The organism is Qipengyuania psychrotolerans (genome assembly GCF_019711355.1).
GTDB lineage: Bacteria > Pseudomonadota > Alphaproteobacteria > Sphingomonadales > Sphingomonadaceae > Qipengyuania > Qipengyuania psychrotolerans.
The window spans coordinates 1644256-1756025 of the sequence record NZ_CP081297.1 but is presented as its reverse complement, the minus strand read 5'-3'; the positions used below and the strand labels follow the sequence as shown (position 1 = coordinate 1756025).

The following is a 111770-nucleotide window of genomic DNA, read 5'->3' as shown; positions in this document are numbered from 1 at the left end:
CCCATGGGCTACGCCGAATTGTAACAGTGATTGGTGTATAACGGCCTTGCGACCCGAAGGGCTCGGATATGTTCCAAGCTCTGCCTTTCAGACCCTGCCTTCGGGCGGGGTCTTTTTTGTTTTGGTTACAAAGCCCTGAGAGCCTGCGCCGGCTTTGCCCGCAACAGTGGCAGTGAGCCGCCCACTGCAAAAGTGAGAACCACGACCAGCCCAAGGCCGAGCACTGCAAAGATTTCGCCCCAGTCTGGAAGCCAGTCGAACTCGAAGAGTTGGGTGATCACCAGCCAGGCAGTCAAGCTGCCAAGCCCCAGCGCCACAATTGCCAGCGCACCTGCCAACAGAACATATTCGATCAGTTGCATGACCAATATCTGACGCCGATCGGCCCCCAACACTCGCAACACGACCGTATCATAGGTACGCGAGGCACGCGCCGCTGCGATTGCGCCGAGGAGCACGGCAAGGCCTGCAAGCACCGCCACGCTGGCCGCCGCCAGAGTGGCAAGCCCGACCTGTTCGAGGATCGTACGGGCCTGCTGCAGCACGCCGCCAACCTCGATCACCGAACTGGACGGGAAATTGCGCACCAATGCCTGAAGCAGCGGCCCGGTGGGTGTCCCTTCGGTAAGCTCCACTGTCGCCGCCAGATTGTGCGGGGTATCGCGCAGGGCATTGGGGCTGAGAACGAAGACATAGTTGAAACCCATGCTCTCCCAGTCGATTTGGCGTAGGTTGGCGATCCGCGCGGTCACTTCCACACCGAGCACGCCGAAGGTCAGCATATCGCCGACTTCCAGACCTGCGGCGGATGCGAATTCCTCGTCGACCGAAACTTGGGGCTCGCCTTCGTACATCGGGCCCCACCAGACGCCTTCGGTCAGGCTGTTTCCGGGCGGAAGCTGGGCTGCATAGGTAAGGCCGCGTTCGCCGCGCAGGGCCCATGCCCCGTCAGGAATTTCCTCGAGGCTGGAGGTCCGCGTCATGTCACCGTCGGGGCCGAAAGCCAGCACCGATCCGCGCAGCGCCGGGACTGTACGGATTTCGGCACCGGGATCGGTTTCGCGGATCAGAGCGTGAAAATCGCTTTCCTGTTCACGCGGAACGTCGAGGACGAAATAGTCGGGTGCGCGTTCCGGTACGCGCTTCTCGATATTGCCGTCGATAGCGCTTTGAACGGCTGCCAGCAGCACAAACGCCGCGAGGCCGAAACCGAGCGCTGTGACCAGCGCGCCCGTGCTCGAACCGGGACGGTAGATATTCGCCAAGGCAGCCCTGGCTATAGGGCTGGCTGGCCGGGGCAGCGACTTGGCAATGGCACGGATCGTCCATCCCAGTAGCGCAAGCAGGCCGAGGACAATGGCAGCGCCAGCCAGGAAACCGCCCGACAAAAGCGGTTGATCTGCGGTGACAAGCGCCAGGCCGACGATAGCGGCCAGACCGGCCAGAACGACCAGCAGCGCAGATTTGTCGCGCGCCAGCGGCGCAACGCGCGCCCGCATGAGCGCCATAGCCGGAAAGTTGCGTGCCCGCATGAGTGGGGGGGCAGCAAAAACGAGCGCGACGAGAAAACCATAGGCAGCGGCGAGCAGCAAAGCTCCGGGATCGAATACGAAGCCGGTATCGACCGGTAGCAAGCCTTCCAACGCTTTGCCCAGGATCGGGACAACTGCAACGCCCACAGCCAGTCCGGCGATGGTGCCAGCCGCAGCGGCAGCGAAGATCTGCATCGCATATATGCGCATGATATCGCGGCTTGTCGCTCCGAGGATCTTGAGCGTGGCGACGGACTGGCGGCGAGCGTCGAGATAGGAGGACACACCGCCGCCTATACCGATACCGGCGATGACCAGTGCGGCGAGGCCGACCAGCGTCAGAAACTCGCTCATACGGCCAACGAAACGATCAGTGCCGGGCGCTGCGCGGTCAGCTGTGTCGATGTCGAATCCCGATTCCGGGAAACGGCTTTTCAGGCTCTCTGCGGTGTCTTCAAGGTCGCGAGGCGTATCGAAAGCCACGCGCGTCTTGCTCTGGTACATGGAACCGGGCGCGAGCAAGCCTGCCCGGGCGGGGAGGTCTTCCGAGACGATGATCGTGGGGCCAAGCTGGAAGCCTTCGCCCAGGCGGTCGGGTTCATCCTCGATGACGCCCGCAACCTGCAGGGTTTCCGTCCCGATCAGGAAGCTGTCGCCTGCTTTTACGCCGAGCCTGTCGGCGGCGCCGGGAGCGATGTAGGCTTCATTACCGCTAGGTGCACCAGCTTCGCGGCCACCTGCGAGAACCAATGCCCCATACAGCGGGTATCGCTGGTCTACGGCCTTCAGTTCAACCGGTGCGGCTATGTCATCCTTGCGCGCCATGGCTTGCAAGCGGGTGCCTGAGGACACTGTCCCCAATTCTTCCAGCGCGGCACGCTCGTCATCGTTCAGAGAGCGCTGCCACAGTTCGATCTGGAGATCGCCGCCGAGGAATTGCTGGCCATTCGTGGCAAGTTCGCGCTCGATCGCTGCCGTCAAGGTGCCGATTGCGGCCAGCGCTGCGGTGCCCAGGAAAATGCATACCAGCAGCAGTCGCAGCCCCTTGAAGCGCGCATTCAGATCGCGCCGGGCGATCCGCCATGCCATGCCCCAAGTCATGCTTTCGTATCGCTCGCGATCTGGCCATCACCCAACGTCAGGACACGTTCGCAATGGTTGGCAAGTTCTGGATCGTGAGTGATGACAAGCAAGGTTGCGCCCGTCTCCGCGCGCCTTTCGAACAGTAATTCCACAATCTCGTGTCCGGTAGCGGCATCAAGATTACCCGTCGGTTCGTCTGCGAAAATCAGGTCGGGGCGCGGAGCGATGGCGCGCGCGATTGCGACACGCTGTTGTTCACCGCCAGAAAGCTGCTGCGGATAGTGATCGAGACGGTGACCCAGTCCGACCGCCTCCAGTTCGGCGCGTGCGCGCGGCTGCGCGTCTGTCGCCCCAGCCAGTTCCATGGGTGTCGCCACGTTTTCAAGCGCGGTCATCGTCGGCAAAAGGTGAAAGGCCTGAAGCACGATGCCGATCCGACCGCGCCGCGCACGGGCCAGTGAATCTTCATCCAATGCGGCGAAATCCTCGCCTGCGACACTTAAGGTTCCACTGGTTGCGCGTTCGAGACCGGACAGCACTGCCATGAGCGAGCTCTTCCCCGAACCCGAGGGTCCAAGCAGCGCGACAGTCTCGCCGCGAGCGATGGTCAGGTCCAGCCCCTTGAGAATTTCTACGGGTGCTTCGGTGGATCCGAGGGTGAGGCGCAGGTCACGGGCGCAAATCGCATCTTGAGAAGTGGTCACGCGGCTGCGATGGCAGAAGGCACACCAACTCACAAGGAAGTCCGCCGATGGTCCTGCGCAGTTTGTCGATGCTCGTTGCAATTGTTTCACTCTCCGCTTGCGGGAGCGAGGCGGAAACGCTGGATCGCACAGCCGAAAGCGAGGCTGCGACCTCTGCGGCTGAATCTATCGAAGTGGCCGGGCCGGAGCGGCATATCTTCGCATTCGGTGACAGCCTTTTCGCCGGCTACGGCGTGGGGCTCGAAAACAGCTATCCTGCCGATCTCGAGCGCGCTCTGCGTGAGCGGGGCATCAATGCGCAGATGGTCAATGCGGCGATATCTGGCGAAACCAGCGGAGCAGGGGCCAAGCGGCTCGCCTTCGCGCTGGATGCGCAGAAAACCAAGCCTGATCTGGTTCTACTCGAATTGGGAGGCAACGATATGCTGCGTGGTATCTCGCCTGACGAAACCCGCTCGAATTTCGAAGACATGCTGGTCGAGTTGCAGGGACGCGATATTCCCGTCGTCCTGATGGGGATGCGGTCGCCGCCCAATTACGGCCCTGAGTTCCAACAGCAGTTCGATGCGCTCTATCCTGAACTCGCGCAGAAATACGATGCGGCACTCATCCCGTTCTGGCTCGAGACGATCTACCAGGACCCGGCACTTTTTCAGGACGATCGCATCCATCCCACGGAAAAGGGCATAGACCGGCTTGTAGATGCGACGGTCGAACAGATTGAGAAAGCGCTGCCGCCTGCGGGTTAGAGCCTGAGGGCATTTCCGCCATCTACCCGCCAGACGGCGGCGTCGGAGGCAATCGTGCTGAAAGGGGCGAGTTCCGTCCCGGTCATCCAGACCTGCGCGCCGCTGGCGCTAAGCTGTTCAAACAGGGCAGCCCGGCGGATCGGATCGAGGTGAGCGGCCACCTCATCCAGCAATAACACGCCGCTGCGGCCCCGCACGGCCATCTGGGCATGAGCAAGGGTAATGGCGACCAGCATGGCCTTTTGTTCGCCGGTCGAGCTTTGCGCCGCAGGAACCCGTTTCGCTGCGTGGACGACTTCCAGTTCATCGCGGTGGGGACCTGAAAGCGTTCGCTGCGCGGCGCGGTCACGTGCGCGGCTTTCGAAAAGTGTTTGCGATAGAGCGTCAGCATTGTCCGCCCCGCCGGGCACGTAGGTAAGAGCAGGGCGCGCAAAAGGTTCGGCGGGCATATGCGCAATCTGCCCCATCAGCGTGTCGACCAGCAAGGCGCGGCCCGTAATGAGGCGGCCGCCATGCTCTACCATCTGCGCCTCAATCGCATCCAGCCATCCCGTTTCGGGGAAGCGATCGTCGGACAGCAGGCGATTTCGTTCACGCAATGCGGCCTCATATCTTGAAGCGTGCGCGGCATGGGCCGGATCAATCACCAGCGCCATGCGATCAATAAACCGGCGCCGGTCCGCGGAAGGGCCGGTGAACAGCCCGTCCATCGACGGTGTGAGCCAGGTCATGGCCAGCCATTCGCCCAGAGCAGTTGCTGTACTTTCCGCCCGGTTGATCCGCACCTTGCGGCGCCCGGGGTTGTCACTCTCGGTATAGGTGGCAAGCCGCACCGGTTCGCCGTCCTGATAGAGGTCCGCGCCAATCCCGAAACCGGTTCCGGCATGGTATTCGACCATATCGGCAAGCGCCGCGCGCCTTAATCCGCGTCCTGACGCCAATAGCGACAGCGCTTCCAGCACATTGGTTTTTCCAGCGCCGTTCTCTCCCACGAGCAGGTTGAACCCCGCAGTTCCAGCGAGTTCGGTGGCCGTATGGTTGCGGAAATGCGTGAGGGATATGCGCTCTAGCATGGGCCGGGATGCGTTAGCGTGCAGCTTCGATCATCGCCAGTGAAATGCCCAATTCTAACAATTGGGAAATTTTCCCAACCTTTCGGATTGATGAACGAAACCTTTCTGCCAGATGAAGTTAAGATTGGCTGAATTCTGCGACTTTTCGAGTTTGGCACGCCTGTTGCAAACACTCTGGTGTCCGCCGGATAGTCCGGGGGAAACAGAAACACTCAAGGGAGTATCCAAATGTCTGCTTTTGAATTCGACACCACCAAGGCTTTCGCTGCTGTCTTCGCAATCGGCATTTCCGCACTGAGCATGGCCTTCGCAATCATCCCCGCCACGCCCACCGGCCTGGTCGCCTGAACCAATCATTTTAATACAAGGATCAAATATAATGTTCGACCATGAAAACATCGGTAGCCGCGTTATGGCCGCTGTCGCTTCGCTCATGATCACTTCCGCTTTCTTCGCCACGGCGATCGTCAATGCTACTCCGGTTGGAGTGATGGCATGAGCGACCTCAAATTCCGCGAAGACCATCCCGTCCGCGAAAGCCGCAGCTTTTCGCTGGACCGCCGGAATGGCAAGTTGATGGGTGTTTGCGCCGGGATCGGCCGCTACTTCGGGATCGACACCACGCTGGTTCGCGTCGGGTTTGTCCTGGGCACGTTGCTCGGCTTCGGTAGCTTCATCCTCATCTACCTCGCGATTGGATTGATCGCAGACTAACAAAGGACGCGGGGGCAAGACCGCGTCCTCATTCGTTCACATGGCCGAGATACCGCCGTCGAGCTTCAGCTCCGCACCGGTCATGAAGCGGCTCTCGTCACTGGCGAGATAGACCACTGCGTTGGCGATATCGTTCGGTTCGCCAACAAACTTGAGCGGAATTTGCCGCGCGAGCTTATCCATCAGCACATCCTTATCCAGCCCCGCATGTTTCGCCGTCCCGTCAAGGATTGGCGTGTCCACGAAGGTCGGATGAACCGAATTGCAGCGGATTTGCATCTGCTTTTTCGCGCAATGAAGCGCGATGGACTTGGACAGCATCCACACCGCCGCTTTCGAAGCATTATATGCCGGCATGGAGTCGCTGGCGATCAGGCCCGCAATGGACGAGATATTTATGATCGAGCCCGGCGCATGTTCGCGCATGAGGGGCAGGGCCTTCTGGCAGCCGTGAAAGATTGAATCCACATTGACCGAAAAACAGCGCTTCCAATCCTCGAAATCGCAGGTTTCGATATTTCCGGCCACACCGATACCCGCGTTGTTCACCAGCACGTTCAGGCCGCCGATCTCCGCATCCGCCGCTTCGACCACACGCTCCCAGTCATCGGGCTTGGTAACGTCGTGCTGGATGCCGTAAGCATGGCCCGCGCCCATTTCCTCGATGATTTCGGCTGCAGTTGCTTCAGCACCGGCGCCATTGATGTCGGTACACAGGACCCGCGCACCTTCTTCGGCAAGGCGCTTGGCGTGAGCGCGTCCCAAACCCTGTGCTGCTCCTGTCACCAGCGCCAGCTTGCCTGCACACCGTCCACTGCCTGCCTTGGCCATCATCACTCTCCTGTCAGAAAATCCTCTGCCAACAGCAAGAGCATGCGCACGTCGATGCCGCAACCTTCACGGCGCTTGGCGGCGATGAATTCCCTGATCTGGGCCAACTTGACGCGGTGGACGGCGATGTCCTCTCCGCCGACGCCGCCTCCTTCGCCGACCTTGGTCAGGCCGGTGGCGCGGACGAGCGTGAAGCTTTCGCTGACCATGCCGGGCGAGGAGAAGAAATTGCCCAGGTCTTCGAGATGGTCGGCGCGGTAGCCGGTTTCTTCTTCGAGTTCGCGAGCAGCGGCGACGAGCGCGTCCTCGTCTTCCTCTCCATCATCATCGCCGATGAGGCCGGCCGGCAGTTCCAGCGACACGCTTCCGAGTGGGACGCGATATTGCTCGACCAGCAGGACTTCATCGGCGTCGGTCAGGGCGAGGATTGCGGCTGCCCGGATATTGCGGCTGCGCGAGACATATTCCCAGCGGCCACGCTGCTTTGCCGTGATATATTTGCCCTGCCAGCGGATTTCCTCGGCTGCATCATGGTCAGGTGCGTGCATGGATCAGACCTCTATCAGGCGATCAGGCAATTCGTTCACATCGTCGTCTGCGCGCGGAAAGTGCTCTGACAGCACAGCACCCACGTCGCGGACACCGGCCGCGAGCCCTTCGGCGATCTTGCCCTGCTTAATTTCCACCAGCATATCGGCCATCGCCTCGCCCCACACCTCGGCATTGACCTTCTCCGCGATGGGTTCGTCGGCCACGATTTCCGCCCGGTGCTCGCGCATCGAGAGGTAGAGCAAGACACCGGTGCGGCCATGCGTTCGGCGTTCCGCGCCAACCTTGAAATGTTTGACAGCCTGGGCGTGGACACGGGCCATTTTCACAGGTCGTGGGATGAGCGAAAATTTGAGCGGTTCCCACAATTGCACTGCCCAGGTGGCCACAAACGTGGCCAACCCCAAGGCAATCGTCATGCTGGCGAGTTCGCCTGTCGTCCACTCGTGCATCCATCCGCCGATGAGGGAATCCCACAAGTTCATGAATGGCAGCGGGAAGAGAGCAAAAAGGCTCATCACGGTGAATGACAGTGCCGCCGCCCAGAGAAGGACGACATCGGTGTAGCCGTCAGACCTATCGGCAAGGACGGTCACAATCTCACCTGCTGTCGCCTGCTCTGCCGAAGCAACCGCATCAGAGACCAGCTTGTGCTGATCTGCGTTCAAATACTTGGCCATTACCAACCTCCCGAAGCGCCGCCGCCACCAAAGCTACCGCCTCCGCCGGAGAAACCTCCGCCAAATCCGCCACCGAAGCCGCCGCCCGAACCGCCGCCCCAATCGTCACCGCCCGAAAGCGCGCCGCGTGCAATTGCCGAGCCGACTTCCCAGAGGACGATGTCACGCGCAGTATTACCCCACGGGCCACGCTTGTAACGGCGCTTGCGGCCCCGGCCGCTGAGCATTGGCAGAATGAAAAAGAAGAAAATGAAGCCGAACCAGATCAGCATGCCAAATGGGAAACCGCCTTCGCTTTCGCGCTTTTGGCCTGCCTCGGCAGCGATTTGCCGCGCCTCGTCTTCAGGCAATACGAGTTGTTGGATGATCGCATCGGTCCCGGCCTCAATCCCTGCAGGGAAATTGCCGTCGCGGAACTGCGGCAGGATCTGGGTTTGGACGATCACCGACGACAAGGCGTCCGTCATGATCCCTTCAAGGCCGTATCCGACTTCGATACGCACCTTTCGGTCATTGGGGGCCACGATCAGCAACGCGCCATCATTGCGTTCCGCATCACCGAGCCCCCATTCGCGGCCCAGTTGGTACCCATAGTCCGAAATGTCATACCCTTGCAGATCGGGCAGGGTGGCTATGACGAGTTGGCGCTGAGACTGGGTCTCAAGTGCCTCAAGCTTTTGCGTAAGCGCTGCTTCCTGCTCCGGCGTGAGCAGGTCTGCCTGATCGACGACCCGGCCGGTCAGTTCCGGGAATTCCTGCGCGGCCAGCGGGGACGCGAATAGCGCCCCCGCCAACGCGAGGATGGCAAGGAAGTGGCGCATTGCGGTCCTCAGTTCGACGTCATGTCGATTTCAGGTGCAATTTCTGCGCCTTCGGTGGCTGCTTCGTACGGAATCAGCGGTTCTGCACCGTGGATGATGTTGGCACCGATGATATCCGGGAAGGTGCGGATCGTGGTGTTATACACGCGGACCGCCTCGTTGTAGTCGCGGATGGCGACAGCAATGCGGTTCTCGGTTCCTTCCAGCTGGCTTTGCAGAGCCAGGAAGTTCTGGTTCGACTGGATCTGCGGATAAGCTTCGAAGCTTGCCAGCAGACGACCAAGGCCTTGGCCAAGCTCGCTTTGCGCAGCCTGAAATTCAGCCATCTTCTCGGCATCGCCAAGGTCGGCGGCATCGATGTTCACGCTGGTTGCGCGGGCGCGAGCGTTGGTCACCTCGGTGAGAATGGTCCGTTCGTTCTCCGCAGCACCCTGAGCCACCTCAACAAGGTTCGGGATCAGGTTTGCGCGGCGCTGAAATTGCGCTTCCACATCGGCCCATTTGGCCTTCGCATTTTCTTCGGCGGTGGGAACGGAATTGATGCCGCAGGCGGACAAGGCCATTGCGAACGCCGCCAGTAAGGTGACGCGGAGGCCGGCTAGACGTGTCATCTGAAATTTCCCCTTATGAAATACTGTTTTACATAAATAGCACGGTCTGTTGTGCATTCAAGGATTGCAGGGACTTGTGACGTAATGTCGTGAATGGCAGGAATATGCGCCTCAGGGACGCAGAAGAGGGACACAAGACAATGCTCAACGACTTCAAGGAATTCATCGCCAAGGGCAATGTGATGGAATTGGCCGTCGCAGTCATAATCGCCGGGGCTTTCGCGACGATCGTTGCATCGATGACCGCCGATCTGATCATGCCGATTGTCGGCGCGATTTTTGGCGAAGTCGATTTCAGCGACAAGTTCATCGTGCTCAGCGGCGAAGTCGAAGCTGGAATGTCGCTCGAGGCAGCCCGCGAAGCCGGTGCGAATGTGATCGCATGGGGTGCATTCGTGTCGACCGTGATCAACTTCCTGATCCTCGCCTTCGTCATCTTCATGCTGGTTCGCTATGCCAAGAAGGTGCAGGCCCGTTTCGAGAAGGAAGAAGAGACCGCGGCTGAAGAGCCAGCAGGTCCGACCGAGATCGAATTGCTCCAGGAAATCCGTGACGCGCTGAAAAGCGGCGCTCCGGGGGCACCGATGAACGGCCCCATGGGCTAAGGAAATGTAGGGCGGGGTGCCAGACAGCTCCCGCCCTTCTTGTCATTGCTCACTTCACATTAAGGCTTTCGTCGCTATATGGGAGCTGCCGGTTTCGACCGGACATGGCGATAAATGGCGCTGTGCAATAGGTACAACGGACCCGGGGGCAGTACCCGGCGGCTCCACCATAACCCGCAGTTTCTTGCGGTTTTTGACGGGGCCGAACTAGGATCGACGTGTGCTGAAAGACAGTGTTTTTGCCCGGGCTGAAAACCCCGTAAAACTGTTCACAACTCATAAGTGCAAACGATAACGAAGCACTCGCAATCGCAGCGTAATCTGACGGCCTAACGGCCTGATCTTACAAAGCTAAAGCGCGGTTGGACCCACCGGGCAACAGAAGCGGATTCCGGGGCTCCGGGGGTAGCTAGCAACAGAAACCCCCACCTCTGCTGATCATTTTCCACGGTAGCCAAGGTGCACGGTCCCGCCCCTGAACCCAATGAAGAGGGTGGAGCGCGGTCAGAACCCCTATGAATTCGTCAAGCATGAACGTCACGTCCGCATTCGCGCTGATGGCGGATCGGTCGCTTGTCCTTTTATCGGCTCAGCAGAATGTCAGAGGCAGAGCGAAAGCGGCACCGTAATGCTTGACAGTGACCGGTCACAAGGCCTTGTCCTCGGGCAGAGAGGTGTCGGCCACATCTCTATCCCTAAGCTTGGCAATGGCGCAGCCAGCCAAATTCCCGATCCAAAGGTACTGAGACATGACGGATAATTTGATCAAAAAGGGCTTCTGGCTCGCTGGTCTGAGCAATATTTTCGGGGTGCTAATTTGCTCCAAGGCCCTCACGAACGACGTGATGCTGGATGCGCAGCCAGCCGTCATGGGCTATTTTGGCCTGATCTCGATCATCCTGTGGGGATTGGCGTATATATCCGTCAGCAAGACCTACGACCAAGTGAAGTGGCTTGTGGGAGTTTTCGTCGTCGAGAAGCTGGCTTACGTGGCCGCTTGGCTGAGCTTCATCACATCGCAGTCGCTGGATTCCGTTTACCAGCAAGATTTCCTCGCCGGGGTGTTCTACACGATCTACGGAGCCAACGACTTCATCTTCATGCTGTTTTTTACCTTTGTTTTCCTGAAAGGCAGCCAGGCGAAAAGCTAGAAAACCGCGGGCAGGGCGCACCGCGAAATTGCCGGGAATGGTATTTGCACCGGAATGCTAGCGGTCAGCAGCAGCTTCTTCTGCTTCCGCCGCCAGCCTCGCTTCCTGCTCATACCGGATCGCGTCGAGGATTTTTGCGCCGCCGAGGAACACTGCACCTGCGGTTGCTGACATCAGCAGCCAGCCGCCGACTCCGGGGTATTCGATCGTGTAATTCGCGCCGCGGGTCATCGCGCCAAGTGCAAGGGCGTATATGATCAGGAACGCTTCAAAGCGTGTCTTGATCACGAACAGCCGTTTGATCTTGGTCCACATGGGGTGCTTACACTCTCTCGGTTCTTAACCCTTGTACCTGCAAAGAGCGTGCCATCAACGCGCGCCTGCCGATCTCAATGGTTAATTCGTAAATGAGTGTAAGCTCGCCCGACAAGCAGAGTCCAGCGCGTTAACTGTGTTGGTGAGCCTTAAACGAGTGTGTCCAAGGACAGGACACTTAACAGTGCTTCACGTGCCTCGATGACCGCCTTGGCGAGAGCGTCGCTGCCGATATCAGCCGGATCGATCTGCTCTGGCCAGTTTTCAGCAACGACAGCTTCGATCCGGTCGGCTTTGGCTTCGTCCAGCATGAAGCGCGGATCGACTGTGGCCGGGTCCGCGACCACGCGCAGGCGCAGGCATGCCGGACCTCCGCCATTGGCCATCGATTGCTTCACATCCACGGGAATGACCTTGCGGATTGGGCCGTTGGTGGCGAGCATATGTTCGCACCACGCCCAGACGCTGGCGCTTTCCTGGCATTCAGTAGGAACGACAAGCGCCATCTCGCCGGTGGGTAGGGTCAGCAATTGGGCGTTGAACAGATAGGTGCGGATCGCCTCTTCCAGACTGACCGCGCTTTCGGGGACTTCGACAATTTGCAGAGCCGGGAAAGCGGCGCCGATGGCATCATAGGCGCGCTGCTTGTCAGCAAAGGCGCGTTCATGCGTGAAGAGTACCCGTTCATTCGCCACGGAGACTACGTCGTTGTGGAATGCGCCAGCCTCGATTGCATCGGGGTTTTGTTCGATGAAAATGCAATTGTCCTCGCCGAGGCCGTGCAGGCGGGCGACTGCCCGGCTGGCCTGTTCATGCTGACGGGCGGGGAATTTTCCGCCCTGCCTGCCGTAGACGAAGACCTCGACCCCAGCAGAACCGTGACCTTCACAGAACCGCATGTGGTTCGCTGCACCTTCATCGCCGAAGGTGGGGAGGACCGCATCATGAACAGTGAAATGCTGCTTGTCGCCGAACGCGATATCGAGCTGGGCCTTGGTGTCGCGCCATTCCTGTGCGCGGTGGGCCATGGTGACCAGATTGGCCGGTGTCAGGTGGCAGCGGCCATCTGCGGTATCGGGAGCGGGGCTGACCGTCGCTGCGTTGGCGGTCCACATGCTGGACGCCGACCATGCGGCAGCGATTAATTGCCGCGGGGCCTGCGCGCCAAGGGCAAGATTGCGCATCAGGTCGAAGTTCGGGCGGGGTAGCGGCAACAGATAGCCCTGGGCGAGTCCCAACTCCATATTGGAGCGCATCTTTGCAATGCCCTGCAGCGCGGCTGCGCGCGGATAGCTGGTGTCACCGCCGTGGCTGGCGCTGGCGATATTGCCAAGACTGAGCCCTGCGTAATTGTGCGAAGGGCCGACGATACCGTCAAAATTGATCTCGACCAGATTCATCGGGCAACGCTCCAGACAATGTCGCCGACGCCTACTTCGAGGGCATCTGCGCAAACCTGATCAATGCAGATCGTCCCGTCATCTGCGAATTCGCGCATCCCATAGGCGGATTTGAAGGTGCCCAGTTCGCCTGTCGCCAAAAGAGCACGTTCACCGATGTCGAGGTCGGTCGAGGCGATCTTGGCCGGCCGGGCTTCCCGGACGCTTTTCACCTGATCGGTGCGGGCAGTCATACTGGGGCCGCCATCGAAAATATCGACGTAGCCCTGTGCTGCAAATCCTTCGTTTTCGAGCATCCGCATAGCAGCGCGTCCACTGGGATGCGGCACGCCGATAACCTTCTTGGCGTCCTCGTCGAGCATGGCGACATAGACGGGATGTTTCGGCATTAGATCGGCAATGAATTGGTTGCCGTTGATGGCGTTGAAATAGTCGGCTTCCTGAAAGGTCATTCCGAAGAAGCGTCCGGCCACGCCGTCCCAGAAAGGGGATCCGCCGCGGTCGTCGATCACGCCGCGCAGTTCTGCGAGAATGCGGTCCGCAAAGCGGCTGCGATGCATGGCAATGAACAGGTAGCGGCTGCGCGCCAGCAGCAGACCGAGGCCGCCGGCACGTTCGCCAGGGTGCAGGAACAGGCCGCCAACCTCGGATGAACCTTCAAGATCGGTCACTAGGCTAAGAAGTTCGGCTCGCACCGTGCGGTCCAGTTCCTGGCTGTGCTGGGTCAGCGTGGTGAGGCGATAGCTATAGAAGGGCCACTGCTGCCCGACCTGCGTGAACAGCTGGCAGGTGCCGCGCACCTGTCCCGTCTCAGTGTTTTCCAGCACCAGCGTGAACTGGTCGTCGCCAAGCTCGCCGTCGCGGCGGGCAAAGGCATCTTCTGCACGTTCGAGCTTCTTCGTCAGCGCCGCCCTGTCAGCCGGCAGGTTGGTAAAGCCCCCCCCGGTCAGCTTGGCCATTTCGTACAGATGCTCAAGATCGCTGATGTGCGCAGCGCGCAGGCGAAAAGTCACAGATGGTCTCCGGTCGAAAGCTTGCTCAGGACCAGCGCCGACAAGGCCGCGCGTTCCCGCAAGGATGGGACGATCATAAACTCGTCCGGTGAGTGAATAGCGCCGCCGCGCACGCCCATGGTGTCGACCACGGGCACGCCGGTCGCGGCAATGTTGTTACCGTCGCATACGCCGCCGGTAGATTTCCAGCCGATCTGCTGACCCAGTTCGGCTCCGCATGCCTTGACCAGATCGAACAGCGCCTGCGCTTTCGCGTCGACCGGTTTGGGCGGACGGGTCACCCCGCCGTGGCGATGGATGCCGACTTCATGCTCTGCGCCAATGGCCGAGAGGATGGTGTCCAGCTGACCGTCGAACCGGTTCATGGCGTCGGTGGACTTGGGGCGTATGTTGAAGCGCAGGATGGCGAGGTCAGGCACGACATTGTTAGCCGCGCCGCCTTCGATTTTGGCGGGATTGACCGTAATGTCGTCAGCTTCCAGCGCCTTGATCCGCAGCACCAGGTCGGCTGCCGCGACGATAGCATTGCGGCCTTCGTGCGGATTGCGGCCAGCATGGGCCGATTTTCCGGTGATGGTGATCGAGTAATTTCCGGTGCCGCCGCGTGCATGGGCCAGCGTGCCATCGGGCAGGGCGCTTGGCTCATAAGTTAGCGCCGCATATTTTCCGCGCGCGAGCTCTTCGATCAGGCCGCGGCTGGCAAGGCTGCCGGTTTCCTCGTCTGAATTGATCATCACATCGTAGCCGACGCGGCCCGATCCTTCGAGCGTCTCGAATGTCTTCAGCGTATGGAGGATCACGTTGAGGCCGCCCTTCATGTCGGCGGTGCCGGGGCCGTTAATCGTCTCGTCGTCCAGCCAGACGTTTTCCTGGAACGGGTGATCGACCGGAAAAACCGTATCCATATGGCCGGTCAGGACAAAGCGGCGTTCGGCATTCGGACGCACGCGAAGGACCATGTGTTTACCGTGCGGCTTCTCGAATTCGCGGCCTTCGGCGCTGATCGCCGTGACCTGCGCCGGTTCGACCAGTTCAACTTCGCCCGGCAACGCACTGAACGCATCTGCAAGCACGCCCGCCATTTTCGCCAGGCCGCTGATATTGGCGGTCCCGGTATTTATGGCTGCCCAATCCTGAACTTCACGCAGCATGGTATCCGCGTCGATCGCGTCGAGAAGGGCTTGTGGGGGGCTGTCCGGTTTCATTGGCAACTTCCTTAGTCGGGCTATGGCGAGTGTCCACCCCGCCGCTTGCAATCGTCAACCGCTGGCGGCATAGGTCGAACCACTCCTCCCCGGGTACACATCGCCATTCGAATACCCCAAGGGAGTTCCATGACAGATTACGTTACGCGCGCCGGTATCGAAGTTGACCCGGAGCTGGCCAGCTTTATCGAAAGCCAGGTAATTGCGCCGCTGGGCCGCGATGCCGCAGATTTCTGGCAGGGTTTTGCCGAACTGCTCGACCGGTTTGTCCCATTGAACCGCAATCTCTTGCAAATCCGGCAGGCACTCCAGAGCAAGATCGATGCATGGCATGAAGAACGGGCAGGTAAACCGCACGATGCGGCGGCATATCGCCAATTGCTCGAAGAGATTGAATATCTCGTACCCGAACCCGGCGATTTCACGATCGGGACCGAGAACGTCGATCCCGAGATTGCCGCGATGGCCGGGCCGCAGTTGGTCGTGCCGATCCTGAATGCCCGCTTCCTGCTCAATGCGGCGAATGCGCGCTGGGGCAGCCTCTACGATGCGTTCTACGGGACTGATACGCTCGATGCGCCGCCTGCCAAACCGGGCGGCTATGATGAGGCGCGGGGCGCTGCCGTCATCGCGGCTGCGAAAAGCTTCATGGACGAGGCGGTGCCGCTGGCAGACGGCAAGAAATGGGCTGATCTCACCGACGTCAAAGGGCACGGCATCCCGCTCGCCGATCCGGCGCAATGCGTTGGCTGGAACGACAAGGCGTGTTTGTTCAAGAGCCACGGCCTGCACATCGAAGTGGTGTTCGATGCGGATCATTCCATAGGAAAAACCGACCCTGCCAATATCGCCGATATCAACCTCGAAGCTGCGCTTACGACGATTGCCGATTGCGAAGATTCCGTCGCGGCTGTCGATGCGGAGGACAAGCTGCTGGCCTACCGCAACTGGCTAGGCGTGATACGGGGCGATCTGTCGGAAAGTTTCGACAAGGGCGGTCGTACGGTTACTCGCGCATTGTCGGATGATCGAAACTACACCTCGCCTGACAGCAAAGAATTCGCGCTGCCGGGCCGCAGCCTGATGTTCGTGCGCAATGTCGGGCATCTGATGACCAATCCCGCGATGCGCTGGCAGGGCGACGAAATCCCCGAAGGCATCATGGATGCCGTCATCACCTCGGCCATTGGCGCGCATGATGTCGCCGGTCTGGGCAAATACGGCAACTCGCGCTGCGGCAGCATCTACATCGTAAAGCCGAAGATGCATGGCCCTGACGAGTGCGCATTTACGAACGATTTGTTCGATGCGGCCGAAGACCTGCTCGGCCTGCCGCGCCACACCATCAAGGTCGGCGTCATGGACGAAGAGCGGCGCACCAGCGCCAACCTTGCCGCCTGTATCCATGCGGTGAAAGACCGCATCGTATTCATCAACACCGGCTTCCTCGACCGCACAGGTGACGAGATCCACACCTCAATGCGAGCGGGACCGATGATGCGAAAGGGCGAGATGAAGTCATCCGCCTGGCTCAAGGCGTATGAAGCGCGCAACGTGGGCATTGGCCTCGCGCACGGACTGTCCGGCCGCGCACAGATCGGCAAGGGCATGTGGGCCGCGCCCGACCTGATGGGGCAGATGATGATCGAGAAGATCGGCCATCTGCGCGCAGGCGCTAACACTGCATGGGTTCCAAGCCCGACTGCCGCGACTCTTCACGCAATCCACTATCACCGCGAGGACGTATTCGAGATCCAGAAGGGCCTGGAAGATGCTGCCGAGCTGGATGATCTGCTGACCATCCCGCTTGCTGACGGCACAAATTGGTCGGAAGACGAAATCGCCGAGGAACTGGACAATAATTGTCAGGGATTGCTTGGTTACGTTGTCCGCTGGATCGACCAGGGCGTTGGCTGTTCCAAGGTGCCTGACCTCAATGATGTCGGCCTGATGGAAGATCGCGCCACACTTCGCATTTCCAGTCAGCACATCGCCAACTGGCTATTGCACGGCGTCATCTCGCAAGAGCAGGTGATGCAAAGCCTGTTGCGAATGGCGGCGAAAGTCGACGAGCAGAACGCGGGCGATCCGGATTATGAGCCGCTTCTCGAAAACCAGGACGGCGCAGCCTTCAGTGCTGCTAAGGACCTGATCTTCAAGGGTATCGACCAGCCGAGCGGATACACCGAGCCGCTGCTCCATGCGTGGAGGCTCCGCAAGAAGTCGGGTGCTTGATGCTTCGCCGAAGCTGATGCAGACTGCTCACCCTTCAGCCGGGTAGAGGAGGCGCAGCAATGGAGGCCGCAGGGGAGACACCGATCGCTCCGGTGAAGGTCGCGGACGATCTTTCGTTCGCCGATCTCGGCAGGGCGCTGAAAGCCGGGTTCTCCGACTTTCTCGCTTGCCCGATTTACGGCCTCTTCTTCGCTGGGATCTACGTGGCCGCGGGGATTTTCCTGTATGTCGCTGCGGTGAAATGGGGCGAGCCGATGTGGCTCGTGCCAGCGGTCGCAGGGTTTCCTCTGGTGGCACCGTTCACCGCGGTCGGCCTTTATGAAGTCAGTCGCCGCCGAGAAGCAGGATTGCCCGTAAAATGGAGCGCCGTCCTGGGGGCAGTCCGCGGCAAGGGCGATGAGCAACTCATCATGATGGGCGGCATCGTCTTCGTGGCGTTCAGTTTCTGGATGATTATCGCCCACGGCATCTTCGCCATTTTCATGGCGGAATCCGGAGTGGGTTCGGAGTCGATTGCTGCCTTCATCACGCCCGCCGGCATGGCGATGCTTGCCGTGGGCACCCTGGTCGGGGCCATTCTCGCGCTGGCATTTTATGCTGTCACTGTCGTCAGCCTGCCGATGCTGGTCGACCGGGAGGTGGATTTCCTCACCGCAATCATAACCAGCCTCGCGGCATTCCGGTCAAACACGGCGATGATGTGCCTATGGGCGGCGATCATTGCGCTGTGCCTGCTGGCCGCGCTTGTCCCGGCGTTTCTCGGACTGATGGTGGTGTTGCCGCTATTCGGTCACGCGACCTGGCATTTGTACCGCCGAGTTGTTGAGCCTGCCGACTAGGCCGACAATATCCTCGCCAGTCGGACGAAATCGTCCACCTCAAGCGTCTCGGCGCGCCGCTGCGGATCGATGCCGATCTGCTCCAGCGCCTCGACTGCGCCCGGAACGCCCTTGAGGCTCTGGCGAAGCATTTTTCGGCGCTGGCCGAAGGCGGCTTCGGTGAGCTTCTCGAGGCGTTTGGCCGAAACACCCTCGGGCATTTCTGCAGGTTCTACATGGACGATGGCGCTCATCACCTTGGGCGGAGGAGTGAACGCACTGCGATGCACTTTCATCGCCAGCCGTGCGCTGCTGCGCCATTGGGCCAGGATTGCCAGCCGGCCATAGGCCGAACCGCCGGGCGCAGCGACGATGCGCTGCGCAACTTCTTGTTGGAACATCAGCGTCAGGCTGGTCCAGAGCGGCGGCCAGCTTTCGCCGCCCAGCCAGCGCGTGAACAGCGCCGTGCCGACATTATAGGGCAGGTTGGACAACACGGCGAAGGGCTCGCCGCCCATGATTTCCGCGTGGTCCAATTTCAGCGCGTCGCCCTGAATGACCTTGAGCTTGCCCGGGAAAGCATCGCCAAGTTCCGCGAGCGCAGGCAGACAGCGCGAATCCATTTCGATCGCGGTCACCTGCGCACCTGCACGGAGCAGGGCGCGGGTCAGGCCACCGGGGCCGGGGCCTACTTCCAGCACCTGCTTGCCGTTGAGATCACCGGGCAGGGCAGCGATACGATCAAGCAATTGCTCGTCGAACAGGAAGTTCTGCCCAAGCGCCTTGCTCGCGCTCAGTCCGTGCCGGGCAATGACTTCGCGAAGTGGGGGCAGATCAGTCATGGGATGCGCGCCGTGCTGCCACTTCGCCTGCCATGCGCAATGCGGCAATCATTGCGCTGGGGTCGGCCACGCCTTTGCCCGCAATGTCGAAGGCGGTGCCATGGTCCGGGCTGGTACGCACGATGGGCAAGCCGAGTGTCACGTTGACACCCTCGTCAAAGTCGAGTGCCTTCAAGGGAATCAGCGCCTGGTCGTGGTACATGGCCAGCGCCGCATCGTAGGTTTTCCGGGCGCGCGGTGTGAAGATCGCATCAGCGGGGTGGGGACCGGAAACTGCTATTCCTGCCTCGCGCAAACGATTGACGGCAGGCCCGATTATGTCACGCTCCTCGCTGCCGAACTTGCCGTCTTCACCGGCATGGGGGTTCAGCCCGCAAGCGGCGATGCGCGGCCCCTTGATCCCAAAGTCCTTTGTCAGGGCTGCGGCAAGGATGCGCGCTTTGCTGACAATTAATTCACTGGTCAGCAGCCCTGGAACCTCAGCCAGGCTGCAATGCACCGTCACCGGGACGGCGCGCAGGCTTGGACCAGCGAGCATCATTACGCTATCGTCGGTGGGTAGACCGCAGGCAGCAGCAAGAAATTCGGTTTGGCCAGGAAATTCGAAGCCGACCTTCGCCAGTTGCCCCTTGGCAACGGGAGCCGTTACCACGCCGCCTGCCTTGCCAAGCAGGGCCATCCGCGTCGCTTCGGCCAGCGATCCAAGCGCAAGGGCCGCGCCCTCGTCGCTCGGTTGGCCCGGACGATAGGCGCAATCTTCGAGGCCCAGGACCGGGAGGCCGTGTGCGAATGCGGCCCCGCACTCTGCAGGATCTTGGATACGGACAATGGGGCAAATGGTGCCACGCATATGCGCGGCGGCCTCAAGCAGTCCTGCCCCGCCAAGTACGATAAAGGGCGCGCCATCCCGCTCGGATTGGCGCGCCCAGCTTTCGGTTATGATTTCCGGTCCGATCCCCGCTGGATCACCGATGGATACGGCGAGAGGGGCCACGGCGGGTATCAATTATATTCGATATAGGCGTCGTTGCGCAGATCGCGCAGGTAACGCTGTGCAGCGCGGTTGATGCGTTCGTCTTCGATCTCTTGCATCAGCTGGTCGAAGTTGGGTCCAGCCTGCACTTCGGGATCGTCCCGGCCGCATAGCATCAGAACGCGAACGCCTTCTGCGACATCGCCAAACGGCGGCGTCATCTCGCCGACACTCAGGTTCAATACGACCTGCTGCAACTGTTCGGGCAGCGCGCGCGCGCGGATCTGATCGTTGTCGACCACCGAGGCGCCGATGCTATTGGCAATTTCATTCGCGCTGCCGCAGCCACGCATGTTCTGGATGCCCTGAAGGAAGCCTTGCAGCCTTGCCTCGTTGACGTCCTGTGCAGCTGCCGGATCGAACTGGATCTGGATTTGCTTCAGGCTGAGTATGGCGTCACGCGGATCGGCGGTAAGCACCTGGCGCTTTTCGATCAGGTACAGGATCGAGTAACCGCCCGGAATTGCGATCGGACCTACCAGCTGGCCGGGCTGCATTTCCTTGGCCACGGTTTCAAGCTGTGCGTTCTTGAGCTGCGGCAGACGAATCCAGCCAAGATCGCCGCCGACAGCCGCAGTCGAAGCTTCGGAAAACTGACGCGCATAGGCGACGAAGCTGCCGCCCTGGCGGAGCTGCTCGACGATCTTCATCGCGTTAGCTTCGACGGCCGCCTGGCTTTCCGGCGTGGAGGACAGGTAGATTTCGCCGAGGCGGAATTCCTCGGTGCCCTTGGACGCTTCGAGGCGCTGCATAAGCTCGTTCACTTCTTCAGCCGATACGTTGACGAAGAAAGCGACCTTCTGGCGCAGCAAACGCTGCCATGCGAGTTCGCCGTGGATCTGGCGCTTGAGCGATGCGGGAGCCGAACCGATCGAAAGGAGATAGCTTTCCATCTCCTCCATCTGGCGGTTATTCTGCGCTGCGAGGCGCGTGTACGTCTGGTCAATCTCTGCTTGCGAGATAGTGATATCTTCGGCCTCAGCGGCCTGTATCTGCAAAGTTTCGTCGATCAGGTTGCGAAGCACCTGCGAACGAACGCGCTGCATTTCCTCGGGACCAACCTCGGACTGGCTTGCATCCACGAGCAGCGCGACACGCTGGTCGAGATCAGTACCGGTGATGACATGACCGTTCACCACCGCCGTTGCCTTGCGTACGTTCGGGTCGGGATTAGTCAGCATCTCGAAGTTCTCGGGAAGGTCGAGACTGTTTCCGGACACGGCAGCCTGGGCCTGCACGCTCACAGGAGCGGCAGTGAGGGCGAAACCGGCTGCAATCGTTGCGGCAGAACCGCAGAATTTGGCGAGCATTTTTGCGTTCACGCGTATCATTTCCAATTACGGCACGCTTGGCGCACCCGAATAACTCGCGGTTTTGCCGGAGCCCGGCTTAACCGTTGCTGATTGGCCGGCGCGGATAGCGCGTTTGGCCTGCGCTGCCAACCATATGGACAGTGAGATCACCGTCTATCTGAAGCCAAGATTCTTGAGACTGAAGTAAAGCTGGAAGGTGTCGCCGCGCTCGGCGTCGCCTGCCGAAACGTAATCGCGCCGCCATGTGAGCCCCAGTTCGAGGCAGTCGTCCTGATACGCGACGCCAAGGCGCGTGCGGATTGGCTGGAAGCCGTCGCTGGAAAGGCTCATATCTTCATCGCGGTCGGTGAGGTTGAAAACCCCTGAACCGAATATCGACCAGTAATTGGCGAATGATACACGCGCGGCAGCCCGCAACTCTTCCCGGTCCTGCAAATCTTCGACTGTCGTGATGTCGCGGTTGAGACGCAGGTATCCGATTTCCGCATAGGTGCGGCTGGTGCCGATGGTCGCGTCAACTTCATTGCGGCGCGCGGCCAGATTGTCCTTGTCGAGGCGGAACCTGTGAGTGAACTTTATCCGGTTGCGGAACCTGACTTCTGTGCGGCCGACTATGTCGCTGACCTTTTCAGATAGGCCGGTGCCATCAGGGAATATGTCGCGATCGGCGTCCAGCCGGTATGACTGGCCAAGCGTGGTTTTGACCTCGAGTCCGGGCCGCCGAAGTTCCCAGTCGAACCCGTAGGTTACACGCGCTCCGTCTTCGATACGGTCGTAACCGGGGAAGCGGTTCAGCGCGAACAGGTTGGAATCTTCTAGATCAATTGCGCGGGCATCTTCGTTAGGGATAGCCAGGTTCCTGATCGGCGGGGTCGCCACAAATTGGACCCGCGGCGTAAACACCTGTGTGCCGCCCAGGAATTCTCCCGCAAAAGGCCACTCGACATCCACCGCGCCGAGCGCAATTCCCCGGGCCTGCCAGCCGGGGTTACCGCGATAAGAAGCGGTCTGGGTGAGATAGTTTTCGCGCGAGTGATAGATGTCGCCGCGCACCATGCCGGTGACCGTGACCACCTGGCCCAGACTGGTCACGCGGCGCAGGTCCCATTTGGCACGGGCGAAAGCGCGCTGCGTATCCTGCCCGATATCCCGAATGATCGCGAGACTGTTGGCCTGCAGTTCTACCTTGCCTCCAAGCACCGGATCATCCAGCCGAAGCCGGTAATCCATCGCTGGCAAAGCGATAGGAATCTGGCCCTGTTCCTGATTCAATCGCAGCGTTTGCGTGGCCCAGCCTGCCAGCGAGAAGTAGGAATTGCGGTCGATCCGTTCCAACTCGACCATGGAACGAAGGCGATCATCGCGGCTGATGTCATACCGGCGCAGGAATGTACGATCGCTCGCCAGGCGGATCGAGCTGGTCAGGCTCCATTCCGGCGTGAACTGGAACTTACCGTTGGCAAACAGGTAGCCGCGCGGTTCGCTCTCAAATGTTTCGGTCTTGCTCGAATCGGTAAAGCGGCGGCTGTGCGTCGCGTAACCGGTGATCTGGTACGCGCCGTTATCAGTCAGGTGACGCCACTGCGCCGAAATCATCGGCGGCGCTTCGGTAAAGGCGTAAGCCGAAACCGTCAGATCCTTATTGTCGGCAAAGCGTATGTAATAGCTGCCGGAAACCTCGACCCCATTACTTTCGGAAAAGCGCAGGTCGGGCACAAGAAACCCGCTGACCGCGCCGCCATCGGTGCGGATCGAGAGCCCGGGCAGCGGCAGGATGCGCGCGCCGAACAGTTCCAGATAAGCGCCTTCGAACTGCACCTTCGAATCGATCGGATCGTACACCACGCGTTCGGCGATGATACGCCAGCTTGGATCCTTGTCGCACCCTTCCGGCGTGACCACTGCGCACGCGCTGTAAGCCGCCTGTTCAAGCGCCACGGTGCCGTCGGCTTCCCGCATCCCGCGATTGGCCGCGAGCCGGCCACCTTGCCGCAGTGCCAGCAGCAGGTCTTCCATGGCGCCCGCTTCGAACTGGTCGGTCAACTCGACGCGGTCGGAGAAGATCTGGTTACCGTTTACATCCACGAAGCGGACATCGCCGCTCGCCAGGATGACGCCTGTGCGCCTGCTCCAGCTGACACTGTCGGCGCGCACCGAACGCTCGCCTGATCGCAGGACAACGTTGCCTTCGGCGGTGACGATATCCGCATCCGCATCATAGCTTAGGATATCCGAAGCAAACGCGATCTGGCGTTCGCCTGCTTCGTTGAATTCCGGGGTTTCAGGCGGCTCCAGCCCGTCTGCGGCAACTATGACCGCTTCGGGTGTTGCCGGCAGATCGCTGGGGCTTTCGCCCTGCGGCTCTTCCACTGTGCCCGTGCCGGTCGCTGCACCATCCTGGGCGGCGAGGGGCGAAGCCGCAAGCAAGGCGAGCGTACCCGCACCTGTCCCCAGGGCGTGCATCAAATCGTGGCGCAAAATCTGGGGGCGCTGGCGCATGGCTTGCCTATCGCACCGCCCACGCCTAATCGCAATCGCCATCCTTGGCGGCCCGGCCATTAATGCGTGGGCCGTGTCAGACAGTTTTCCGGGAGTTTCCATGCACATCCAGTTTAGCCAGACCTGTCCCCAAGCGGCGCGCCTCATCGCGCATGTCGTGAACAAGGGCAAGTTCCCTACGTCATTTAGTGCCGCGATGCGTGCCGGCGCTGAGGCTGCACGCTTCAAGGGGGCCACGGGCCAGACCTTTGACGCGTTTGTCGAAAGTGATGGCGGCGCGACGCGTCTGGCACTGGCGGGATCGGGCGAGGCATCGGATGATGCGCGTCTTGCTAATCTCGAGAAAGCTGGCGCTGCGCTGGCTGCGAAATACCAGTCGGTCGGCATCGAAGAACTGGTTCTCGACGTGTCTGAAAACCGCCTTTCCGCCGAAGAAGTCGGTCATGTCCTGCTTGGGATGCGACTGCGCAATTGGCGCTACGATGTCTATCGCACCAAGATGAAGGACGAACAGAAAATCACGCTCAAGACCGTCACGGTTGTGGGCGCACCGGAAGACACTGCGAAGGAATGGGAAGAGCTGGATGCGCTTGCGCAGGGCGTCGAATTCACGCGCGAACTGGTGACTGAACCAGCCAATATCATTTACCCGGAAAGTTTCGTGGCGCGCTGCCAGGAGCGGTTCGAGGGAACGGGCGCCGAACTCATCATCCTCGATGAAGCGCAAATGGAAAAGATGGGCATGGGCTCGCTGCTGGGCGTGGGTCAGGGTTCGGTCCGCGAATCGCGCATCCTCGCCATTCGCTGGAACGGCGGCGCAGAGGGCGAGAAGCCGATTGCTTTCGTGGGCAAGGGCGTGACCTTCGATACCGGCGGCATTTCCATCAAGCCGGGTCCGGGTATGGAAGACATGAAGTGGGACATGGGCGGCGCAGGCGCGGTTGCCGGCGGTATGCTGGCCCTGGTCAAGCGCAAGGCAAAGGCGAACATCGTCGGTGTCATGGGCCTCGTCGAGAATATGCCGGACGGCAATGCTCAACGCCCCGGTGACGTGGTCACTTCGATGAACGGTCAGACTATTGAAGTGCTCAATACCGATGCGGAAGGCCGCCTCGTCCTCGCCGATGCACTGCACTGGACGCAGGAAGAGTTCGAACCGACCCGCATCGTGGACTTCGCCACTCTGACAGGCGCAATCATCATTGCGCTTGGCAACGAACACGCAGGCTTGTTCTGCAACGACGATACCTTGGCAAAGGACCTGATCGAGGCAGGTGAAGTAACCGGCGATACCATGTGGCGGATGCCGCTGGGCAAGGCCTATGACAAGCTGATCGACAGCCCGATCGCCGACATGAAGAACATCGGCGGCAAGGGTGCCGGATCGATCACTGCTGCTCAATTCCTGCAGCGCTTCATCGCCGACGATGTTGCCTGGGCGCATATTGATATTGCTGGCAAGGCATGGTCGGACAAACCCGGGCGCACATGGGGCAAGGGCGCGACCGGCTACGGTGTGCGCCTGATAGACCGTCTCGTGTCAGATACGCTGGAAAGCTGAGCGGGAGTTTCGCCATTCCCAAGATGCGCCGGAAAGGGGATTTGCCGTCCAAGGTCTGCGAGACCTGCGGCCTCCCTTTTTCGTGGCGCAAGAAATGGGAGCGCGACTGGGATAACGTGCGCTATTGTTCGGAGCGTTGCCGGCGAAACAAGGGTAGTAGCGACGAATGACCAGGGTGGACTTCTATCAGCTTAGCCGCGACCCGGTCGATGTGACCGTGGTCAAGCTGGCCGGCAAGGTCATGCAGGCTGGCGAGCGGCTGGTCGTGGTAGCTTCCGATGCCGCAATGCGTGAGCGGCTGGGCGAGGCGCTGTGGGCGCGGCAGGGTGCGATTTTTCTGGCCAATGGTCCCGCTGACAGTCCCCACGCTGCGCGCCAGCCGATCTTGCTATCCGAGACTTGTGACGCCCCCAACGAAGCGTCGATGGCAATTCTTGCCGATGGCGTATGGCGGGAAGATGCGACCCGGTTCGGACGTGCCATGCTGCTGTTCGGCGAAACTGCGACTGATGCAGCACGTACACAGTGGAAGCTTCTGGCGGCCCGCGACGACATCGATAATCGCATCTTCAAGCAGACACCCGAGGGCGGCTGGCGCGAAGGCCGCTAATTCTTGAGGAACCGCAATGCCTTTCACCCGTCGGACGGGCATGGGGCAACAATCACTCAGCATTATCGCAGCCTGTCTGCTTTTGACCGCTTGCGGAGCAGCGAGCGAGAGGGCCGCAAGTGAGCCGGACGCCGCTGCTGAACCGATCGGTAGCTACTCCGTCGATCCTGAAACCGGAGAGGTAAGCGCCACGCTGACCGATGCTGCGGGTGCAACGACCACGATGCGGGCGGGTAGCTCGGTCGATCCCGTTTTGCCGCCGCCCTTTGTGCTGCCGCCGGATTCCAAAGTAACGAGTGTTACTCGGGTGGAGCGACAGGGAGGCCAACTGGTTGTGCTTCAATTCGAATGCTCGCTTGCCCCGGAAGCGGTCGCGGAGTTTTTCCGCGATCTCGCCAGCGCGCAAGATTTCCGCCTCACTGCCGATATCCCGGGCAAGCAGGGCATCGTAATCGCGGGCGAGCATACCGGCGGCGAAAATACGTTTTCGCTCAGGGTAGAACCTGCCGAAGTTGGCAGTGGCGGCGAACTGACGGTAACCGCCGGCCTTGGCTAGAAAGCTTGCCCGCGAGGCCCTCCGGCGCTAGGGGCGCGCGCGAGAACTTTCTCCCCAAATAATAAGCCATTTCGCAAGGAACTTTATCATGGCGGCTACCCGCACCTTTTCGATCATCAAGCCCGATGCCACGCGCCGCAACCTGACCGGCGCAGTTACCAAGATGCTTGAAGAAGCCGGCCTTCGCGTCGTCGCTTCCAAGCGCATCCACCTTACCCGCGAACAGGCTGAAGGCTTTTACGAAGTCCACAAGGAACGTCCGTTCTACGGCGAACTGTGTGACTTCATGACCAGCGGCCCGGTTGTTGTCCAGGTCCTCGAAGGCGAAGACGCTGTGAAGCGCAACCGCGACGTCATGGGTGCCACCAACCCGGCAGATGCCGAAGAAGGCACCATCCGCAAGACCTATGCCGAATCGATCGAAGCCAACTCGGTGCATGGTTCAGACAGCGAAGAAAATGCGGCCAACGAAATCGCGTTCTTCTTCAGCGAAGACGAGATCGTCGGATAAAACGTAACATTTGTTAAAGAAAAACGGGAATTTATCTCGATTTTCTAATAGATTAGGTGGCGGGCACGAATTCTGTTAGGTTCGTGCCCGTCATGTTTTCAGCGATTCTACCCTCCACCAGACATCGGCGCCGCCACATGCGCGCCGTTAGGGGTGTTGCCGACGCGCTGAACAGTAAGGATTGGACCGCGCTTGCCGCGCTTCTAACGCCTGACTTCACCATGGCTGACCAAGGCGGCAGTGAAATTTCAGGCCGGGATAATATGCTGGCTGAACTCAAGGCATTCTACGCTGCAGCCGGCGATCCGCATTTGACCCTCGAATCCATTGATCCAAATCGCGACGAGGTTCTCGTGCGCGGTTCGTTCTCTGCGACGAATTCGCAGATCCAGTCGCCAACCATGTGGCGCTTCCTGTTCGACGGGCTGCACATCTGCCGGATCGAAGTAACCCGTGCGAATGGTGAAATGACTTTACCGCGTTTCGCCGCGACAAGGCGCGCTCACGCCGCCTAATCGTCTTCCTGTCGGTTTTCCAGCACACGGATCATGATGTGGCGCAGCGCATGGGCGCCGATAAACACGCCTCCGATCACCAAAATTGCCTGAAGCGGATCGACTTCATCCTCGAAGCCTGCGTCACCCTGGATCGCGACCATGAGCAGGCCGGCTGCGGCAAGCAGGAAGAACAAATAGGGCGTCAGCCGCCTCATCAAAATTCTTCCGCCGCACTGGCAAGCTGTGTCAGCCGTTTCGGAGCAACCGAGCGCCAGCTTCTTTCCAGCCATTCTGCCACATTGTCCCAGTCCAGACCGGGCCGGTTGAGGATCAAGCCGATCCATCCGCTGGCCCCGTAATAGGCGGGTTTGAAATAGACTTCCGGTTGGGTCTCCACCAGTCCAAGCAATTCATCCATGCTGCTTGTCTTGACCAGCACGGCGACATGTTCCGATCCGTGGTGCTGATCGTTGAAATGGGCGAAATATTTGCCGGATTTCTCGCTTCCCACCCGCCAACCCGGCGAACCGTGACTTTCTCGCTCATGCGTTTCGGGAAGGGCGAGGGCCAGATTGCGAACCTTGCCAAGCAGGAAATCCGCGTCACCGTCGCGCGATACATAGTCTGCCAATATCTTTGGATAGAGCTGGTGTTCAGCAAACCTTACGCGTTCAGCAAGGCTGTCAGCAGTTTCGCCGGGCCTAATGGCGACAGGCAGTGCGCCCAGGACTTCGCCCGCATCCAGTTCCGCAGTCACGAGATGGACAGAAGCGCCGCCATGGCTGTCTCCAGCCTCGATTGCCCGTGCGTGAGTGTCGAGGCCCGGATATTTCGGCAATAGCGATGGATGGATGTTCAACATCCGGCCTTCCCAACTGGACACGAAGCCTTCGGTCAGGATGCGCATGTAACCGGCAAGCACAATATATTCGGCACCCGCTTCGCGCGCTGCGGTTTCCATCGCCGCATCATGGTCCGACCGGGCCATGCCCTTGTGAGAAAGCGCGTACGTTGCAATGCCTTCCGCTTCTGCGAGCTTCAGGCCCTCGGCATCCGTATCGTTCGAAGCGACCAGGCACAGCTCATAAGGGCTGTCTGCATGAAAGCTGGCATAGAGAAGCGCGGCCATATTGCTGCCACGCCCGGAAATAAAAACCGCGACCTTCGCTTTGTCAGCCAAGATGCACAGCCTCCCAATCCTGCCTCGCCGACCACGTGCCGGCAGAACCGCGGACTGTGCAGCCCTTTTCGCCTTCTTCGATGCGTCCCACTGCGACGACCTGCTCGCCAGCTTCTTCGAGCCGAGTGCGCACGATTTCTGCGTTTGCGGGATCAACTGCGAGGACCATGCCGACGCCGCAGTTGAATGTGCGCGCCATTTCGCCAGGTTCGATATTCCCCTGCGCTTGCAGGAAAGCCATTAGCCCCGGCTGCTTCCAGCCATCGGCATCGACATTGGCATGAGCGCCATCCGGCAAGACGCGCGGGATATTTTCCAACAATCCGCCCCCAGTAATATGGGCGAGGGCATCGATGAGGCCATCGCGCACCAGCGGGAGCAGCGACTTTACATAGATGCGCGTCGGTTCGAGCAAAGCCTCGATCAGGAGCCGGTCCTGATCGAACAGGGCGGGGCGATTCAGCTTCCAACCTTTGTCCGCCGCCAGGCGCCGCACCAGCGAGAAGCCGTTAGAATGCACGCCCGAGCTCGCCAGGCCCAGCAGGATGTGTCCGGGCGCAACGCGCTCACCAGTAATCTGCTCGCCGCGCTCCACTGCGCCGACGCAGAAACCCGCCAGATCATAATCGCCTTGGGCGTACATGCCCGGCATTTCGGCAGTTTCGCCGCCAATCAGCGCGCAGCCAGCCTGCAAGCACCCGTCGGCGATGCCAGCGATCACGCGTTCTGCTACGCCGTTTTCCAGTTTGCCGGTGGCGAAGTAGTCGAGGAAGAACAGCGGCTCTGCGCCCTGGACGATCAAATCGTTCACGCACATGGCGACAAGATCAATGCCGACTGTGTCATGGCGATCCGTATCGATCGCGAGCTTCAGTTTCGTACCGACGCCGTCGTTTCCAGCGACAAGCAGCGGATCTTTGTAGCCCGCCGCCTTGGGATCGAAGAACCCGCCGAATCCGCCGATCTCGCCATCGGTGCCAGGACGCATGGTTGCCTTGACCAACGGGCCAATTGCCTTGACTAGGGCATTGCCCGCGTCGATCGAAACACCGGCCTGTTCGTAGGTGTAAGACTGCTTGTCACTGCTCATATGTAGCCCCTTGCGCATTCGCGCTTGGATTTCCAGAAGCGATTGGGCAAAAGGCCCGCTGTTTTCCCCATGCGACATCATATTCACCCTCCTCGCCTCAGGCGTATCGCGCTGATTGCTTCCGGCCTCGCTCTTGCGGGCTCTGCCGGCTGGCTGGCCTATGCCCAGGTTGGCGGAGAGCGCGGAATCGCGCCGATTACGGCGTCTACGGACATCGAAGTCCTTGATGTTGAAGTGGATGTACGCGCCGATACCGGTCTTGAAGCCCGCGACAAAGCCTGGATCGAGGCGCAGGTGAAAGCCTGGGAAAAGATCGACGGCCCAGAACTATCCGAATCGCAGATCACCGGACTCGTCTCTGCGATTATCGTCCAGAGCGAGCGGTTGGGTCCCAAGCGTTACATCGCAAAGCTGGGTGTTGTCTTCGACCGCGCACGCGCATCGCGTTACCTCGGCTCCGAAGGACGTGCCGAGCGCAGTGCGCCGATGCTTCTCTTGCCGGTTACCATGTCGGGCGGGACCGCCATGGTCTATGAGCAGCGGAACCCGTGGCAGCGCGCATGGGCGCAGTACCAGTCGGGTTCGAGCAGGATCAATTACACGCGGCCAAGCGGTGCAGGTGGCGAATCGCTGCTGCTGACATACGGCCAGACTGGCCGCCGGAGCCGTGTCTGGTGGCGCGATATTCTGGATGATTTCGGTGCAGCAGATGTGCTCGTGCCGATTGCAGAACTGCATTACACTTTTCCGGGCGGGCCAGTGGAAGGGCGCTTTATTGCCCGGCACGGGCCTGACAGCCAGTATCTCGATTCGTTCGAGCTCACCGCGGAGACGCCTGAGCAATTACCGCAAATGCTCGATCGCGCGGTCCTCAGATTCGATGAGATTTTCACGCAGGCGCTGGCGAATGGCACCTTGCGCCCGGACCCGACGCTCAACATCGGCATGGGCGATCTCAACCCTGCCGTCGCGCGATTGGTGGAGCTTGGGCGCAGGCTGAAAGCGCAGGATGCCGCTGAAGCTGAGCGTTCTATTCTGCCAACGCCAGAAAGCGGCGGCACGATCACATCAGCACCCATCGACAATCCTCCGCCGGAAGGTTCGGTCGCGCTTTATACCGTCCAGGTTGCGACTCCCGATGCACCTTCGTTTGACGATGCAATGGCCGGAATTCGCGGCGCTGCGGGCGTACGCGCAATCGGCGTACGCAGCACGGCTATCGGGGGAACGACCGTGCTGACGATCAGCTACGCCGGTTCGATCGACGATCTTGCGAAGGCGCTGCGCGAACGCCGATTCAACGTCCAACGCGGAAGCAACGCGCTGATAATCAGTCGCTGATCGGGCGAGGTTTCGCATGACCGAGTCGCAAATTGCGCTTCCATTGTCGCAAACCGGATCAAGCGAACCTGAGCGCATTGTGATCGGTTCCGGCAACCAGTCGGTTGCCGATGCCCTGTCATCTGCCAAAAGCTGGCCGTTTCGGACCGCTGTCCTGACTGGCCCCCCGCGTTCTGGCAAATCGCTCGTGGCCAAATGGTTCGCCTCGCATACCGATGGCGGAGCAATCGACAATGCGGACAAGCGTGAGGAAACCGAGATATTCCACGCATGGAACAGGGCGCAGGAAGACGGCTATCCGCTTCTTCTGACGGTGAGCGAAGGCGGATGGGATATCGAATTGCCAGACCTGCGCAGCCGCATGGGTTCCGCCCTCCAGCTGAAGATCGGCCCGCCTGATGACGCAATGGCAGCTGAGTTGATGCTAAGCCATGCCGTGCAGCGCGGGCTTTCGCTGGGTGAAGGGGCCCCGGCCTATCTCGTCCCGCGGATGGAAAGGTCTTATGCTGCCATTGAACGAATTGTGGCAGAGATTGACCGTCTAAGTCTTGAACGAATGGTACCTGCCACCATGTCAATTTGGCGCGATGCGCTGGAAGCGGTCGATGGTCCTGAACAGGGCCGCTTGCTTTAAATTGCCCTTGGTGGGAGAATTACACCGATGTTCGAACGGCTCATCGCCTATCTCGATAGCGTGAAAGCACGCGATCCTGCCCCGCGCAGCCGCTGGGAGATATTGCTTTACCCCGGCGTCTGGGCGCTGGCTTACCACCGCATGGCCCACTGGCTGTTCGAAGCCGAACTCTTTTTCCTTGCTCGGCTAGTGAATCACTGGAGCCGGATGGTAACCGCGATCGACATCCACCCCGGCGCAAAAATCGGCCGCAATTTCTTCATCGATCACGGTTTCTCGGTCATTGGCGAGACGGCTCACATCGGTGATAACGTCACTATTTATCAGTGCGTTACGTTAGGGGGCACTAATCCGACCAATGGCAAGGCAGGAAAACGCCATCCGACCATCGGTGATAACGTCATCATCGGATCCGGTGCCCAGGTCATCGGTCCCATCACAGTCGGTAATCGCGCTCGGATCGGTGCCAACGCGGTGGTCACCGACGAAGTGCCCGAAGGCGCCACGATGATTGGTCTCAAGGCCCGCAGTACGCTGGTTCCGGCGGAAGACTGGATCAAGGAATTTCTTCCCTACGGAACGCCATGCGACGACCCGTGCGAACCAAGCCGCGACTGCATCGAGAAGCTGGAAAACGAACTTGCCACACTCCGTGCGGAAATCGCCGAGATGCGCGCGGATCAGGTAGTCGCTGCCAAACGTAGCGGGACGGACGACTGATGACGGGTAGCCTTGGCGGCACCGTCGTTGCGTTTCCGGGCCGCAAGCCGCTGCAAATCGGCTTCAGCCGCGAAGAACTCACCCAGATATTGGACCTGTACGGCCGAATGGTCGCTGCCGGGCAATGGCGCGATTATGCGATGGACTTCACCCGCGATGCAGCAAGTTTCGCCGCGTTTCGGCGCGCTGCAGAGCGGCCGCAAGTGCGGGTGGAAAAGCGCCCATCTTTGCGCGGGAAGCAGGGGATGTGGACACTGTTCGGTGAACATGGGCAGGTGATGAAGCGCGGTCACGAACTGGTCGGTGTCATGGCCCCGATCGAGCGCAGATTGCTCAAGGCCGTCGACGACTAGGCACAAAAAAGGCCCGCATCGAAATGCGGGCCTTTTGTTGTCACTTGACGCTGAGGTCATGCGGTTGCCGGAAGCCTCGTTTTAAGGTCGCTCGGTAGACCTTGCACCACAGCGCGGCGGATTGGCGTCCACAGGGCCGACAGCGTCAGCAGAGCCGAACCGATCACCAGCGCTGTCAGGGCGAAGTTGAGCTCTACCGCTCCAAATTCGCGGAACAGGAAGGTGAGGGCGATCAGCACATAGGCCAATGCCGATACCAGCAGCGCGCGGCGGTCGATGGCCAGCGCAAGGACGCCGAAAGCGATATAGACCGCCAGCACCGACACTGCTGCCATTGCACCGATATTCTCGCCTTCCGTGACGCCGATCAGGGCGAAGATCGGGTGGGCGATCATGGGCGCTGCCAGAAGATGCAGCCAGAAAGCCACATCGCTGCGCCGGGTTTCGCGCTGCGGATCGCTCATGTCCCAGCGCATGGCGAAGGCGAAGATCGCCAGACCGGCCACGAAGACCAGGCTGAGCAGTAACGTCTCCATGCTGCCGGCATTGTCACCGATAGCCGCAAGTAACAGGGCAATGGCAGTTCCTGCCAGCGCCGCAGTACCTGCCGCAATGGTGATCGGAACCATGAACCGGCGCCAGTGCAGCCACGCAAAACCAGCGGTAATCAGCAAGGCGGCCGCCGCCCAGAGGAAGCCGATAGTTTCGCTGCGGTCAGCACCGCTTTCCATCCAGGCCATGATCCCGCCCAATTGGGTTGCGAATACTCCGCCGACAAACGCCAGGAGCAAAATGATGCTCGGCAGTGCCATACGGCGTTTGCGAGTGAAAAATTCGGCGAGGAGCCAAGCTGTGCCTGCAACCATGGCGGCACCAAACGTCAACATCATGCCTTGGGATATGGCTCTGATGCTGCGGTTTTCTGCCCACCAGGCATCGCCGGACGCCTCGGACCATTGCGGCATCGGCCAGATACCGCTCGCGATAGCCTGCCCAATCGCGCCAACGGCGAGCAGCATGATGATCACGCCAATGGTTACGAAAATGTCGTTGAATCCGGTGATCAGGCGAAAATGCTCGGCATCTGCAGGCACCGCATCGCGTGTGGAAGCGACATGTGCACGAAGGGCATCGGCCGCTTCATTGCTTATCGCCCCGGCCTGCACTGCAGAGTTCAGGTCTTCTTGGCTGTACATTTAGGGCTCCCCCCTGTTTGCTAAACCACGAGACTAGGTGAGGTGTATTGCTGTGTCAATACGCCTCGACGCTCAAGCTTTTCTTACGATCGTCACTGTCTGGCGCGGCGCTTCGGCCTCTTTCGTAAAATCTGGTTCAAGATCAGAGAGATATACTGCCTGAAAGTGAGTGATCTTCCGGGTGAGAGCTGCGAACAGCCAGGTCGACCCGAGGAGCAGGAACAACGCAAATCCGACGATTACAAACTCCATCCATAGCGGGGTGAAGAACGTCAGGGGTGTGTTGAAATTGATGAAATACTTCACCGCGAGCAATACGAAGATCATCAGCGCGACAGCTACGGCGGTCCACCATGCGGTGACATCGGACACGCTTGCATCGGCCAGTTCCTGCGGCTCTCCCTCGCTGCGATTGTAGAGCTCCCGCATTGCCTCGAACGGCAGGACAAGGTTCAGCATCGGTATGAGGTAGTTCACCACTGCGCGCGTCGGCGTGGTGGCCAGTCTTATGCCGTGCTGCATCATATTGCTGTGTGCACGCCACACCCACATAAGTGCAGCAACAAAGAACGCGAACAGCGCGATCACCATGACAATCAACGCAATGCCTTCTGGTTCGCCGATCAGGTCCAGCATCCGCTCACCGAGGGTTTTCTCCACCGGCTGGGCAATGCCCGTATCGGTAGTGCTGACATAGGCATCGTCGTAGTAATTGGTGCGATAGGGATCGGTCCGTTCGAGATAGGCGATCTCTTCATCGAGGTATTCTTCGTCGTAATATTCGTCGCCGTAATCCTCGGCCGCCTTAGCGTCGGCAGCGCTTACCTCGATGACCGGCGCAGTTGGGAAGAAGCTGTCTTTACCGAGCAGAACAAGTTGCAGCAGTCCTGCAAGGATTGCGACCGCAGCAAATAGGCTGACGACGCGCGAAAGCGTCTGCAGACGAGCAATACCGGTATCCATGAAAAACGACCCCCTCCGAAACCCGGCCAAACAAATGGCTCAGGTCGCGAAGGGGGGCAAGTATTCAAACGCATATTTCGTCAGGAAACATGCAGGTATTCAGTAAATCAGCCGCGAGCGGAACCAGGTCCGGTGCCGGTCACTTTCTGCATCGCGGTCAAAATCGCGCCGGACTGTTCGGAACCGCTCTGCGGAGCCTTGAGGTTCGAGAATTCGCTGATCTTGTCCCAATTAGCGGCAAAGCCTTCGACCGTACGCTCGCCATCGGGCAGCCATACGGCGTCGTTCATGACGGTCCAGGCCGAGTGATATCCGCCTGCACCGGCGCCGACGATGGCATTGGTGGGTGCATCTTCGCTGACCAGGAAGAGCGCGGCCGGAACCACGTTCACCGGATCGAACAGCTTGAAGGCTTCTTCGGGGAAGAGGTCTTCAGTCATGCGCGTACCGGCAACAGGCGACAGCGTATTGACCTTGATGTTGTACTTGGCGCCTTCCAGCGCCAGCGTCTTGGTAAGACCTGCAAGGCCCAGCTTCGCTGCACCGTAGTTTGCCTGGCCGAAGTTACCGAACAGGCCGGTCGAACTGGCAGTCATCATGATGCGGCCATAGGCCTGCTCGCGGAAGGTTTCCCAGCAAGCCTTGGTAACGAATGCCGAACCGGTCAGGTGAACCTTGACGACGAATTCGAAGTCTTCCGGGCTCATTTTTGCGAAGGTCTTGTCACGCAGCACGCCAGCATTGTTGAGGAGGATGTGTACGCCGCCCCATTTCTGCTTTGCGTCGGCAACCATCTTTTCCATCTGTTCGTATTCGGTGACGCTGCCACCGTTCGACATGGCTTCGCCGCCCATCTTCTCGATTTCTTCCACGACCTGCAGGGCCATGTCGGAGTGACCTGTGCCATCGCGCGATCCGCCCAGATCGTTGACGACGACCTTTGCGCCGCGGCGGGCCAGTTCGAGTGCGTATTCACGGCCCAATCCGCCGCCTGCACCGGTTACGATGGCTACCTTGTCCTTGAAGTCGATGCTCATGGGGCTGCTCCTGCTTTGTCGTTTACGTAAAGGTCAATTGCCGCGCGGATTGGCATTTTTGCCTGGTGCTTGCAACCGTATGCGCGGCGGTCCGCCATGCCGTAGGGGCAGGGCGAGGGGGATTTCTCCGCCTACAGGTTTTCGAGGGCGGAAATGAGGCCAGCCAGCGATTCGATCACGGCATCTGCGCCAAGCTCGTGCGGGGGTTTGTCGCAATAACCATATGCTGCCGCAACCACCGGCACCTTGGCAGCGCGGGCTGCGCGCACGTCATAGGAGCTGTCGCCCACGAAAGCGATCGGACCGCCGCCGCACCGCAACCGTGCTTCGATCACAGAATCCGGTTCGGGCTTGGCGCGGCCTTTGCCCATGGTGTCGCCCCCGATTATCGTTTCGAATCGGTGGGCCAGATCCAGCGTGGTCAGAATATCCCGGGCGAAACTCTCGAACTTGTTCGTGACCACCGCCATCTTCACACCCCGCTGTTCCAGCGCGTCGAGCACTTCGATGGCATGGGGGTAGGGGCGCGAGTGAACGGCGTTGTTCTGCGAGTAATAGCCGAGCATTTCCTTGTAGAGGCGCCTGAATTCGTCGTCGGGGAGCCCGCCTTGCTGGTCCACCGCACGTTTCAGCATGATCTTCGCTCCGCCGCCGATCAGGTCACTTGCGTGGTCAGCCGGCACGGGATCGAACCCGCCCAGCGCAAGTGCGTGGTTGACCGCTGCCCCCAGATCACGGTGGGTTTCGAGAAGCGTTCCGTCGAGATCGAAACCCACGGATTGGAAGGGAAATGCCGTCATGACACCATCCGGTGCAGGATGGTTCTTCAATCTGCAAGCATTTGGTGGCATTGCCGCTTCATGAGCCAAACCAGACACTTCGCCGCCGTCATCCTTGCTGCGGGCAAGGGCACCCGAATGAAGAGCAATTTGCACAAGGTCCTGCACCCGATAGCGGGCCGATCGATGCTTCATCACCTTATGGCGAGCGTCGACAGCCTCGAGCCTGATCACAAGGTTGTGGTGGTGGGCGCAGGGCGCGATCAGTTGGAAAAGGCGCTGGGTGACAGTGCCCGGACCTGCTTGCAGGAACCGCAGCTGGGCACGGGCCATGCCGTCCAGCAGGCCCACGGCGAACTTGGCGATTTTTCAGGCGACGTTCTGATCATGTACGGCGACGTGCCGTTTGTGCGTCCCGCAACCATGGAAGCAATGCTGGACCGGCTTCACGCGGAAGATGCGCCTGCCTGCGTCGTGCTTGCTTTCGAACCGGAAGATCCGCTGGCCTATGGCCGCGTCATCGCTGACGATGACGGCCGCATCTCCAAGATGGTGGAATTCAAGGACGCCGACGAAGGCGAGCGCGCCTGCCACATGTGCAATTCCGGCCTGATGGCCGCGAAGGCCGAGGATCTCTGGGCTTTGCTGGACCGGGTCGGCAACGAGAATTCCCAAGGCGAATACTACCTCCCCGACATCGTGAACATTGCGATTGCCGATGGCCGCGTGTGCGCCGCGGTTACGACCGATGACGCGAACGAAGTCGCGGGCATCAACTCACGCGGCGAACTGGCTGCGGCAGAGGCCCAGTGGCAGCGCGAGCAACGCGACCACTGGATGGCCGAAGGGGCAACCCTGCGCGCGCCGGAGACGGTATTCTTCAGTTATGACACCGAACTCGGCCCGGACGTGACCGTCGAGCCCAACGTGGTCTTCGGCCCAGGCGTGAAAGTCGCTAGCGGAGCGACCATTCGCGCATTTAGCCACCTGGAAGGCGCTACCGTCGGTGAAGGCTGTTCGGTTGGCCCATACGCCCGCCTGAGGCCCGGCGCGGTGATGGAGAAAGACAGCTTCGTCGGCAATTTCGTGGAGATGAAGAAGGCAGTCCTGGGCGAAGGTGCCAAGGCCAGCCATCTCACATATCTCGGCGATGCTGTTATTGGAGCTGGCGCAAACATCGGTGCAGGCACGATCACCTGCAATTATGACGGTTACTTCAAATACAAGACGGTCATCGGCCCGCGTGCGTTCATCGGATCGAACAGCGCGCTGGTCGCTCCGGTTGAAATTGGTGCGGACGCTATCGTTGCTGCTGGCAGCACGGTCAGCCGCGATGTGGCCGCGGGTGAAATGCGCATGGTGCGCGCGGAACAGCTCGTGAAACCGGGCTGGGCTGACCGCTTTCACGACACCATGAAAAAGAAGAAGGCTGCGAATCCGAAAAACTAAGGGCTTAGCCCGATTGAGGGTGGCGAAGTTCGCCGCCCAACCGGCTTGAGATCGTGCGGGGAACGGTCAGCTTCTTTGCCGCGTTGAAGGGGAAACCCACAGGAGCAATTCCCCCATGAAGTTCTGGAAAATTGCCGCTATTGGCGCTGCCGTAGTTTCGGTCGGTGCAGTTGGCGCATACGCACAATACCGCAACTCGGTTGATGAACCCGCCTACACGACGATAAGTGAGGATGGCGATTTCCAGCTTCGCGAATACGATCCGATGATCGTCGCCGAGGTCACCCATACCGGTGATCGCCGACCCGCTCTGAATGCCGGGTTCCGCCGCCTTGCGGCCTATATCTTTGCCCAGGATCGACCGGGCAAGGAAATCGCGATGACCAGCCCCGTCATGCAAGATCAGGAAGCAAAGATCGCCATGACATCGCCGGTGATGCAGGACCAAGGTGCCGAAATCGCCATGACTTCGCCGGTCATGCAGGATGGTGACAATACTGCAGGTTCATGGCGTACGCGCTTTGTCATGCCAGCGGAATATACAATGGAAACCCTTCCGACGCCGCCGGAAGATATTACGCTGACAGAAGTCCCGTCGCGCAAGGTCGCAGCGATCCGTTTTTCGGGCCGCGGGACAAGCGCTGATCTTTCCAATAAAGAAATCGAACTGCGCAACTGGATTGCCGAGCAGGGTCTGACCCCCGCAGGACCCGAGGAATTTGCATTCTATGATGCGCCTATGGTGCCGCCGCCATTGCGGCGAAACGAAGTGATCATCCCGGTCGAATAGGCGGGACACAAAGAAAAAGGGGCGACCGCGAGGCCGCCCCTTTTTCTTGTTTCAGAGACTGAAGGTCATTCGCTCTCGTTGTCGTCCATCAGGCGCTGCATGAGATAGACTATCTGCAGGGCCTGCAACTTGGCACGCTGGGTGTTGTCGACACCCCCCGAGTGGCCGCCGGTCATGTCTTCGTAATACCAGTAGTCCTGGCCCAATTCCTTGAGCTTGGCTGCTCCCTTGCGGGCATGGGCAGGATGCGTCCGGTCGTCGGCGGTCGAGGCCCAGAGGAACGGCGCGGGGTATTCCACCCCGTCGACGATCTTCTGATAGGGCGAATAGCCCTCGATCCATTCGCGCTGCTCGGGAATGCGCGGGTCGCCATATTCGCCCACCCAGGACGCACCGCGGCCGATCAAGTGAAAGCGAAGCATGTCGAACAGCGGGATTGCAACGATGGCTGCGTCGAACAGGTCGGGGCGCTGAGTGAAGGCCGTGCCAACCAGCAGGCCACCTTGGCTTCCTCCTTGGATGCCCAGCTGACCCGGATTGGTGATCCCGCGTTTCACTGCGTCCTCGCCGACAGCGATGAAGTCATCCCAAGTGCGCTGCTTGTTTTCGCGCATGGCAGTCTGGTGCCAACCGGGTCCGAATTCGCCTCCGCCGCGCAGGTTGGCGAGAATGAACGCGCCGCCTTTTTCAAGCCACATCTTGCCGGTGAGCGAGCGGTAGCTGGGAAGCTGCGAAATCTGGAAGCCTCCATAGCCATAGAGCAGGGCCGGAGTGGTACCGTCCATTTCCATGCCTTCCGGTTTGACCAGGAAGTATGGGACTTTCGTCCCGTCCTTGCTCGTCGCCTCGAATTGTTCGACTTCCATGCCAGTGGCATCGAAGTACTCCGGAGATGTCTTGAGAACCTGCGGATCGCCGCTGCCGTCACTGTACCAGAGCGTGCTGGGGGACAGGAAATCGGTCGAAGTGAACATGATCTGGTCGGTCTCGGACGATGCGGTCTGCACGCCCAATGTCGCGTTGTCGGGAAGAGCAACTTCGCTGGTCACCCACTGGCCGTCCTCAAAATCGATTTTAAGGACCTTGCCGACGACATTGTCGAGGATCGACATATACGCGCTATTCGCGGTCGCGCCGCCGCCCTGTTTGGTCTGGCGATCGCCGGGCGCCCACACCAGGGTTTTCTTCGCGCCATTCGGGTCGCGCTTCCATTCTTCCAGATCAACCGCGATTAGCGCGTCAGCCGGAAACACCTGATCGCCGACAGCCCAGTCGACATCGGTAGAAAAGGTAAGATGACCGTCGATTATGCCGCCAATGCTCGCCTTTTTGGGCATGTCCAGTTCCAGCCACTCGCCATTATGCCAGACGTAGTTCAGGCTTTCATGGAAGCTGATGCCTCGATTGGCGGTGCGAGCGTGGACCACGCCCTTGTTATCGCGCACCAAGCCAGCACCGGCCCAGACATCGCCTGGCTCGCCACGGAAGATTTCCTCAGCTGCTGCCAAGGGGGTGCCCCGCTTCCACAGGCGAGTGGTGAACGGATATTCGCTTTCAGTGATGGTATCGCCGCCGAAATCGCGGCCAACGAGCAACGTATTTTCATCGAGCCATTGGACGCCGCCCTGGCTCTTTTCCTCGATCACGAAGCCGCCTTCGACGAACTGCTTGGTCGCCATGTCGAATTCGCGCAGGATCGTTGCGTCTTCGCCGCCATCCGACAGCGCGATCATGCATAGACGCTGGTCGGGCGGAAGACAGGTGCTGCCCTTATAGACCCATTCCTTGCCTTCTGCCGCAGCCAGCGCATCTACATCGAGAATGGTTTCCCATTCGATATCGTCACCCTGATAGCTTTCCAGCGTCGTCTTGCGCAGCAAGCCCTTGGGGTTCTGTTTGTCCTGCCAGAAGTTATAGAGGCCGTCCTTGCGAATGGAGACATAGGGAATGCGGTCTTCCGCATCGAGGATGGCGAGCGCTTCTGCCTGAAGCTCGTCATACCGCGGGTCCTGCGCCATGTGCGCCATGGTGCGGTTGTTTTCGGCGCGCACCCAGTCGAGCGCTGCATCGCTGCGTGCTTCTTCCAGCCAGATGTGCGGGTCTTCGTCGGGTCCCGGAATGCCGTCTTGGGCCTGTGTGTGAGTTGTCATGCCAAATGCCATGGCCGCGCCAAGCGCGAGTGTCGATACGAGTTTCATGTAAATGCGTCCCTCTGGTTTTATACAGACAGTGTGGCCGCTGACGGCGAGGGTGCGCAATGTCGTTTGGCGGGCTGGGAACGGCGTTGGTCGAACGAAAAAGGGCGACCCGAAGGGCCGCCCTTTTGAATGTTCTGCTTGTCCGTGAAGACTTAGCCTTCGACGTGCTCCGCGAGCACGGTCAAACCGGTCTCGCTGACTTCAGCAAAGCCGCCGCGCACTTCGATCGTCTCGGGCGCGGCGCCTTCGGTCTTGTAGACCTGCACTTCGCCGTCACGGATCGTCGACATGAACGGCGCATGGCCTTCAAGCACACCGAATTCGCCTTCCGCGCCGGGGACGACCACCATGTGGACGTCCTCGCTACGGACCAGCTTGGCCGGCGTGACGAGTTCGAAGTGAAGAGCCATGCTCAGTCTTCTTCCGCCATCTTCTTGGCCTTCTCGACCGCTTGGTCGATACCGCCAACCATGTAGAAAGCGCTTTCGGGCAGGTGATCGTATTCGCCTTCGACGACAGCCTTGAAGGACTTCACCGTGTCTTCGAGCTGTACGAATACGCCCGGGATCGAGGTGAAGACTTCGGCCACGTGGAACGGCTGCGAGAGGAACTTCTGAATCTTGCGAGCGCGCGCAACAGTCAGCTTATCTTCTTCCGACAGTTCGTCCATGCCGAGAATTGCGATGATGTCCTGCAAACTCTTGTACTTCTGCAGCGTTTCCTGAACCTTACGAGCAGTTTCGTAATGCTCCTGGCCAACAACGCGCGGTTCCAGCACGCGGCTGGTCGAATCGAGCGGGTCGACGGCAGGATAGATGCCGAGTTCGGAGATTGCGCGGTTCAGCGTGGTCGTTGCGTCCAAGTGGGCGAACGATGCAGCTGGCGCAGGGTCGGTAAGGTCATCGGCAGGAACGTAGATGGCCTGAACCGATGTAATCGAACCCTTGGTGGTCGAGGTGATGCGTTCCTGCAGGTTACCCATGTCGGTAGCCAGCGTCGGCTGATAACCCACTGCCGAAGGAATACGGCCAAGAAGTGCGGACACTTCCGAACCCGCCTGCGTGAAGCGGAAGATGTTGTCGACGAAGAACAGGACGTCCTGGCCTTCTTCATCGCGGAAGTATTCCGCCATGGTCAGACCGGACAGGGCAACACGAGCACGTGCGCCCGGAGGCTCGTTCATCTGTCCGAACACCAGAGCAACCTTCGAACCTTCGGAGATCGCTTCGCCGGCATCGTTTTTCGCGATAACGCCAGCGTCGAGGAATTCGTGATAAAGGTCGTTACCTTCGCGGGTACGCTCGCCAACACCGGCGAACACGGACACGCCGCCGTGACCCTTTGCGATGTTGTTGATGAGTTCCTGGATGAGAACCGTCTTGCCAACGCCGGCACCGCCGAAGAGGCCGATCTTACCGCCACGCGCATAGGGTGCGAGAAGGTCGATGACCTTGATCCCGGTGACGAGAATCGCAGCGTCCGTCGACTGGTCAACAAACAGCGGTGCGTCCGCGTGGATCGGCATGGTGCGATCGGAGCCTACCGGGCCACGTTCGTCGATCGGCTCGCCGACGACGTTCATGATGCGGCCGAGTGTCTTGGGACCAACGGGCACAGAAATCTGCTTGCCGGTGTTGGTCACTTCCTGACCGCGCGTAAGACCTTCGGTCGCGTCCATGGCGATCGTGCGAACGGTGTTTTCGCCGAGGTGCTGGGCAACCTCGAGAACCAGCGTGTTGCTGCCGTTCTTGGTTTCAAGTGCGGTAAGGATCGCAGGCAGTTCGCCAGGGAAGGCGACGTCGACGACTGCGCCGATCACCTGGGCAATGGTGCCGTTGGGGCTCTGGTTAAGTTTGGGGGCGGTGGCCATGATATGGGTGTCCTACTGGCTCGGTCTTAGTTGTGGTGGGCGCCGTGCTGGGCGCAAATGGCTTCGGCGTCCTTGATCATCCAACCGGTATTGTCCGCATTGGCTGCCAGGGTGGCGTCGTGACGCAAATAGGTGTCTTCGCCGAGACCGAATTCGCAGGCGACCTCATCGGCCCCCATGGCGCGGCGGCAAACAGCCGTGTTGACCGGTTCTGCGCCCTCGCAGGTTTCTGCAAAGACTTCGGTAAACAGGGCCTGGTCCGGCGCGGGCAGGGTCGAAACCGGTTCGGGCGCGACCGTTTCAGTCGGTACTGGCTCGGGCGCGGGCTCCTCGCCGCATGCTGCAAGCAAGGCGATAGGGAGGATGAGGGCGAGTTTCTTCACGTATCCGGTCCTTCTCAGAGCGCTTCCGCGCCCGCGATGATTTCGATGAGTTCGGTGGTGATCGCGGCCTGGCGGCTGCGGTTGTACTGGATCGTCAGCTTCTGGATCAGATCGCCGGCGTTGCGCGTGGCGTTGTCCATCGCCGTCATCGACGCACCCTGTTCGGAAGCTTCGCGTTCGAGCAGCGCGCCGAAAATCTGCGTCCGCAAATAGCGTGGAAGCAGGTCTTCGAGGATTTCCTCTTCGCCCGGCTCATATTCCACGACAGCATCGCCGCCACTACCTTCGCCTTCAGGCGAGGGGACCGGGATCAACTGATCGACAGTTGGATCCTGCGCCAGTGCCGACTGGAAGATCGGATACACTAGGTGAGCGACGTCGAATTCGCCATTTTCGAAGCGTTCGATCAAGTCGGCAGCAATAGCTTCCGCTTCTTCGAAGCCGGGCTGGCGAACTTCCGAGGTGTCGAACCACTTCTCGATACGGTTGGCGTAGTCACGCTTGATCGGTGCGCGACCTTTCTTGCCGACGAGGTAGAAGTGGACGTCCTTGCCTTCAGCGATGAGTTCGCGCGCCTTGGCCTTGGCGGCCTTGACGATGTTCGCGTTCAAACCGCCGCACAGGCCCTTGTCCGTGTTCACGACCACCAAAAGGTGGCGCTTGTCCGAACCGGTGCCGCGCAGCAGCAACGGTGCACTGTCACCGCTCACCTTGCTGGCGAGCGATGCCATTACACCCGACAGCCGTTCGGCATAGGGGCGTGCAGCTTCGGCAGCAGCCTGCGCACGGCGCAGCTTTGCCGCTGCGACCATCTGCTTGGCCTTGGTGATCTTCTGGGTCGACTTAACCGACCCGATCCGATCCTTGAGTTCCTTGAGGCTAGCCATTTCGGCTCCCTAATTCGTTTCTCAGATGGCTCAGGCGAACTGCTTGGCGAAGGTCTTGAGCGCGTCGACGACCTTGCTCTTGGTGTCGTCTTCGAACTTGCCGGTCGAGCGGATTTCACCAAGTACATCAGCGTGTTCGCTGCGCATGAAGCTCAGCATCTGGGCTTCGTAGTCGGTGACCCGGTCGACTGGAACGGCATCGAGATAGCCGTTGGTACCGGCGAAAATCGATACAGTCTGTTCTTCGAAAGGCATGGGCGAGAACTGCGGCTGCTTGAGCAGCTCGGTCAGGCGTGCACCGCGGTTCAGCAGCTTCTGCGTTGCGGCATCGAGGTCCGATCCGAACTGCGCGAAGGCGGCCATCTCACGGTACTGTGCAAGGTCGAGCTTCATCGAGCCCGAGACCTTCTTCATCGCCTTGGTCTGGGCGGCACCGCCGACGCGGCTAACCGAAAGACCAACGTTAATCGCCGGGCGGATGCCCTGGAAGAACAGGTCGGTTTCGAGGAAGATCTGGCCGTCGGTGATCGAGATCACGTTGGTCGGGATGTACGCCGAAACGTCGCCGGCCTGCGTTTCGATGATCGGCAGAGCGGTCAGCGAGCCGCCGCCTTCCGACTTGTTCATCTTGGCCGCACGCTCGAGCAGGCGGCTGTGGAGATAAAACACGTCACCCGGATAGGCTTCGCGGCCCGGAGGACGACGCAGCAGGAGCGACATCTGGCGATAGGCCACAGCCTGCTTGGAAAGGTCGTCGTAAACGATGACGGCGTGCATGCCGTTGTCGCGGAAAAACTCGCCCATTGCGCAGCCGGTGTAGGGCGCAAGATACTGCAGCGGAGCAGGTTCCGAAGCGGTCGCGGCAACAACGATGGAATATTCCATCGCGCCGTTTTCTTCGAGCTGCTTGACGATCTGCGCGACGGTCGAGCGCTTCTGGCCGACGGCGACATAGACGCAGTAAAGCTTCTTGCCTTCGTCGTCGCCTGCATTGACGCCCTTCTGGTTGATGAAGGTGTCGATCGCGACAGCGGTTTTACCGGTCTGGCGGTCACCGATAATCAGTTCGCGCTGGCCGCGGCCAACAGGAACGAGAGCGTCGACGGCCTTGAGGCCGGTCTGGACTGGTTCGGAAACCGATTCGCGCGGGATGATGCCCGGCGCTTTTACTTCAACGCGCTTGCGTTCGGTGTTTGTGATTGGACCCTTGCCGTCGATCGGGTTGCCCAGAGCGTCTACGACGCGGCCGAGCAGACCCTTGCCGACGGGAACGTCCACGATCGTGCCGGTACGCTTGACCGTGTCACCTTCGCCGATGTCGGTGTCCGAACCGAAAATAACTGCACCGACGTTGTCGGCTTCCAGGTTCAGCGCCATGCCCTGAACACCGTTGGAGAATTCGATCATCTCACCGGCCTGAACATTGTCGAGGCCGTGAATGCGGGCAATGCCGTCACCAACCGACAGCACGGAGCCAACTTCGCTGACTTCGGCTTCTGTGCCGAAATTAGCGATCTGGTCCTTGATGACCTTGGAGATTTCTGCGGCGCGGATATCCATGATTATCGTCCTTTGATCAGGCTTTCATCGCCTGGGCGAGGGTATTGAGGCGGGTGCGGATCGAACCGTCAATGCGTTTCGAACCGATGGTAACGACAAGGCCGCCGAGGAGATCGGGGTCGACCTTGGAAGTAATCTTTACTGTGCGACCTTCGCGTGCGGTCAGCTTGGTCTTGAGCTGATCGATCTGCGTGTCGGTCAGCGCGTGTGCACTGGTGACTTCAGCGGTCACTTCGCCGCGCTGTGCAGCGGCGATTGCGCGGAAGGCGCGAATGATTGCCGGGAGCTGACCGAGGCGGCGATTCGAGGCAACGGTGCCAAGAAACTTCTGCGTCAGTTCGGAAAGGCCCATGATGGCGGAGACGCCCCACAGTGCTTTTTCAGCTTCACCGCGGCTCACGCGCGGATTGGTGGTGAGCATCTTGAGCTCTGCCGATTCGGCGAGCCCTGCTTCCAGCTTGTCGAGGTCCGATTCGACCGCAGTAACGGTCCCGGCCTCGCTGGCCAGATCGAAAAGGGCAGAGGCATAACGCCCTGACAGGCTAGCCTGAATACCGGCGGAAATATCCACGCGTCTCTCGTCCTCTAAGGATCGGAAAATAGGTCTATCGTTCCAAGCCGGCGATAGGCAAAAATAAGATGCCCCAGCAAGGTTGGCGCGCGCCTAGCAAAGGGTCCCAGCGAAGGCAAGCCGTACCCGCCAATGAAAGATTCGACTTTTGCCCGGCCACGGGTAAATTCTTAACATTCAGCAAGCGTCATCGGGAGAGATCGGATGGAGACGGAGAAGCTTTCGCTACACTGCGGGGTCGAAGTGAAATCGGTTTCTCTGGCGCAGGCAGAGGGCGAAACCCTCGATGCGATCCGAGACCTTATATATACGTACGGCGTTGCGGTCTTCCGTGATCAGCAATTCAGCCCCGACGACCATATCGCCTTTGCGAAGCGGTGGGGCGGGATCGACATAAACAATTATTTCCCGCTGACCGATGAGCATCCCGAAATTGCAGCGGTCCGCAAGCGCAAGGACCAGACCACCAACATCGGCGGCGGATGGCATACCGATCATTCCTATGACCAGATCCCGGCGATGGGTTCGATTCTTGTTGCTCGCGAACTTCCTCCATCAGGCGGAGATACCCTGTGGGCGCACATGGGCGCAGCCTACGATATGCTGCCCGAGGATATAAAGAAGAAGATCGATGGGCTGAGCGCTTTTCACACTGCCGACCATATATATGCCCCGGACGGGGTGTACGCCAAGACCGACCAGGGCGATGATCTCAGGGGTCAGGACCTAAAGACAGGTGCGACCCATCCGGTGGTGGTCCGCCACCCGCGTACTGGGCGGAAGCTCCTTTATGTAAATCCCGGCTTCACGATCAATTTTGTCGGCATGAGTAGAGAAGAAAGCATGCCGCTACTGCAGGATTTGTTCGCCCACGCTATGTCGCCGAACTTGCAATGCCGCGTCCAGTGGGCACCGGGTACGGTCGCGATCTGGGATAACCGGACGACCTGGCACTATGCGATGAACGATTATCAGGGTTTCGCGCGCGAGATGCACCGTATCACGCTGACTGGAGAGGCGCTGGCGGCTTAGCCGATCAGATAGTGCGCGACAGCCACGCTAGCGGACCCAGGGAAAGAACTAGCGTCACGACTGACCACATGATTGGCAGGAACGAATCAAATGAAAGCTCGCCTTCAGGGTTCTTGGCCAGCGTTCACCAGAAAAACATCAGGATCATCAGGACGAACACCGCGAACACGGGCTGTGCCCAATGCTATTTCACTTTGTACGATCGAAGCAGCTGGTGAAGATTGGTCAATTCGGCCGCGGCAGCCACACCCAAGACGATTGACGCAAGAACGAGCGCTCTAGTCGCGCGCCTCGCACTGGTAGACCAGCCGTTCGTTAGGCTGCTGCGGAAGCAGGCTGAAAACCTCGCCCTGCAAATCGCCGAGACTTGTGGCAGCACCTTCATCGCCGCATTTTGGAGCCGTATACTTGCTACGCGCGCTGCGGGCTTCGTTCATTGCGCCGCGCGGAAGCAGGTATCTTTCAGACCGGAAAATCTGGCGGTCGGGGTCGAAGCTGTTCACCGACACCGCGTCTTCTTCATTTGGCACGAACACCCGCGACCAATTGCCCGACGCATAGCCATACTGCGTGCGCTCGTTGACGCAGCCATCTGCTGTCCAGTCGAAGGCGATGTCTGGGGCTTCCGCGCTGGTGATGCGGCTGCGTTCAGGAACAAGCCTGCAGGTCAATGCGAGATCTTCGCTGCCCGCTGCGCCGACCGGTGCGCCTTCACCCGGATCTGCGCCCTCTGCCATCAATGCCGCGACTCGCCGGTCAACCTCGTCGAGACCTGGCCGGGTGACAAACGCAATGAGCGCCACCAAAATCAGAAAGCCCACTGCAGCAAAGGCGATGTTTGTCTTTCTAAGTTTAATGTCCGCGTCTTCGGCATCGGGGGCGATCCGTTCGCGCTGGCTCCAGGCCCACATGCCCAGGCCGAATGCAATCATGACCAGAATAAATGCGAGAGCCATCCGATCTTCGCGGTCTTCGGCAACGGAGAGTTGCGCCTGCAGCGTGGAGCGTTCGCGCCTGGCCCTGGTTTCCTCGGCTCTTTCCGCCAGACCTTGGCGAGCTTCGGCCTGCTCGCGCTCGATCCGCTCGCGCTCCGCTTCGTCCAGATCTGCAAGGCTGCGGCACGGCTGTTCGTTCAGGCGCGGGGTCACATCGTTCGCGCGCAGGAAAGGAACTAGCTCGCGGTTTGATACTGCAAAGAAGAATTCTGCGTCGCCGCCCTCGTTATCCGCTCCGAAGCTGTTCACCCCAACGACGCGGCCACACGGATCGAGCAGCGGACCGCCCGAATTCCCACGCGCGATCGGGGCAGTATGGAGAATGGTATCGAATTGCCTGCTTGGCCGTTCGCCCGAAACGAACCCACGGCTTTTCACTGGCGGCTGGCTGCGGAACAGGTCGGCGATGTCCAGGCCCTGAGCACGGTCGACGTTCATGGGATAACCGACGCTCGTCACTTCTCCCGCATCGGCGACGGGTTTCCCGGCAATCGAGAGCGGGGGCAAGCGCAGGTTCCCGGTCAACTCTATCAGTGCGAGGTCGTTTCGCGGGCTGGCGGCAATGATCCGGCCATAAACCGCTTCGCCGCCGCCCGAAGGAACGATGCCGATACGCAAATCCTTATCATGCATCGCATCGCGAACGACATGGGCGTTGGTGACAATGGAATTCGATGTGACGGCAAAGCCGGTGCCGTGGCTGACGGGATACAGCTCGTCGCCCTCGTTTCCGATTATTACAACCCGCACCACGCCTCTGGCAGCGGCATCGATGTCAGCCGGTTCAGCCTGCACGGCCATCGGCAGCAGCAGCGCCCAGCAGGCGGCGAATATTGCGAGAATGCGTCCCATCCGGTTGGACTTCTGGCGCTCATTTGCTTTGATCGCAAGGCGCGGGATGCGGCGTGTGCAAATCATCCGCATATTGTTTGCTCAATCGGCTATGGAGATTGAGCGATGATTGACGAAACCGAGGCATGGAACGCAGTAAAGCGGCGCGACCGGGCATTCGACGGGCAGTTCGTCACCGGAGTGCTGTCGACCGGCATTTACTGCCGCCCGTCATGCGCTGCGCGCCATCCAGCGCGTCAGAATGTGCGCTTCTTCGCAGACGGTGCGCAGGCGCGGGAGGCAGGATTGCGACCATGCAAGCGGTGCCTGCCTGATGATGTCGCCCGCGATGATGCAGCGGTCCTGTCTGCGATTGACGAAATCCGGCAGGCTGAAGATGCCCCCACGCTCGGCGCATTGGCCCAGATTGCGGGTTATTCCCCCGGTCACTTCCAGCGGGTGTTCAAGCGAGCCACCGGGCTATCACCTGCGGCCTATGCCCGCGCCCTGCGAGAAGAGCGGGCCCGCGATGCGCTGACCGCGGCGCAAAGCGTGACCGATGCGATATATGGTGCAGGTTACGGGTCGGCATCGCGGTTTTACGAAGGTACGAAGGGGCGATTGGGAATGACGGCAAGCGACTGGCGGGGCGGTGGCAAGGGTCGGACGATCCACTGGGCAGCGGTCGACACCACGCTCGGCAGGATGCTTGTGGCGGCAACCGAGATTGGTGTGTGCTGCCTTTCGTTCAACGAGGACGAATCCCACCTGCGTGCCCGCTTCCCCAATGCTGAACTGGTCGAAGGCGGCGCTGAATTTCGCACTCTGTTCGAGCAAGTAACAGCTGCTGTCGAACAACCCGTCAATGCAACCACAGCCGATATCCCGCTGGATGTGAAAGGTACCGCCTTCCAGCAGCGCGTGTGGGAAGAACTACGCCGTATTCCCAGCGGCGAAACGCGCAGCTACGGCGAACTTGCCGCCGCGCTGGGTAATCCCAAAGCAAGCCGCGCAGTGGGCGGGGCCAACGGGGCTAACAACATCGCCGTGCTGATCCCCTGCCACCGTGTAATTGCCGCCGACGGCGGGCTGGGCGGATATGCATACGGAACCCAGATCAAGGCAGAATTGCTCAAGCGCGAACAGGGTAACTGAGCGCCGCCATGCACAGCTTCAAGCGTATTTGGTCTTGAGGAATGTGCGCAAACTCTCGGCATTGAGGTTGTGAATCTCGATCCCAGGAAATGCATTCACTTCTAACGTCTGCACCGCGTCATCGCTGGTTAGGGCAAGGTCGACACCTGCGTATCCGAGGCCCATTTCGGGATATCAATCCATGCGCGCCCAGCCATCCGATGCGGGAACGAGCGTTTCCAGAAAAGCCTCCGCGCTTTGCAGATAGTCCTGCTGCTTTTCCTCACCCATGCGGTCCCAGGTCGAAAAGATCCGGCCGATGCGGCCATTCTTTTCCAGTCGATCTCGGTGGCGGTCCATGAAGTGCCAATATAGCGGGTTGAACGGGCATGCGCCTTCGCCAGTTTTCTTGGCTGGCGAGTATTTGCAGCCGGAACAGTAATTGCTCATCTTGTTGATGTAGTTTCCGCTGGCGGCATAGGGCTTTGACGCCAGCTTCCCGCCATCGGCATAAAGGATCATCGCGGCAACGTTGGGTAATTCCACCCATTCATATGCATCGGCATAGACCACGAGGTACCAGTCCTGCACGTCGCGCGGATTCAGCCCGGCGAGCAAGGCGAAATTGCCAAGCACCATCAGCCGCTGAATGTGGTGGGCATGGGCGTTCTCGCGCGTGGAGCGGATGCTGTCGGCAAGGCAGGCCATGTCGGTTTCGCCGGTCCAGTAGAACTCGGGCAGGCCGCGCTGTGCATTGAGCATATTGGCTTGCTGCAAATGCGGCATCTGGTTCCAGTAGAACCGCCGCACATATTCGCGCCAACCGATGATCTGGCGGATGAAACCCTCAACCGAATTGATTGGCGCCTTGCCATCCCGATACGCTTTCTCTGCGCGCTGGCACAGTTCCAGCGGGTCAAGCAGGCCGATGTTGATGCTGGTCGACAGCATGGAGTGGAACAGGTCATCTTCGCCTGCCACCATTGCATCCTGATAGGGACCAAAACACTCGATCCGTTCGGCGAAGAAGGCATCGGCAGCTTCCTCCGCTTCGTCACGCGTCACCGGCCAGCGAAATTTCTCAAGGCTGCCAAAATGATCGGAAAACCTTTCCTCGACGAGCTTGATGACTTCCTGCGTGACTGCGTCCGGTTCGAATTTCGGACGTTCAGGTGCGGACAGGCCTTCCTTGGGCGGTTTGCGATTTTCGCTGTCGTAGTTCCATTCACCGCCTTCCGGTTTGTCGCCGTCCATTAACAGTCCGGTCTTGCGGCGCATATCGCGGTAAAAATACTCCATCCGCAATTCCTTGCGGTCGTCAGCCCAGGTGTCGAATTCGGCTTGGGTCGAAATGAAGCGGTCATCGGGAAGGATCTGGACTTCGCAGGGAAACTTGTCGGCCCATTGGTCAAAATCTTCGCGCAGACGCCATTCGCCCGGCTCGACCACATGGATGGCGCGCGGACCGTATTCTTCGACGGCCCGCGCAACTTCGCCCGTGAAACTGCCTGCGTTGTTCTTTGCATCCAGCTTTACATAATCGACGGTCCAGCCAGCATCGCGCAACTCCTCCGCGAAATGCCGCATGGCGGAGAAGATCAGGACGATCTTCTGCTTGTGATGTTTGACGTAGGTTGCCTCGTCCCAGACCTCCATCATCAGGATGACCGTGTCGTCCTTGGTGCGTCCGCGAATGCTCGCCAGATCGCGGGTCAATTGATCACCCAAGATGGGTACGAGGACGGGAGCGTCGGACATCTTTGCCATGGGCCTTGAATGCGCGAGCGCGGGTAGTGTGCCTAAAGCAATGAAGATTGGGCGGATCGCCCAGCCCACGGCACGTCTGTCCGGTCGATTTCCAGATCGCCCGCGAAAGGACGACACAGATCAAACGCATCATCGGCAGAACCATCTAGCCAAGTGGTCCGGTCCTGCGGTGCAAGAATGACCGGCATACGGTTATGGATCGCCGACATCTGCGGTGATGCGTCGGTCATAACCATCGAATAGCAATCACCCCATTCCGCGCTGGGGCGCCAGATACCGGCCACGGTGAAAACGTCGCTACCCGGCATGCTGATCCAGGTGCGCGTCATCGCACCTTTCTTGCCTTGCGCTTCGGCGAACGTCTCAAGCGGGATCAGGCATCGCCGCTCGGTGAAGCTGCTTTTCCAGAACGGGCCCGAAAGCTTGTCAGTCCGCGCATTGTTGACCGGTTTCGGCTTGAGCGGCTGGCCTTTCGCCCCCTTGCGCTGGAGCGGGAAACCCCACGTCATCGTCTCGACCTTGCCCGATCTAAGGACGATGCCCGAATACCCCGGATAAATCTCGCCGCCCGCATTGCTGCCGGTTTCGGAGACAGCGTCGAACAGCTTCGCAATCTCGTCGGCGTTCTTGGTCAGGCGATAGAGGTTACACATAGGCGGTAATCCTACACGAAACTGTAGGGATCGACATCAACGCCGACGCGCACGCCGGGAGGATGGTCGATGCAGCCAAGCCAGCGGCGAATGACGTCCTGCAACTGGACAGACCGCCGGGCATTCATCAGCAGGCGATAGCGATACCGTCCGCGCAGCAAAGCCATCGGGGCAGGGGCCGGGCCGAGGATCATCAGGTCCGCCACATCGGGGCGAACATCGCCGATGCGGCGGGCAGCTTCGCGGGCTTCTTTCTCATCCTCGGAGGATATGATGATCGAGGCCCAGCGCCCGAAGGGCGGAGCACCGGCTTCCCGCCGCATCTCGGTTTCGGCATCGTAGAATGCGTCGCGGTCTCCGGCGGCAAGTGCGGCGATCACGCTGGCTTCGGGGTGGCGGGTCTGGATCAGGACTTCGCCGGGTTTCGACCCGCGACCTGCGCGTCCTGCAACCTGCGCAACCTGCTGGTAGGTCCGCTCGCCCGCACGCAGATCGCCTCCTTCAAGGCCAAGGTCGGCATCGACCACGCCAACCAATGTCAGCTCCGGGAAATGGAACCCCTTGGTTACAAGTTGGGTGCCGACAATTACGTCAATCGCGCCGCTTTCGACCTGCGCAATGAATTCTGCTGCGCGGCCCGGCGAGTTGAGCGTATCGGAAGTCGCTACGAACACGCGGGCTTCGGGAAGGCGCTGTGCCACTTCATCGGCAATGCGTTCCACCCCCGGGCCGCATGCCACGAGGCAATCGGGCTCGCCGCATTCCTTGCAAGCGGCGGGGCTGGGCGCTTCGTGCCCGCAGTGGTGGCAGGCGAGGCGGCCGGTAAACCGGTGCTCGACCAGCCAAGCGCTGCAATTGGGGCACTGGTATCGGAAGCCGCAATGCCGGCACAGCGTCAGCGGCGCATATCCGCGCCGGTTAAGGAACAGGAGCGATTGCTCGCCGCGTTCGAGGCGCTCAGCGATCCCGTCGACCAGCCGCTGGGCGAGCCACATTCCTTGCGGAGGCTTTTCCTGTGTCAGATCGACAATATCGATATCGGGTAATTGCGCGCCCCCGAACCGGCTCGGCAGGTCCAGCTTCGCATAGACCCCGCTCTCGGCCATCTGCAGGCTTTCCAGTGCAGGAGTGGCGCTGGCCAGCACCACGGGAATGCCCTCGAAATGCGCGCGCATGACCGCCACGTCCCGGGCATTGTAGCGCACACCGTCTTCCTGTTTGAAACTGGTTTCATGCGCTTCGTCGACAACGATGAAACCAAGCTCGCGAAAGGGCAGGAACAGCGCCGAACGTGCGCCCACGATAACCTGCGCACCCCCATTGGCGACATTGCGCCATGCCCGGCGCCGCTCGGTCGACTTAAGCGATGAATGCCACAGCACCGGCGTCACGCCGAAGCGTTCTTCAAAGCGGTGAAGGAAGTTTTCCGTCAGCGCGATTTCCGGGAGCAGCACCAGGACCTGGCGCCCCATGCGTAGCGCTTCGGCTACAGGCTCGAAATACGTCTCGGTCTTGCCTGATCCGGTAACGCCATCAAGCAGATAGGGCGCAAACTTCCTGGCGCGCACGGCATCCGACAAAATCTCCGCCGCTTCTTGCTGCTGTGGATTGAGATTAATATGCGCAAAATCAGGCCGTGCCGCATCATAGGGACGGTCGCAATCGACCTCCACCGGTTCGAGTGCGCCCTGGTTCACCAAACCTCGGAGCACGCCTTCTGAAACGCCTGCAATTCCGGCCAGTTCGCGGATAGTCGCTTGTTCACCATCGAGTGCTTCCATCGCTGCCAGCCGCTGCGGCGTCATGCGCTCGGGCATCCCGCCGGTAAGCCGGTACTCGGTCATTGTCGCAGGACCTTTGAGCGCACCGCCCGAAGACAGCGCCATACGGGCCACGCTGGCGAGCGAGGCGACATAGTAATCGGCCGTCCACTCGATCAGGCGGCGCAGCGCCGCAGGCAGCGGCGGGACCGGGAGAATGCCTCTGATGGCGCGCAGCTTCTCTGCAGGAACCTCGGTGCCGGGCAGCCGTTCGCTTTCCCAGACGATTCCGATAATCGTGCGCGGGCCAAGCGGGCATTCGACCACATGACCCGGACCGACCTCCATGCCCTCCGGCACCTTGTAGTCGAGCGGGCCGAGGGCGGCATTCAGGACGAGGCAGCGCACACGGTTCATCGGATGGCTCATATGGGCGGCCTATGCCCGATACGACAAGGGTGGGACCTTGGAGGAGTTAAAATAATGAACGATATTCTCGCCACGACCACTCATCGCCGCAAGTTTCTGGGCGGCCTGACATTAGGCGGTGCCGCGCTTGCCCTTCCGGCCTGTTCGACCCTGGGCGGGTTCAGCCTGGTGGATGCAGTGCAGCGTCTCCTATTCCTTTCGAGCGAGCGGGCGTTTGGCCGCATGCTCGACGATGGAGGTTTCTGGGACCAGCAAGTCGCACAGATAGGGCTCGAGAATCTGCTCGGTGCGCGCGGCGGCCTGCTTGGCAATATATTGACGTCCAGCCTGTTCAAGGATCGCCTGTTCGATGCTTTCGGCGATGTCGCCTACGAAGGCGCAGAGCGTGCGGCACCCGTTGTTACCGATGCCGTGCGCGTTATCGGTATCCGGAACGCTGTTGCCTTGGTGAATGGAGGTCCGACCGCCGCGACCGGTTTCCTGCGCGGCGAAATGGGCACCCGATTGATCGATGCGATGGTGCCAGAACTGGGCGATGCCATGCGGCTGGCTGAAGATCCGCTGGTCGGGCAGGCCCTGGCAGCGCTGACTGGTGTCGATATTCCGCAGGTCGCCAGCCGTGTTGCCAACAGCATCGACGATACGATCTGGCGCGAAATCGGGGTCGAAGAAGCAGGCATTCGCCGCAACCCGCGCTCGACCAATGATCCGCTGATCATCGGTGTCTTCGGCGGTGCCAACGCATTCTAGGAAAATCCGGCTGGGGACAAACAGGCCGCGTCGAGGCTCGTAAACTTGAGCGACTCGGCGCGGCCAGCCTAGCCTTGCGGGCATGACAGACACCTTCGTTGCCCTGTCTGACCCGACCCGCCGCCTCCTGCTCGACAGGCTGAGCGCGCAAGGAGGGCTGACGCTTTCTCAACTTAGCGATGATCTGCCGATGACCCGGCAGGCTGTCGCAAAGCACCTTGCGGTTCTGGAAAGTGCCGAGCTGGTGGCCAGCGAGCGGGACGGGCGCTGCAAACGACATTACATCAACCCGATGCCGCTCGCCAAAATGGCCAAACGCTGGCTCGTCCGGTTCGAGGATGTGCCGCTGGGCGCGATGTCGGGCTATCACGCTCCGCAAGCTTCGGGGCAGGGCGGAACAGCGGTTCCCGCGGCATCGGCTCATTCATAGCTGACCACCTCGAATTCAATCCCGTCCCAGTCGAAGAAATAGAACGTCCGCGGCCCCGGTTCGTACTTGCCGTGGCTGAACGGTTCGAGCCCGTGTTTCACCACCACTTCCTCTGCAACGTCCAAATCGTCCACCATGAACGCGATGTGGTTGAGCGGCTGGCCCTTCCGATAGTCGCCGGCCACGATGTCGCTGGAATAGAGCGAGACGTAATTGTCCTCTCCGCCGACATGGATGGTCCGGCCATTATTCATCGACGGCCCGCTCCACCTCTCGTGCCAGCCGAGCAATTCTTTCAATAGCGCTGCACTGCGGTCCGGGTCGGTGACGGATATGTTGGCGTGTTCAAGGCGTCCTGTGGGCATCGCGTGTCTCCTGTTTCTGTGGTGCCGAAGTCGTCCGGCGGATGCGATGCGCACATTGATGCAACCTCAAGTTAACTTGAGGTCAAGGTTCAAATTGCCTATGGCTGTGATCGATGAAAGCGAACGATCTCCTGCCCATCGGCGAATTGGCGCGCCGGACCGGCCTCAGCGTGTCTGCCATCCGGTTCTATGAAGAGCGGGGCCTGGTCGAAGCCCTGCGTACCGGCGGCAATCAGCGGCGGTTCCTGCGCGGCGACATCCGGCGGCTGAGTTTCATCCTCATCGCGCAGAAGCTGGGCCTGTCGCTGACCGAGATCGAGGATGCGCTATCGGGTTTGCCGCAGGGCCGTACCCCCAATGCTGGCGACTGGAAGCGGATCAGCGGCACGATTCGGACGCGCATCGACGCGCAGATTGCGGAATTGGAAAAGGTCCGCGAAGATCTGGACGGGTGCATCGGCTGCGGCTGCCTGAGCCTCAAGAAATGCGCGCTCTACAATGCGGGCGACAAATGGGGCGAAAGCGGTTCAGGCCCAAGGGTGCTGCGGTAATCGCGATGTGGAAGCAGACATTCTGCTAACGACCCGAAAGTAGACGTTGATTGTTGATCATCAGTGACTTAGTCGAGCCATGATCGGAGAGACAAATGATGGCTCGCCTTCTGATAGCTGTAGCGGTCTTGCTGCTGACTCCTTTCAAAGCACACGCTAATGTGATGGTGACAGTTTCCTACCGTGAGACAGCAGACCTGTTTTCCACGATGGACAACATGAGTGACTGGCTCCCCGGCAACACTATTCCGGCCTATCGAAAGGAATGGGAGGCACGTTTCGGATGGACCGAGGCGGATCAGCAATGGGTTGATAGCTATAAGGAATACCGCCGCCGGACGATTTTAAAGGGGCAAACGTCTCCCAATCCGAGATCATCCCCGGACGGCATCTTCGCGTCGCGCGATCAATTGACTGCAGCTTCTGACCCCCTCGCGGCGCACTTTCTTGAACACACAACAATTGAGGCAGCATTGGCCAGCTTTGAAGGGGCTGCAAGCGTAGGTGATGCCAAGATGTTAAGGGGCTTCTACCGGCACTTCAAACCAAAGTGGCGTTTGCTGCTCGCGGATAGTTCGGCGCTTCAGCAACGTGCTTCGAAACTTCACGCGAGGCTCAAGTCGTTAGCGGCGGCAGATTTCATCGCGTCCATAGCGAAATTCTATCGAAGCGATCTGGATGGCGAATTCACTGTGCTCTTCACACGCCGACCGCCCGGCGATGTGGCATCAGCCGAACCTATCGCTGGCTCATTTATTCTCCTTCAAAGTCCGCCGACCGAGACCGACCCATCCTACTGGGACACCATCGTATTCCACGAGCTGGTTCATTTCATCTCTTCGAGGCAGCCAATAGCTCAAAAGCAAGCACTTACCGCCCGATTCTTTGCTCGTTGCCCGGCACCGCCGAGGATCAATTGGGGCTGGTTTGTAGAGGAACCTTTGGCAGTCGCGTGGGGACAAGCTGCCTATTCATCCAAGGTTCTTCGATCGCCTCTTGACCCGAAGGAGAACTGGTATGCTGATCCCTGGGTCAACCTCGTGTCCCGTACATTAGCACCAACCATAATCGATCAGTATGATCGCGGGTCAGATATCGAAGACCTCGTAGATCAAGCGGCTGACCGTTGCATTGACCTGATGTCTGTCATCGGCTCTCAGCAAAAGAGATGAATTCTGCGGGGCGTGGTCGGCTAGAGCGACCCTCCAAAAGTGCACCAAACCGGCATTCGCCAATCCACCCAATTCATGACTGATTGGACGCCGCAGAGGAAGTGGTGGTGAAACACGGGCTCGAACCGTTCAGCACGGCTTAGTATTCCGGCCCAAGCTCGTCATCGAGATCGCGGGGTCGGGCGAAGTGGATGAGTCTACCGCAGCCTTCTTTCAGGTCCGACCATTCTTCGATGTCTAGTTCGAACACCGCATAGGCGGCGGTGGGGAATTTGACTTTCGCTTCATCGAAAAGCGCGTTTTCGTTTTTTGGGGAGACCAATTCGAAAACCATGTCGCCAAAGCCCGGATTATGGCCTGCAAGGAGCAACGTGTTGGCGTCGCCGCCATCCTCACGCACCACATCGCAAATGGATTCGGTTGAGGCGAGATAAAGGCGCCGGTCCCATTCGGGTTCAGGCCCGATCGCAGCCTCTTGTAGCGTCAATTTTACGCGTTCTGCGGGGCTGGCAACGATCTTGTCCCACTTGATCCCGTGGTTGCGAATGTGCTGCCCGATCAGCCGGGCGCCTTTCTGCCCGCGCGTATTCAAACCCCGGTCGAAATCGCGCTTGTCGCTTTGTCCCCAGTCAGACTTGGCGTGACGCAAGAGGCCGAGGATTTTCACGTGTCTTGTTTCTCCGCGTGGGTGTCTTTGTTCGTTCCAACACCGTTCCTGACGCGCTGTAAAGCCTCGTCGAGAGTTACGCGCAGGACTGGTGTGCCGTCAGGGAAGGCGGAGAGCAGGCGGCTGGGGAAAGCCGAGGACAGAACCACGAAATGGCCGGCATCGTCGCGGCTGCGAATGAGGCGGCCGAAAGCCTGCGCGAGACGGGCGCGAATGATCCGGTCGTCGAAGCGCTTTGCGCCGCCTTCCAGATCCGCTGCGGCAGCGCGGCGCGCCCGGTGCAAAATGGTCGGGCGGGGCCACGGCACGCTTTCCATTACAACGCAGCGCAGGGATTCTCCGGGGACGTCTACCCCGTCGCGCAGTGCATCCGTGCCCAGTAGGCTGGCGCGTGGATCATCGCGGAAGATATCTGTCAGAGTGCCCGTGTCGATCGGATCGACGTGCTGGGCGTATAACGGCAAACCAGCCCGCGCCAGCCGGTCGGCGATCCGGCCATACACGGCGCGCATGCGGCGGATGGCTGTAAACAAGCCAAGAACGCCGCCATCGCTGGATTCGATCAGCCGCGCGTAGGCGCCTGCCAGTGCCGGGATATCGCCGCGCTTGATATCGGTGACAATCAGCACTTCTGCCCGCGATGCGTAATCGAACGGGCTGTCTGCCTGTGCGGTCTTGGGGATGAGATCCAGGTGCGGCGCACCGCTTTTAGCGATGGCATGCGGCCAATCGGCGCCGCCTTCGTCTCGGTCGGTCAGCGTGGCGCTCGTAACCATGACACCGTGAGCGGGTTCCAGAACCGTTTGCGCGAACGGCTTCATCGGGTCGAGCCAGTGGCGGTAGATGCCGACATCGAATTCGCGGGCGTCATTGCGGTCTACGGCCAGCCAGTCGACGAATTCGGGGTCGGCGGGGCCACCCAGCCGCGACAGCAGTGCTTCCCATGCGGCGATCAGGTCAACACGCCAGGCGAGCGAGTGGCGCGCGCCTTCAATGCGGGCGCGGCCTTGCCCGTCCAGCCAATCGGGTGCGTCCTCCATGACAGCTTCGAGGCGCCCGGCCAGCTTGAGCAATGGCGAGCGGATGGCGGCAAGTGCCTGCGCCGCAGTGCCAGCGGCCTCCACCAATTCGCCGGGCAGCTGCGATGTTTCGGTTTCGATGCCGTAGCCGGCTTCCTGCCCGCTTTCATCGCGGGCGTAAGTTGCCGCACGTACTTGACCGAGCAAGGCCTCGATAGGTCCGAAAGGAGCACCTTCGGCAATCCGCCCCAGCCATCCATCCGAGGGAAGTGCCTGCGCGGCTTCGACCGCAGCTTCGACCGCTTCACCGCCGGCATCATCATAACTGGCGACATCGGCCAGACGGGCGGAAAGCCCCCGGCGGCGGCCACGCGAGTTGCGTTCCGGTCCCACGATCCAGCGGCGCAGTTCGATCGCTTCCTGACCGGTCAGCGCGGCTGAGAAGGTGGAATCTGCTGCGTCGAATACATGATGGCCCTCGTCAAAGACGATGCGCGTCGGGCGGCTTTGCGCATCGCGTCCGCGTGCCGCGTTGACCATGACCAGCGCGTGATTGGCGATCACCAGATCGGCCTGCGCCGCGTTGCGCGCGCTGCGTTCGATGAAGCATTTCCGGTAGTGCGGGCAGCCCGCATAGACGCATTCGCCGCGCTGATCTGTCAGGGCTGCAATGCCTCGCTTGCGAAACAGCGTGCCCAGCCAGCCGGGCAAATCGCCGCCGATCATATCGCCGTCTTGCGAATAGGCTGCCCATCGTGCGACCAATTGCGCGAGTATGGCGGGCCGTCCGGTGAACCCGCCTTGCAGCGCATCCTCCAGGTTCAGCAAACAGAGGTAATTCTCCCGCCCCTTGCGCACGACAACTGGCGGCGACCCGTCGGGCCGCGTTGCCGGCCAGGCGCGCGCGCTTTCGCGCCTCAGCTGCCGCTGCAGGTTCTTGGTGTACGTGCTCACCCAGACCGTCCCGCCTGAACGTTCCGCCCACAGGGAAGCCGGGGCGAGATAGCCCAGTGTCTTGCCAATCCCGGTGCCCGCTTGAGCCAGGAGGACATGCGGGCGCTTCTGCTTGTCCCGAGGGCCGAAGACATGACCGGCCCCGCGCGAAAACAGGCGCTGGCCTTCGCGTTTTTCCGCGCCTTCGCCGGTCAACCGCGCAAGCTGAGCTTCGATTTCCGGCTCTTCAATCAGAACCTGCGCAGGCTGGGGCCTGTCGGGCGTTTCTTCCCATTCCGGCAGCTTGGTGAAGAGCCATTTCTCGGCCTTTTCCGGTTTGGGCACATGCGGCGCCAGGACGCCGGCCCAAGGCCAGCGCAGCCGTGCAAGCGATTGCAGGGTGGACCAGGCTCCTTCGCGCTGGGACCAGCCGTCGCTCTCACAAGTCTCGACCAGGGCCCCGGCAGCCTGCTGCAACAGGAGCGGCACATCTGCATCGTCCGCCGGTTCTTCCAGGTCCAGCGCATGAGCCAGTCCTTTTGGGGTCGGTACGCAGAACCGGGCCGGGTGGATGAAAGCGAACAGTTCAAGCAGGTCGAGCCCTGACAGGTCGGGATAACCCAGCCTGCTCGCCACCAGCGGAGCGTTCATCATCAGCAGCGGAGTATCCGCCGCAGCCATGACCGCTTCACCCTTGGAACATCCCCGGGTAGCGCCATTGCCATCACGCAGCCAAGTGCCCGCATGGCTGGCGTGCAGGGCGGGGAGAGGTAGCGGCTGGCTCACCATGCGGCGTTAGAACACAAACGGAACGCGGGGCAAGCGCTGGAAGTTCGTTTTCCTTGCGTATTCACGCGCAGGCCGCGGACTGAGCGGAGACAGTATCGGAATAGCAAACCGCTGTATTTCAGCGGGCGGCCATAATGTCGAAGTGGCGTCCGAATCCAACCTTGGTAAAGTCGGTAAAACCCGCTTCTTTCAGCATCGATGCGATCACCGCTTCTTCCGACCAGCGATTGTCGATTTCGTAGAAAATTGCCTTGATGCGCGGCCCTGCATCGCAGTCCAGCAGTTGACGGATGACCACCGCTTCTAGGCCTTCCACGTCGACCTTGACGAACAGGGGGATATCCCCGGGCAGGAGGTCGCCAAGCTCGGCGGCGGAAACGGTCCTGATGGTTTCGAGCCTGCTCGCATCGGCATGTTGGTTTTGCTGGTCCGACAATGATGCCATACCGCTATGGCCGACGGGAACCTTGATTTGCGCCTCGCCGGCCTTGGCTGAAACACCGAGGCGGTGGGTGTGCACCTTGGCACTCTGTTCGTTCAGGGCAACGTTTGCCTCGAGCAGTGCATGGGTAGTCGACACCGGCTCAAAGGCCGCCACTTCATGGCAAGCAGGGTTCTTGGCCGCGATCAGGCTGTATAGTCCCTGGTTGGCACCGACATCCACGAACGCGAATGGCTCGCGGAGCGAGGACAGTTCGTTGGCGAGGAATTTGCCGTAGATGCCTGCATGACAATAGACGAATGTCCGGTCGTGCCAGCATTGGATCATCTCGACGCCGTAAGCCGTTCGCCCGGCCTGGCGTGATGTGCCGTCCCCACGCGACAAGGAAGATCGCAGCGCCGCATAGGGTTTCCAGAATGCCTTGCGAGCCGTCTTCGCCAATCCGTATTGCAAGAAGCTGGTCAGCATCGTCTATCTCGCCCTATTCTCGCCAAGCCAGCTCACGATTGCGTCCGCCGCACGTACGGACGAGCGCTGACTGCGTAAATCAAATGTCTCGGCAAACAACTTCTCCTGCACTTCGCGGAATGCATCAGGAGATGACAGGGAATTTCCCAGCGCAATTTTCATCTCATCAAGATTGGCGGCTACTCGCCCGGTTTGCCAATGCGTGAAATCGGGATTGTCTTGCCAGTGATGTTCGTTTGGATTGAGGAACACACAAGGTCGCGGCTCTGCCAGGAATTCATACACCTGACTGCTTGCATCTCCCAGATAGATATCTGCCGCCCGGACATAAGTCATGTCGACCGACTTTTCGCTGCCTTTGTCGATATGAATATGCGGCAGTTCCGCAATTCGGCTCGGTATTTCAGGGACTTTGGCAATTGAGAATGGCGACAGCGCGACCGTGAGCTGCCGCGCAAACAACATCACGTGCGGAGCAAAGATCAGGTTGAAACGGTCTTGCTGCGCAAACCACTCAAGGACCTGTGGGCCCATTCGATACCAGCTCGACAGGGCCGGGGAAGGGTGCGGGTTATACAGCACCTTTGGCCGATCGTTCTGAAAGACAGGCTCGTGGGGTTGATCGAGCAGTGCATCGAATTTTGGATATCCCACGATGGCGTGGCCGCCCGGCTTGAGTAATCCGGCATCGTCCAGCCGTTGACGAATTTTCTCGCCCGACAAGAGCACCAGATCGAAACGCCCGCTGGCCTTGTCGAAACCGATTGCTCGGTCGCCCGCTCCGTGCCGGGTGTGGATCAACGCCAACCGATCGAGGCCGAAACGCGTTTTCAGCAAGGTCGATGTCTTTTCCGGCACGACCAATGCATCAAGCTCTTCGAACCGGGCGGCATTCTGCGCCAGGATCGAGATACGTTCGGCGGGGAGCGCATCGCCGCTTGCCTTGGTCAGGAATTCCGCAGTTCGTGTGGCAGGGGCCAGTTTTTCAATACGCTGGTCGTCTTTTGAATGACCGGCAATTGACCACAAGCGCCTGACTTCGTCCTCTGACGCTCCGCCGCAAACGAAGAGGGTCAATTCCACTTGCGGGTGAAACTCGGCAATCGCCGCAGCGATCGGCAGGCTGTGGGCAACCTGATGAGCTACGGAGTGATTAAAGAGAAAACCGACTTTCAACCTATGACCTTCTGGACGATTGTATCTGCGCGTTATGGCAAGTTGGTTGCGACCTCTCGCGGATGTTGTGACGAATGCCAAGGCTCGGAATGGATGGTGCCCTAAACCCAGAACGGCTTTGCGCAATAGCAATCCTGGGATCTTTTGCAGAGGGCCCGGACGATTGCGCGATAATTTATCGAAAGCATCCTGTTTGCTGCCCTGCTTGTTTCACTTCGCACTTGCGAAAGCGCAGGCTTGCGGCAAGAGGGATAGCCATGAGCATGACCGAACTGATCGAAGCCGCACGCGTGTCCAAGGCCTGGCCATTTCAGGAGGCACAGCGCCTGCTCAAACGTTATCCTGACGGCGTCAAACCCGATGGCTCTCCGATCCTCTTCGAAACCGGCTATGGTCCCAGCGGTCTTCCGCATATCGGCACTTTCCAGGAAGTGCTGCGCACGACGCTGGTGCGCCGCGCGTTCGAGGCGATGATCGGGGCCAAGCCGGAAGACGGCAAGACCCGGCTCGTGGCCTTTAGCGATGACATGGACGGGTTTCGCAAAGTGCCCGACAACCTGCCCAATCGGGAACTGCTCGCTGCAAACCTGGGCAAGCCGCTCAGCCGGATACCCGATCCCTTCGAGAAGGGGCACGAGAGCTTTGCCGCGCACAACAATGCGATGCTGCGCGCTTTCCTCGACCGTTTCGGGTTCGAATATGAATTCATCGCCTCAAGCGACATGTACAATTCCGGACGATTCGACGAAGCCCTGAAGGGCGTGCTGGCGCACAATCAGGACATCCTGGACATCATGTTGCCCACTTTGCGGGCAGAACGGGCGGCAACCTACTCGCCGATCATGCCGATCTCGCCAAGCACTGGCGTGGTGTTGCAGGTGCCGGTCGAAGTGGTCGATCCACAGGCAGGCGTGATCCGCTTCACCGACGAAGACGGCGGCGTGGTCGAGCAGTCCGCACTTGGCGGAATGTCAAAGCTCCAGTGGAAGGTCGATTTCGCCATGCGCTGGGTGGCGCTGGGCGTCGATTACGAAATGTATGGCAAGGACCTGACCGACACTGGTGTCCAGTCCGGCAAGATTGCCCAAGTGCTCGGCGGCCGCAAGCCTGACGGGCTGATTTACGAGCTGTTCCTGGACGAGAACGGCGAGAAAATCTCCAAGTCAAAGGGCAATGGCCTGACCATCGAGCAATGGCTTGAATACGGCAGCGAAGAGAGCCTCGGCTTTTACATCTTCCCCAACCCGAAAAGCGCCAAGCAGCTTCACGTGGGCGTGATCCCGCGAGCAGTCGACGATTACTGGCAATTCCGCGAACGGCTGGCCGAACAGCCCCTCGACAAGCAGCTCGGCAATCCTGCTTGGCACCTGCTGCGGGCCAATGGCGGGTTCGAAGGATCAGAAGCGCCTGGCGCTGGCGACAGCCTGCCGGTGACATACGGCTTGCTGCTCAACCTTGCCAGCGTGCTGGGTGCAGAAGCAACAGTGCCTAACCTGCGTGAATATCTGGAAAGCTATATCGGCGCGGGCAAGGTGACGCCGGAGCTGGAAGTTCTGATTGTAAACGCGGTCAATTACACGCGAGATTACATCGCGCCGACGCTCAACAAGCGGGCACCTACGCCGAACGAGGCGGAGGCTTTGCAGGCGCTCGACGCTTTCCTGCAGGATGCGCCCTCCGATACAAGTGCCGAAGACTTACAAACCAGGGTTTACGAGATCGGCAAGGACGAAAAATACGGCTTCGATAACCTGCGCGACTGGTTCAAGGCGCTTTACCAGACGCTTCTGGGCAGCGATCAGGGGCCGCGCATGGGCAGCTTTATCGCTCTTTATGGTATTGCGAACACGCGCAAACTTATCAGCGAAGCCATTAAACAGGCTGGTTAAATACCACCTCTTCCATAAGTGCTCGGCGAACAAGTTGGGTGATGACAACAATAATGCTAAGGTAAGTATAGGCTGAGTTCGGCCGCATTGTTTTGCATCTGGTGGTTTTGCTATGCATAGAAATGCGAATTCTGGGTCTGGTCGCCGCCCTCCTTCTTACTCGGATGATGCATCGCGTGATGCGAACTGCCTGGAATCGATCGCAAAACTACGCATCGGGTCCGACCAACTATTCCTGCAAACGACCGAACGCACGCACATGGCGTTGTGCATTTCAGATCCGCACCAGCCAAATTGCCCGATCGTTCATGCCAATGGCGCGTTCAGTGAATTGACGGGCTACGGGCTCGACGAAATCGTCGGTCAGAACTGCAGGTTTCTTCAAGGCCCGAAAACCGACCCGCGCTCGGTCGAAAAGTTGCGCAGTGCCATTCAGAACGAAGACTACGCGGTCGTCGACCTGATCAACTATCGCAAGGACGGGACGGAATTCTGGAATGCCGTCCACATCGGGCCGGTGTATGACGAAGACGGAAAGCTTGCCTATTTTTTCGGTTCTCAGTGGGACATCAGCGAGCTTCTGGCAGGCCGCGAAACCATCGCCGAGAGCCAACGCGTCGTTGACGAACTTCGCCACCGGACTGACAATCTGTTTGCCGTCCTCACAGCAATTGTGCGCCTGTCCGCGCGCAGCGCCACCGACGTTGGCGAGTTTTCCGAGAAGATCCAGCGGCGGATCGAAGCGCTTGCCAATGCACACCGGATCAGCCTTGCCGAAGAGGGATTGGGCAACGACAGGACTACGCTTCGCAATCTCGTCGCGGCAGTCATGCAGCCGTACAAAAACGCCTATGTGGACAGGATTGAGCTGATCGGCGGAGAGATTGATCTACCCCGCAAGCATCTTACCCCGATCGGGCTGACCCTTCATGAATTGGCCACCAATGCGTTGAAATATGGCGCGTTGTCGCAAAACGATGGGAAGGTCCACATCGACTGGGAAATCAGCGATGACACTATCGAACTTCACTGGATCGAAACGTGCGGAAGCGAATTCAGCGAACCGGTGCAGCAGACCGGCAACGCAGGCAAAGGTACAGGCTCGCGGCTGATCGAAGGCGTTATCAGAGGCATCGCCGGCACTGTCGAAACCAGCGCAAAGCCGGCGGGCTATCGCGCCACCATCACGATACCGAACCTGGCGCCGTAGCAGCCGTCGCCGGCTCAGTTGTGTCGCCGAGTTCGATACCACTTTGTCAGGACGTATTTGGCGCCCTTGATCACCGGCGTGCCTGCATGCATCGTGTCTTCGTTCGGCACGCCTTCCGGCGTCGCATTATTCCACACCAGCAGAACCCCGGGCTTGGGCTCGATAGATGCGCCGACTTCTGTGAAATGCGTGTGACCGCCTTCTTCAACGTTGTTTAGAAACGCCATCGCCGTCCAGCATCTTTGTCCGCCGCGCTTGCGTTCCAGCTTCCAGTATTCCTGATCTGTATAGAACCAGTCGTTGTGCGGTTTGAACTCCTGGCCGGGCAGATACCGCTGCCCCTGGATCGATTCTCCGCAGTTGGAATTCATGCCCAGCAAATCGTCGATGCGGCGCGAGATACCTTTTACGAACGGATCATTGGGATTGAAGTTGCCCGAATAGGATGTGCGGAATTTCTCGATATACGCGGTTTCGTGAAGCTCGCTCGGCCGCGCGACCACATCGATCATCGTGACGAAGCGGCGGCATTCCTCGGGCGAGAGGAAATTCGGCACGGCGAAGATTTCCGCCTTGTTGGTCGGCACCTTGTAGATCTCGGCATCGGCTTCCAGGCGTGATCGCACCTGCTTGCCAATGCGCTTGAGTGCATCCTGGTCGGGTATAACGGCAGTTTTGGTCATCGTCCTTTTGTTAGCAAGACACGCGCCGCCTGCAAGACGGCATCTTGTGGAACGTGCGTAAAGGTATAGTTTTGCGCGCAACTTGAGGGAGAGTGAGTATGGAAGCAGCCCATTCTGCGAAGCGATATTCGATCGTCGCGATGGTATTTCACTGGGTGATTGCGGTTGCGGTCATCGTGAACTGGAGGCTGGCCGAAGCTGCCGAACATGCCAGCGATGCCGAGAAGGCAGCGATATTTGGCAATCATAAGGCATTGGGCATCACCATCTTGCTGCTTACGCTGGCCAGGCTGGCCTGGCGGTTGACCCATCCGGTGCCGCCGTTAACGGGCGTTGCATCCTGGGAGCGCATTCTTGCACGATCCGTGCATGTCATCTTCTACGTGATGCTGATCGGCTTGCCACTAGGGGGGTGGCTGGCCAATTCCTATTACGGCAGCGGAGTTGATGTCTTTGGTATCTTCACTCTGCCTGCACTTCCAGTTGGACCGGACAAGGAAGCCGGCAAGGCCATCTTCGATCTGCACGCTACGGGCGGCGAGATAGTCATTTATCTCGTCGGATTGCACATTCTGGGCGGCCTCAAGCACACCTTCTTCGACAAGAACGGTGGTATCTTCCGGATGCTGCCTTTCGGCAAGGTGCCCGACTAGAAACCCGCACAAGCGGCCAAAGAAAAACCCCCGCCGATCACTCGGCGGGGGCATGATGCCAACCAGGCCACTCTCATCCCGGAAGGCAATTGGTTTTCTGGCTTACCAGAAGAAGTCGTAGATCACGTCGACCACTTCTCCGCTGTAGATGTCGACCAGCAGAACGTCGTCGTAATACCGGACCCAGCGATAGGGACCGTACACATCCGGCAGGCGATAGCGCCACGGATCGTTAATCCAGTACCGGCTGCCGAAGAACAGGTCGCCAAGGCGGAAACCAATGGTCAGACGGCGATAGCGATAATCCCGGTAAGGCGAGTAGTAGCGGCCAATGCGGAAAATGCTGCGGTGATTGCTGCGATAATCATGCCAGTTGTACCGGTGGCTGCTGCGCCAGTGGCGTTGATCCCAGCGGTCGTAGTTATTCCAGCGACGACCATCCCAATAGCGCGAGCGGCGCTCGTGACGGTTACCATCACGGTAGCCATCGCGATAAGCATCGCGGCGGATTTCGCGGCGGTCTTCGCGGCGTTCGACACGACGTTCGACACGGCGATCTTCGCGACGATCACTGCGCCGGTCCTCGCGGCGTTCGGTCCGGCGATCTTCGCGGCGTTCACTGCGACGATCCTCGCGGCGTTCGCTCCGGCGATCTTCGCGGCGTTCGCTGCGACGATCATCACGGCGTTCCAAGCGGCGATCTCCACCGGCGACCTGCCGGCGATCAGCCCTCAGTTCACGAGCGGTTTCAATCGGCGCCTGAACACGTTGCTGAGGATCCACGCGGCGCTGGCCGCGATTGTCAGCCTGACGTTGCGGACGGTTCTCTACCTGGCGCTGCGGGCGATTTTCGACCCGGCGCTGCGGCCTGTCTTCTGCACGCCGCTGCGGCCGGTTCTCAGCTCGAGGCTGCGGACGGTCTTCCGAGCGGCGCTGTGGCCGCGATTCGCTCCGGCGTTCCTGACGCCTTTCGCTGCGACGTTCGCTGCGCCTGTCCTGGCGGGCTTGCGAGCGATCGGCGCGATCTCGGTCAGCACGCTGTTCGGAAGAAGCCGCGGCGGCTTCTGCCTGGGCGGGCACAACCGCTGCTGCCATCGCAATTGCGAGGGCACTCAGCGCGCTGCCTTTCATCAGCTTTGTAAATGTCATGGAGCGTATCCTTTTTAGCTCAAAAGCCGCTCCACCACCTGCGGCTCCAATGTCGATGTGTCAGTTTGTATCAGAACGGCCTGACCCGCAACTGAACCGGTCTGTCAGCCTCCTGTTCATCTTTAGGTGCGCAAACCTGAACGCGATAACATTGACACCAAGCTGTCTGACGTGCGTTGGAGCGATCATGTACGATACACTTGACAAGGTTCGCGCGGACATCGCCGACCGTCTTTCCACTGCAGCTTCCAGCCGCAAATGCCCAATGCATACGCCGGTGGTGGTGACGGGCGATGCCGATGCCCGGATCATGGTCCTGCGCGAATTCGACCCGGAGGATTGGACCCTGCGCTTTCACACTGATGCACGCTCGCCCAAGGCCGGAGTTATCGCGCAAGGCGCGCCCATGGGGGTTCTGTTCTACGATGCACCCGGCAAGGTCCAGATCCGCATCCGGGGTACCGGGCGGATCGAGACGGACACCGCGATAGCCAGCGCAGCATGGGAGGAAAGCACCCCGTATGCGCGGCGTTGTTATCTCGGCGCTCCTCCGGGCGAAGCGCGGAGCGAGCCGTCAAGCGGCCTGCCCGAATGGATCGAAGGCAGGAAACCGACCGAAGATGAGGTGGCCCCGGTCCGAGAAAACTTCGCTGTCCTCTTGGTGCAGATCGAGGAAGCCGATTGGTACTGGCTATCGAACGATGGCCACCGGCGGGCGATCTTCCAAGGCGATGCAGGACGGTGGGTTACGCCTTAACTTGCGGCTTTATCCCTTTCTTCAGAACATCAAGTGTAGAAAGCACACGAAACAAGAAAACGCTCGGGATCGTCGATGGCATTATCCAGCCGAATACTCATGCTGTTCGACAACACGAACGCAAATTATGTCTCACGCCTTTATTCGGGTGCCAGCAAGCAGGCGGCCAGTTCGGCCATCAAGGTGCAGATGGAAAACGTCCATGGCACCGACCTGAAACCTGAAAACCTCCTAGATGCGCCTGATATCGGCGGGGTTATACTGACCGCGCCGCTCTGCGACGACCGCCACGTGATGCTGCAGGTTGAAAAGCGCGGCCTTCCGTACGCCCGCATCGCCTCCATGCTCGACCCGGGGCGGGGCATCACGGTCATTATGGACGAGTTCGAGGCTGCTCTGCAGGTTACCAAGGTCATGCTGGACGCGGGACATCGAAGGGTCGGCATCATCCGCGGACCGCGTTCGCATCTCGCCAGCATGCGCCGCTACAATGGCTTTGCCGCAGCGCTGGGCACCAAGGGTGTAAAGCTGGACCAGTCGCTGGTTGTCGAGGGGGATTTCACCAAGGCATCGGGCGCGGAAGCAGGTGCAAAGCTGATCGCCAACGGGCCCACCGCGATTTTCGCCAGCAACGATTCCATGGCGCTCGGTCTCTCCGAAGCGGCACGCGGCATAGGAATGTCGATGCCGCAACAGCTTTCGCTGGTGGGCTTCGATGATGATCCCTTCGCCAAGACGATGAACCCTCCGCTCACTTCGATCCGCCAACCGCTCGAGGAAATGGGCGCAACCGCATACCGGATGCTGGCCGACCATATGGCCGGCCAGCGTCCAGCAATTGCGCACGCCGAAGTTCCTTTCGAACTGGTCGAACGCGCTTCCGTCGCGCCGCCTGCCGCTTAGATATTAGTCAAGCAGCGTTGCGATCAGGCGTCACACGGCTGTTTTAATGTCCCGCAGCGTGAGGTCGAAAGTCACGTTTTCGCCGGCGAGTGGATGATTTGCGTCGGCCTTGACCGTCTCCTCGCCTACTTCGAGAATGTAGAGGGTCATCGGCTGCCCATCGGGCGTCTGTGCGCCCAGCGCCATGCCCGGCTGCGGCGCGGGTTCGGGCGGCAGGTTGGCGCGCGGGATGTCGAGCACCAATTCATCGCGGCGCGGGCCGAAAGCATTCTCGCAAGCTATGGCGACCGACTTCTCGTCACCCACCTTCATGGAGGCGAGCGCTTCTTCGATCTGCGGAAAGATTTGCCCGCTGCCCAGCGTGATGTCCTGCGGACCCGCCTCTGCGGTATTGCCAACCTCCTGACCATCACCCCGCTTGAGAACGTAGTCGATGGTCACGGTGTCGCCGTTAGTGGGAGTAGTCATGGATATCCTTGGATTTCGTGTTCGCGGCGCGTGGAGCGCCGGCAGGAAACGCGCCCGCGTGTCGAGCGCTTGGTGCGCGCTTCTGTCAAAGGAGGGCAGGGGGAGTCAAATCGGCCAAAGCTTCAGCGGTAACTTCCGCTTTTTGAGAAAGTAGCATGGAGCTTGGAGCGTCCGAAATTGAGTGGGAAGCGGACGTAAATGCAATTCGCTTAGAAGTCAGGGTGGGGCTGATCGCGAGCTGCCCGCACTTGGCGTTATATTCGTCAGCGTAGACATTTAACGGCCGAGCGGACCGTAAGTCGGCCTGAAGCGTTACCCTCACATGACCATGCACCACACGCGCACAGGCCGCGGAAAACCCCTCCTCCTTGTCCACGGGCTTGGAGGTACTTGCCACTCTTGGGATACGATTTTGCCGGCACTTGCTGAATCCAGGGAAGTAATCGCCTTGGACTTGCCAGGCCACGGAAAGACACCCGAAGAGGTCGACAGTGGCACGTTTGACGGGCTGACGCGCAGCTTGGACGACTGGCTCGGCGCTGAGGATCTCAGAGAAATAGATATGGTTGGCAGCTCCATGGGCGCCCGCCTGGTGCTTGAGATGGCGCGGCGCGGTCACTCCGGCGCGGTTGTTGCCTTGGATCCGGGCGGCTTTTGGCAAGGGTGGGAGCGTACGTTCTTCAGGACCACTATAACGGCATCAATTGCTCTGGTTCGGGCACTGCGACCGGCGCTACCCACCATCACCCGCAATGTTGCGGGTCGGACCGCGCTCATGGCCCAGCTCTCCGCGAAACCGTGGGCGCTTGATCCCGCGTTCATCTCGCAGGAACTCAGGGCATTGGCAGATACGCGCACAATCGGATCGCTCGTGAAGGATCTTGCCAACGGCGAAAATCAGAAGGGCTCTGCGAACACGCCCGCGCCAATTACAATCGGCTGGGGCCGCAAGGACCGGCTGTGCCTGCCGCAGCAAGCGCAACGTGCGACAGCGGCATTCCCCAATGCAGCGATGCACTGGTTTGAGCATAGCGGACACTTCCCGATGTGGGATCAGCCACAGGAAACAGTCCGCGTGATCCTGGATGCGACAAGCCGTTCGTCACCTACATGACCTTACGATAGGTTTGATAGAATTTCGAACGCTCAAGTAAAAAGTTCGATGCAGCAATATCCGCAATCGGGTCGTTAGCTGCCTGTCCGCTTTTGGCTCATCACTAGTGCGGTAAGACCGTCGCCAAATGGGTTGGAAGCGATCTTTCCCGGCAGTTTCTACGAACGCCCTTCCGGCAAGATGATAGGTTCATGCTCAACGGCACCATTGCTGGAAATCCGGTAAAGCACGATACCGACGACAACCAGAAGCGTTGAGGATAGCAAAGCCTCAACAGGCACCTGCATCGTAAACCAGGCCATGAAGCCAATTGCGACAGGGATGATGAACGCCCAGCGCATACCCATCGTATCAGCGATCCCGCCGTCGTTACGGCGCCACATCACAATGAGCGAAGCAATCAAGGTATACCCGACCAGTTGCTCAACAGCGACCACGAGGATTGCAAGGATTTCGAACGTCCCCGATACCGACAGACCAGCCACAATCAGGGAATAGACTGCAATCGCAAAGGTCGGTGTCTTGAAGCGCGGTGACACGTAAGCGAAGGCATTCGGCAAGAGCCCGCGCCTGCCCATTCCAAAGGCAATGCGTGGCATCGTGACAAAACTGGTCAATTGGTTGGCACCGATCGAGAATATGGCGGCCATGCTGATCATCAGCGCGCCAAACGGTCCGAACAAAGCCGAACCTGCTGCGGCCAGGGGACTGGCCGTCTCGTTTGGATCAGGTGAAATCGATATGTAGGCAAGCTGGACGAGAGCATAGAATACGCCGACGATTGCCAAATTCAGGTAAATTGAGCGGCTGATCACGGCACGCGGCTCTTTCGCCTCTCCTGCTGCGACAGTGACCTGACCCGCTCCGGAAAACGCATAAGCCAGCAGCAATGCAGTGGCCTCGCCCTCAGAAAACTGCGGCAAGACGAACTCTGATGGCATTCCGTTGGCAAAAAGACCGACCAGGCAAAGCGTCAAAATCGGACCCAACTTCAACACAGTTCCCAAGCCCAATGCCCTGACGGATAGCTTAGTCCCGGACATAGTGAGAATTGTGAAAGCAGCGATAAGGACCAGTATGGTCGCCGGCCGTATTATCGGGCCTTCGAAAAAGGGGAACACAGCCGCCAGATACGCAACGAGAACATGAAAATTTGCAGCCCGGCCAGCCATATTTGCGCAAAGGGCAAACCAGCCAATCTGAAAGCCGACCAACGGGCCAAAAGCATGCTGCGCGTAAAGTTGCGGCCCGCCCGATTGGCGAAAGACAGTCGATAGCTTCGACGGGACGGCCATCAATACCGCGTAAAAAGCGGCGTAAACGAGGATAGCTAGCGGCGCCAACGTACCAACGGTTGCATACAGCAATGCAGGCAGCGCGAATATTCCTGCGCCAACAACACCGTTAAGGTTGATCAATATGGCGCCGCCTAGCCCTAGCACGCGCGGCGGCTTTCCCTCGATCTCCAAACCCCATCCCCACATTAACAAATGATAATGGATGGGCTATTCGGGTGCTAAGTCAAATCACCTTAAGAGGCATGTGTAGGGACTTCTGGTTGATTTCCAGCAAGCGGTTAGTCGCTTCGATCATGATCGAAAATTTCAACGGGCATTAAAAGGTCCAAGGTTAAGAACCTTACCTTCAACTGCCGGATTAGATCACCGCCTGTTTTCGGGTCGTAAGCGGAAAGTCAGCTTACGACCCGAATAAACGTTAACGCGTCAGTTTCTTGTACGCCAATCGCGTCGGACGGTCCGCAGCGTCGCCCATGCGGCGGCGCTTGTCTTCTTCGTAGGCTTCGAAATTGCCCTCGAACCATTCCACATGGCTGTCGCCTTCGAAGGCGAGGATGTGGGTGGCCAGACGGTCGAGGAAGAAGCGGTCATGCGAAATGACCACGGCACAGCCAGCGAAGTTTTCGATCGCCTCTTCAAGCGCGCCAAGCGTTTCCACGTCGAGGTCGTTGGTCGGTTCGTCGAGCAGCAGGACGTTGCCGCCCTCCTTCAGCATCTTGGCCATGTGCACGCGGTTGCGTTCACCGCCCGAAAGCTTGCCGACGTTCTTCTGCTGGTCAGCGCCCTTGAAGTTGAACGCGCCGACATAGGCGCGGGTCGAAACGTCATGGCCGTTGACCTTCATGTAATCGAGGCCGTCGGAGATTTCCTGCCAGACGTTGTTCTTCGGGTTAAGGTGGTCACGGCTTTGGTCGACGAAGCCGAGGTGGACGGTCGAACCGATTTCCACCGTGCCGCTGTCGGGTGTTTCCTTCCCAGTCAGGATCTTGAACAGCGTGGATTTACCCGCGCCGTTGGGGCCGATCACTCCGACGATGCCGCCCGGGGGCAGCATGAAGGACAGGTTTTCAAACAGCAGCTTGTCGCCATAAGCCTTGGAGATGTTCTTGGCTTCGATCACCTTGCCGCCGAGGCGCTCGGGGACCTGAATGACGATCTGGGCCTTGCCAGGCTTGCGGTCTTTCTGGCCTTCCTGGAGTTCTTCGAACTTGCGGATACGGGCCTTGGACTTGGTCTGGCGTGCCGCAGGTGTCTGCCGGATCCATTCCAGTTCGCGTGACAGCGCCTTGGAGCGACCGCTTTCCTCGCGGCTTTCCTGTTCGAGACGCTTGGCCTTCTTTTCGAGATAGGTCGAATAGTTGCCTTCGTACGGATAGTAGGACCCGCGATCGAGCTCGAGAATCCATTCCACCACATTGTCGAGGAAGTAGCGGTCATGGGTGATCATCAGCACCGCACCCGCATAATCCTTGAGGTGGTTTTCCAGCCACTGGACCGATTCTGCGTCGAGGTGGTTGGTCGGTTCGTCTAGCAGCAGGATGCCCGGTTTCTGGATGAGCAGACGGGTCAGCGCAACGCGGCGCTTTTCACCGCCGGAAAGGTCGGTAACGGGCCAGTCACCCGGGGGGCAGCGCAGCGCTTCCATGGCGACTTCGAGTTGGTTGTCGAGCGTCCATCCATCGACCGCGTCGATCTTGTCCTGAAGTTCCGACATCTCGGTGCTGAGCGCGTCGAAATCGGCGTCTTCTTCGCCCATCTCCATGCCGATCTGGTTGAAGCGTTCAACCATGTCGGCGGTTTCGCGTGCACCGTCCTTGACGTTTTCGAGGACGGTCTTGCTCTCGTCGAGCTCGGGCTCCTGTTCCAGATAGCCGACAGTGATGTTCTCGCCCGGCCATGCTTCGCCGGTAAAATCCTTGTCGATACCCGCCATGATTTTGATCAGCGTTGACTTACCCGCACCGTTCGGACCCACGATGCCGATCTTGGCACCCTGATAGAACTGCAGGTTGATATTGCTGAGCACCGGTTTCGGAGCACCGGGGAAGGTCTTGGTCATGTCCTTCATGACAAAGGCGTATTGGGCGGCCATCGGGCGTATCCTTGGAACGATTCTGTAAGTAACGGGAGAGTTGGTGGCCAGATAGGGATACCTGTGGCCCGGGGCAAGCCGGGTCTGGCAATCCTGTTCGCCTTCGCCTAGCGATTCGAGCGATGGGAAACGGGTCAGAACTCAAAAGTGAGCTGCCGCAGGTCGCGATTCTGTTTTCGCAATTTGCCGCTTATCACGTGGACCGGGTGGAAGCAGCGGCGCGTCGTCTGGCGGGCCGGGCAGAGGTGCTGGCGGTCGAATACGCCACTACGAGTGCGGCCTATGCGTGGGAACCTGCCGAAGGTATCGAGCACGCTCGGCACATCACCCTGTTTCCCGGAAAATCCTATGACGAGGTCGGACACCTTGCGCGCTACCGGGCAGCAATGAAGGCGGTGAGCAATGCCGACATGGTGTGCATCGGAGTGCCGTATTCGGAGCGCGACATCATCGCGCTGTCGTGGCGTTTGAAGGCGGCCGGCACGCGCTGCGTCATGATGACGGAAAGCAAGTTCGACGATTTTCCGCGCAGCCTACCGCGCGAACAGGCCAAAAGCCGGCTTCTGTCCGTATATCGCGCCGCTATTGTCGGGGGGCTGCGCCAACGGGAATACCTGCGTTTCCTGGGCTTTGGCAGCAAGCCGATCCTGCCGGGTTACGACACCGTCGGTATTGACCGGATCCGGTCGCAGGACGGGGCCGAGGCGGCGCGCTGGGAAGAGCGCGATTTCCTGTTCGTCGGGCGCTTTGTCGAAAAGAAGAACCTGCGCGTGCTGCTGCAAGGCTATGCCCGCTACCGCGAACTGGCCGGTGGAGCCGCACGCAAGCTGGTCCTCGCGGGTGATGGCGAACTGGCCGGTGAACTGCGCGAGCTGGCGTGTGACGGGGTCGAGTTTACCGGTTTCCTGCGCGCTGAAGAGGTTTCGCAAAGGCTGAACCGGGCGCTCGCCCTATGCCTGGTCAGTACCGAAGAACAATGGGGGCTGGTGGTCAACGAAGCTGCCGCGTTCGGCGTCCCGGCGATTGTTTCCACGGCCGTGGGATCGCGTGATGCCTTGGTGCGCAGCGGCGTCACCGGCTATGTCGTGGAGCCGCAATCTATAGAGGGGGTGGCGCGCGCAATGCTGGCCCTTTCGCAAAGCCAGCCGGCGTGGCAGCGCTATTCCGATGCCACTGCCGAGCGTGCACAAATGGGCGACACCGAACGGTTCGCGGATGCCGTGGAAGCATTGTTCGATCCCGATAGCGAAGGCGCAACCCGGGCAGTTGAGTTCTGGGAGGAAATGGCCACCACATGAGCACTACCGAAAAGCCGAGTGAGCTTTCACGCTATTCGCTGACCAAGCGCGTCATGGTGACGGGCGGGGCGGGTTTTCTCGGCTCGCACCTGATCGACCGCTTGATTGCCGATCGGCACGAGGTGCTGTGCGTCGACAATTTCTTCACCGGCGCGCGGGCAAATGTCGCGCATCTGCTGGGCCACCCGCGGTTCGAATTGCTGCGGCACGACATCACCATGCCCCTGTCGGTCGAGGTCGATGAGATCTACAATTTCGCCTGCCCGGCGTCGCCAATCCATTACCAGTTCGACCCGGTCCAGACGACCAAGACAAGCGTCATCGGCGCGATCAATATGCTCGGTCTCGCCAAGCGCCTGCGAGTGCCGATCCTGCAGGCTTCCACCAGCGAGGTCTACGGCGACCCCGACGTTCACCCCCAGCCGGAAAGCTATTGGGGCAACGTCAATCCGATCGGACCGCGGTCATGCTATGATGAAGGAAAGCGCTGCGCAGAGACGCTGTTCTTCGACTATCGCCGCCAACACGATTTGCCGATCAAGGTGGTGCGGATATTCAATACCTACGGCCCGCGCATGCATCCCAATGACGGGCGGGTGGTTTCGAACTTCATTCTCCAGGCGCTGCGCGGCGAGGACATCACGATCTTCGGTGATGGCGAGCAGACGCGCAGTTTCTGCTACGTCGAGGATCTGGTCGATGGCTGCGTCCGGATGATGGGCACGGACGCTGATACGACCGGGCCGATCAACCTGGGTAACGAAGGCGAGTATTCGATGCTCGAACTGGCCAGCACTGTCATCGATATCGTCGGCGGCAAGTCCAGACTGGCGCACAAGCCGCTACCACAGGACGATCCGCGTCGCCGCCGGCCCGACACCTCGCTCGCGCGCGAAACGCTGGGCTGGCAAGCGTCGACCCAATTGCGGGATGGCTTGGAAAAGACCGTAGCATATTTCGATTCTCATGAATTTACCCGGCAAAAGCCAAGCTGAATTCCGGCAATTCCGCTTGGGGTTTTTTGGGGGCATCGCGGGCGGAACTGCCTGCAATTGCTCACTGTTCCTGCTGGCATCCGGCATATATTTAATTGCCGATTAACGCTCTCGTGCTAGCCCGGTGCGCAAGAGAGTAGGGGGCGAACATGCGCGCGCAGATCATCGGAATGATTACGCCGGTTATGGCGATGATGTTCTGCGCCGGCTTCTTGCTGCTGTGGAAGCGCGGAAACCTGGGCAATTATGTGCTCGGTTTCGCGGGAGCCTATTTCTTTTTCACTCTCGGCTTCGTTGTCACGCACCTGCTCGATACAGGTTCGCCGTACGTGTTCCACATCACCCAGTTTTTCTACACTCTCAGCGTCGGCTGCGCCGTCTGGGGCATGTCGAGGCGAGTTGACCAACCGCCCTATCTTGGCGCTTTGCTTGTAGTTTACGGGCTATCGGCGGTCACACTCGCCATCGCGATCGTATTGTCACCTGATTTGTTCGCCCGGCTGATTATTGTGAACACCGGTTACGGCGTCATGTATGTCATCGCGGTCATGTCGCTCCTGAATTCACACCGGCGGGAAGCGATCGACAAGGCGATCATCGCGATGCAGATAATACTGGCGGCGCAGTTCATGATCCGCCCGATGCTGACCCTGCTGGTCGAGGGTAGCGTTATGGCCGACGTCTACCGCGAATCCCTGTATTACTCGGTCCTCAATCTGTCGCTTGCGATCATATCTCTGGCTTCGGCAATGGTGCTGGTGGCCGCATGTATTTATGATCATGTCGCCGCTGTCCGTGAGCGGGCGGAGATGGATTTGCTGACCGGCCTCAGGACGCGGCGTGCGTTCGAACAGGACGCAGTCGCCTATATGGAGCGCGCCAAGCAGGAAGGCGTGCCGGTATCGCTCGTGGTGGCGGATATCGACCACTTCAAGACGGTCAACGATGTCTTCGGCCACCAGATCGGCGACAATGCCATCGCCGCGTTTGGCGACGTCATTCGCGGCACGATCCGCGACAGCGATATCGCTGGACGTATCGGTGGCGAGGAATTCTGCATCCTCGCCTGGAATTGCGAAGGCGCAGCCGCGGTAGCAATGGCAGAACGCGTGCGTCGCCGGTTCGGATCGAGCCAGATTGATGGAATGCCAGCTGACCAGCGCCTGACCGCAAGCTTCGGTATCGCCGGACGCCGCGAAGGTGAAGGCTACGGCAGGCTATTCGGGCGCAGCGATGCATCGCTCTATGCCGCAAAGCAGGGAGGGCGCGATCGCTGTGTACATGACAAGAGCATGCTGGGCGGTGAGAACGTCACTGAAATTGACCAAGGTGGGCGCCGCGCCGCCACGGCCTGAACAGCGTCAGTCCAGCTTTCCGAATTCGCGGTTGAGCAAACCGGGCATCATGGCCAGCTGCAATATTGCCCGTGTGGTCAGAAAGATCACGAAGGAAAGCCACAGTCCGTGCGCTCCCAAAGGCCAGGTCAGCCAGAGGGATGCCGCGTAAACCAGCGATGCGCCGATCATCGTAATCAGCAATCCACGCGTCCAGCTTGCGCCGACGAATACTCCGTCGAGCACGAAGCCGGCAACGCCTGCAAACGGAATGATGATGAGCCATAGGCTCAGGTCGATCGCCGCAGCTTCCACTTCGGGTGTTGCTGCAAAGCTGGAAAGAATAGGGGCGGCGAGAAGCGCAAACCCGCCAGCCACTAGCGCTGCTGCGACCATGCCCCGCCATAATATGGCCCTCACATAAGCGGTGAAGCCGGCGCGATCCCTGGCGCCTACACGTTCGCCATTGAGGACCTGAGCAGCGTTCTCGAACCCGTCGAGCAGCAACGCGGTAAAGATGAAGAGCTGGTAGAGAATGCCGTTGGCCGCAAGTACGACGGCGCCGCGCTCTGCCGAAAGCCGGGTCAGCCCGGCCAAGGCGACCGTTAGCACTACCGTTCTCAGAAAGAGGTCGCGATTGACCGAGAGGAACGGGCGTAGTTCAGCAAGCCTTGCGAGACCGCCAGCGCGCGCACGCCGGATGATTTCCGGCCCGCTTGCTCCGCCCAGCAGAACCGCAGCGAGGACAAAAAGCTTGGCATATTCCGCGATGAAGCTGGACCAGCCGATCCCGGCGATGCCCCAATCGAGGCCCAGCACGAACCACAGGCCAAGCCCGATGTTGAGCGCATTATATCCCACTTCCACGATCAGCACCGTGGTCATTCGCCGCTGTCCGACCAGAAAGCCGATGACAGCGAAATTCGCCATCACGGCTGGCGCGCTCCAATAGCGGATGTCTGCATAGATGGTCGCGGCTGCACGTACCTCGGCATCTGCCCCGAGGGCATCGAGCAACGCGGGCAGCAGCAATGGTTTTGCAACCAGCAGGAACACGGCGATGGCCAAGCCAACGATCAGGCCGCGCAGGAGAACGGCGGCCTGTTCCTGGATACCCGAACGCGTACCCGCCTGCGCGACCAGGCCTGTGGTGCCGGTCTTGAGGAAGTTCATTACCGTGAACAGGACAGCAAACAGCCGCGCGCCGATATCGACCGCGCCTTGTGTCGGTGCGCTTCCCAGTTGGCCAACGACCCACATATCGCCGATACCAATCAGCGCCGTGGCCACATTGGTGACCATCGCAGGCAGGGCAATTGCCCAGACCGCGCGTTTATCGAGACTGGTGGTGGAGGAGGCGGCAGTCACGCAACTATCCTCTCAAAAGTAAGCCGTGTGGTCGGGGAGACAGGATTCGAACCTGCGACCCTCTGTTCCCAAAACAGATGCGCTACCAGGCTGCGCCACTCCCCGACACGGGCTTACTTACTGGACCAAAACGCACGGGAAGACTGGTGGGCCCGGCAGGACTCGAACCCGCGACCTAGCCGTTATGAGCGGCCAGCTCTAACCAACTGAGCTACAGGCCCCCGCCTTTCGCGTTCTGGCGAATGCGCCGCCTAGACGCGCTTTCAAGCAATCGCAAGCGTCACACTGCCACTGAATCGATGATTTCTTCAACTGTGACCGGTTTTACCCCGCGAAGAAGGAAATATCCGTAAGCTCCGCGCAGCCAATCGTAGAGTGCATCAAGGTCGTCTTCACTCTGCACATACGGGGTATGACCCGGCATCAGGGACGGGCTATGCAAGCTCACGACGAGCAATTCCATGCCATCGTCCAGCGCCATGTCGATGCACCGAATTGCTTCTTCCTTGCTGGTGCCTTCGGGAGTCAGCGGAATCCGTTCGAACATTCCCATCCGGGTCAAGGCTCCGCCCAGGCGAGGAAAGCGCCGCAATAACGGGAGCATCAGCGCTCCCTGACGTCGCAGCATTCCCCAGTAGCAGGTCGTGAGCGGCAGCTCGAGCAGCTTGCGGTCTTCGTCGGTCCAATAAGGATATTCTGGATGGTTGCTGAAATCCGGACCGCTTTGCGCGCGGTAATCGTGGTGGGTGCGCACTGAACTGTCGATCGCGATACCGCGGTCCTTCAACATACGTGCTGTTTGATGCCCAACTCCGTAGCGACCGGCGCGGTAGATACGCGGGACGCAGCCGAAACCTTCTTCGATTGCATCTGCGAGACGCCCGAATTTTTCGCGTTCAAGATCTGGCGGCAAGTTCCCGGCGAAACTGTTGGGCGCGCTGATTTCCTCGCGATGCGGAGGATTGACCCAAGGGTGCAATTGAATGCCGATTTCAGCTTTTTTGTCCCGCACGAGCGGGCCGAGTATTTCGCGCGCCTGCGCCGAGGTCGCGACTGGCCAATCGACGAGATACACAGGCACCACACCCATACCTTCGCAGAATTCCTGGAATTTCACGATGCGCAGGATATGGCCAAGACCATGGCCCGACGACTGGAAGGGCTTGGACCAGTCAAACTCTTCCTCGGTATCTACCGTCAACAAAACGCGCTTGCCAAAGCCGGGCGCAAAGCGTGCCCGGTGCGAGGCTGGTGGCGGTTCAAGCAGGCTTCGATCGGCCAAGCAAATTCCCCCAAAGGCGCTTAATTCAGCGCGACCCCAGGGCAATAACCCCTATCTGCCGGCAGCGCTGTCCGGCTGTCCTTGTGGGCTAGGCAGGGCTTCGGCACCGGTCAAGAGTGGCAAGCTGAGGACCAGCGCATTTGCGATCCTTGCAAGCTCTCCTCCGGCGGCCCTGGCTTCGGCCCGGGCAAGGCGCAGGGAAAAACCTGCACCAAAAATGCCTGCACTCAGAGCACCGGTGCTGGCATGTGTTTCGACCGAGAACACATCTTCGGCCGCATTCAAGCTGGCCGGTAGGGTGAGGGCGAATTCGACTTGATCGCCGCCCGTCTGCATCTTGAGCGAGACAGCCTCGCCGGCAGCAAGCGTTCCGGCAATGGTCGCAATCAGGCGCCAGGCCAGCCGTTCGGCCTCGGCCTGCGAAAGAGCAATGGGAGCACGGCCTTCGCCCAGATCAGCATCGAATCGTGCGACCCGCGGGCTGAGCACCGGTTGGATCTGCGCAACCTGCTTGCGGGCAATCGCTGCGAAATCTGCGTCGCCCGGCTCAAGGTCGAGCGCGCCCGTTTCGAGCCGCGCGAGCCTGTCGAGCTCGTCGAAGCCGGCAAGGATGTGGGCCGCATCGCCAGCTATGGTGGCTGCGATTGCACGGTATTCATGCGGGACCGGGCCGATCATCTGCTGCTGGATGATCTCGGCATAACCCTGCATCGCGTTGACCGGCGTCCGCAGCTCGTGCAGCAATTGGCGCAAGCGATCGGCCTCAGCCTCGCGGCGGTCTTCGATACCTGAAACGGCGCGGCGGAAGCGGCCAACGTAGCCATAAAACCGGCCTTCGGAGCGCGTGAAACGGGGCGCTGCATCGACCACCCAATCGCCTTCGATCCGTTCTGCACCACGAAGCTTTGCAGCAAGGGCAGCAAGCGGTTGGCGTGTGCGTATGGCGCGCGTGGCCGTTTCGCTGTCATCGGCCGCCTGAGCCAGATCGATGCCCATGACCATCGGCGCGATTTCAGCCTCGGCCCAATCGATTCGGCCATCCGAATCGCTGCCGAACAGGAATTCATCGAGTGGTTTGGCCGGAGCCGTATCGACCTTCTCGCCCAGCGGTAGGCGCGGATTTTCGCTATCCAAAATCCGTTCGCTGCGGTTCCTTTGGAAGGCTTCGATCCGGTCGACCAGCGCTCTTATGCCGTCGTTGCCGCTCTCTGCAGTCGGCGGCTGCGGCGCCGCGAGCGGTTCAATCGGCAGCGGCGAAAGGTTGAGCGGTGCCGGCTCTTCGAAGGGTGCCGCCTCTGTTTCCGCAGGTTCAGCAGACTGAGGATCGGCAGGCGCGATTTCTTCGACGAGGTCGAATGGCTCGGGTTCGGGCAGGGCACGATCCGACACGCCCAATGCATCAAGGACCCGCTCTGCTTCGGGCGGCAAATCGCGGCGATGACGCAGAAACCCGCGGGTACGGATCGGGAGCTTGGGAATGATGTCTTCCCATTCCTGCGCAGTCAGTTGTGCACGGTGGAGCGCGGCAGCGGCGATGTGCGGATGTGCTTCCCCGAACCATTTCACCAGTTCGGGATTGCGGAAACGCCAGCCGCTCTCGCCGACAATTTTGGTTCGATCCTTCACGGGGATCATTTCGCCAAGGGCAATGAGCCGAAGGTAAGCCGCTGCTTTCAAAGCGCGATCACCTGCCTGTGGACGCTCGCCAAGCAGGTCTATCAGCTGGCGGAACTGCGTCCGGGCCGCACGCTCGCCGCCTGCGCGGTTGCGCAGTACTGTGGCAAGGCGATCGTCAAAATGCATCGAGGCTCCGGTAACTTGGATAGTTTGCAGGGCGGTAACCATGCCAACATACCCCTTCTATCCGTCCAACAAACGTGATGAACGAGATGTTTCCAATACGTTGCAAAGCGGGACGATTGCTGGCAAAGATAATAATGTTAGCCAATATGATGCTTGCGCCTTTTCAACATTTCTTAAGTGCGCAGCCTCTTTATGGCACCGCGAGGTATTGAGGATATTCCATGGCTAATCTCGACGAAATCGATCGTCGCCTGCTTTCCGAACTGCAGGACCAGGGCAGAATCACTAATGTAGAGCTGGCCCACCGCGTCGGCTTGACCGCACCCCCCTGCCTGCGCCGCGTCCGCGCGCTGGAAGAAGAGGGTGTGATTCGTGGATACCACGCGGATCTGAACCCGTCCAAGCTTGGCTTCTCGATTACGGTCTTTGCGATGGTCAGCCTGCAGAGCCAGGCCGAAGGCGCGCTGCGCGAATTCGAAGAAGCGATGCACAATCTGCCGGAAGTGCGCGAAGTGCACATGCTGAACGGCGAGATCGATTTTATCATCAAGATCGTCAGCAAGGATCTTCAGAGCTTTCAGGAATTCCTGACCAGCAAGCTCACGCCCGCACCGAATGTGGCCAGTGTGAAGACCTCTCTGACCATTCGCACCAGCAAGAGCGAGCCCGGCGTACCGCTGGGCTGATTCGATGATCGAAGGCCACTGCCTCTGCAAGGAAGTCCGCATCGAAGTCGCGGACGCTGCGGGCGAGATCGAGACCTGCCAGTGCACCATGTGCCGCCGCTGGGGCGGAGCGTTTTACAGTGCGCTTGAAAGCAAGCAATTCACGATCCACGGCGAGGATACCGTCGCCGTCTACCGGTCGAGCGAGTGGGGCGAACGCGCCTTCTGCAAAACCTGCGGATCGAACCTGTGGTTCAAGTTCCTCCCCACCGGAAACCGCAGCTTTTCGGCCGGCCTGTTCGACAGCGCGAGCAGTGCGAGGATCGAGAAAGAAATCTTCGTCGACGAAGCTGCCAGCTGGACTCGCATCGGCGGAGAGCATCCCAAAATGACTGGCGATGAGATCATCGCCGAGGCGAAGGCAGCGGGCTTTAATTTCGACTGATCACTTTGGCCATTCACAGGCCTCAGCGCCCCAGCGCAGTCCCGACGGTAGCTCAACATTGCTGTAATCGACTTGAAGAACTCTCCTCCTCGCGTGGTCGCTCGACTTTTGGGACGCATGAATGATCGGGGTGGAGTATATCCAAACGTCGCCGGCGTTTGCCTCGCACACGAAGGTGCCGCATTCATCGATAGTCTTCTGGACCGCATTCTCGGCGATAAGACCTCTTTTGTGTGAACCGGGTGCGATCAAAAGCGGCGCGTTATCTATGCCGACATCATCGAGATGGATCCGAACCGTAAGCATACGTTCGATTATCTCGAAGGGTGGCTCAACATGGAGAAGTCCTTGCTTTTGGGTCCATGGACCGAAGCCGAAAATCTCGTTGCGTTTTTCAACCCAGATGGTGCGGTCCTGATGCCAACCCAGAGCCCAGTTGGAGCTGGGAGTCTTATCAAAAGCGATTGCCCGGACAGGACGCCCCGAAGGCAAATAATCGGAGACGATTATCGAACCGATTGTTCCATCCTTGGAAAGTGCATGGCTCATCGGCCCAAGCGACCTCAGGCGTCTGCCTGCGCTGTCATCAAAGACAGCAAAAAGGTCCTTCAGCTCGCCAAGCGCCGGACATGCCAACGAAGCGTGTTTATCGGCGCCTACCGAGTTAAATGAGGCAGACCTCAGCCCTCGCGGTCCCTCAGCCAGTCTTCCAGCCACTTGATCGAGTAATTGCCGGTCTGGACGTCTTCCTGCTCAAGCAGCGCCTGGTGAAGCGGGATGGAGGTCTTCACGCCCTCGATCACCATTTCTTCCAGGGCGCGCTTCAGGCGCATCATGCACTTTTCGCGGTTGCGGCCGTAAACGATCAGCTTGGCAATCATGCTGTCGTAATAGGGCGGGATCGTATAGCCCGCGTACAGCCCGCTATCGACACGGACATGCATGCCGCCGGCCGCGTGATAATAGGTGACCTTGCCGGGGCTGGGGGCAAAGGTGAAGGCGTCTTCCGCGTTGATGCGGCACTCGATCGCGTGGCCCTTGAACTCAACCTCGTCCTGGGTCACCGACAAGGGCTTGCCCGCAGCGATGCGGATTTGTTCGCGAACCAGATCAATACCGGTGATCATTTCCGTGACCGGATGTTCGACCTGCAGGCGGGTGTTCATTTCGATGAAATAGAACTCGCCGTTTTCCCACAGGAATTCGATCGTGCCTGCGCCGCGGTATGCCATGTCGCGCATCGCTTTTGAGCATACTTCGCCCATCCGCATTCGGTCTTCTTCAGAAATGACCGGGGAGGGGGCTTCTTCAAGCACTTTCTGGTGACGCCGCTGGAGCGAACAGTCGCGTTCACCCAGATGGATCGCCTTGCCTTCGCCATCGCCAAACACCTGAAATTCGATGTGGCGCGGATTGCCGAGGTATTTCTCGATGTAGACCGTGGCATCGCCAAATGCGGCTTTCGCCTCATTACCGGCCTGCTGCATGAGAGTTTCGAGCTGGTCTTCGCTTTCGCAGACTTTCATCCCGCGTCCGCCGCCGCCGCTGGCGGCTTTGATGATGACGGGATAGCCGATCTCATTGCAAATCTCGCGTGCTTCTTCGAACTCGGAGACAGCACCGTCAGAGCCCGGCACAAGCGGCAGGCCAAGCTTGCCGGCAGTGCGCTTGGCTTCAACCTTGTCGCCCATCGTGCGGATATGTTCTGGCTTGGGGCCGATCCACTTGATGTCATGCGCCTCGACAATCTCGGCGAACTTGGCGTTTTCGGAAAGGAAGCCATAGCCCGGGTGGATCGCATCAGCCTGCGCAATCTCGGCAGCCGAAATGATGTTGGCTATGTTGAGATAGCTGTCGGATGCGCTGGGCGGACCGATGCAAACTGCGTGATCGGCCAGGCGAACATGCATCGCATCGGCGTCGGCAGTCGAATGCACCGCGACTGTTTCAATGCCCATTTCGTGCGCGGCACGGTGAATGCGCAAAGCAATTTCGCCGCGATTGGCGATGAGGATACGCGAAATCGTCATGTGCGGCTCAGACAATCAGGACGAGCGGCTGGTCGAATTCGACCGGTTGCGCGTTCTCGACCAGGATCGCCTTGACCGTTCCGGCCTTGTCGGCGGTAATCGGGTTCATCACCTTCATCGCTTCGACGATGACGAGAGTCTGGCCTTCCTTCACCGTATCGCCGATCTTTACGAAATCGGCGGCGCCCGGTTCGGCAGCCAGATAGACAGTGCCAACCATCGGTGACTTGATCGCGGCAGAGACATCGGCATCTGCTGGACCAGCATCTGCGGCGGGTGCCGGTGCTGCTGCTACAGGCGCGGGGGCCTGAGCGGAGGGGGCCATCATCTGGGCAGGGGCTGCAGCCATCGTGACACCGCCGCCACGCGAAACGCGAATCTTGCGTTCACCATCTTCGACTTCGATTTCGGTAAGGCCGGTTTCGCCGAGCATCTCGGCCAATTCGCGAACCAGTGAGGAATCTATATTCATGCCGGACTTGCCGGGTGTGCTTTTGCGTGTGGACATGGATATCCCTGTCAATTGTTTGCACGCGCCTATGCGCGTCTGACGCCTGCCTGACAAGGGGGTGGGGCAGACGAATTACAGCGCGGCAGCCCGCTCCAACGCTACGTAATAGCTGCGCGGACCGAGGCCCTGAACGCAATCGACAGCTGCCATGCCAACATAGGACTTGTGCCGGAAATCCTCCCTCGTCGAGGGGTCAGACAGGTGCACCTCTATCACCGGCACAGCAATGGCCTTGATCGCATCAAGCAGGGCAATGGAAGTGTGTGTGTAGGCAGCCGCATTGAGGAGGATCGCCTTCGCGCCGCTCGCATGCGCCTCCTGCAGCCAGTCCACCAATGCGCCCTCGCTATTGGTCTGACGAAAATCGACCGACAAGCCAAGATCCTGAGCCTGCCGGACAAGCGCTGATTCGATATCAGCAAGCGTTTCGGAGCCGTAAATCTCCGGCTCCCGCGTGCCGAGCAGGTTGAGATTGGGACCATTGAGGACAAAGACGGTATCGGTCATTCACGCTGTCTAGCGTGCATTGGCGCGACCTCAAGCATCAACGCCTTTCACTTTTCCCCATTGGCGAGCAGCCGTATAACCGAGATAGCCGGTCCCGAAGAGGGCATAGAGTTCATCTGGCAGGCCGCGCAGGTATTTCGTGACCCCAGCACCGATCGCACCGGCCGACTCAGGCGCAAATGCGGCGAGCACTCCCATAGGCAGCGCGAACAGGATCATTGTGTACATCACGTACAGGAAACTGGGCCGTGCGCGGCTGGTCCAGGGGTCCCGGGAATTGGCTTCGGCAACGATGGCGGAAAGCCGTGCCTCGATAGCCTTGAGATCGTGGGTCCCTTGGAGGGCGATCAATTCGAGCTTCGCCTTGGCGCGGGCTTCCTTGTCAGGAATGATCTTGTCGATAATTGAGGCAAGGGGTCCGATAAGCGATTCAATTAGAGCCATATTTGGTTCCTCCATATGCATCAAAATAACCAGATACGACATGTAGGAAACCAGTGTTTACACCGGGCCGTGGCTTACGGTCCGGGATTCATTGAATCTGCAGCATTTCTGGGCTATTGCGCGGCCTAACAAGCGTTTGGGAGCAGATCGTGAAGCGTGCAATTCCAAATATCGTAGTTGCGGCGGCCGCCCTCGGGCTTGTTGGCGGCAGTGCGGTTGCGCAGCAGGCAGATCCGGTTCCTTCGAATGCTGCTGGCGCTCTGGAGGCTCCGGAAAATTGGGATTGTGACCGCATTCGCCCTGAATACAGCGAATATCTGGAAGAAGGGAATGCGCCGCAAGACTGGCGCTACGTCGGCCAGAACTACCGCGATGTATCCAACGATCGGATATACACTTGGCAGGACTGGCTCGACTGGGCCGACGATGCAGGATGTGGAGCCGGATATGTCGAACCACAACCCAATGTGGCCATCGGTTTGCTGATGGGCTTCTTCGGTGCGGGTCTCATTGCAGCGTCGGGCGGCGAGCGTGCGATCAGCCCCGGCTGATCCAGCCATACCCAGCACGCGTGCTGCGACCACATTTCCAAATTCTCAGAGAAATTCCACTGGTCGGGACGACTGGATTCGAACCAGCGACCCCTACACCCCCAGTATAGTGCGCTACCAGACTGCGCCACGTCCCGATACCAGTGGAGGCGGCCCTATAGGCCCCGCACTTGTGCATGGCAAGCGTTGAGAGCGGGCATTTTATTGCCCTGCATCACCTATCCTGCTAGCTGCGCGCGACATTGGAGATGAGGTGCCGCCTTGGCGCGCTTGATTGCGCCGAATTGCCACCCATTTCGCAACAGACATATGCATCAACGGATACAGGCTTTACCTAGATGATCGATTTTCTTGCCGCTGCTGGCGCCGCCGCTGCCCAACCGCCGATCTGGCTGCAGATCCTTCCGTGGGTCGCGATTTTTGCGGTTTTCTGGTTCCTGATGATCCGCCCGCAGATGCGCCAGCAGAAAGCCCACCAGGAAAAGATTTCCGGCCTCAAGCGCGGGGACGAGGTCGTCACTGCAGGCGGACTTGTCGGCAAGATCACCAAGGTCGAAGATAATTTCGTCGAACTGGAACTTGCCAAGGGCATGAAAGTCCGCGCCGTTCGCAATACAATTGGCGAAGTGCTCTCCGGCACCTCCGCCAAGCCTGCAAACGACTGATCCGGCAAGAAGCGGAAGGCAAAGCATGCTCGATTTCCCGACCTGGAGGAAAGTGTTCCTATGGGGCGTCGCCGTTTTCGGCATGCTCCTGTCACTGCCTTCGCTTTTCTCGCTCGCCAATCTGGACTGGCCCGATCAATTGCCGGATCCGGTGGTCAATCTGGGCCTCGACCTTGCAGGCGGTAGTCACATCCTTCTTGAGGCAGAGCGTGACGAAGTGTCCGCCATGCGGCTCGAGGATCTGGAAGAGGGCGTGCGCAACGCCATGCGCCGCGCCGAACCGCGTATCCGCATCGGCGATGTCTCGACTGCTGACGGCCAGCTGAGCTTCCTGCTCGACGATGCCGGCGACGTTGATCGTGCGCGGGCCGAACTCGAAGACCTGATGAACGGCACCGGTCCGGTGCGCGAATGGGATCTCCAGGTAGTAGATGGACAGCGTTTCGTGCTGACCCAGACTGCTGCTGGCCTCGACAATGCGGTCGATGCCGCGATGGAAGGCGCACTGCGCACCGTTGGTATTCGTATCGACGGGCTGGGCACGCGTGAGCCGACCATCCTGCGACAGGGCGATACCCGCATCGTGGTCCAGGTTCCGGGCCTCCAGGATCCTGAGCAGCTGAAGGAATTGCTGGGCAAGACCGCCAAGCTGGAATTCAAGCTGGTCGAACGCCAGGCTAGCGCCGAAGAAGTTGCTCGCGGTTTTGTCGCTGGCGGCGAAGTATATCCCTATGCAGAGGGTGAGGGCTTTCCCAATGGGGTCGTGGTCCAGCGGATCGGCGGCATCGATGGGGAAACGTTGACCGGTGCTCAGCAGAATTTCGACCCGCAGACCAATGAGCCGGTAGTCTCGATCACTTTCAATCCTGACGGCGGCAGGCGTTTCGCCCGCATGACCACCCAATATACCGGTCGCCAGTTCGCGATCATTCTGGACGATGAAGTGATCTCGGCCCCGCGAATGCTGGAGCCGATCCAGAATGGTCAGTCGCAGATTTCCGGAAGCTTCACTGTCGAAAGCGCAAATAACCTGGCGATCCAGCTTCGTTCGGGCGCATTGCCTGTCGAACTGAGCGTGGTTGAAGAGCGGACGGTTGGCCCGGACCTTGGCGCCGATTCGATCAAGCAGGGCATGATTGCCATCCTCATCGGCACCCTGCTGGTGATGGGCCTGATGATCGTTACCTATGGGCGCTTTGGCATATTCGCGACGATTGCGCTCGTCATCAACATGTTGATGTTGCTCGGCATCATGGCGGCGCTCAATATGACGTTGACCCTGCCGGGCATCGCGGGCTTCGTCCTGACAATCGGTGCGGCGGTGGACGCCAACGTGCTGATCAACGAGCGAATACGTGAAGAACGAGCCCGGGGTAGGCGCGTGATTGCGGCGGTCGAAAACGGCTACAAGGAAGCAAGCCGCGCGATTTATGACGCGAACATTACCAACTTCATTGCTGGCGTGCTGCTGTTCAATTTCGGCTCTGGTCCGATCAAGGGCTTCGCAGTCGTGCTAGTCGTCGGCCTGTTCACCAGTGTGTTCACGGCAGTGCCGCTCACCCGCATGTGGGTCGCCGGATGGTTGCGTAAAGCGCGCCCCGCCGATTTGAATATTTGAGGATTCGGACGATGAAACTTCTCAAGCTCGTCCCAGACGATACCAATATCAAATTCCTGAAATGGCGCGTGCCATTTTTCGTGGTCAGCCTGTTCCTGATCGCCGCAAGCTGGGCATTGGTGTTTACCAACGGCCTTAATTACGGCGTCGATTTTGCGGGCGGTCTGGAAGTGCGTGCCACTTTCACCGAGCGCACGGAAGCGCCCGTTTCACAATTGCGTCAGGACGTCGAAGGGCTCGGCTACGGGTCTCCGGTGGTCCAGCGGTTCGGCGAAGACAACCAGGTTTCAATCCGAGTGCGCCTGCCTGACGAAGTCGCTTCCAACAAGGAAGCCGCGCAGGCCGCCGCCAATGCCGTGGTCGACGAGCTGAAGTCCAACTATCCCGACTTTCGCCTGGACGGTAACGATAATGTGTCTGGCAAGGTTTCAGGCGAGTTCCGAGAGGATGCCGTCTTTGCATTGGTCGCAGCAATGCTTGCCGTGGCGCTGTACATCTGGATCCGGTTCGAGTGGCAATTCGGGGTCGGCGCGCTGTTCGCGCTGTTCCATGACGTAAGCCTCACTTTGGGAATGTTTGCGCTGTTCCAGCTGGAATTCAGCCTGCAGATCATCGCGGCTATCCTTGCGATCATCGGTTATTCGCTCAACGATACCATCGTCGTCTACGACCGTATCCGCGAGAATTTGAAGAAGTATCGCAAGATGCCGCTTCCCGAATTGCTCGACCTGTCGGTAAATGAGACCTTGGCGCGTACCGTAATGACTTCGTTGACGCTTCTGGTGGCGCTGCTGCCCCTACTCGTCGTGGGGCCGGCCAGCCTGTTTGGCCTGACTGCGGCCATCACGCTGGGCCTGTTTGTCGGTACCTACAGCTCGGTTTACATGGCCGCTCCGCTGCTGGTCTGGATGGGCGTCGACTCGGACAGCTTCGTCCCGGAAGAGACTGTCGCAGACCGTCAGGAAAAGATCGCGCGCGGCGAGGTCTAGCTTCCGATCAGACGGTCATAGTGCGCGCCCAGCGCCTCGCCGTTGGTCTTCCAGCTATAGTCCTTTACACAGGCGGCTACCTCTTCGGGTGGCCGCCTGTTTTTCAGCACCAGCCTGATCCCTTCGCGCACTGCATCGGTGCGGCGGGCAACAATTACACCTGAAGTGGGGTTGTCGACCACTTCGCGGGCTCCGCCGGCATCGGTGATAACGACCGGCGTGCCGCAGGCGAGGGCTTCGATCCATGCATTGGCAAGCCCTTCGCTCAACGAAGGCAGTACCATCGCATCGGCAGCCGACAGGATCAGCGGCAGCAAGTCGTGATCGACGCTGCCAAGAAAGTGCACGCGGTCCAAGACGCCTTCGGAATTGGCCAATGCACGCAAGCTGTTCTCGTCTTCACCTTTGCCCACGAGTAGCAGGCGAGCGTCCGGCAGGTCGGCCAGCGCCTTGATGACAAGGGCCTGTCCCTTGCGTTCGATCAAGGCGCCAACAGTGGCAAGCAGCTGGTCGTCTGCGGACAGGCTCACTCCCAACTCCCTGCCCAGACGGTTGCGTAGCTGCGTATGGCCAAGCGGGCGAAAGCGGTCGCGGTCAAGGCCGGTGCGGTGGATCGAAATCTTGCCTCTGGCGATGCCCAGCGCGGCCATATCGTCCGCCAGCGCTTCTGATACGGAGAGGATACCAGCGGCCTTGTCCGCAGCCTCACGCAGAGCCTCTGCGCCGTAATTGCGCGCGCCCCAGTAATGGATGTCGGCTCCACGGGCCTTGATGGAGAACGGTAGGCGCAGCTCCTGTGCGATACGCATCGCCGCAGGAGCATCCGGGTAGAAGAACTGGGCGTCGACCATGTCGAACGGTCGTTCCTCGTGAAGTCGTCTGGCCAGCGGCATCACCGCGTGAGCGATGAGTTTGGGATTGAACCGGCCGCCCACTTTGGGGATCAACCGGAACGTCGGGCGGTGAACTTCGATCCCGCTCTCGGTGCCGCTCACCGCAGCTTCTTTGGTCGCGGCATAACGGCCGAATGCAATCGGCGGCAAACCGATGGGATTGACCACGACCGGTTCCCAATGCGTTTCCTTGGTTAGCGCCTCGATCGAGCAAGCGACAAATGTCCCGAAGCGCGGAGATGCCTGGTTCGGCCAGAGGGTCGACAGGACGAGGACGCGCCTGTTCTTCTCCGCGGTCACAGCCGACGGACCAGCATTTCTGCAACGCCTATCCATGCCGGGCTGTCGACCACCTGCTGCTTTTCTCCGTGACCGGGAGGCAGGATGCCGACAAGCTTGCCTTGGCGGTCAATCAGTCTGCCGAAGCAAAACCGGCCAGCCTTGCGCGGGACCAGGACATCGCGGTTGACCGCACGCCCCGCGTCCTCTGGGGCAATCTGGCGCAGCCATAACTGGTCCCCGGGGCGGTATTCGCCGTGCGGGTAATCGACAGTCAGGACGATTAGCGCGCCTTCCGCTCCGAGGTCGGTCGCGAGAATCGCGTCGCGCGTCTTGTCCAACGCTTCCGGTCCGTCTTTCGCCAAGGTCGCTACAACCTGGGGGTGTGCGGCATTTTCCGAACGGACGAGCACCTCCGGTTCGACGCCGAGCGCCCCTGCAATCCGCTCCATCCATTTCAGCGACAGATTGCGCATTCCGGTTTCCAGCCTGCCCACCGTTTGCGGAGTGGTTGGAGGATCGCAAGCTTGAGCAAGGTCGGCCAGTGTCCAGCCCTTCTGCTTGCGAATATCGCGAATACGATTGATCACCATGCATCTCCACTAACCGAAATGGTTTTTATACTTTCCTACACTAACCGAAAATTGGCAAGGGCCCTCTTCACGAATAGGGAGATGGCGATGCGAAGGCACTTGGTAGAACGCGAACTTACCGATGAAGGCGCTAAGCGCAATGGCTCGGCAAAAGGTAAGAAGCGAACCGTTTCGGTGAATATCGGTGAAAGCCCGCTTACTTGGCTCCATGCCCGGGGGCACCTCGATGACCGGCTTTTCGATGCGGGTGAACGTCTGCGAGCAGATTACGAGCGAGCCCAGATGGCGCCGAGTGTAACGATGCGGTGGGATCCGATCCGGGTGGATGGCGGGGGCGGTGACGGCATGACGCCGACCGAGCGGCAAATCGCTGCAAAATCGCGGTTCGATAGCGCGATGCAGGCGGCAGGGGCAGGGCTGCAGGACGTGTTGTGGCGGGTCGTCTGCGGGTGTGAGAGCCTGCCCGATGCCGAAAAAGGTCTTGGCTGGCCTGCCCGCAGCGGAAAGCTGGTGCTCAAGCTGGCACTCGACCGTGTGGCTGACTTTTATCGGATACGCTGAGCGATCAGTTTTTGCAGGGTTGGCAGTACATCGCTTTCAAACCACGGGTTCTTGCGCATCCAGATCGTCGAACGCCAGGCCGGGTGAGGCAAGGGCAGGAAGTCCGGCAGGAATTGATCGAAGCTGCGCACGCGTTCGGTCATCGACATCTTGCGGGTCTGCGGAAGATAGTGTGTCTGGGCATAGGCTCCGACCAAGAGGGTCAGCCGATCCTCCGGAAGCACTTCCAGCACCCTGCCATGCCATTGCGGAGCGCATTCGGGGCGGGGCGGTTTATCCCCTCCACTGGCCTTGCCCGGATAACAAAAACCCATCGGGACAAGCGCGACTTGCCCCGGATCGTACATCTGTCCCTTGGTGAGGCCGGTCCATTCACGAAGGCGATCTCCGCTGGCATCGTCCCACGGGATTCCGCTGGCGTGCACTTTCGATCCCGGAGCCTGGCCGATAATCAGTATGTCAGCACTGGCCGAGAAGCTGACGACGGGGCGGGTGCTGTGAGGCAGGTGCCGTGCACATATCCGGCAGCCGGCTATTTCTTCGGCGAGCGCTTCGGCGCTCAAAGCGCCTCGACCATTTCCGCCAGCATCAACCAGCGCTCTTCAGCGGCATCCTTTTCGGCGCGGGCATTCTCGATGCCTTTGTTGATGGTCGCGAATTTCTTGGGGTCCGAAGTGTAGAGATCTGGATCGGACAGGATGGCCTCGCCCTTGGCAATGGCCGCTTCCAGCTCCTCGATGCGGTCCGGCAGCAGCTCGTAATCGCGTTGATCTTTGTAAGAAAGCTTCGTGGGCTTCGCGGGCGCTGTGGAGGGTGCGGCCTGGGAAGGCTTTTCATCCTTCTTGGCCTTACGCTCGACTGGTGCGCGGCGTTTCTTCTCCCAATCCTCGTATCCGCCCGCCACGACATCTACCGCGCCCGTGCCGTCCAGGCCCAGAGTGATCGTGACCGTCCGGTCGAGGAAGTCTCGATCATGGCTGACGATCAGCACGGTGCCTTCGTAGTCGGCGATGACTTCTTGCAGGAGGTCCAAGGTCTCGAGGTCCAGGTCGTTGGTCGGCTCGTCGAGCACCAGCAAGTTGGATGCCTTGGCAAATTCGCGGGCCAGGAGCAGCCGTGAACGCTCGCCCCCTGAAAGAACGGAGACATTCATGTCGACGATCTTCGGGTCGAACAGGAATTCCTTGAGATACCCCTGCACGTGCTTGCGGACGCCGCGTACGTCGATCCAGTCGCCCCCTTCGGCCAGGACCTGACGCACCGTTTTGTCGTCGGTCAGAAGCTGGCGTTGCTGGTCGATCATTACGCCGGTCAGCGTCTTGGCAATTTCGACGGTGCCGCTGTCGGGTTCAAGTTCGCCAGTCAGCATCTTGAGCAGGGTGGTCTTGCCGGCTCCGTTTGATCCGACAATGCCGATCCGATCGCCGCGCTGGATACGCAGGGAGAACGGCTTGATGATCGTGCGGTCGCCATAGGACTTGGTGATATTATCGGCGACGATGACGGACTTCGACTTGAATTCCGCTTCGGTCGCAAGTTGCAGTTTGGCGGTTCCTGCGCTTGCAATCATCGACGCACGCTGGGCGCGCATCTGCCACAGCTTTTCCAACCGCCCCTGATTGCGCTTGCGCCGCGCGGTAACACCGCGTTCCAGCCAGTGTGCCTCCAGCTTCAGCTTGGCATCGAGCTTTTCGGCGGCGCGCGCTTCCTCGGCGTAGACCTGTTCTTCCCAGGCTTCATATCCGCCGAAGCCGACTTCCTTGCGGCGCAGGATACCCCGGTCGAGCCAGATGGTCGCACGCGTCAGACGTTTTAGGAATGTACGGTCATGACTGATTACCACGAAGGCGCCGCGGTAACGGTCGAGCCAGCTTTCGAGGAAGTCGATGGCTGCCAGGTCGAGATGGTTGGTCGGCTCGTCCATCAGCAACAGGTCGGGGTCCTGTGCGAGCGCACGCGCAATCGCTGCGCGGCGCTTTTCGCCCCCGCTCGCACCGTCGGTTTCGCGGCTCATGTCGATGCCGAGTTGCCCCGCGATCGCTTCGACTTCGTGATCTTCGGGGGCATGGTCGCCTGAGACAGCCCATTCCATCAGGGTCTTGAACCTGGAGAGGTCGGGATCCTGTTCGAGCAGGACGATGCGCGTTCCCGGCTTGATCTTGCGCACGCCGCCATCGGTATCGACCTGGCCGTCGATCATGCGGAACAGCGTGGTCTTGCCTACGCCGTTGCGGCCAATTAGCGCCAGCCGGTCGCGTGGTCCGATATGCAGATCAAGCGGTTCGTGATTGGGGCCGCCGAACAGCCACTTGCCGCCCTGCTGCAGCGACATGCCTTCGAGGCTAAGGATGGGGGGCTGTGCCATAGGGGCCGCGAGGTAGTCGCGCGGCCCTCATGCTGCAAGCGCCTACTGCGACAAAGCGCGCTCGTTTTCCTGCGCTGCGACCATAGTGGCCACGCTATCGAGCAGTTTCGGCGCGTCGTACACAATGCCGCCCTTGATCGTCCACCGCACACCACCGACCTGTTCGATTGCGCCGGTTTCATAGTTCAACTTGGTATGTCCGGTGCCGTAGAGCAGCTTGAGGTTATCAAGCGGATTGCCGGGCACGATGACGAGATCGGCCAGCTTGCCGACCTGGATCGTCCCCATCGGAGCTTCTTCTCCGCGCGGATCGTAAATTTCCTGAGCGCCGGAAACGGTCGCTGCCCGGATCACCTCGAGTGGCGAGAGGCCTGCTTCGCGCAGCATTTCAAGTTCGCCGATGTAAGCGAAACCCCACGTTTGATAGATGTAGCCCGGGTCAGATCCGGCTGTCACGCGTCCACCGCGGCGGTGGAATTCGGCGGTCAGATCGAACCAGTAGCGATAGAATTTGCGCCAGGCGACCTCGTCTTCGGTGGTCCAGTCCTTGTAATAGCTGCCGTGATTGGTTGCGCTGGGTTCGTAAAAATCAAGCAGCGAAGGCAGGCTGTAACGCTCGTGCCAATCGCGGTTCTTGGCTGCCATCACATCGCGGCTGGCAGCATAGATGTTGAACGTCGGGCTGAGCGTGACGCCGCTCTCGACAAGGTAATCGATATACTCGTCCCACTCTTCGCTATGGGGTTCGACTACCTGATCTGCGAGCCGGGCAACCCAGCCGAAGCGAGACTGTTCGTCGAAGTAGTTGTAACCTTCAGGATAGCGGACGAGCGAATTTTTATCGAGCAGGCTTTCGAAATGCCCGTAGAAATGGGTGATACCGTCAAGGCCAAGCTCGACCGACTTGCGAGCGTTGACGCGCTGGACGCCTGGCTGGGCGAGGTGTGCGACAGTGCCGAGCCCCTGCTTTTCTGCTTCATCCAGCGCTGCACCAAGGACGTCAGGCATTTGAGCGTTGAAGAATTTTACGCCCCAGAACCCCTGTGCCTTGGCCCAGCGGACCCATTCGCGTGCTTCTGCCGGTGTCGTGGGGGCCGGGCGGTCCCATTTGTCGCCGAAGACGGCGTAAGGAAACAGGCGCGGTGCCACGATGGTATTGTTCTCGCTCCGCCGCCGATCTTCGAGATCAGGCTGTCCCGGTCCGAAATAGAACGAGACACCGCGGACGCTTGTCACGCCGTGTGCCAACCACAACCGGTAGCCATAAGATGGCTGGGCAGCCTTGCCCGGATCGCCGTTGTGACCATGCGTGTCGACGAAGCCAGGCATGACGGTCATGCCGCTCGCATCAATGACGCGATTGGCGCTTGCTTTGACATCGTCGGGCGCGCCGCCGCTGTGGATGGCAGAGATCCGGTTACCTTCGATCACGATATCGACCGGGCCCATCGGCGGAGCGCCCGATCCTTCGATCATGTTTGCTCCCGAAACGATCAGTACCGGGAAGGGGCCTTCCGCCTCGCCAGCCTGCCGGTCCGGCACAGGTTCCATCTGCGCGCTGGCGGCCGTGGCAAGAAATGCCGCTGCCATGCCGGCGAAAATACTACGAATGCCCATCCCGATCCCTTTTCCTTCGTTGCGGCTGGCTAATGCTAAATGGGCACAATGGGAAGTGGCCGGAACCAGAGCGTTCAGCCAATGGTAAAGCAGGAAGGCGGAAATTGCGCCTGATGAAAAGGAGTTACGCCATGATCCGCTATTCCATACCCGCTTTCGCCGCTCTCGGCCTTGCCACCACTGCACAGGCAGCCGAAATCCAGATCGCAGTAACAGGACCGGTCGTCGAACTGTCAGTGATTGAGCAGGTCGAGGCAGAGCCGGATCTGGTGAACGTAAGCGCCGGTGTCACAACCGACGCGTCAACTGCCGTCGAGGCCTTGCGTCTCAATTCGGTCGAAATGCGCAAGGTTATCGACCGGCTCAAGGCCCTGGGTGTCGCCGAACGTGATATCCAGACCACCGGCATCAATCTCAATGCCCGCTACGACTATGATCAAAGACAGCAGCGGCAGATCTTTCGCGGCTATCAGGCCAGCAACAGGGTCAGCGTGACGCTGCGCGACATCGACGAGACGGGCAAAGTTCTTGATGCGCTGGTCGCGGCAGGAGCCACCGACCTTAGCGGGCCCAGTTTCAGCCTCGACGACGATACGTCTGCCAAGGCGCAAGCACGTGGATCGGCAATGACCAGGGGCCGCGCCCAGGCGCTCGAATATGCGCGCATGGCAGGATATGCGGACATTCGCCTGCTGGAGGTGAATGAGACGATCAGCGGTTTCGCGCCACCGCAGCCGATGATGCGTCAGGAATCTGTGCAGACGGCAGCAGATACTTCTGCGCCGGTGCAGCCCGGCCTCGTCGCTACCTCGGTGAATATTACGGTAAAATACGAGATGACCCGCTGAACCATTGAGAACGGCCATATTCACACCTTGTTCAATGGCTTGGAGGTAGTCACACAGGCATCATGAAACTCCTTATCTCATCCTTTCTCGCAATCGGCCTCATCGCCGGTCCGCTTCTCGCTACCCCAGCTGAAGCGCAGCGGCGCTCCGAACAAGGCGAGGCACGCAAGGAAATGAGTGCGGGCAATGCAATGAGTCTCCGAGATATTGAGGCCCGTATCTTGCCGTCGATGCGCGGTGCTGAATATCTCGGTCCGGCCTATGATCCCGCAGCGCGCGCCTATCGCCTCAAATTTATCCGTGATGGCCGGGTGATGTATGTCGACGTCGATGCGCGCAACGGCAGGGTCATCCGCCGCAGTAATTGATCGGGCGCAGAAACTCCGTTCACCTTGACGCGTTCATCTACATGAACGACACGCGTCACAAAGATATAAGGACGGAAATGGCATGCGGATCCTGATTGTCGAGGACGAGCCTACGCTCGGCCAGCAACTTAAATCCACTCTTGAACAGAACGGCTATGCCGTCGATCTCTCGACCGATGGCGAAGACGGCCATTACTTGGGCTCGACAGAGAGTTACGACGCCGTCATTCTCGACCTGGGGCTGCCCGAAATCGACGGTCTCACGGTGCTGGGAATGTGGCGCAAGGAAGGTCGCAAGTTCCCCGTACTGGTACTGACTGCCCGCGACAGCTGGAGCGACAAGGTCGCCGGCCTCGATGCTGGTGCCGACGATTATCTCGCCAAGCCTTTCCAGACAGAAGAACTGATCGCCCGTCTGCGCGCGCTCATCCGCCGCGCTTCGGGTAATACCTCCAGCGAACTGACTGCGGGCCATGTCCGCCTGGACACTCGTTCGGGCCGCGTCACGCGGGAAGGCGAACCGGTCAAACTGACCGCGCAGGAATATAAGCTGCTGAGCTATCTCATGCACCACAAGGGCAAGGTGGTCAGCCGCACCGAACTGATCGAACACATTTACGATCAGGATTTCGACCGCGATTCCAATACGATCGAGGTCTTCGTTACGCGTATCCGCAAGAAGCTGGGCGCAGAGGTAATCACTACGATCCGTGGACTTGGGTACAGCCTCGACGATCCCGCCGACGCACCGCGAGCCTGAGGAAACTCAGGCAGACGATGCGCGCGCGGCGGTGGATGATCCGCCCGCCGATGCGCGCGCGCCTGTAGCGGTGCCTGACAAGATCAAACACGGCACGCCGCGCCGCAGCCTTGCCAATCGCATGATGGCGATCGCTGCGGTGTGGATATCGGTGTTGCTGGTCGGTGGCGGCTTCGCGCTCGATCGGACACTGACGCGGATGGTCGAGAAGAACTTCGACGACCAGCTAGAGTACCTGCTCAACGCAATGCTGGTGGTTGCCGAAATCGGGCCGGACGGTGAGGTTTATTTCAACCGGCCAATCGGTGAACCCCGCTTCCTCGAGCCGAACAGCGGCCTCTATTATCAAATCAGTGCCGAGGGACAGGAAGGTTACGCCTCAGATTCGCTGGAGCCCGAATTGTCGAATTCGCTGTGGGATACACCGCTCAAACTCCAGCAGGACCATTTCGACAACGAGCCGCATTTCTATGACAGCGAGCAGTTCGACGGCGAGCCGCTCAGAATGGTCGAACGCAGTGTTATCTTGCCGGATAGCGATGCACGATGGACCTTTGCGGTTGCCTCTGCCCGCGAGGAACTGGATTTCCAGATATCGCGTATTCGCGCGATCCTCGTGTGGAGCTTCGCCGCGCTAGGCCTTGGTTTGCTCGTCATGGCGGTCCTGCAAAGCTGGTACGGCCTGTCACCGCTACGCCGGGTCCGGGCTGCCATCCAGTCGATGCGCTCCCAAGGGGCCAATAGCATTGACGAACCGCTGCCTCTGGAAGTCGAACCACTGGTAGAGGAAATCAACGGCCTGCTGGCTCACAGCGAAAAGCAGGCTGAAGAAGCGCGGATGCACGCAGGCAACCTGGCCCATGCCTTGAAGACCCCGCTGACGGTCCTTACCAACGCGGCAACCGCTCATGATCCCCAGCTTTCCGAACTCGTCTGCCGCGAAACCAAGACAATGCAGCGCCATGTCGAGCACCACCTCGCTCGTGCCCGCGCTGTCGGCAGGAGGGCGTCCGGGCATTCGCGGGCCGATGTCTGGCCCAGCGCGGAAAGCGTCCTTCGCGCAGTGACCCGCATTTACGAAGACACGCGCTTCGACCTCGACGGAAACAAATCCGCGGTGGTCTCGGTAGAGCGACAGGATCTCGACGAAATTCTCGGCAATCTTATCGAGAACGCAGCCAAGTATGGCGGGGGCAGTGTCTTTGTGACCATCGACGCTGCGCCGGAAGAGGACCTTTGTACCATCTGGGTCGAAGATGACGGGATGGGCATCCCCGAAAGCGAGCGTTCGCGCATATTTGACCGCGGTGCACGGCTGGACACGGGCAAGCCGGGGACCGGTCTGGGCCTGGCAATCGTGCGCGATGTCGCGGAAATTTACGGCGGCACGGTCGAACTCGATGAAAGCGAAGACCTTGGCGGACTGCTGGTAAAACTCAGCCTGCCGCGAGCGGGTTAGCCATCGCGCGCCTGCTCGTGGTGGCGGATTACTTCGTCGATGATGAAGCGCAGGAATTTTTCGCTGAACTCCGGGTCCAGCTCGCTCTCTTCAGCAAGCCTTCTCAGTCGGGCTATCTGCGCCTGTTCACGCGCCGGGTCGGCGGGCGGCAAGGTAACCTTGGCCTTGTATTCGCCAACGGCCTGAGTGATCCGAAATCTCTCGGCCAACATGTGCACGATTGCGGCATCGATATTATCAATGCTTTTGCGAAAGCCGGCCAGGACCGAGTCTTCGGCGGTGGCGTGGTCGGGGGAAGGTTGCGCTGGTTGCGTCATCACTTGCCAAGGTATCACCAATTCCGGCCTTGCCAAGAAAGCAAGTGCAGCGCATGGCCAAGCTGTAATGACAGCCGATATCGTACCTCTGCCGCGCAAGGGCCCGGAGCCTTCGATTGATCCGATGCTGGAATTGACCGCATCGGGCATGAATCAGGTCAACCAGGTCATCCTCGACCGGATGCAAAGCGAAGTCCCGCTGATCCCGGCGCTTGCAGGCCATCTGATTTCGGGCGGCGGGAAACGCCTGCGCCCCATGCTAACGCTCGCCGGTGCTGACTTGGTGGGATACAGCGGAACGCGCCACTACAAGCTGGCAGCAGCTGTCGAGTTCATTCACACTGCCACGCTTCTGCATGACGATGTTGTCGATGGCAGTGACCTGCGCCGGGGCAAAGCGGCGGCCAACATCATTTTCGGCAATCCTGCGACTGTGCTCGTGGGCGATTTCCTTTTCAGCCGGTCGTTCGAGTTGATGACCGAAGATGGCAGCCTGAAGGTCTTGAAGATCCTGTCCGGCGCCAGCGCAATCATTGCCGAAGGCGAAGTTGACCAGCTGACAGCGCAGCGCAAGATCGACACGAGCGAAGAACGCTATCTGCACATCATCCGCGCCAAGACCGCTGCCCTGTTCGCGGCCGCGAGCCGGATCGCTGCGGTCGTGGCGGAATGCGGCGAAAAGGAAGAACAGGCGCTCGATGAATACGGTCGCAACCTCGGGGTTGCATTTCAGCTGGTGGACGATGCGCTGGATTACGATTCCGATGCAGCAAAGATGGGCAAGGACCAGGGCGACGATTTTCGTGAAGGCAAGATGACGCTGCCCGTCATCCTCGCCTTCGCACGCGGCGACGAAGAAGAGCGGGCGTTCTGGAAAGCTGCAATTGCAGGTTTTCGCTGCGGGGATGAAGACCTCGCAGAAGCAATCCGCCTCATCGGTAAACACAATGCTGTCGCCGATACCCGGGCGAGAGCCCGCCACTTCGCGCAGCGCGCGATTGATGCATTGTCGATTTTTCCGGATGGGAAAGCCCGTCAGGCGATGGCGCAGGCGGCCTTGTTCGCAGTGTCACGCGGGCACTAAGGTAAGTCTCCGACCCCGCTGGGCGAGGCCGGAGAAATTCAGATTTACTGACGTGAAGCGGTCCAGGTGACCTTGCTTCCATCGCGTGCGTCGGTCGACGTCGCCGAGATCGTGTCACCTTCCACAACCATTTCGGTCGTGCTCAGCGTTTCGCCATCGCGGGAGTAGGTTTCGCGGTAACTGTTCGCGCCGGTTTTTTCGACTGCAACCATGGTGTTGGAATTGCTGCCTTCGACCGCGACAGGTTCGCCGCCAAGGGCGGCCGTATAGCCGCTGCCATTTCCGGAACTGGTGATGGTGTCGCCATCAAGCGCAAACGAGAACATCAGCCCTGCATCATCGATGTTGCCGATGTCCGAAACGGTCCATTCGCCGGACATTGCGTGCGAGCCTTCGGGGCCCGCTGCAGTGCGCGTAAACATGGTTTGGCCGTTGACTGGCGTATCGCCGCTGAGATCGGTGTAATCGATTGTTGCCGACTGCCCGTCCTCGCTGATGGTGAGGGTGGAGCTGCCAAGTTCTTTATCGCCCAGACGGCTTGCAAACTTCACGGTGTTGTCGTCGATGATTTCCAGTTTCTGGCTGTCCACACCCGGACGTTCGACAGTCTGCCATTCGCCGTTCGCGGTGAAACCATATGGAGGCGTGCAGCTGTTACACTGGTACTCGCCATCGGCCAGCACCCAGTTCCGATTGTCGTTTTCGAAATTGGCGGAATCGACGTTGGCTTTCCATTCACCAGCGATCGATCCTGTTTCGGCTGCTGCTTCTGTTTCCGGCGTTTCGCTGCAGGCACCCAAGCCTACGGTAAGGGTCACCGCTGCAAATGCGGTCATCATCTTTCTCATATTGTACTCCCGTTTGCGTGATCGGGATCAGACCTTTATCAGGTCAGACCATCGCGAACCCTCCCCAGCGCGTGTTGAAACGGCGCAAGTGGCGCAAACTTAGCGATCCACAGGTCCATCCACCAATAACCAATAAGAGAAGCCTCATTTCAGACGGTTAGGTGGATTGCAGGCACAGGGGGCTGCACATCGCGCGCGCTTGTGCAAAAGGTGGCACGTGAATGAACGCCTGCCCATCCATGAAGTATTGCCAGAACTTGCCGCCAGACTCCGCGGCCAGCAAGGCGCGGTGCTGCTCGCTCCCCCGGGGGCGGGCAAAACCACTGCCGTTGCCCCGGCATTGCTGGAAGAGCCATGGTGTAGCGGCACAATCATTCTGACCTCCCCTCGGCGGGTGGCGGCGCGTGCCGCAGCCGAGCGGATGGCACAAATGCGAGGCGAAAAGCCGGGGGAGACGATCGGCTACCTGACCCGGCTCGACAGCAAACGCTCGTCAAAAACCCGGGTGCTCGTCGTAACCGAAGCGATTTTCGTCAATATGATCCTGGATGATCCGGAACTTGCCGGGGTTTCCGCCGTGCTGTTCGATGAAGCGCATGAGCGCCATCTCGACAGCGATTTGGGACTGGCGCTGGCGCTGGAAAGCCAATCCGTGCTGCGCGAAGACCTGCGTGTAGTGGTCATGTCTGCGACCATTGACGGGGCGCGTTTTGCCTCCCTGATCGGCGAGGATGCCCCGGTGATCGAAAGCGAGGGCAGAGCGCATCCGCTCAGCACCGTGTGGCTTGGTTCCTCGCCGCAAGAGCGGGTGGAAGACGCCATGGCGTCTGCCATTTCTCAGGCATGGCGCAACGAAGAGGGTGATATTCTCGCATTCCTGCCGGGAGTAGGGGAGATTGAGCGGACGCGCGAACTTCTTGAGGGGCGGCTCCCGAATGCGCTAATCCTGCCGCTGCATGGCCAAGTGCAGCCAGCCGAGCAGCGCGCAGCAATCCGGCGTGATCCCCAAGGGCGCAGGCGCATCGTGCTGGCGACTGCGATTGCGGAAACCTCACTTACATTGGACGGGGTTTCCGTCGTGGTCGATGCAGGCTTTGCCCGGCGCGCCGAGTTCGACCGGGCAGCGGGCACTACGCATCTTGTCACCCATCGCGCCAGCCAGGCCGCCGCAGCGCAGCGTGCCGGGAGAGCTGCACGCCAAGGACCCGGCACCGCCTATCGCTTGTGGGAAGAGGGCGGCCATGCAGGCCGCCCCGCATTCGATCCGCCGGAGATGGAAACGGCTGACCTTGCGCCTTTGGTCCTCACGCTGGCGAAATGGGGTTCGTCCGAACCCGCCGACCTCCAATGGCTCGACCCGCCGCCGCCCGCTTCTGTTGCGGCCGCGCGCACCACTTTGCAGGCTTTGCACGCCCTTGATGCTAAGGGGTGCATCACAAGCCGGGGCGAACTGCTTGCCCGTCTCCCGCTCGACCCAGCGTCAGCGGCCATGTTGCTGTTTGGCGCAGAACACGGTGTACACAGCATAGCGGCGAAGATTGCATTGCTGCTTCAGGAACGCGGGCTTGGCGGGCGGAGCGAAGACCTTGAGGCACGCTTGCAGCGCTGGAACAGTGATCGCGGGCAGCGGGCGGAAGCGAGCCGAAAACTGGCGGGGCGATGGGCAGATCGGGCCGCGTCACTGGTCGAAGCGGGCGGGAGAGGAGAAAATCCTCCACCAGCCATAATGCTGGCAGCGGGACGCCCGGAATTCATCGCAAAACGCCGCGATGCAAGCGGCGAAAGCTGGATTTCGGCTGGTGGCCGGGGCTTCATGCTGGACCCGGTCTCCCCCTTGGCCCGTGCGCAATATCTCGTCATCGGTGATGCCCAGGGGCAGGCCAAGAGCGCCCGCATCACGTCCGCGATAGCGCTGGAGGAGACCGATCTGGAGCAATGGCTGGGTGAGCGGATTGAACGCAAATCCATCCTTCGCTGGAAGGCGGACCGGATCGAAGCGCGGCTGGAGCGCAGGCTCGGCGCGATTACATTGGCGAGCGGGCCAGATCCCGCACCTGACGAACAGGCGATTGTGGACAGCCTTGTGGAAAAAGCCTTGGAAAGCCCGGCAAAGCTTGTGCCTGGCGAATTGGGCGCGCGTGCCCGCTACGCCGGTATCGACGCTTTCGAGGATGATGCACTGGCAGCGTCTGCCGATGTGTGGCTCGCTCCGCTCTTGGCCAACAGGCGCGATCTGGCTGTGCCAAAGGGGAAGCTGGTGGAGGCGCTGCTTGGCTTGCTCGACTGGGACACGCGTCAGTTGCTCGACAAGGAGGCTCCGCGCGAGTTTACTTCACCGGCCGGAACTACCCACCCGATAGATTACACCGGCGACGATGCGCCGAGTGTGGAAGTGCGCGTGCAGGCCCTGTTCGGGCTCGAGCGGCATCCCATGGTCGGCAAAACGCCGTTGCTGCTCAAGCTCACTAGTCCGGCGGGCCGCCCAATCCAGTCGACCCGTGATTTGCCCGGTTTCTGGCGGGGAAGCTGGTCCGATGTGCGCAAGGACATGAAGGGCCGCTACCCCAAGCATCGCTGGCCTGACGAGCCGTGGAAGGAAAAGCCCAGTTTGAAGACCAAGAACGCCTTTTCAAAAGGCGGAGGCTGAATTACAGGGCATCACCATGGCAGCACGTATTTACCAGCAAGCGAAAAGCGCGATGCAGTCGGGCAAGGCCCGCGTTGACGAATGGGTGCTCGAATTCGAGCAGTCCGAAGCGCGCAGGGCAGACCCGCTCATGGGCTGGACGGGCAGCGGCGATACGCAGGCGCAGGTCCAGCTCAAGTTTCCGAGCAAGGATGCAGCCAAGGCCTATGCCGACAAATACGGCATCACCGCACGCGTTCACGCAACGCCGCCCAAGAGCCTGCACTTGCAGGCCTATGCCGACAATTTCAGGTAGCGCTTGCCAGCTTTAGCTGGCTGCATCCTCTCCAAAAACAAATTCATGCTCATTGGCCTGCCAATGGGCATTGCCTGCTGCCACTGCGGCGCGGCAATCGCTGGCATCATGGCCGATATCTTCTGCAAGGAAGATAGTCTCGCTGGCATACAAACCTGTGAAACGGATATCATCGCACCTTCCGTCACCGGCGAATTGCGACGCATCGTCTCCGTAAGCGTAGTTTACCCCTGCGGCTGGTTCATCGAACATGGGGTTGGCCGTGACTTTCCCGGCATCGAACGCGGCACGGCAGTCTGCTGCATCCCGCCCGATTGAATCGGTCATAAGCGCATCCGCCATGCCTTCTCCCACGAAGCGCACGTCATCGCATTCCCCATCCCTCGCAAATTCCGAATCGTCATTGCCAAAGTAAGGGCGTTCTTCGGCGGCGGCAGCCGGCAGGGCGGAAGCGAGTATCAGCCCAATCGCGAAGCAAATCGATTTTTTCATGTTTTCTCCCCCGAGAATGGCATCAGGCGTATCGGGAAAGCCGGGCCTTGCCAAGCAGGGCAAGCATCTCCATATGGCGCGCCGGGAGTCGGGTGGACGTTTGCGTTCGCTCACCGGGTCAGGTCCGGAAGGAAGCAGCCCAGGTGAATTGCGGCGGGTCGCTCGGCTCCTTTATTTTCCCACATACTTCGGCATGACATTCGGCGCTTCTGCGCCTACCTATCAATGCATGGGCGATTCACCGGAAAATGATGGCGGCCTTCCATGGGAAGCCGAGGCCGAAGAGGCAGACACGCCGAGCGCAGCGGAGCTAGAGGCAGCAGGCCAGAGCCCATTGTTCGGGGCGCCGGATGAACCTGCGCCGCCGGAAGCAGAGCGGGAACCAAAAGCCGTTGCTGCACCTCAAAGCGCGGTAGAAACATCGAAAGATGCGCAACCGGCACCGGCTCAACCTTACAGGGTTCTTGCGCGCAAATACCGCCCACAAACATTCTCCGAATTGATCGGTCAGGATGCAATGGTGCGGACGCTGGCCAATGCGATTGCGCGTGACCGGCTGGCTCATGCCTTCCTGATGACCGGCGTCCGGGGGGTGGGTAAGACCTCGACCGCGCGTCTCATTGCCAAAGCCTTGAATTGCATCGGACCGGACGGGCAGGGCGGCCCGACCATCAGTCCATGCGGCCAGTGCGAACCGTGCACCGCGATCGCAGAGGGGCGCCACATCGACGTAATCGAGATGGACGCAGCCAGCCATACCGGCGTCGACGACGTCCGCGAGATTATCGAAGCGGTGCGCTATGCCGCCGTGTCGGCGCGGTACAAGATCTACATCATCGACGAAGTCCACATGCTCAGCCGCAATGCGTTCAACGCCTTGCTCAAGACGCTGGAAGAACCGCCGGCGCATGTGAAATTCCTGTTCGCCACGACCGAAGTCGAGAAGCTGCCGGTCACGGTGCTCAGCCGGACGCAGCGGTTCGATCTTCGCCGCATCCCGGTAGAGCTTCTTGAAGCGCATTTCGCCGAGATATGCCGCAAGGAAGGGGTCGAGGCAGATGATGAGGCACTCCACATTATCGCCAACGCCGCAGAAGGATCTGTGCGTGACGGGCTCTCCATCCTCGATCAGGCGATTGCACACGCGGACATGGACACCGGCGGAAAGGTTTCTGCCGACCGTGTTCGGGACATGCTCGGCTTGGCAGATCGCGGGGCGCGGCGCAGGCTGTTTGAGCATCTGCTCGACGGCGATGCGCAAGCTGCCTTGAAGGCGGTTGACGATCAATATGCGCTCGGCGTCGAACCGCTCGCCCTGATCCGGGCGCTCATGGATTTGACGCACAGGATTGCGCTGGCACAGGTCGCTGGCGGCGCGGCCGATGCGCCAACCGTGGAAGAGCGTGAACAACTGAGCGACTGGGCAGGGCGGCTCGAAGTTGGACAAGTGCACCGCTTGTGGCAGCTGCTGCTCAAGGGCCACGACGAGGTAAGGCAAGCGCCGGACCCCTTGGTGTCGGCCCGCATGGCTTTGCTACGCGTGCTGCATGCCTCGAACCTGCCGGATCCCGGCAAACTGGCGAAGAAGCTGGAGGAACTGGCCGAACGCGGACCAGGACCTGCTGCTCCGACAGGCGACACTCAAACAGGCGCGCCTGCACCAAGCGCGGCGCTCGACTGGGAAAGCCTCGTCGACCAGGTCGATCACGCTGGACATCTGCAAGCCGCCAGCATCATGCGGCTGCAGATTCGTCCGATCTCGGTAGAACCGGGTAAGCTGGTATACGACCGCGACGGAAAATTTTCGGATGCGATCGAGCCGGTCCTAAAGGATGCGCTCTATGCCATAAGCGGCGAACGCTGGTTGCTCGAAGCAGGGAACCCGTCAGAGGCCCAGCCTTCGCTGGTGGAGCGCGACAAGGCAGATCGCGAGGCGGCCAAGGCCAAGCTGCGCGAACATCCGCTGGTGAAAGCAACATTCGCGGCATTTCCCGATGCCGAACTCATTGAAGATGGCGCCCCGCTTCCCCCGCAGAGGCGCGAAATACCCTGGAGTCAAAAAGCATGAAGTCGATGGAAGAAATGATCGCCGCAGCCCAGAAGGCCGCCGAAACGATCCAGACACAGATGGGCGAGGCGCAGGCCAAGCTCGATACAATTGAAGTAGAAGGCAGCGCAGGCGGCGGCCTCGTCAAGGTTCGTGCCACTGCGCGCGGCCGGATCGTCGGCGTGCAAATTGACGACAGCCTGATGAAGCCGGAAGAAAAGCAGATTGTCGAAGACCTCGTAACTGCCGCGTTCAACGACGCGCGGGACAAGGCGGACCGGAAATCAGCCGAGGAAATGGAAGCGATTCAGGGCGGTATGGGACTGCCGCCGGGCTTCAAATTGCCTGGCATGTAAATCCCGCAGAGGCAGTCCTCACAGGCCATTTGCCGCAAATCCCCAACATGTTGCGCCCTCTGCGTTGCGAAGCGCAGGGCGCGCACCCATATTCAGGGACAAGCACGGCAAATTGGCCGCAAACGGACGCATGAATATGACACAGAGTTTCCCCCTTCTTCCCCTGCGCGACATAGTCGTTTTTCCCGGCATGGTCGTCCCGCTCTTCGTGGGCCGCGACAAGTCGGTGGCGGCGCTCGAAGTTGCGATGGAAGGTTCCAAGGATATCTTCCTCCTTTCACAGCTCGATCCGGGCTGCGACGACCCCGACGGCAGCGATCTCTATGACCTCGGCGTAGTGGCGCAGGTGCTGCAGCTTCTGAAGCTGCCCGATGGCACGGTGCGCGTGCTTGTCGAAGGGCAGGAGCGCGCCAAGCTGGAATCGCTGCGCGCGGAAGGCGAACATGTTGTTGCCGAAGTATCGATTATCGAAGAACCGACCTCGTCCGGCAGCGAAGTTACCGCAATGATGAGGCAGGTCGTCGATCAGTTCGGCGAATATGCCAAGCTCAACAAGAAGGTGGGCGAAGATGCGGCCGAACAGCTGCGCGAAATCGACGACGCCGGAGAGCTTGCCGACACGATTGCCGCAGCAGTCAACGCTAAGGTGTCGGACAAGCAATCGCTGCTGATCGAATCCGATCCGCTCAAGCGCCTCGAGATGGTCATGTCCTTCATGGAAGGCGAATTGTCCGTCCTCCAGGTGGAGCGCCGGATCCGTGGCCGCGTGAAGCGCCAGATGGAAAAGACCCAGCGCGAATATTACCTCAACGAACAGCTCAAGGCGATCCAGAACGAACTGGGCGGCGATGACGATGACGGCGGCAACGAGATTGCCGAACTGACCGAGAAAATCGGCAAGACCAAGCTGTCCAAGGAAGCCAGGGCCAAGGCCGAAAGCGAATTGAAAAAGCTCAAGGCCATGCAGCCGATGAGCGCTGAAGCGACGGTCATTCGCAACTATCTCGACGTGCTTCTCGGTTTGCCTTGGGGCAAGAAGAGCAAGGTCAAGAAGGACATCGCCAAGGCGCAGGAAATCCTCGACGCCGATCACTATGCGCTTGAGAAGGTCAAGGACCGTATCATCGAATATCTCGCGGTGCAGGCGCGTACGAACAAGCTGAAGGGGCCGATCCTGTGCCTCGTCGGTCCTCCGGGCGTGGGTAAGACTAGCCTCGGCAAGAGCATTGCGAAGGCAACCGGCCGCGAATTTGTGCGCCAGTCACTTGGCGGCGTGCGCGATGAAGCCGAAATTCGCGGTCACCGCCGCACTTACATCGGATCGCTTCCGGGCAAGATCGTGACC

Annotated in this window: 112 protein-coding genes, 3 tRNA genes and 2 other RNA genes (1 of these 117 running past the window's edge); 53 read left to right on the top strand and 64 right to left on the bottom strand. The window is 60.0% G+C overall.

Annotated elements, in window-relative coordinates; translation table 11 throughout:
- Positions 1–125 precede the first annotated feature (125 nt).
- Both K3166_RS08700 and K3166_RS08695 read right to left on the bottom strand, forming a co-directional pair.
- Positions 126–2633, bottom strand: coding sequence for an ABC transporter permease (locus K3166_RS08700; protein WP_221421874.1), 2508 nt, complete (start codon positions 2631–2633; stop codon positions 126–128).
- Positions 2630–3319 (bottom strand): ABC transporter ATP-binding protein, encoded by a 690-nt coding sequence (locus K3166_RS08695; RefSeq protein ID WP_221421873.1) that lies wholly within the window; start codon positions 3317–3319, stop codon positions 2630–2632. Before K3166_RS08695 ends, K3166_RS08700 begins: the two co-directional genes overlap by 4 nt.
- A 47-nt stretch (positions 3320–3366) precedes the next feature.
- Here K3166_RS08695 and K3166_RS08690 point away from each other — a divergent pair, with 47 nt between their 5' ends.
- Positions 3367–4068, top strand: coding sequence for an arylesterase (locus K3166_RS08690; protein ID WP_247714587.1), 702 nt, complete (start codon positions 3367–3369; stop codon positions 4066–4068).
- On the opposite strand, the gene recF is transcribed toward K3166_RS08690, so the two are convergent.
- Entirely contained in the window at positions 4065–5141 is a 1077-nt protein-coding gene (recF, locus tag K3166_RS08685; RefSeq protein WP_221421872.1) for a DNA replication/repair protein RecF, read from the bottom strand. The two genes, K3166_RS08690 and recF, sit on opposite strands and share 4 nt — an antisense overlap.
- Before the next feature lie 228 nt (positions 5142–5369).
- Between recF and K3166_RS08680 the strand changes: the two genes are divergently transcribed.
- Entirely contained in the window at positions 5370–5489 is a 120-nt protein-coding gene (locus K3166_RS08680; protein WP_221421871.1) for a recombination protein F, read from the top strand.
- 147 nt (positions 5490–5636) lie between these two features.
- Positions 5637–5855 carry a PspC domain-containing protein gene (locus K3166_RS08670; protein WP_221421869.1) on the top strand — a complete coding sequence of 73 codons (219 nt, stop codon included), beginning with the start codon at positions 5637–5639 and terminating at the stop codon, positions 5853–5855.
- Positions 5856–5891: 36 nt separating this feature from the next.
- On the opposite strand, the gene K3166_RS08665 is transcribed toward K3166_RS08670, so the two are convergent.
- The 5 genes from K3166_RS08665 to K3166_RS08645 are packed head-to-tail and all read right to left on the bottom strand — an operon-like array spanning position 5892 to position 9347.
- Complete coding sequence (locus K3166_RS08665) at positions 5892–6686, bottom strand: SDR family oxidoreductase (RefSeq protein ID WP_221424036.1); 795 nt, start codon at positions 6684–6686, stop codon at positions 5892–5894.
- A gap of 2 nt (positions 6687–6688) precedes the next feature.
- Entirely contained in the window at positions 6689–7234 is a 546-nt protein-coding gene (locus K3166_RS08660; protein ID WP_221421868.1) for an NUDIX hydrolase, read from the bottom strand.
- 3 nt (positions 7235–7237) lie between these two features.
- Entirely contained in the window at positions 7238–7915 is a 678-nt protein-coding gene (locus K3166_RS08655; RefSeq protein WP_221421867.1) for a TPM domain-containing protein, read from the bottom strand.
- On the bottom strand, positions 7915–8736 hold the full coding sequence (locus K3166_RS08650) for a TPM domain-containing protein (RefSeq protein WP_221421866.1): 822 nt from the start codon (positions 8734–8736) through the stop codon (positions 7915–7917). The genes K3166_RS08655 and K3166_RS08650 overlap by 1 nt, the downstream gene beginning before the upstream one ends.
- Positions 8737–8744: 8 nt before the next feature.
- Positions 8745–9347, bottom strand: a complete 603-nt coding sequence (locus K3166_RS08645) for a LemA family protein (RefSeq protein ID WP_221421865.1) — start codon at positions 9345–9347, stop codon at positions 8745–8747.
- 140 nt (positions 9348–9487) lie between these two features.
- Between K3166_RS08645 and mscL the strand changes: the two genes are divergently transcribed.
- From mscL to K3166_RS08630, 3 genes are all read left to right on the top strand, one after another.
- A complete protein-coding gene (mscL, locus tag K3166_RS08640) occupies positions 9488–9952 on the top strand; it encodes a large conductance mechanosensitive channel protein MscL (RefSeq protein WP_221424035.1) in 465 nt (154 codons plus the stop codon).
- Between the two features lie 49 nt (positions 9953–10001).
- Positions 10002–10345: a transfer-messenger RNA gene (gene ssrA, locus K3166_RS08635) on the top strand.
- Positions 10346–10701: 356 nt separating this feature from the next.
- Complete coding sequence (locus K3166_RS08630; RefSeq protein ID WP_221421864.1) at positions 10702–11103, top strand: hypothetical protein; 402 nt, start codon at positions 10702–10704, stop codon at positions 11101–11103.
- Between the two features lie 57 nt (positions 11104–11160).
- Here the strand turns inward: K3166_RS08630 and K3166_RS08625 are convergent, their stop codons facing one another.
- From K3166_RS08625 to K3166_RS08610, 4 genes are all read right to left on the bottom strand, one after another.
- Positions 11161–11418 carry a hypothetical protein gene (locus tag K3166_RS08625; RefSeq protein ID WP_221421863.1) on the bottom strand — a complete coding sequence of 86 codons (258 nt, stop codon included), beginning with the start codon at positions 11416–11418 and terminating at the stop codon, positions 11161–11163.
- A 149-nt stretch (positions 11419–11567) separates the two neighbouring features.
- The gene (locus K3166_RS08620) at positions 11568–12818 is read right to left on the bottom strand and encodes an N-succinylarginine dihydrolase (RefSeq protein ID WP_221421862.1); all 1251 of its coding nucleotides are present in this window, start codon (positions 12816–12818) and stop codon (positions 11568–11570) included.
- Positions 12815–13831, bottom strand: coding sequence for an arginine N-succinyltransferase (locus K3166_RS08615; protein ID WP_221421861.1), 1017 nt, complete (start codon positions 13829–13831; stop codon positions 12815–12817). Before K3166_RS08615 ends, K3166_RS08620 begins: the two co-directional genes overlap by 4 nt.
- Positions 13828–15036, bottom strand: a complete 1209-nt coding sequence (locus K3166_RS08610) for a hydrolase (RefSeq protein ID WP_221421860.1) — start codon at positions 15034–15036, stop codon at positions 13828–13830. Before K3166_RS08610 ends, K3166_RS08615 begins: the two co-directional genes overlap by 4 nt.
- A gap of 129 nt (positions 15037–15165) precedes the next feature.
- On the opposite strand from K3166_RS08610, the gene K3166_RS08605 reads away from it, so the two are divergent.
- Both K3166_RS08605 and K3166_RS08600 read left to right on the top strand, forming a co-directional pair.
- The gene (locus tag K3166_RS08605) at positions 15166–17271 is read left to right on the top strand and encodes a malate synthase G (protein WP_221421859.1); all 2106 of its coding nucleotides are present in this window, start codon (positions 15166–15168) and stop codon (positions 17269–17271) included.
- 59 nt (positions 17272–17330) lie between these two features.
- The gene (locus K3166_RS08600; protein ID WP_221421858.1) at positions 17331–18110 is read left to right on the top strand and encodes a DUF2189 domain-containing protein; all 780 of its coding nucleotides are present in this window, start codon (positions 17331–17333) and stop codon (positions 18108–18110) included.
- On the opposite strand, the gene rsmA is transcribed toward K3166_RS08600, so the two are convergent.
- From rsmA to K3166_RS08580, 4 genes are all read right to left on the bottom strand, one after another.
- Positions 18107–18931, bottom strand: coding sequence for a 16S rRNA (adenine(1518)-N(6)/adenine(1519)-N(6))-dimethyltransferase RsmA (gene rsmA / locus K3166_RS08595; RefSeq protein WP_221421857.1), 825 nt, complete (start codon positions 18929–18931; stop codon positions 18107–18109). The genes K3166_RS08600 and rsmA overlap by 4 nt on opposite strands.
- A complete protein-coding gene (gene pdxA / locus K3166_RS08590; protein ID WP_221424034.1) occupies positions 18924–19934 on the bottom strand; it encodes a 4-hydroxythreonine-4-phosphate dehydrogenase PdxA in 1011 nt (336 codons plus the stop codon). The genes rsmA and pdxA overlap by 8 nt, the downstream gene beginning before the upstream one ends.
- Complete coding sequence (locus K3166_RS08585; RefSeq protein WP_221421856.1) at positions 19934–21295, bottom strand: peptidylprolyl isomerase; 1362 nt, start codon at positions 21293–21295, stop codon at positions 19934–19936. Before K3166_RS08585 ends, pdxA begins: the two co-directional genes overlap by 1 nt.
- A gap of 135 nt (positions 21296–21430) precedes the next feature.
- Entirely contained in the window at positions 21431–23776 is a 2346-nt protein-coding gene (locus tag K3166_RS08580) for an LPS-assembly protein LptD (RefSeq protein ID WP_247714586.1), read from the bottom strand.
- Positions 23777–23876: 100 nt separating this feature from the next.
- Between K3166_RS08580 and K3166_RS08575 the strand changes: the two genes are divergently transcribed.
- The 6 genes from K3166_RS08575 (at position 23877) to K3166_RS08550 (ending at position 27529) form a co-directional block, all read left to right on the top strand.
- The gene (locus tag K3166_RS08575) at positions 23877–25337 is read left to right on the top strand and encodes a leucyl aminopeptidase (protein WP_221424032.1); all 1461 of its coding nucleotides are present in this window, start codon (positions 23877–23879) and stop codon (positions 25335–25337) included.
- A 23-nt stretch (positions 25338–25360) separates the two neighbouring features.
- Positions 25361–25507 carry a DUF2256 domain-containing protein gene (locus K3166_RS08570; protein ID WP_425594558.1) on the top strand — a complete coding sequence of 49 codons (147 nt, stop codon included), beginning with the start codon at positions 25361–25363 and terminating at the stop codon, positions 25505–25507.
- Positions 25504–25947, top strand: a complete 444-nt coding sequence (locus K3166_RS08565) for a DNA polymerase III subunit chi (protein ID WP_221421855.1) — start codon at positions 25504–25506, stop codon at positions 25945–25947. Before K3166_RS08570 ends, K3166_RS08565 begins: the two co-directional genes overlap by 4 nt.
- 16 nt (positions 25948–25963) lie before the next feature.
- A complete protein-coding gene (locus tag K3166_RS08560; protein ID WP_221421854.1) occupies positions 25964–26503 on the top strand; it encodes a hypothetical protein in 540 nt (179 codons plus the stop codon).
- Between the two features lie 88 nt (positions 26504–26591).
- Positions 26592–27014 carry a nucleoside-diphosphate kinase gene (ndk, locus tag K3166_RS08555; protein ID WP_221421853.1) on the top strand — a complete coding sequence of 141 codons (423 nt, stop codon included), beginning with the start codon at positions 26592–26594 and terminating at the stop codon, positions 27012–27014.
- Between the two features lie 137 nt (positions 27015–27151).
- On the top strand, positions 27152–27529 hold the full coding sequence (locus K3166_RS08550) for a nuclear transport factor 2 family protein (protein ID WP_221421852.1): 378 nt from the start codon (positions 27152–27154) through the stop codon (positions 27527–27529).
- On the opposite strand, the gene K3166_RS08545 is transcribed toward K3166_RS08550, so the two are convergent.
- From K3166_RS08545 to purM, 3 genes are read right to left on the bottom strand one after another with little or no spacing between them, the layout of a single operon-like run.
- The gene (locus K3166_RS08545; protein ID WP_221421851.1) at positions 27526–27726 is read right to left on the bottom strand and encodes a hypothetical protein; all 201 of its coding nucleotides are present in this window, start codon (positions 27724–27726) and stop codon (positions 27526–27528) included. The two genes, K3166_RS08550 and K3166_RS08545, sit on opposite strands and share 4 nt — an antisense overlap.
- Positions 27726–28691 (bottom strand): phosphoribosylglycinamide formyltransferase, encoded by a 966-nt coding sequence (gene purN / locus K3166_RS08540; RefSeq protein WP_221421850.1) that lies wholly within the window; start codon positions 28689–28691, stop codon positions 27726–27728. The genes K3166_RS08545 and purN overlap by 1 nt, the downstream gene beginning before the upstream one ends.
- Positions 28684–29781 (bottom strand): phosphoribosylformylglycinamidine cyclo-ligase, encoded by a 1098-nt coding sequence (gene purM / locus K3166_RS08535; protein WP_221421849.1) that lies wholly within the window; start codon positions 29779–29781, stop codon positions 28684–28686. The genes purN and purM overlap by 8 nt, the downstream gene beginning before the upstream one ends.
- A gap of 69 nt (positions 29782–29850) precedes the next feature.
- On the opposite strand from purM, the gene K3166_RS08530 reads away from it, so the two are divergent.
- From K3166_RS08530 to K3166_RS08515, 4 genes are read left to right on the top strand one after another with little or no spacing between them, the layout of a single operon-like run.
- A complete protein-coding gene (locus K3166_RS08530; protein ID WP_221421848.1) occupies positions 29851–31122 on the top strand; it encodes a heavy-metal-associated domain-containing protein in 1272 nt (423 codons plus the stop codon).
- A gap of 16 nt (positions 31123–31138) precedes the next feature.
- A complete protein-coding gene (locus K3166_RS08525; RefSeq protein ID WP_221421847.1) occupies positions 31139–31756 on the top strand; it encodes a P-loop NTPase family protein in 618 nt (205 codons plus the stop codon).
- A 27-nt stretch (positions 31757–31783) separates the two neighbouring features.
- On the top strand, positions 31784–32476 hold the full coding sequence (epsC, locus tag K3166_RS08520) for a serine O-acetyltransferase EpsC (protein ID WP_221421846.1): 693 nt from the start codon (positions 31784–31786) through the stop codon (positions 32474–32476).
- Positions 32476–32829 (top strand): DUF2794 domain-containing protein, encoded by a 354-nt coding sequence (locus K3166_RS08515; RefSeq protein ID WP_221421845.1) that lies wholly within the window; start codon positions 32476–32478, stop codon positions 32827–32829. Before epsC ends, K3166_RS08515 begins: the two co-directional genes overlap by 1 nt.
- Positions 32830–32885: 56 nt before the next feature.
- Here the strand turns inward: K3166_RS08515 and K3166_RS08510 are convergent, their stop codons facing one another.
- From K3166_RS08510 to K3166_RS08495, 4 genes are all read right to left on the bottom strand, one after another.
- Positions 32886–34025: a hypothetical protein gene (locus K3166_RS08510; RefSeq protein WP_221421844.1), complete on the bottom strand. Its 1140-nt coding sequence runs from the start codon at positions 34023–34025 to the stop codon at positions 32886–32888.
- A gap of 72 nt (positions 34026–34097) precedes the next feature.
- A complete protein-coding gene (locus K3166_RS08505; protein ID WP_221421843.1) occupies positions 34098–34988 on the bottom strand; it encodes a DUF4328 domain-containing protein in 891 nt (296 codons plus the stop codon).
- Positions 34989–35095: 107 nt separating this feature from the next.
- Entirely contained in the window at positions 35096–36025 is a 930-nt protein-coding gene (locus K3166_RS08500) for an SDR family NAD(P)-dependent oxidoreductase (RefSeq protein WP_221421842.1), read from the bottom strand.
- Positions 36026–36156: 131 nt separating this feature from the next.
- A complete protein-coding gene (locus tag K3166_RS08495; protein ID WP_221421841.1) occupies positions 36157–36825 on the bottom strand; it encodes an HAD-IA family hydrolase in 669 nt (222 codons plus the stop codon).
- 60 nt (positions 36826–36885) lie between these two features.
- Here K3166_RS08495 and glmU point away from each other — a divergent pair, with 60 nt between their 5' ends.
- Positions 36886–38253 carry a bifunctional UDP-N-acetylglucosamine diphosphorylase/glucosamine-1-phosphate N-acetyltransferase GlmU gene (gene glmU / locus K3166_RS08490; protein ID WP_221421840.1) on the top strand — a complete coding sequence of 456 codons (1368 nt, stop codon included), beginning with the start codon at positions 36886–36888 and terminating at the stop codon, positions 38251–38253.
- A 115-nt stretch (positions 38254–38368) separates the two neighbouring features.
- Positions 38369–39043: an SOUL family heme-binding protein gene (locus tag K3166_RS08485; protein ID WP_221421839.1), complete on the top strand. Its 675-nt coding sequence runs from the start codon at positions 38369–38371 to the stop codon at positions 39041–39043.
- Between the two features lie 65 nt (positions 39044–39108).
- Here the strand turns inward: K3166_RS08485 and K3166_RS08480 are convergent, their stop codons facing one another.
- The 7 genes from K3166_RS08480 to K3166_RS08450 form a co-directional block, all read right to left on the bottom strand.
- Complete coding sequence (locus K3166_RS08480; RefSeq protein ID WP_221421838.1) at positions 39109–41241, bottom strand: prolyl oligopeptidase family serine peptidase; 2133 nt, start codon at positions 41239–41241, stop codon at positions 39109–39111.
- A gap of 152 nt (positions 41242–41393) precedes the next feature.
- Positions 41394–41651 (bottom strand): ATP synthase F1 subunit epsilon, encoded by a 258-nt coding sequence (locus K3166_RS08475; protein ID WP_221421837.1) that lies wholly within the window; start codon positions 41649–41651, stop codon positions 41394–41396.
- Positions 41652–41653: 2 nt separating this feature from the next.
- Complete coding sequence (gene atpD, locus K3166_RS08470) at positions 41654–43111, bottom strand: F0F1 ATP synthase subunit beta (protein WP_221421836.1); 1458 nt, start codon at positions 43109–43111, stop codon at positions 41654–41656.
- 26 nt (positions 43112–43137) lie between these two features.
- Positions 43138–43494: a hypothetical protein gene (locus K3166_RS08465; RefSeq protein ID WP_247714585.1), complete on the bottom strand. Its 357-nt coding sequence runs from the start codon at positions 43492–43494 to the stop codon at positions 43138–43140.
- A 14-nt stretch (positions 43495–43508) separates the two neighbouring features.
- A complete protein-coding gene (locus K3166_RS08460; RefSeq protein WP_221421835.1) occupies positions 43509–44381 on the bottom strand; it encodes a F0F1 ATP synthase subunit gamma in 873 nt (290 codons plus the stop codon).
- A gap of 30 nt (positions 44382–44411) precedes the next feature.
- Complete coding sequence (gene atpA, locus K3166_RS08455; protein ID WP_221421834.1) at positions 44412–45941, bottom strand: F0F1 ATP synthase subunit alpha; 1530 nt, start codon at positions 45939–45941, stop codon at positions 44412–44414.
- 16 nt (positions 45942–45957) lie between these two features.
- Positions 45958–46512 carry a F0F1 ATP synthase subunit delta gene (locus tag K3166_RS08450; RefSeq protein WP_221421833.1) on the bottom strand — a complete coding sequence of 185 codons (555 nt, stop codon included), beginning with the start codon at positions 46510–46512 and terminating at the stop codon, positions 45958–45960.
- Between the two features lie 204 nt (positions 46513–46716).
- Here K3166_RS08450 and K3166_RS08445 point away from each other — a divergent pair, with 204 nt between their 5' ends.
- Positions 46717–47544 carry a TauD/TfdA dioxygenase family protein gene (locus K3166_RS08445; protein ID WP_221421832.1) on the top strand — a complete coding sequence of 276 codons (828 nt, stop codon included), beginning with the start codon at positions 46717–46719 and terminating at the stop codon, positions 47542–47544.
- Between the two features lie 278 nt (positions 47545–47822).
- On the opposite strand, the gene K3166_RS08440 is transcribed toward K3166_RS08445, so the two are convergent.
- On the bottom strand, positions 47823–49391 hold the full coding sequence (locus tag K3166_RS08440) for a S1 family peptidase (RefSeq protein ID WP_221421831.1): 1569 nt from the start codon (positions 49389–49391) through the stop codon (positions 47823–47825).
- A 105-nt stretch (positions 49392–49496) separates the two neighbouring features.
- Between K3166_RS08440 and ada the strand changes: the two genes are divergently transcribed.
- Complete coding sequence (ada, locus tag K3166_RS08435) at positions 49497–50525, top strand: bifunctional DNA-binding transcriptional regulator/O6-methylguanine-DNA methyltransferase Ada (protein WP_221421830.1); 1029 nt, start codon at positions 49497–49499, stop codon at positions 50523–50525.
- Positions 50526–50543: 18 nt separating this feature from the next.
- On the opposite strand, the gene K3166_RS08430 is transcribed toward ada, so the two are convergent.
- The 4 genes from K3166_RS08430 to K3166_RS08415 are packed head-to-tail and all read right to left on the bottom strand — an operon-like array spanning position 50544 to position 55101.
- Positions 50544–50690 carry a hypothetical protein gene (locus K3166_RS08430; protein WP_221421829.1) on the bottom strand — a complete coding sequence of 49 codons (147 nt, stop codon included), beginning with the start codon at positions 50688–50690 and terminating at the stop codon, positions 50544–50546.
- A gap of 9 nt (positions 50691–50699) precedes the next feature.
- Positions 50700–52262, bottom strand: a complete 1563-nt coding sequence (locus tag K3166_RS08425) for a cryptochrome/photolyase family protein (RefSeq protein ID WP_221424029.1) — start codon at positions 52260–52262, stop codon at positions 50700–50702.
- A gap of 41 nt (positions 52263–52303) precedes the next feature.
- Complete coding sequence (locus tag K3166_RS08420) at positions 52304–52924, bottom strand: SOS response-associated peptidase (RefSeq protein ID WP_221421828.1); 621 nt, start codon at positions 52922–52924, stop codon at positions 52304–52306.
- A gap of 11 nt (positions 52925–52935) precedes the next feature.
- Positions 52936–55101: a primosomal protein N' gene (locus K3166_RS08415; RefSeq protein WP_221424028.1), complete on the bottom strand. Its 2166-nt coding sequence runs from the start codon at positions 55099–55101 to the stop codon at positions 52936–52938.
- A 66-nt stretch (positions 55102–55167) separates the two neighbouring features.
- Here K3166_RS08415 and K3166_RS08410 point away from each other — a divergent pair, with 66 nt between their 5' ends.
- Positions 55168–55863, top strand: coding sequence for a DUF4197 domain-containing protein (locus K3166_RS08410; protein WP_221421827.1), 696 nt, complete (start codon positions 55168–55170; stop codon positions 55861–55863).
- Positions 55864–55945: 82 nt separating this feature from the next.
- Positions 55946–56293: an ArsR/SmtB family transcription factor gene (locus K3166_RS08405; RefSeq protein WP_221421826.1), complete on the top strand. Its 348-nt coding sequence runs from the start codon at positions 55946–55948 to the stop codon at positions 56291–56293.
- On the opposite strand, the gene K3166_RS08400 is transcribed toward K3166_RS08405, so the two are convergent.
- Positions 56284–56658, bottom strand: coding sequence for a VOC family protein (locus tag K3166_RS08400; RefSeq protein ID WP_221421825.1), 375 nt, complete (start codon positions 56656–56658; stop codon positions 56284–56286). The genes K3166_RS08405 and K3166_RS08400 overlap by 10 nt on opposite strands.
- A 113-nt stretch (positions 56659–56771) precedes the next feature.
- On the opposite strand from K3166_RS08400, the gene soxR reads away from it, so the two are divergent.
- Both soxR and K3166_RS08390 read left to right on the top strand, forming a co-directional pair.
- Entirely contained in the window at positions 56772–57209 is a 438-nt protein-coding gene (gene soxR, locus K3166_RS08395) for a redox-sensitive transcriptional activator SoxR (protein WP_221421824.1), read from the top strand.
- A gap of 95 nt (positions 57210–57304) precedes the next feature.
- Positions 57305–58381 carry a hypothetical protein gene (locus K3166_RS08390; RefSeq protein ID WP_221421823.1) on the top strand — a complete coding sequence of 359 codons (1077 nt, stop codon included), beginning with the start codon at positions 57305–57307 and terminating at the stop codon, positions 58379–58381.
- Between the two features lie 139 nt (positions 58382–58520).
- Here K3166_RS08390 and K3166_RS08385 read toward each other — a convergent pair whose 3' ends face one another.
- From K3166_RS08385 to K3166_RS08370, 4 genes are all read right to left on the bottom strand, one after another.
- The gene (locus K3166_RS08385; protein ID WP_221421822.1) at positions 58521–59048 is read right to left on the bottom strand and encodes a SixA phosphatase family protein; all 528 of its coding nucleotides are present in this window, start codon (positions 59046–59048) and stop codon (positions 58521–58523) included.
- Positions 59045–61789, bottom strand: a complete 2745-nt coding sequence (locus K3166_RS08380; protein ID WP_221421821.1) for an ATP-dependent DNA helicase — start codon at positions 61787–61789, stop codon at positions 59045–59047. Before K3166_RS08380 ends, K3166_RS08385 begins: the two co-directional genes overlap by 4 nt.
- A gap of 118 nt (positions 61790–61907) precedes the next feature.
- Positions 61908–62672 carry an FkbM family methyltransferase gene (locus K3166_RS08375; protein ID WP_221421820.1) on the bottom strand — a complete coding sequence of 255 codons (765 nt, stop codon included), beginning with the start codon at positions 62670–62672 and terminating at the stop codon, positions 61908–61910.
- 30 nt (positions 62673–62702) lie between these two features.
- A complete protein-coding gene (locus K3166_RS08370; RefSeq protein ID WP_221421819.1) occupies positions 62703–63875 on the bottom strand; it encodes a hypothetical protein in 1173 nt (390 codons plus the stop codon).
- Positions 63876–64132: 257 nt separating this feature from the next.
- Between K3166_RS08370 and K3166_RS08365 the strand changes: the two genes are divergently transcribed.
- Both K3166_RS08365 and K3166_RS08360 read left to right on the top strand, forming a co-directional pair.
- Positions 64133–65764, top strand: a complete 1632-nt coding sequence (locus K3166_RS08365; protein ID WP_221421818.1) for a lysine--tRNA ligase — start codon at positions 64133–64135, stop codon at positions 65762–65764.
- Between the two features lie 112 nt (positions 65765–65876).
- The gene (locus K3166_RS08360) at positions 65877–66974 is read left to right on the top strand and encodes a PAS domain-containing protein (protein WP_221421817.1); all 1098 of its coding nucleotides are present in this window, start codon (positions 65877–65879) and stop codon (positions 66972–66974) included.
- 14 nt (positions 66975–66988) lie between these two features.
- Here K3166_RS08360 and K3166_RS08355 read toward each other — a convergent pair whose 3' ends face one another.
- Positions 66989–67657: a prolyl hydroxylase family protein gene (locus K3166_RS08355; protein ID WP_221421816.1), complete on the bottom strand. Its 669-nt coding sequence runs from the start codon at positions 67655–67657 to the stop codon at positions 66989–66991.
- Positions 67658–67755: 98 nt separating this feature from the next.
- Here K3166_RS08355 and K3166_RS08350 point away from each other — a divergent pair, with 98 nt between their 5' ends.
- Positions 67756–68310: a cytochrome b gene (locus K3166_RS08350; protein WP_221421815.1), complete on the top strand. Its 555-nt coding sequence runs from the start codon at positions 67756–67758 to the stop codon at positions 68308–68310.
- A gap of 102 nt (positions 68311–68412) precedes the next feature.
- Here K3166_RS08350 and K3166_RS08345 read toward each other — a convergent pair whose 3' ends face one another.
- Positions 68413–69459, bottom strand: coding sequence for an RcnB family protein (locus K3166_RS08345; protein ID WP_247714583.1), 1047 nt, complete (start codon positions 69457–69459; stop codon positions 68413–68415).
- Positions 69460–69646: 187 nt separating this feature from the next.
- On the opposite strand from K3166_RS08345, the gene K3166_RS08340 reads away from it, so the two are divergent.
- Positions 69647–70216: a pyridoxamine 5'-phosphate oxidase family protein gene (locus K3166_RS08340; RefSeq protein ID WP_247714582.1), complete on the top strand. Its 570-nt coding sequence runs from the start codon at positions 69647–69649 to the stop codon at positions 70214–70216.
- Positions 70217–70291: 75 nt separating this feature from the next.
- Entirely contained in the window at positions 70292–71119 is an 828-nt protein-coding gene (locus K3166_RS08335) for a substrate-binding domain-containing protein (RefSeq protein ID WP_221421814.1), read from the top strand.
- A 30-nt stretch (positions 71120–71149) separates the two neighbouring features.
- Here K3166_RS08335 and K3166_RS08330 read toward each other — a convergent pair whose 3' ends face one another.
- Entirely contained in the window at positions 71150–71587 is a 438-nt protein-coding gene (locus tag K3166_RS08330) for an FKBP-type peptidyl-prolyl cis-trans isomerase (protein WP_221421813.1), read from the bottom strand.
- Positions 71588–71909: 322 nt separating this feature from the next.
- Here K3166_RS08330 and K3166_RS08325 point away from each other — a divergent pair, with 322 nt between their 5' ends.
- Positions 71910–72701 carry an alpha/beta fold hydrolase gene (locus tag K3166_RS08325; RefSeq protein WP_221421812.1) on the top strand — a complete coding sequence of 264 codons (792 nt, stop codon included), beginning with the start codon at positions 71910–71912 and terminating at the stop codon, positions 72699–72701.
- Positions 72702–72859: 158 nt separating this feature from the next.
- Here K3166_RS08325 and K3166_RS08320 read toward each other — a convergent pair whose 3' ends face one another.
- Both K3166_RS08320 and ettA read right to left on the bottom strand, forming a co-directional pair.
- Positions 72860–74185: an APC family permease gene (locus K3166_RS08320; protein ID WP_247714581.1), complete on the bottom strand. Its 1326-nt coding sequence runs from the start codon at positions 74183–74185 to the stop codon at positions 72860–72862.
- Positions 74186–74417: 232 nt separating this feature from the next.
- Positions 74418–76091: an energy-dependent translational throttle protein EttA gene (gene ettA / locus K3166_RS08315; protein WP_221421810.1), complete on the bottom strand. Its 1674-nt coding sequence runs from the start codon at positions 76089–76091 to the stop codon at positions 74418–74420.
- Between the two features lie 122 nt (positions 76092–76213).
- Here ettA and K3166_RS08310 point away from each other — a divergent pair, with 122 nt between their 5' ends.
- The 3 genes from K3166_RS08310 (at position 76214) to K3166_RS08300 (ending at position 79739) form a co-directional block, all read left to right on the top strand.
- A complete protein-coding gene (locus tag K3166_RS08310) occupies positions 76214–77389 on the top strand; it encodes a glycosyltransferase family 4 protein (RefSeq protein WP_221421809.1) in 1176 nt (391 codons plus the stop codon).
- Entirely contained in the window at positions 77386–78384 is a 999-nt protein-coding gene (locus K3166_RS08305; protein WP_221421808.1) for a UDP-glucuronic acid decarboxylase family protein, read from the top strand. Before K3166_RS08310 ends, K3166_RS08305 begins: the two co-directional genes overlap by 4 nt.
- Positions 78385–78533: 149 nt before the next feature.
- Positions 78534–79739, top strand: coding sequence for a GGDEF domain-containing protein (locus K3166_RS08300; RefSeq protein ID WP_221421807.1), 1206 nt, complete (start codon positions 78534–78536; stop codon positions 79737–79739).
- A 6-nt stretch (positions 79740–79745) separates the two neighbouring features.
- Here the strand turns inward: K3166_RS08300 and K3166_RS08295 are convergent, their stop codons facing one another.
- The 5 genes from K3166_RS08295 to K3166_RS08275 form a co-directional block, all read right to left on the bottom strand.
- On the bottom strand, positions 79746–81086 hold the full coding sequence (locus K3166_RS08295) for an MATE family efflux transporter (protein ID WP_221421806.1): 1341 nt from the start codon (positions 81084–81086) through the stop codon (positions 79746–79748).
- A 28-nt stretch (positions 81087–81114) separates the two neighbouring features.
- A tRNA-Pro gene (locus K3166_RS08290) sits at positions 81115–81191 on the bottom strand.
- 39 nt (positions 81192–81230) lie between these two features.
- Positions 81231–81307, bottom strand: a tRNA-Ile gene (locus K3166_RS08285).
- A 59-nt stretch (positions 81308–81366) separates the two neighbouring features.
- Positions 81367–82368 (bottom strand): polysaccharide deacetylase family protein, encoded by a 1002-nt coding sequence (locus K3166_RS08280; RefSeq protein WP_221421805.1) that lies wholly within the window; start codon positions 82366–82368, stop codon positions 81367–81369.
- A 51-nt stretch (positions 82369–82419) separates the two neighbouring features.
- Positions 82420–84213: a sensor histidine kinase gene (locus K3166_RS08275; RefSeq protein ID WP_247714580.1), complete on the bottom strand. Its 1794-nt coding sequence runs from the start codon at positions 84211–84213 to the stop codon at positions 82420–82422.
- A 179-nt stretch (positions 84214–84392) separates the two neighbouring features.
- On the opposite strand from K3166_RS08275, the gene K3166_RS08270 reads away from it, so the two are divergent.
- Positions 84393–84857, top strand: coding sequence for an Lrp/AsnC family transcriptional regulator (locus K3166_RS08270; RefSeq protein WP_221421804.1), 465 nt, complete (start codon positions 84393–84395; stop codon positions 84855–84857).
- Between the two features lie 4 nt (positions 84858–84861).
- Complete coding sequence (locus K3166_RS08265; protein ID WP_221421803.1) at positions 84862–85281, top strand: GFA family protein; 420 nt, start codon at positions 84862–84864, stop codon at positions 85279–85281.
- On the opposite strand, the gene K3166_RS08260 is transcribed toward K3166_RS08265, so the two are convergent.
- From K3166_RS08260 to K3166_RS08240, 5 genes are all read right to left on the bottom strand, one after another.
- Positions 85282–85830 carry a phytanoyl-CoA dioxygenase family protein gene (locus tag K3166_RS08260; RefSeq protein ID WP_221421802.1) on the bottom strand — a complete coding sequence of 183 codons (549 nt, stop codon included), beginning with the start codon at positions 85828–85830 and terminating at the stop codon, positions 85282–85284.
- Between the two features lie 131 nt (positions 85831–85961).
- Positions 85962–87311: an acetyl-CoA carboxylase biotin carboxylase subunit gene (gene accC, locus K3166_RS08255; RefSeq protein ID WP_221421801.1), complete on the bottom strand. Its 1350-nt coding sequence runs from the start codon at positions 87309–87311 to the stop codon at positions 85962–85964.
- Positions 87312–87318: 7 nt separating this feature from the next.
- On the bottom strand, positions 87319–87819 hold the full coding sequence (gene accB, locus K3166_RS08250; RefSeq protein ID WP_247714579.1) for an acetyl-CoA carboxylase biotin carboxyl carrier protein: 501 nt from the start codon (positions 87817–87819) through the stop codon (positions 87319–87321).
- 75 nt (positions 87820–87894) lie between these two features.
- Positions 87895–88329, bottom strand: a complete 435-nt coding sequence (locus tag K3166_RS08245; protein ID WP_221421800.1) for a type II 3-dehydroquinate dehydratase — start codon at positions 88327–88329, stop codon at positions 87895–87897.
- A 30-nt stretch (positions 88330–88359) separates the two neighbouring features.
- Positions 88360–88773, bottom strand: a complete 414-nt coding sequence (locus K3166_RS08240) for a holin family protein (RefSeq protein WP_221421799.1) — start codon at positions 88771–88773, stop codon at positions 88360–88362.
- A 149-nt stretch (positions 88774–88922) separates the two neighbouring features.
- Between K3166_RS08240 and K3166_RS08235 the strand changes: the two genes are divergently transcribed.
- The gene (locus tag K3166_RS08235; protein ID WP_221421798.1) at positions 88923–89324 is read left to right on the top strand and encodes a hypothetical protein; all 402 of its coding nucleotides are present in this window, start codon (positions 88923–88925) and stop codon (positions 89322–89324) included.
- Positions 89325–89384: 60 nt separating this feature from the next.
- Here the strand turns inward: K3166_RS08235 and K3166_RS08230 are convergent.
- A tRNA-Pro gene (locus K3166_RS08230) sits at positions 89385–89461 on the bottom strand.
- Between the two features lie 201 nt (positions 89462–89662).
- Between K3166_RS08230 and yajC the strand changes: the two genes are divergently transcribed.
- From yajC to secF, 3 genes are read left to right on the top strand one after another with little or no spacing between them, the layout of a single operon-like run.
- The gene (gene yajC, locus K3166_RS08225; protein WP_221421797.1) at positions 89663–89989 is read left to right on the top strand and encodes a preprotein translocase subunit YajC; all 327 of its coding nucleotides are present in this window, start codon (positions 89663–89665) and stop codon (positions 89987–89989) included.
- Between the two features lie 25 nt (positions 89990–90014).
- Complete coding sequence (gene secD, locus K3166_RS08220) at positions 90015–91607, top strand: protein translocase subunit SecD (RefSeq protein ID WP_221421796.1); 1593 nt, start codon at positions 90015–90017, stop codon at positions 91605–91607.
- A gap of 11 nt (positions 91608–91618) precedes the next feature.
- Complete coding sequence (gene secF / locus K3166_RS08215) at positions 91619–92596, top strand: protein translocase subunit SecF (RefSeq protein ID WP_221421795.1); 978 nt, start codon at positions 91619–91621, stop codon at positions 92594–92596.
- On the opposite strand, the gene K3166_RS08210 is transcribed toward secF, so the two are convergent.
- Positions 92593–93789 carry a glycosyltransferase gene (locus K3166_RS08210; RefSeq protein WP_247714578.1) on the bottom strand — a complete coding sequence of 399 codons (1197 nt, stop codon included), beginning with the start codon at positions 93787–93789 and terminating at the stop codon, positions 92593–92595. The two genes, secF and K3166_RS08210, sit on opposite strands and share 4 nt — an antisense overlap.
- A complete protein-coding gene (locus tag K3166_RS08205) occupies positions 93786–94358 on the bottom strand; it encodes a helix-turn-helix domain-containing protein (RefSeq protein ID WP_221424023.1) in 573 nt (190 codons plus the stop codon). Before K3166_RS08205 ends, K3166_RS08210 begins: the two co-directional genes overlap by 4 nt.
- Before the next feature lie 90 nt (positions 94359–94448).
- Here K3166_RS08205 and K3166_RS08200 point away from each other — a divergent pair, with 90 nt between their 5' ends.
- Complete coding sequence (locus tag K3166_RS08200) at positions 94449–94922, top strand: DUF6456 domain-containing protein (protein ID WP_221421793.1); 474 nt, start codon at positions 94449–94451, stop codon at positions 94920–94922.
- Here K3166_RS08200 and K3166_RS08195 read toward each other — a convergent pair.
- From K3166_RS08195 to K3166_RS08185, 3 genes are read right to left on the bottom strand one after another with little or no spacing between them, the layout of a single operon-like run.
- Positions 94907–95485 carry a uracil-DNA glycosylase family protein gene (locus tag K3166_RS08195; RefSeq protein ID WP_247714577.1) on the bottom strand — a complete coding sequence of 193 codons (579 nt, stop codon included), beginning with the start codon at positions 95483–95485 and terminating at the stop codon, positions 94907–94909. The genes K3166_RS08200 and K3166_RS08195 overlap by 16 nt on opposite strands.
- A complete protein-coding gene (locus tag K3166_RS08190) occupies positions 95482–97287 on the bottom strand; it encodes an ABC-F family ATP-binding cassette domain-containing protein (protein ID WP_221421792.1) in 1806 nt (601 codons plus the stop codon). Before K3166_RS08190 ends, K3166_RS08195 begins: the two co-directional genes overlap by 4 nt.
- A gap of 42 nt (positions 97288–97329) precedes the next feature.
- Positions 97330–98904, bottom strand: a complete 1575-nt coding sequence (locus K3166_RS08185; RefSeq protein ID WP_221421791.1) for an amidohydrolase family protein — start codon at positions 98902–98904, stop codon at positions 97330–97332.
- A gap of 131 nt (positions 98905–99035) precedes the next feature.
- Here K3166_RS08185 and K3166_RS08180 point away from each other — a divergent pair, with 131 nt between their 5' ends.
- The 4 genes from K3166_RS08180 to K3166_RS08165 all read left to right on the top strand — a co-directional run bounded on the left by K3166_RS08180 (position 99036) and on the right by K3166_RS08165 (position 102339).
- Positions 99036–99752, top strand: coding sequence for an SIMPL domain-containing protein (locus K3166_RS08180; RefSeq protein ID WP_221421790.1), 717 nt, complete (start codon positions 99036–99038; stop codon positions 99750–99752).
- A 62-nt stretch (positions 99753–99814) separates the two neighbouring features.
- Positions 99815–100120 carry a PepSY domain-containing protein gene (locus tag K3166_RS08175; protein ID WP_221421789.1) on the top strand — a complete coding sequence of 102 codons (306 nt, stop codon included), beginning with the start codon at positions 99815–99817 and terminating at the stop codon, positions 100118–100120.
- Between the two features lie 82 nt (positions 100121–100202).
- A complete protein-coding gene (locus tag K3166_RS08170) occupies positions 100203–100880 on the top strand; it encodes a response regulator transcription factor (protein WP_221421788.1) in 678 nt (225 codons plus the stop codon).
- A 121-nt stretch (positions 100881–101001) separates the two neighbouring features.
- A complete protein-coding gene (locus K3166_RS08165) occupies positions 101002–102339 on the top strand; it encodes a sensor histidine kinase (protein WP_221424021.1) in 1338 nt (445 codons plus the stop codon).
- Here K3166_RS08165 and K3166_RS08160 read toward each other — a convergent pair.
- Complete coding sequence (locus K3166_RS08160; protein ID WP_221421787.1) at positions 102336–102656, bottom strand: chorismate mutase; 321 nt, start codon at positions 102654–102656, stop codon at positions 102336–102338. The genes K3166_RS08165 and K3166_RS08160 overlap by 4 nt on opposite strands.
- A 67-nt stretch (positions 102657–102723) precedes the next feature.
- On the opposite strand from K3166_RS08160, the gene K3166_RS08155 reads away from it, so the two are divergent.
- Positions 102724–103740: a polyprenyl synthetase family protein gene (locus K3166_RS08155; RefSeq protein ID WP_221421786.1), complete on the top strand. Its 1017-nt coding sequence runs from the start codon at positions 102724–102726 to the stop codon at positions 103738–103740.
- Between the two features lie 44 nt (positions 103741–103784).
- On the opposite strand, the gene K3166_RS08150 is transcribed toward K3166_RS08155, so the two are convergent.
- Positions 103785–104588, bottom strand: coding sequence for a hypothetical protein (locus K3166_RS08150; protein ID WP_221421785.1), 804 nt, complete (start codon positions 104586–104588; stop codon positions 103785–103787).
- A 217-nt stretch (positions 104589–104805) separates the two neighbouring features.
- On the opposite strand from K3166_RS08150, the gene hrpB reads away from it, so the two are divergent.
- Entirely contained in the window at positions 104806–107235 is a 2430-nt protein-coding gene (gene hrpB / locus K3166_RS08145) for an ATP-dependent helicase HrpB (RefSeq protein ID WP_247714576.1), read from the top strand.
- 16 nt (positions 107236–107251) lie between these two features.
- Entirely contained in the window at positions 107252–107530 is a 279-nt protein-coding gene (locus K3166_RS08140; protein ID WP_221421783.1) for an ETC complex I subunit, read from the top strand.
- Positions 107531–107542: 12 nt separating this feature from the next.
- Here K3166_RS08140 and K3166_RS08135 read toward each other — a convergent pair whose 3' ends face one another.
- Complete coding sequence (locus K3166_RS08135; protein ID WP_221421782.1) at positions 107543–108022, bottom strand: hypothetical protein; 480 nt, start codon at positions 108020–108022, stop codon at positions 107543–107545.
- A gap of 81 nt (positions 108023–108103) precedes the next feature.
- Between K3166_RS08135 and ffs the strand changes: the two genes are divergently transcribed.
- The 4 genes from ffs to lon all read left to right on the top strand — a co-directional run.
- Positions 108104–108198: signal recognition particle sRNA small type (ffs, locus tag K3166_RS08130), an RNA gene on the top strand.
- A gap of 53 nt (positions 108199–108251) precedes the next feature.
- A complete protein-coding gene (locus K3166_RS08125; RefSeq protein WP_221421781.1) occupies positions 108252–110090 on the top strand; it encodes a DNA polymerase III subunit gamma/tau in 1839 nt (612 codons plus the stop codon).
- Positions 110087–110425 (top strand): YbaB/EbfC family nucleoid-associated protein, encoded by a 339-nt coding sequence (locus K3166_RS08120; protein WP_221421780.1) that lies wholly within the window; start codon positions 110087–110089, stop codon positions 110423–110425. Before K3166_RS08125 ends, K3166_RS08120 begins: the two co-directional genes overlap by 4 nt.
- A gap of 136 nt (positions 110426–110561) precedes the next feature.
- Positions 110562–111770 carry the 5' portion of an endopeptidase La gene (lon, locus tag K3166_RS08115; RefSeq protein ID WP_221421779.1) on the top strand. 1188 nt of this gene lie beyond the right edge of the window, so the window shows 1209 of its 2397 coding nt (coding positions 1–1209); the start codon lies at positions 110562–110564; its stop codon lies beyond the right edge, outside the window.

Excerpts from the sequence above, each read along its gene's own strand:
- K3166_RS08700 (WP_221421874.1), bottom strand. The coding sequence starts at position 2,633 with ATGACTTGGGGCATGGCATGGCGGATCGCCCGGCGCGATCTGAATGCG.
- K3166_RS08690 (WP_247714587.1), top strand. The coding sequence starts at position 3,367 with ATGGTCCTGCGCAGTTTGTCGATGCTCGTTGCAATTGTTTCACTCTCC.
- recF (WP_221421872.1), bottom strand. The coding sequence starts at position 5,141 with ATGCTAGAGCGCATATCCCTCACGCATTTCCGCAACCATACGGCCACC.
- K3166_RS08680 (WP_221421871.1), top strand. The coding sequence starts at position 5,370 with ATGTCTGCTTTTGAATTCGACACCACCAAGGCTTTCGCTGCTGTCTTC.
- K3166_RS08670 (WP_221421869.1), top strand. The coding sequence starts at position 5,637 with ATGAGCGACCTCAAATTCCGCGAAGACCATCCCGTCCGCGAAAGCCGC.
- K3166_RS08665 (WP_221424036.1), bottom strand. The coding sequence starts at position 6,686 with ATGGCCAAGGCAGGCAGTGGACGGTGTGCAGGCAAGCTGGCGCTGGTG.
- K3166_RS08660 (WP_221421868.1), bottom strand. The coding sequence starts at position 7,234 with ATGCACGCACCTGACCATGATGCAGCCGAGGAAATCCGCTGGCAGGGC.
- K3166_RS08655 (WP_221421867.1), bottom strand. The coding sequence starts at position 7,915 with ATGGCCAAGTATTTGAACGCAGATCAGCACAAGCTGGTCTCTGATGCG.
- K3166_RS08650 (WP_221421866.1), bottom strand. The coding sequence starts at position 8,736 with ATGCGCCACTTCCTTGCCATCCTCGCGTTGGCGGGGGCGCTATTCGCG.
- K3166_RS08645 (WP_221421865.1), bottom strand. The coding sequence starts at position 9,347 with ATGACACGTCTAGCCGGCCTCCGCGTCACCTTACTGGCGGCGTTCGCA.
- mscL (WP_221424035.1), top strand. The coding sequence starts at position 9,488 with ATGCTCAACGACTTCAAGGAATTCATCGCCAAGGGCAATGTGATGGAA.
- K3166_RS08630 (WP_221421864.1), top strand. The coding sequence starts at position 10,702 with ATGACGGATAATTTGATCAAAAAGGGCTTCTGGCTCGCTGGTCTGAGC.
- K3166_RS08625 (WP_221421863.1), bottom strand. The coding sequence starts at position 11,418 with ATGTGGACCAAGATCAAACGGCTGTTCGTGATCAAGACACGCTTTGAA.
- K3166_RS08620 (WP_221421862.1), bottom strand. The coding sequence starts at position 12,818 with ATGAATCTGGTCGAGATCAATTTTGACGGTATCGTCGGCCCTTCGCAC.
- K3166_RS08610 (WP_221421860.1), bottom strand. The coding sequence starts at position 15,036 with ATGAAACCGGACAGCCCCCCACAAGCCCTTCTCGACGCGATCGACGCG.
- K3166_RS08605 (WP_221421859.1), top strand. The coding sequence starts at position 15,166 with ATGACAGATTACGTTACGCGCGCCGGTATCGAAGTTGACCCGGAGCTG.
- K3166_RS08600 (WP_221421858.1), top strand. The coding sequence starts at position 17,331 with ATGGAGGCCGCAGGGGAGACACCGATCGCTCCGGTGAAGGTCGCGGAC.
- rsmA (WP_221421857.1), bottom strand. The coding sequence starts at position 18,931 with ATGACTGATCTGCCCCCACTTCGCGAAGTCATTGCCCGGCACGGACTG.
- K3166_RS08585 (WP_221421856.1), bottom strand. The coding sequence starts at position 21,295 with ATGATACGCGTGAACGCAAAAATGCTCGCCAAATTCTGCGGTTCTGCC.
- K3166_RS08580 (WP_247714586.1), bottom strand. The coding sequence starts at position 23,776 with ATGCGCCAGCGCCCCCAGATTTTGCGCCACGATTTGATGCACGCCCTG.
- K3166_RS08575 (WP_221424032.1), top strand. The coding sequence starts at position 23,877 with ATGCACATCCAGTTTAGCCAGACCTGTCCCCAAGCGGCGCGCCTCATC.
- K3166_RS08570 (WP_425594558.1), top strand. The coding sequence starts at position 25,361 with ATGCGCCGGAAAGGGGATTTGCCGTCCAAGGTCTGCGAGACCTGCGGC.
- K3166_RS08565 (WP_221421855.1), top strand. The coding sequence starts at position 25,504 with ATGACCAGGGTGGACTTCTATCAGCTTAGCCGCGACCCGGTCGATGTG.
- K3166_RS08560 (WP_221421854.1), top strand. The coding sequence starts at position 25,964 with ATGCCTTTCACCCGTCGGACGGGCATGGGGCAACAATCACTCAGCATT.
- ndk (WP_221421853.1), top strand. The coding sequence starts at position 26,592 with ATGGCGGCTACCCGCACCTTTTCGATCATCAAGCCCGATGCCACGCGC.
- K3166_RS08550 (WP_221421852.1), top strand. The coding sequence starts at position 27,152 with ATGCGCGCCGTTAGGGGTGTTGCCGACGCGCTGAACAGTAAGGATTGG.
- K3166_RS08545 (WP_221421851.1), bottom strand. The coding sequence starts at position 27,726 with ATGAGGCGGCTGACGCCCTATTTGTTCTTCCTGCTTGCCGCAGCCGGC.
- purM (WP_221421849.1), bottom strand. The coding sequence starts at position 29,781 with ATGAGCAGTGACAAGCAGTCTTACACCTACGAACAGGCCGGTGTTTCG.
- K3166_RS08530 (WP_221421848.1), top strand. The coding sequence starts at position 29,851 with ATGCGACATCATATTCACCCTCCTCGCCTCAGGCGTATCGCGCTGATT.
- K3166_RS08525 (WP_221421847.1), top strand. The coding sequence starts at position 31,139 with ATGACCGAGTCGCAAATTGCGCTTCCATTGTCGCAAACCGGATCAAGC.
- epsC (WP_221421846.1), top strand. The coding sequence starts at position 31,784 with ATGTTCGAACGGCTCATCGCCTATCTCGATAGCGTGAAAGCACGCGAT.
- K3166_RS08515 (WP_221421845.1), top strand. The coding sequence starts at position 32,476 with ATGACGGGTAGCCTTGGCGGCACCGTCGTTGCGTTTCCGGGCCGCAAG.
- K3166_RS08510 (WP_221421844.1), bottom strand. The coding sequence starts at position 34,025 with ATGTACAGCCAAGAAGACCTGAACTCTGCAGTGCAGGCCGGGGCGATA.
- K3166_RS08505 (WP_221421843.1), bottom strand. The coding sequence starts at position 34,988 with ATGGATACCGGTATTGCTCGTCTGCAGACGCTTTCGCGCGTCGTCAGC.
- K3166_RS08500 (WP_221421842.1), bottom strand. The coding sequence starts at position 36,025 with ATGAGCATCGACTTCAAGGACAAGGTAGCCATCGTAACCGGTGCAGGC.
- K3166_RS08495 (WP_221421841.1), bottom strand. The coding sequence starts at position 36,825 with ATGACGGCATTTCCCTTCCAATCCGTGGGTTTCGATCTCGACGGAACG.
- glmU (WP_221421840.1), top strand. The coding sequence starts at position 36,886 with ATGAGCCAAACCAGACACTTCGCCGCCGTCATCCTTGCTGCGGGCAAG.
- K3166_RS08485 (WP_221421839.1), top strand. The coding sequence starts at position 38,369 with ATGAAGTTCTGGAAAATTGCCGCTATTGGCGCTGCCGTAGTTTCGGTC.
- K3166_RS08480 (WP_221421838.1), bottom strand. The coding sequence starts at position 41,241 with ATGAAACTCGTATCGACACTCGCGCTTGGCGCGGCCATGGCATTTGGC.
- K3166_RS08475 (WP_221421837.1), bottom strand. The coding sequence starts at position 41,651 with ATGGCTCTTCACTTCGAACTCGTCACGCCGGCCAAGCTGGTCCGTAGC.
- atpD (WP_221421836.1), bottom strand. The coding sequence starts at position 43,111 with ATGGCCACCGCCCCCAAACTTAACCAGAGCCCCAACGGCACCATTGCC.
- K3166_RS08460 (WP_221421835.1), bottom strand. The coding sequence starts at position 44,381 with ATGGCTAGCCTCAAGGAACTCAAGGATCGGATCGGGTCGGTTAAGTCG.
- atpA (WP_221421834.1), bottom strand. The coding sequence starts at position 45,941 with ATGGATATCCGCGCCGCAGAAATCTCCAAGGTCATCAAGGACCAGATC.
- K3166_RS08445 (WP_221421832.1), top strand. The coding sequence starts at position 46,717 with ATGGAGACGGAGAAGCTTTCGCTACACTGCGGGGTCGAAGTGAAATCG.
- K3166_RS08440 (WP_221421831.1), bottom strand. The coding sequence starts at position 49,391 with ATGGGACGCATTCTCGCAATATTCGCCGCCTGCTGGGCGCTGCTGCTG.
- ada (WP_221421830.1), top strand. The coding sequence starts at position 49,497 with ATGATTGACGAAACCGAGGCATGGAACGCAGTAAAGCGGCGCGACCGG.
- K3166_RS08430 (WP_221421829.1), bottom strand. The coding sequence starts at position 50,690 with ATGGGCCTCGGATACGCAGGTGTCGACCTTGCCCTAACCAGCGATGAC.
- K3166_RS08425 (WP_221424029.1), bottom strand. The coding sequence starts at position 52,262 with ATGTCCGACGCTCCCGTCCTCGTACCCATCTTGGGTGATCAATTGACC.
- K3166_RS08420 (WP_221421828.1), bottom strand. The coding sequence starts at position 52,924 with ATGTGTAACCTCTATCGCCTGACCAAGAACGCCGACGAGATTGCGAAG.
- K3166_RS08415 (WP_221424028.1), bottom strand. The coding sequence starts at position 55,101 with ATGAACCGTGTGCGCTGCCTCGTCCTGAATGCCGCCCTCGGCCCGCTC.
- K3166_RS08410 (WP_221421827.1), top strand. The coding sequence starts at position 55,168 with ATGAACGATATTCTCGCCACGACCACTCATCGCCGCAAGTTTCTGGGC.
- K3166_RS08405 (WP_221421826.1), top strand. The coding sequence starts at position 55,946 with ATGACAGACACCTTCGTTGCCCTGTCTGACCCGACCCGCCGCCTCCTG.
- K3166_RS08400 (WP_221421825.1), bottom strand. The coding sequence starts at position 56,658 with ATGCCCACAGGACGCCTTGAACACGCCAACATATCCGTCACCGACCCG.
- soxR (WP_221421824.1), top strand. The coding sequence starts at position 56,772 with ATGAAAGCGAACGATCTCCTGCCCATCGGCGAATTGGCGCGCCGGACC.
- K3166_RS08390 (WP_221421823.1), top strand. The coding sequence starts at position 57,305 with ATGATGGCTCGCCTTCTGATAGCTGTAGCGGTCTTGCTGCTGACTCCT.
- K3166_RS08380 (WP_221421821.1), bottom strand. The coding sequence starts at position 61,789 with ATGGTGAGCCAGCCGCTACCTCTCCCCGCCCTGCACGCCAGCCATGCG.
- K3166_RS08365 (WP_221421818.1), top strand. The coding sequence starts at position 64,133 with ATGAGCATGACCGAACTGATCGAAGCCGCACGCGTGTCCAAGGCCTGG.
- K3166_RS08360 (WP_221421817.1), top strand. The coding sequence starts at position 65,877 with ATGCATAGAAATGCGAATTCTGGGTCTGGTCGCCGCCCTCCTTCTTAC.
- K3166_RS08355 (WP_221421816.1), bottom strand. The coding sequence starts at position 67,657 with ATGACCAAAACTGCCGTTATACCCGACCAGGATGCACTCAAGCGCATT.
- K3166_RS08350 (WP_221421815.1), top strand. The coding sequence starts at position 67,756 with ATGGAAGCAGCCCATTCTGCGAAGCGATATTCGATCGTCGCGATGGTA.
- K3166_RS08345 (WP_247714583.1), bottom strand. The coding sequence starts at position 69,459 with ATGACATTTACAAAGCTGATGAAAGGCAGCGCGCTGAGTGCCCTCGCA.
- K3166_RS08340 (WP_247714582.1), top strand. The coding sequence starts at position 69,647 with ATGTACGATACACTTGACAAGGTTCGCGCGGACATCGCCGACCGTCTT.
- K3166_RS08335 (WP_221421814.1), top strand. The coding sequence starts at position 70,292 with ATGGCATTATCCAGCCGAATACTCATGCTGTTCGACAACACGAACGCA.
- K3166_RS08330 (WP_221421813.1), bottom strand. The coding sequence starts at position 71,587 with ATGACTACTCCCACTAACGGCGACACCGTGACCATCGACTACGTTCTC.
- K3166_RS08325 (WP_221421812.1), top strand. The coding sequence starts at position 71,910 with ATGACCATGCACCACACGCGCACAGGCCGCGGAAAACCCCTCCTCCTT.
- K3166_RS08320 (WP_247714581.1), bottom strand. The coding sequence starts at position 74,185 with ATGTGGGGATGGGGTTTGGAGATCGAGGGAAAGCCGCCGCGCGTGCTA.
- ettA (WP_221421810.1), bottom strand. The coding sequence starts at position 76,091 with ATGGCCGCCCAATACGCCTTTGTCATGAAGGACATGACCAAGACCTTC.
- K3166_RS08310 (WP_221421809.1), top strand. The coding sequence starts at position 76,214 with ATGGGAAACGGGTCAGAACTCAAAAGTGAGCTGCCGCAGGTCGCGATT.
- K3166_RS08305 (WP_221421808.1), top strand. The coding sequence starts at position 77,386 with ATGAGCACTACCGAAAAGCCGAGTGAGCTTTCACGCTATTCGCTGACC.
- K3166_RS08300 (WP_221421807.1), top strand. The coding sequence starts at position 78,534 with ATGCGCGCGCAGATCATCGGAATGATTACGCCGGTTATGGCGATGATG.
- K3166_RS08275 (WP_247714580.1), bottom strand. The coding sequence starts at position 84,213 with ATGGTTACCGCCCTGCAAACTATCCAAGTTACCGGAGCCTCGATGCAT.
- K3166_RS08270 (WP_221421804.1), top strand. The coding sequence starts at position 84,393 with ATGGCTAATCTCGACGAAATCGATCGTCGCCTGCTTTCCGAACTGCAG.
- K3166_RS08265 (WP_221421803.1), top strand. The coding sequence starts at position 84,862 with ATGATCGAAGGCCACTGCCTCTGCAAGGAAGTCCGCATCGAAGTCGCG.
- K3166_RS08260 (WP_221421802.1), bottom strand. The coding sequence starts at position 85,830 with ATGAGCCATGCACTTTCCAAGGATGGAACAATCGGTTCGATAATCGTC.
- accC (WP_221421801.1), bottom strand. The coding sequence starts at position 87,311 with ATGACGATTTCGCGTATCCTCATCGCCAATCGCGGCGAAATTGCTTTG.
- accB (WP_247714579.1), bottom strand. The coding sequence starts at position 87,819 with ATGTCCACACGCAAAAGCACACCCGGCAAGTCCGGCATGAATATAGAT.
- K3166_RS08245 (WP_221421800.1), bottom strand. The coding sequence starts at position 88,329 with ATGACCGATACCGTCTTTGTCCTCAATGGTCCCAATCTCAACCTGCTC.
- K3166_RS08240 (WP_221421799.1), bottom strand. The coding sequence starts at position 88,773 with ATGGCTCTAATTGAATCGCTTATCGGACCCCTTGCCTCAATTATCGAC.
- yajC (WP_221421797.1), top strand. The coding sequence starts at position 89,663 with ATGATCGATTTTCTTGCCGCTGCTGGCGCCGCCGCTGCCCAACCGCCG.
- secD (WP_221421796.1), top strand. The coding sequence starts at position 90,015 with ATGCTCGATTTCCCGACCTGGAGGAAAGTGTTCCTATGGGGCGTCGCC.
- secF (WP_221421795.1), top strand. The coding sequence starts at position 91,619 with ATGAAACTTCTCAAGCTCGTCCCAGACGATACCAATATCAAATTCCTG.
- K3166_RS08200 (WP_221421793.1), top strand. The coding sequence starts at position 94,449 with ATGCGAAGGCACTTGGTAGAACGCGAACTTACCGATGAAGGCGCTAAG.
- K3166_RS08190 (WP_221421792.1), bottom strand. The coding sequence starts at position 97,287 with ATGGCACAGCCCCCCATCCTTAGCCTCGAAGGCATGTCGCTGCAGCAG.
- K3166_RS08185 (WP_221421791.1), bottom strand. The coding sequence starts at position 98,904 with ATGGGCATTCGTAGTATTTTCGCCGGCATGGCAGCGGCATTTCTTGCC.
- K3166_RS08180 (WP_221421790.1), top strand. The coding sequence starts at position 99,036 with ATGATCCGCTATTCCATACCCGCTTTCGCCGCTCTCGGCCTTGCCACC.
- K3166_RS08175 (WP_221421789.1), top strand. The coding sequence starts at position 99,815 with ATGAAACTCCTTATCTCATCCTTTCTCGCAATCGGCCTCATCGCCGGT.
- K3166_RS08170 (WP_221421788.1), top strand. The coding sequence starts at position 100,203 with ATGCGGATCCTGATTGTCGAGGACGAGCCTACGCTCGGCCAGCAACTT.
- K3166_RS08165 (WP_221424021.1), top strand. The coding sequence starts at position 101,002 with ATGATGGCGATCGCTGCGGTGTGGATATCGGTGTTGCTGGTCGGTGGC.
- K3166_RS08160 (WP_221421787.1), bottom strand. The coding sequence starts at position 102,656 with ATGACGCAACCAGCGCAACCTTCCCCCGACCACGCCACCGCCGAAGAC.
- K3166_RS08155 (WP_221421786.1), top strand. The coding sequence starts at position 102,724 with ATGACAGCCGATATCGTACCTCTGCCGCGCAAGGGCCCGGAGCCTTCG.
- K3166_RS08150 (WP_221421785.1), bottom strand. The coding sequence starts at position 104,588 with ATGAGAAAGATGATGACCGCATTTGCAGCGGTGACCCTTACCGTAGGC.
- K3166_RS08140 (WP_221421783.1), top strand. The coding sequence starts at position 107,252 with ATGGCAGCACGTATTTACCAGCAAGCGAAAAGCGCGATGCAGTCGGGC.
- K3166_RS08135 (WP_221421782.1), bottom strand. The coding sequence starts at position 108,022 with ATGAAAAAATCGATTTGCTTCGCGATTGGGCTGATACTCGCTTCCGCC.
- K3166_RS08125 (WP_221421781.1), top strand. The coding sequence starts at position 108,252 with ATGGGCGATTCACCGGAAAATGATGGCGGCCTTCCATGGGAAGCCGAG.
- K3166_RS08120 (WP_221421780.1), top strand. The coding sequence starts at position 110,087 with ATGAAGTCGATGGAAGAAATGATCGCCGCAGCCCAGAAGGCCGCCGAA.